Origin of the sequence: Candidatus Arsenophonus nilaparvatae (assembly GCF_045346035.1) — a bacterium.
Classification (GTDB): Bacteria; Pseudomonadota; Gammaproteobacteria; order Enterobacterales; family Enterobacteriaceae; genus Arsenophonus; species Arsenophonus nilaparvatae.
This window is the reverse complement of sequence record NZ_CP158507.1, coordinates 2,478,019-2,593,361: the sequence shown is the minus strand read 5'-3', so window position 1 is coordinate 2,593,361 and position 115,343 is coordinate 2,478,019. Positions and strand designations below refer to the sequence as shown.

Annotated in this window: 79 protein-coding genes and 12 pseudogenes (2 of these 91 only partly in view); 51 read left to right on the top strand and 40 right to left on the bottom strand. The window is 38.5% G+C overall.

All coding sequences use genetic code 11. The features are described 5' to 3' along the window. Both WH390_RS12085 and ybjG read right to left on the bottom strand, forming a co-directional pair. Nucleotides 1–432 carry the start of a serine/threonine transporter gene (locus tag WH390_RS12085; protein ID WP_032116300.1) on the bottom strand. Its footprint begins 879 nt before the window's first position, so 432 of the gene's 1,311 nt are visible here — the first part of the coding sequence; its start codon is at nt 430–432; its stop codon lies off the left edge, out of view. A 948-nt stretch (nt 433–1,380) separates the two neighbouring features. Continuing rightward, on the bottom strand, nt 1,381–1,989 hold the full coding sequence (ybjG, locus tag WH390_RS12080) for an undecaprenyl-diphosphate phosphatase (protein WP_032116301.1): 609 nt from the start codon (nt 1,987–1,989) through the stop codon (nt 1,381–1,383). A gap of 105 nt (nt 1,990–2,094) precedes the next feature. On the opposite strand from ybjG, the pseudogene WH390_RS12075 reads away from it, so the two are divergent. After that, nucleotides 2,095–2,384, top strand: a pseudogene (locus WH390_RS12075) (recombinase family protein); the annotation flags it as partial. A 141-nt stretch (nt 2,385–2,525) separates the two neighbouring features. Here WH390_RS12075 and WH390_RS12070 read toward each other — a convergent pair. Further along, nucleotides 2,526–2,909: a DUF4354 family protein gene (locus tag WH390_RS12070; RefSeq protein ID WP_032116302.1), complete on the bottom strand. Its 384-nt coding sequence runs from the start codon at nt 2,907–2,909 to the stop codon at nt 2,526–2,528. A 552-nt stretch (nt 2,910–3,461) separates the two neighbouring features. Further along, nucleotides 3,462–3,719, bottom strand: a complete 258-nt coding sequence (locus WH390_RS12065; protein WP_032116303.1) for a GrxA family glutaredoxin — start codon at nt 3,717–3,719, stop codon at nt 3,462–3,464. A gap of 160 nt (nt 3,720–3,879) precedes the next feature. Between WH390_RS12065 and WH390_RS12060 the strand changes: the two genes are divergently transcribed. From WH390_RS12060 to WH390_RS12050, 3 genes are all read left to right on the top strand, one after another. Further along, entirely contained in the window at nt 3,880–4,209 is a 330-nt protein-coding gene (locus WH390_RS12060) for a DUF1418 family protein (RefSeq protein WP_032116304.1), read from the top strand. A 131-nt stretch (nt 4,210–4,340) separates the two neighbouring features. Beyond that, a complete protein-coding gene (locus WH390_RS12055) occupies nt 4,341–4,835 on the top strand; it encodes a YbjN domain-containing protein (protein WP_032116305.1) in 495 nt (164 codons plus the stop codon). A gap of 229 nt (nt 4,836–5,064) precedes the next feature. After that, nucleotides 5,065–5,703: a hypothetical protein gene (locus WH390_RS12050; protein ID WP_032116306.1), complete on the top strand. Its 639-nt coding sequence runs from the start codon at nt 5,065–5,067 to the stop codon at nt 5,701–5,703. Nucleotides 5,704–6,029: 326 nt separating this feature from the next. Here the strand turns inward: WH390_RS12050 and artM are convergent, their stop codons facing one another. The 6 genes and pseudogenes from artM to WH390_RS12020 form a co-directional block, all read right to left on the bottom strand. Then, on the bottom strand, nt 6,030–6,689 hold the full coding sequence (artM, locus tag WH390_RS12045) for an arginine ABC transporter permease ArtM (RefSeq protein ID WP_032116307.1): 660 nt from the start codon (nt 6,687–6,689) through the stop codon (nt 6,030–6,032). Further along, nucleotides 6,686–7,426 carry an arginine ABC transporter permease ArtQ gene (artQ, locus tag WH390_RS12040; RefSeq protein WP_032116308.1) on the bottom strand — a complete coding sequence of 247 codons (741 nt, stop codon included), beginning with the start codon at nt 7,424–7,426 and terminating at the stop codon, nt 6,686–6,688. Before artQ ends, artM begins: the two co-directional genes overlap by 4 nt. A gap of 12 nt (nt 7,427–7,438) precedes the next feature. Further along, nucleotides 7,439–8,182, bottom strand: a complete 744-nt coding sequence (gene artJ, locus WH390_RS12035; protein ID WP_032116309.1) for an arginine ABC transporter substrate-binding protein — start codon at nt 8,180–8,182, stop codon at nt 7,439–7,441. 10 nt (nt 8,183–8,192) lie between these two features. Next, on the bottom strand, nt 8,193–8,930 hold the full coding sequence (artP, locus tag WH390_RS12030; RefSeq protein ID WP_032116310.1) for an arginine ABC transporter ATP-binding protein ArtP: 738 nt from the start codon (nt 8,928–8,930) through the stop codon (nt 8,193–8,195). 129 nt (nt 8,931–9,059) lie between these two features. Beyond that, a pseudogene (locus WH390_RS12025) lies at nt 9,060–10,498 on the bottom strand (DUF2867 domain-containing protein). A gap of 52 nt (nt 10,499–10,550) precedes the next feature. Continuing rightward, entirely contained in the window at nt 10,551–11,450 is a 900-nt protein-coding gene (locus tag WH390_RS12020) for a lysine exporter LysO family protein (protein ID WP_406850589.1), read from the bottom strand. Nucleotides 11,451–11,649: 199 nt separating this feature from the next. Here WH390_RS12020 and WH390_RS12015 point away from each other — a divergent pair, with 199 nt between their 5' ends. From WH390_RS12015 to macB, 3 genes are all read left to right on the top strand, one after another. Next, nucleotides 11,650–13,311 (top strand): ATP-dependent endonuclease, encoded by a 1,662-nt coding sequence (locus WH390_RS12015; protein WP_032116311.1) that lies wholly within the window; start codon nt 11,650–11,652, stop codon nt 13,309–13,311. Nucleotides 13,312–13,425: 114 nt separating this feature from the next. Further along, nucleotides 13,426–14,544, top strand: a complete 1,119-nt coding sequence (macA, locus tag WH390_RS12010; RefSeq protein WP_032116312.1) for a macrolide transporter subunit MacA — start codon at nt 13,426–13,428, stop codon at nt 14,542–14,544. Nucleotides 14,545–14,548: 4 nt separating this feature from the next. After that, on the top strand, nt 14,549–16,495 hold the full coding sequence (macB, locus tag WH390_RS12005; protein WP_032116313.1) for a macrolide ABC transporter ATP-binding protein/permease MacB: 1,947 nt from the start codon (nt 14,549–14,551) through the stop codon (nt 16,493–16,495). An 82-nt stretch (nt 16,496–16,577) separates the two neighbouring features. Here the strand turns inward: macB and cspD are convergent, their stop codons facing one another. Continuing rightward, nucleotides 16,578–16,790 (bottom strand): cold shock domain-containing protein CspD, encoded by a 213-nt coding sequence (cspD, locus tag WH390_RS12000; RefSeq protein ID WP_032116314.1) that lies wholly within the window; start codon nt 16,788–16,790, stop codon nt 16,578–16,580. 304 nt (nt 16,791–17,094) lie between these two features. Between cspD and clpS the strand changes: the two genes are divergently transcribed. Beyond that, a complete protein-coding gene (clpS, locus tag WH390_RS11995; protein ID WP_032116315.1) occupies nt 17,095–17,415 on the top strand; it encodes an ATP-dependent Clp protease adapter ClpS in 321 nt (106 codons plus the stop codon). Between the two features lie 26 nt (nt 17,416–17,441). Next, nucleotides 17,442–19,727, top strand: a complete 2,286-nt coding sequence (clpA, locus tag WH390_RS11990) for an ATP-dependent Clp protease ATP-binding subunit ClpA (protein ID WP_032116316.1) — start codon at nt 17,442–17,444, stop codon at nt 19,725–19,727. A gap of 68 nt (nt 19,728–19,795) precedes the next feature. Here clpA and infA read toward each other — a convergent pair whose 3' ends face one another. The 6 genes and pseudogenes from infA to trxB all read right to left on the bottom strand — a co-directional run bounded on the left by infA (nt 19,796) and on the right by trxB (nt 25,718). Next, complete coding sequence (gene infA / locus WH390_RS11985; protein ID WP_004244560.1) at nt 19,796–20,014, bottom strand: translation initiation factor IF-1; 219 nt, start codon at nt 20,012–20,014, stop codon at nt 19,796–19,798. Continuing rightward, nucleotides 19,972–20,065: pseudogene (locus WH390_RS11980) on the bottom strand (hypothetical protein); the annotation flags it as partial. The pseudogene WH390_RS11980 and the gene infA, both read right to left, overlap by 43 nt. Before the next feature lie 278 nt (nt 20,066–20,343). Continuing rightward, nucleotides 20,344–21,060 (bottom strand): leucyl/phenylalanyl-tRNA--protein transferase, encoded by a 717-nt coding sequence (gene aat / locus WH390_RS11975; RefSeq protein ID WP_032116317.1) that lies wholly within the window; start codon nt 21,058–21,060, stop codon nt 20,344–20,346. 28 nt (nt 21,061–21,088) lie between these two features. Next, complete coding sequence (gene cydC, locus WH390_RS11970) at nt 21,089–22,822, bottom strand: heme ABC transporter ATP-binding protein/permease CydC (RefSeq protein ID WP_032116318.1); 1,734 nt, start codon at nt 22,820–22,822, stop codon at nt 21,089–21,091. A 1-nt stretch (nt 22,823) separates the two neighbouring features. After that, nucleotides 22,824–24,596, bottom strand: a complete 1,773-nt coding sequence (gene cydD / locus WH390_RS11965; RefSeq protein ID WP_032116319.1) for a heme ABC transporter permease/ATP-binding protein CydD — start codon at nt 24,594–24,596, stop codon at nt 22,824–22,826. A 156-nt stretch (nt 24,597–24,752) separates the two neighbouring features. Next, on the bottom strand, nt 24,753–25,718 hold the full coding sequence (trxB, locus tag WH390_RS11960) for a thioredoxin-disulfide reductase (RefSeq protein WP_032116320.1): 966 nt from the start codon (nt 25,716–25,718) through the stop codon (nt 24,753–24,755). A 546-nt stretch (nt 25,719–26,264) separates the two neighbouring features. Between trxB and lrp the strand changes: the two genes are divergently transcribed. The 6 genes from lrp (at nt 26,265) to WH390_RS11930 (ending at nt 36,536) form a co-directional block, all read left to right on the top strand. Beyond that, entirely contained in the window at nt 26,265–26,759 is a 495-nt protein-coding gene (gene lrp / locus WH390_RS11955; protein WP_026822393.1) for a leucine-responsive transcriptional regulator Lrp, read from the top strand. A gap of 120 nt (nt 26,760–26,879) precedes the next feature. Next, nucleotides 26,880–29,969, top strand: coding sequence for a DNA translocase FtsK 4TM domain-containing protein (locus WH390_RS11950; protein ID WP_406850728.1), 3,090 nt, complete (start codon nt 26,880–26,882; stop codon nt 29,967–29,969). A 55-nt stretch (nt 29,970–30,024) separates the two neighbouring features. Then, complete coding sequence (gene lolA, locus WH390_RS11945) at nt 30,025–30,642, top strand: outer membrane lipoprotein chaperone LolA (RefSeq protein ID WP_032116321.1); 618 nt, start codon at nt 30,025–30,027, stop codon at nt 30,640–30,642. Between the two features lies 1 nt (nt 30,643). Next, complete coding sequence (locus WH390_RS11940; RefSeq protein WP_032116360.1) at nt 30,644–31,987, top strand: replication-associated recombination protein A; 1,344 nt, start codon at nt 30,644–30,646, stop codon at nt 31,985–31,987. A gap of 109 nt (nt 31,988–32,096) precedes the next feature. Further along, a complete protein-coding gene (gene serS / locus WH390_RS11935; protein ID WP_032116322.1) occupies nt 32,097–33,389 on the top strand; it encodes a serine--tRNA ligase in 1,293 nt (430 codons plus the stop codon). Between the two features lie 366 nt (nt 33,390–33,755). Continuing rightward, on the top strand, nt 33,756–36,536 hold the full coding sequence (locus WH390_RS11930) for an RHS repeat domain-containing protein (protein ID WP_032116323.1): 2,781 nt from the start codon (nt 33,756–33,758) through the stop codon (nt 36,534–36,536). A gap of 124 nt (nt 36,537–36,660) precedes the next feature. Here WH390_RS11930 and pflA read toward each other — a convergent pair. The 4 genes and pseudogenes from pflA to ycaO all read right to left on the bottom strand — a co-directional run bounded on the left by pflA (nt 36,661) and on the right by ycaO (nt 42,725). Next, a pseudogene (gene pflA / locus WH390_RS11925) lies at nt 36,661–37,401 on the bottom strand (pyruvate formate lyase 1-activating protein). An 85-nt stretch (nt 37,402–37,486) separates the two neighbouring features. Further along, entirely contained in the window at nt 37,487–39,769 is a 2,283-nt protein-coding gene (gene pflB, locus WH390_RS11920) for a formate C-acetyltransferase (RefSeq protein WP_032116324.1), read from the bottom strand. Between the two features lie 58 nt (nt 39,770–39,827). Further along, the gene (focA, locus tag WH390_RS11915) at nt 39,828–40,685 is read right to left on the bottom strand and encodes a formate transporter FocA (protein WP_032116325.1); all 858 of its coding nucleotides are present in this window, start codon (nt 40,683–40,685) and stop codon (nt 39,828–39,830) included. Nucleotides 40,686–40,967: 282 nt separating this feature from the next. Continuing rightward, the gene (gene ycaO / locus WH390_RS11910; RefSeq protein ID WP_032116361.1) at nt 40,968–42,725 is read right to left on the bottom strand and encodes a 30S ribosomal protein S12 methylthiotransferase accessory factor YcaO; all 1,758 of its coding nucleotides are present in this window, start codon (nt 42,723–42,725) and stop codon (nt 40,968–40,970) included. A gap of 186 nt (nt 42,726–42,911) precedes the next feature. On the opposite strand from ycaO, the gene ansB reads away from it, so the two are divergent. The 13 genes from ansB (at nt 42,912) to kdsB (ending at nt 56,702) form a co-directional block, all read left to right on the top strand. Then, a complete protein-coding gene (ansB, locus tag WH390_RS11905) occupies nt 42,912–43,955 on the top strand; it encodes an L-asparaginase 2 (protein ID WP_032116326.1) in 1,044 nt (347 codons plus the stop codon). Between the two features lie 125 nt (nt 43,956–44,080). Next, entirely contained in the window at nt 44,081–45,169 is a 1,089-nt protein-coding gene (gene serC, locus WH390_RS11900) for a 3-phosphoserine/phosphohydroxythreonine transaminase (protein ID WP_032116327.1), read from the top strand. Nucleotides 45,170–45,282: 113 nt separating this feature from the next. After that, on the top strand, nt 45,283–46,566 hold the full coding sequence (gene aroA / locus WH390_RS11895; protein WP_032116328.1) for a 3-phosphoshikimate 1-carboxyvinyltransferase: 1,284 nt from the start codon (nt 45,283–45,285) through the stop codon (nt 46,564–46,566). Between the two features lie 173 nt (nt 46,567–46,739). After that, nucleotides 46,740–47,426: a (d)CMP kinase gene (gene cmk, locus WH390_RS11890; protein ID WP_032116329.1), complete on the top strand. Its 687-nt coding sequence runs from the start codon at nt 46,740–46,742 to the stop codon at nt 47,424–47,426. Between the two features lie 168 nt (nt 47,427–47,594). Continuing rightward, on the top strand, nt 47,595–49,268 hold the full coding sequence (gene rpsA / locus WH390_RS11885) for a 30S ribosomal protein S1 (RefSeq protein WP_032116362.1): 1,674 nt from the start codon (nt 47,595–47,597) through the stop codon (nt 49,266–49,268). A gap of 59 nt (nt 49,269–49,327) precedes the next feature. Then, nucleotides 49,328–49,612 (top strand): integration host factor subunit beta, encoded by a 285-nt coding sequence (ihfB, locus tag WH390_RS11880; RefSeq protein WP_032116330.1) that lies wholly within the window; start codon nt 49,328–49,330, stop codon nt 49,610–49,612. A gap of 351 nt (nt 49,613–49,963) precedes the next feature. Next, nucleotides 49,964–50,290 carry a hypothetical protein gene (locus WH390_RS11875; RefSeq protein ID WP_052044951.1) on the top strand — a complete coding sequence of 109 codons (327 nt, stop codon included), beginning with the start codon at nt 49,964–49,966 and terminating at the stop codon, nt 50,288–50,290. A gap of 45 nt (nt 50,291–50,335) precedes the next feature. Then, a complete protein-coding gene (locus WH390_RS11870) occupies nt 50,336–52,261 on the top strand; it encodes a DNA internalization-related competence protein ComEC/Rec2 (RefSeq protein WP_187290965.1) in 1,926 nt (641 codons plus the stop codon). A 55-nt stretch (nt 52,262–52,316) separates the two neighbouring features. After that, nucleotides 52,317–54,065: a lipid A ABC transporter ATP-binding protein/permease MsbA gene (gene msbA / locus WH390_RS11865; protein WP_032116363.1), complete on the top strand. Its 1,749-nt coding sequence runs from the start codon at nt 52,317–52,319 to the stop codon at nt 54,063–54,065. Further along, nucleotides 54,062–55,054 (top strand): tetraacyldisaccharide 4'-kinase, encoded by a 993-nt coding sequence (gene lpxK / locus WH390_RS11860; RefSeq protein ID WP_032116331.1) that lies wholly within the window; start codon nt 54,062–54,064, stop codon nt 55,052–55,054. Before msbA ends, lpxK begins: the two co-directional genes overlap by 4 nt. 368 nt (nt 55,055–55,422) lie before the next feature. Next, nucleotides 55,423–55,644: a cold-shock protein gene (locus WH390_RS11855; protein WP_032116332.1), complete on the top strand. Its 222-nt coding sequence runs from the start codon at nt 55,423–55,425 to the stop codon at nt 55,642–55,644. A gap of 127 nt (nt 55,645–55,771) precedes the next feature. Then, on the top strand, nt 55,772–55,951 hold the full coding sequence (locus tag WH390_RS11850; protein ID WP_032116333.1) for a Trm112 family protein: 180 nt from the start codon (nt 55,772–55,774) through the stop codon (nt 55,949–55,951). 1 nt (nt 55,952) lies between these two features. Continuing rightward, complete coding sequence (gene kdsB, locus WH390_RS11845; RefSeq protein WP_032116334.1) at nt 55,953–56,702, top strand: 3-deoxy-manno-octulosonate cytidylyltransferase; 750 nt, start codon at nt 55,953–55,955, stop codon at nt 56,700–56,702. A gap of 34 nt (nt 56,703–56,736) precedes the next feature. Here kdsB and elyC read toward each other — a convergent pair whose 3' ends face one another. Further along, nucleotides 56,737–57,546 (bottom strand): envelope biogenesis factor ElyC, encoded by an 810-nt coding sequence (gene elyC, locus WH390_RS11840; protein ID WP_032116335.1) that lies wholly within the window; start codon nt 57,544–57,546, stop codon nt 56,737–56,739. A 196-nt stretch (nt 57,547–57,742) separates the two neighbouring features. Between elyC and cmoM the strand changes: the two genes are divergently transcribed. From cmoM to WH390_RS11805, 7 genes are all read left to right on the top strand, one after another. Beyond that, entirely contained in the window at nt 57,743–58,519 is a 777-nt protein-coding gene (gene cmoM, locus WH390_RS11835; RefSeq protein ID WP_032116336.1) for a tRNA uridine 5-oxyacetic acid(34) methyltransferase CmoM, read from the top strand. 11 nt (nt 58,520–58,530) lie between these two features. Continuing rightward, nucleotides 58,531–59,853, top strand: a complete 1,323-nt coding sequence (gene mukF / locus WH390_RS11830; protein ID WP_032116337.1) for a chromosome partition protein MukF — start codon at nt 58,531–58,533, stop codon at nt 59,851–59,853. Continuing rightward, nucleotides 59,834–60,541, top strand: coding sequence for a chromosome partition protein MukE (gene mukE / locus WH390_RS11825; protein WP_032116338.1), 708 nt, complete (start codon nt 59,834–59,836; stop codon nt 60,539–60,541). Before mukF ends, mukE begins: the two co-directional genes overlap by 20 nt. Before the next feature lie 2 nt (nt 60,542–60,543). Next, on the top strand, nt 60,544–64,992 hold the full coding sequence (mukB, locus tag WH390_RS11820) for a chromosome partition protein MukB (protein WP_406850588.1): 4,449 nt from the start codon (nt 60,544–60,546) through the stop codon (nt 64,990–64,992). 381 nt (nt 64,993–65,373) lie between these two features. Then, nucleotides 65,374–67,065, top strand: coding sequence for a L,D-transpeptidase (gene ldtD / locus WH390_RS11815; protein ID WP_032116364.1), 1,692 nt, complete (start codon nt 65,374–65,376; stop codon nt 67,063–67,065). A 401-nt stretch (nt 67,066–67,466) separates the two neighbouring features. Beyond that, entirely contained in the window at nt 67,467–68,015 is a 549-nt protein-coding gene (locus WH390_RS11810) for a YcbK family protein (protein ID WP_032116340.1), read from the top strand. Between the two features lie 50 nt (nt 68,016–68,065). After that, nucleotides 68,066–68,698 (top strand): MBL fold metallo-hydrolase, encoded by a 633-nt coding sequence (locus WH390_RS11805; RefSeq protein ID WP_032116341.1) that lies wholly within the window; start codon nt 68,066–68,068, stop codon nt 68,696–68,698. A 101-nt stretch (nt 68,699–68,799) separates the two neighbouring features. Here the strand turns inward: WH390_RS11805 and WH390_RS11800 are convergent, their stop codons facing one another. From WH390_RS11800 to pncB, 4 genes are all read right to left on the bottom strand, one after another. Beyond that, nucleotides 68,800–69,990, bottom strand: coding sequence for an amino acid aminotransferase (locus tag WH390_RS11800; RefSeq protein ID WP_032116342.1), 1,191 nt, complete (start codon nt 69,988–69,990; stop codon nt 68,800–68,802). A 246-nt stretch (nt 69,991–70,236) separates the two neighbouring features. Next, a complete protein-coding gene (locus tag WH390_RS11795) occupies nt 70,237–71,361 on the bottom strand; it encodes a porin (RefSeq protein WP_275451265.1) in 1,125 nt (374 codons plus the stop codon). Between the two features lie 306 nt (nt 71,362–71,667). Further along, nucleotides 71,668–73,068 carry an asparagine--tRNA ligase gene (gene asnS, locus WH390_RS11790; protein WP_032116343.1) on the bottom strand — a complete coding sequence of 467 codons (1,401 nt, stop codon included), beginning with the start codon at nt 73,066–73,068 and terminating at the stop codon, nt 71,668–71,670. A gap of 192 nt (nt 73,069–73,260) precedes the next feature. Beyond that, nucleotides 73,261–74,490, bottom strand: a complete 1,230-nt coding sequence (gene pncB, locus WH390_RS11785; RefSeq protein ID WP_052044954.1) for a nicotinate phosphoribosyltransferase — start codon at nt 74,488–74,490, stop codon at nt 73,261–73,263. 336 nt (nt 74,491–74,826) lie between these two features. Here pncB and pepN point away from each other — a divergent pair, with 336 nt between their 5' ends. From pepN to WH390_RS11770, 3 genes are all read left to right on the top strand, one after another. Beyond that, entirely contained in the window at nt 74,827–77,448 is a 2,622-nt protein-coding gene (pepN, locus tag WH390_RS11780; protein WP_032116344.1) for an aminopeptidase N, read from the top strand. Nucleotides 77,449–77,755: 307 nt separating this feature from the next. After that, the gene (pyrD, locus tag WH390_RS11775; RefSeq protein WP_032116345.1) at nt 77,756–78,766 is read left to right on the top strand and encodes a quinone-dependent dihydroorotate dehydrogenase; all 1,011 of its coding nucleotides are present in this window, start codon (nt 77,756–77,758) and stop codon (nt 78,764–78,766) included. 228 nt (nt 78,767–78,994) lie between these two features. Then, nucleotides 78,995–79,543 carry a cell division protein ZapC gene (locus tag WH390_RS11770; protein WP_032116346.1) on the top strand — a complete coding sequence of 183 codons (549 nt, stop codon included), beginning with the start codon at nt 78,995–78,997 and terminating at the stop codon, nt 79,541–79,543. A 114-nt stretch (nt 79,544–79,657) separates the two neighbouring features. On the opposite strand, the gene WH390_RS11765 is transcribed toward WH390_RS11770, so the two are convergent. After that, a complete protein-coding gene (locus tag WH390_RS11765) occupies nt 79,658–80,767 on the bottom strand; it encodes a YcbX family protein (protein ID WP_032116347.1) in 1,110 nt (369 codons plus the stop codon). Nucleotides 80,768–80,869: 102 nt separating this feature from the next. Here WH390_RS11765 and rlmKL point away from each other — a divergent pair. Both rlmKL and WH390_RS11755 read left to right on the top strand, forming a co-directional pair. Beyond that, a pseudogene (rlmKL, locus tag WH390_RS11760) lies at nt 80,870–82,986 on the top strand (bifunctional 23S rRNA (guanine(2069)-N(7))-methyltransferase RlmK/23S rRNA (guanine(2445)-N(2))-methyltransferase RlmL). Nucleotides 82,987–82,989: 3 nt separating this feature from the next. Further along, nucleotides 82,990–83,157, top strand: a pseudogene (locus tag WH390_RS11755) (ATP-binding cassette domain-containing protein); the annotation flags it as partial. Nucleotides 83,158–83,168: 11 nt separating this feature from the next. On the opposite strand, the pseudogene WH390_RS11750 reads toward WH390_RS11755, so the two are convergent. Beyond that, nucleotides 83,169–86,136: pseudogene (locus WH390_RS11750) on the bottom strand (Tn3 family transposase). Between the two features lie 171 nt (nt 86,137–86,307). On the opposite strand from WH390_RS11750, the pseudogene WH390_RS11745 reads away from it, so the two are divergent. The 6 genes and pseudogenes from WH390_RS11745 to pqiC all read left to right on the top strand — a co-directional run bounded on the left by WH390_RS11745 (nt 86,308) and on the right by pqiC (nt 93,372). Continuing rightward, nucleotides 86,308–87,328: pseudogene (locus tag WH390_RS11745) on the top strand (tetratricopeptide repeat protein). Beyond that, complete coding sequence (locus tag WH390_RS11740; RefSeq protein WP_032116350.1) at nt 87,325–87,882, top strand: recombinase family protein; 558 nt, start codon at nt 87,325–87,327, stop codon at nt 87,880–87,882. The pseudogene WH390_RS11745 and the gene WH390_RS11740 overlap by 4 nt, the downstream one beginning before the upstream one ends. 213 nt (nt 87,883–88,095) lie before the next feature. Further along, nucleotides 88,096–89,865, top strand: a pseudogene (locus WH390_RS11735) (ABC transporter ATP-binding protein); the annotation flags it as partial. A gap of 33 nt (nt 89,866–89,898) precedes the next feature. Then, nucleotides 89,899–91,191 (top strand): membrane integrity-associated transporter subunit PqiA, encoded by a 1,293-nt coding sequence (gene pqiA, locus WH390_RS11730; protein ID WP_406850587.1) that lies wholly within the window; start codon nt 89,899–89,901, stop codon nt 91,189–91,191. Beyond that, nucleotides 91,184–92,821 carry an intermembrane transport protein PqiB gene (gene pqiB / locus WH390_RS11725; RefSeq protein WP_032116351.1) on the top strand — a complete coding sequence of 546 codons (1,638 nt, stop codon included), beginning with the start codon at nt 91,184–91,186 and terminating at the stop codon, nt 92,819–92,821. The genes pqiA and pqiB overlap by 8 nt, the downstream gene beginning before the upstream one ends. After that, nucleotides 92,818–93,372 carry a membrane integrity-associated transporter subunit PqiC gene (gene pqiC, locus WH390_RS11720; RefSeq protein WP_187290966.1) on the top strand — a complete coding sequence of 185 codons (555 nt, stop codon included), beginning with the start codon at nt 92,818–92,820 and terminating at the stop codon, nt 93,370–93,372. The genes pqiB and pqiC overlap by 4 nt, the downstream gene beginning before the upstream one ends. A 71-nt stretch (nt 93,373–93,443) precedes the next feature. On the opposite strand, the gene fabA is transcribed toward pqiC, so the two are convergent. After that, nucleotides 93,444–93,962, bottom strand: coding sequence for a bifunctional 3-hydroxydecanoyl-ACP dehydratase/trans-2-decenoyl-ACP isomerase (gene fabA / locus WH390_RS11715; protein WP_032116353.1), 519 nt, complete (start codon nt 93,960–93,962; stop codon nt 93,444–93,446). A gap of 89 nt (nt 93,963–94,051) precedes the next feature. After that, nucleotides 94,052–95,791, bottom strand: coding sequence for a Lon protease family protein (locus WH390_RS11710; protein ID WP_032116369.1), 1,740 nt, complete (start codon nt 95,789–95,791; stop codon nt 94,052–94,054). Between the two features lie 629 nt (nt 95,792–96,420). Between WH390_RS11710 and matP the strand changes: the two genes are divergently transcribed. Beyond that, the gene (gene matP, locus WH390_RS11705) at nt 96,421–96,870 is read left to right on the top strand and encodes a macrodomain Ter protein MatP (RefSeq protein WP_032116354.1); all 450 of its coding nucleotides are present in this window, start codon (nt 96,421–96,423) and stop codon (nt 96,868–96,870) included. 119 nt (nt 96,871–96,989) lie between these two features. Here the strand turns inward: matP and ompA are convergent, their stop codons facing one another. Further along, nucleotides 96,990–98,045 (bottom strand): porin OmpA, encoded by a 1,056-nt coding sequence (gene ompA, locus WH390_RS11700; protein ID WP_032116355.1) that lies wholly within the window; start codon nt 98,043–98,045, stop codon nt 96,990–96,992. A 379-nt stretch (nt 98,046–98,424) separates the two neighbouring features. Next, a complete protein-coding gene (gene sulA / locus WH390_RS11695; RefSeq protein WP_032116356.1) occupies nt 98,425–98,940 on the bottom strand; it encodes an SOS-induced cell division inhibitor SulA in 516 nt (171 codons plus the stop codon). Between the two features lie 485 nt (nt 98,941–99,425). Here sulA and WH390_RS11690 point away from each other — a divergent pair, with 485 nt between their 5' ends. Continuing rightward, complete coding sequence (locus WH390_RS11690) at nt 99,426–100,025, top strand: TfoX/Sxy family DNA transformation protein (protein ID WP_032116357.1); 600 nt, start codon at nt 99,426–99,428, stop codon at nt 100,023–100,025. Nucleotides 100,026–100,094: 69 nt separating this feature from the next. On the opposite strand, the gene WH390_RS11685 is transcribed toward WH390_RS11690, so the two are convergent. The 4 genes and pseudogenes from WH390_RS11685 to WH390_RS11670 form a co-directional block, all read right to left on the bottom strand. Continuing rightward, entirely contained in the window at nt 100,095–100,775 is a 681-nt protein-coding gene (locus WH390_RS11685; protein ID WP_148305599.1) for a hypothetical protein, read from the bottom strand. Between the two features lie 127 nt (nt 100,776–100,902). Next, nucleotides 100,903–101,938, bottom strand: a pseudogene (locus WH390_RS11680) (IS5 family transposase). Nucleotides 101,939–102,081: 143 nt separating this feature from the next. Next, entirely contained in the window at nt 102,082–103,182 is a 1,101-nt protein-coding gene (locus WH390_RS11675; protein ID WP_406850586.1) for a glycosyltransferase, read from the bottom strand. Nucleotides 103,183–103,250: 68 nt separating this feature from the next. Next, nucleotides 103,251–104,624 (bottom strand): hypothetical protein, encoded by a 1,374-nt coding sequence (locus tag WH390_RS11670; protein ID WP_032116103.1) that lies wholly within the window; start codon nt 104,622–104,624, stop codon nt 103,251–103,253. A gap of 745 nt (nt 104,625–105,369) precedes the next feature. On the opposite strand from WH390_RS11670, the pseudogene treB reads away from it, so the two are divergent. From treB to pgmB, 3 genes and pseudogenes are all read left to right on the top strand, one after another. Further along, nucleotides 105,370–106,804 (top strand): annotated as a pseudogene (gene treB, locus WH390_RS11665) (PTS trehalose transporter subunit IIBC). A 41-nt stretch (nt 106,805–106,845) separates the two neighbouring features. Further along, nucleotides 106,846–109,572, top strand: a pseudogene (locus WH390_RS11660) (glycoside hydrolase family 65 protein). Next, nucleotides 109,569–110,219, top strand: a complete 651-nt coding sequence (gene pgmB, locus WH390_RS11655) for a beta-phosphoglucomutase (protein ID WP_032116105.1) — start codon at nt 109,569–109,571, stop codon at nt 110,217–110,219. Before WH390_RS11660 ends, pgmB begins: the two are co-directional and overlap by 4 nt. Nucleotides 110,220–110,394: 175 nt before the next feature. Here the strand turns inward: pgmB and WH390_RS11650 are convergent, their stop codons facing one another. The 4 genes in view from WH390_RS11650 to WH390_RS11635 are tightly spaced (each overlapping or abutting the next) and all read right to left on the bottom strand, a layout consistent with a single transcriptional unit that may run on beyond the window. Next, the gene (locus tag WH390_RS11650; protein WP_202962594.1) at nt 110,395–112,002 is read right to left on the bottom strand and encodes an aminotransferase class V-fold PLP-dependent enzyme; all 1,608 of its coding nucleotides are present in this window, start codon (nt 112,000–112,002) and stop codon (nt 110,395–110,397) included. Beyond that, entirely contained in the window at nt 111,971–113,131 is a 1,161-nt protein-coding gene (locus WH390_RS11645) for an ABC transporter substrate-binding protein (protein ID WP_052044932.1), read from the bottom strand. The genes WH390_RS11650 and WH390_RS11645 overlap by 32 nt, the downstream gene beginning before the upstream one ends. Next, entirely contained in the window at nt 113,128–114,351 is a 1,224-nt protein-coding gene (locus tag WH390_RS11640; protein ID WP_032116107.1) for an MFS transporter, read from the bottom strand. Before WH390_RS11640 ends, WH390_RS11645 begins: the two co-directional genes overlap by 4 nt. Beyond that, on the bottom strand, nt 114,342–115,343 hold the 3' portion of the coding sequence (locus WH390_RS11635) for an NAD/NADP-dependent octopine/nopaline dehydrogenase family protein (RefSeq protein WP_032116108.1). It continues 168 nt past the right edge of the window; only the last 1,002 of its 1,170 coding nucleotides appear in the window; its start codon lies off the right edge, out of view; its stop codon occupies nt 114,342–114,344. Before WH390_RS11635 ends, WH390_RS11640 begins: the two co-directional genes overlap by 10 nt.

The window sequence follows — 115,343 nt, the reverse complement described above, 5'->3', positions numbered from 1 at the left end:
TAGCCAGCGTGGTGGAGCATTAAAACCGAGGAGTTCAACGATGAAATTCTCGACATTATTGGTAATTGATACGCCATATACCAATAAGATAGGATAAATAGCAAAAAAATAGAGCAGTGTGATCCAATTACCGGAAGAACGGCCAAAATGTTCTTCTACGACCTCAGTAATATTGCCATTAGGTTTTGAGCCGGATAATACAAAACGGGTTAAACCGCGATGGGAAAAAAAGGCCATTGGAAATGCGAGTAACGTCATTAGAATGACGGGTAATAGGCCACTCATACCTGCGTTAATGGGTAAAAAGAGTACACCAGCACCGATCGCGGTGCCGTATAAACCTAACATCCAAACTGTATCATTTTTACGCCAAACTTTTACGTCCTGGTGTGCATATGAGGAAGTGATGGAATCAACTCGAGTTGTATCCATGGTAATCTCCAAAATATAAAACGAGAAACAAAAAATAGTAAATTTTTAATGTATGAAAACCGGTCAATATAATTATGATTGCAGGTATATTTATACAATATTCTTTATCTACATAAACAAAATATATAGTTAAAGTTTATGTAAATAAAGTAACTGATTATTCTAGTAAAGGTTAATTGCGATACTATACCACATTATGGTTTAGTGTCATTATCACAATACTGTTTAGAATCAATTTTATTTGTTTTTTTATATGTCAAAATTATATTTTAGTTTTTCAGACGCAAATCTTATTATTTATCGGTATAAAGTTCCGTGATCAGCATCCCAAAAGTATAATCATCTATAGTTTGTTGTTAATGAGTGTAAGTTTTTTTGTTTATATTTTGTTAAATTTAGCTATTCTTAGTTAATATTTACTTAAAAGTTGTTTTAATAAATATGATTAATCATTCAGTTAATAAGCTCAATTTTTGATAAAAATATTTTTATTAATTTTTATAATGTATATAAATAAACGGGCAATTTACCGATAATATTTGCCGCTTTCACTTAGTTATAATCATTAATTGATTTATTGTTGGTTATTGGCTGTTTCCATTTTAAACATCATATTATTGTTTTTTTACTTTTGTACGAAAAATAGTTTACTTTTATTAACTTGCCATTTAGATTTCATAGTGAAATGATTTCATTCTAAGATATAACCGTTATAAATTAATAGCCTGAATTTAAATGATAAATGGCATAAATATTAAATCTAGCAATGTTTAATTCTATTTTAGTAAAATCAGATAATGTTATTTTATTTAGGTAACGCTTATCATAAATAATTATCTGCTTATTTAACTTATTAAAAATGTTGAGTGATAAAATAGCCTCGTTAAAATTGATAACTTATTGAATTAACAGAGGCTACTTATGTATATATTTAAATTATCTTAGTATTCAACCTCTAATCCAACCTTTTTTAATTAAAGGCGAAAATAAGATTTGATAAGCTTTTATTATATATGGTAGTAATTTATCACCACCAATTTTCCAGATTGTTTGACTAACTCCACAAGCTATAATCGCAACCAAAAATGCGCCTGCCATATCTAAAGGCCAATGTACACCGAGAAAAATTCTAGCCCACGCAATTGTGAACGCTGGTATAAATAATAACAGCCCAATCCAATTTCTTAACCAGAATAAAAAGCCAAAAGCGAAGGTAAAAGCAATAGTAGCATGATTACTGGGAAATGATGGTGTTGGGGCATGAGCAAGAAAATGTTGGCCTATCCCCAACATAAAAGGTCGTTCTTGTGGGAAAATTACGCCAATAAAACCGGAAATAGCTAAACCGATAATAACTGCGAGAGCGGTTTTACAGACAAACACTCTTTGGCGAACTAGATTTTTCGATGATCCCCAAAGCCAGCAGGCAATGGTAATTAAGGGAAATATAAGAATGAGTCGTTTAGCCAAAAAAATTGCCAATGTTAATGTACCAATGGATGTAATTGGGGTGGCATTAATAAAACTAAACAAACTTAAGTTAATATAGTTTAGCAAGGTAGAGCCCTCATTGAATATGTATCCTGATTATTTATATTAGATAGCCAAGGGTAAAATGTCTTTTACATAGGGTAAAGTAAGTTTGGTAATATTTTTATAAAACTTATTCATTTATTAAAAGAATTCGATGCTCAGTGCGTGGGCGTCCGGTTTGTTGATGATGGGACAAGCAGCTGATGGTGAAATGGGAAAAATAGTCGGCACCACTCTCTGTACTGTGGCTCAGGTTTAACAACGGAGAATACTGGCGCGCACGAATCAAGATAGACAGGAGGGGAAGTTTAAAAGTATCGTTTTGGCCGCAGGCGTACCATCAATAGCAACATTGTGTTGGCCCTTCATCAGAAAGGCACTGGCCAACAGAAATTGTCCGTCAGCTCAATGTTGCCTGATCTACGGTTTATAAAATTGTGAAATACGAAAAGGCCGCTAGAGCGGCCCACATTTACATAATAACAATATGATAGTAAAAGATTTTATATATCATATAGCCCTTGCAAATGATACCCTTTTTGTATGCGCTTAGTCGGAGATTAGCATTGCGAAGACCATTTTACGAATTTGGCGTTATAGACAGATTCATCGTCGCTGACGAAGGTGGCTTCTCCCGCTTTTGGGCTGTCTTTCAATATTCCCAGTAGCTCAGCATGCACTAGCCGTCCATCAAACTCTTTGCCTTTTTCATTGAACGCTTTGTAGCAGCCGACATCACCGGTTAATTCAATTGGCTGATCAATTACACTATATACAACAACATTAAATGTTTTTTCATACTTCGGCTGCCCTTCAATCACCACCGTACCTTCTGAGGAGGGAATAGCTTGGATGATCAGTTTATTATGTAAATCTTTTGCTGCTATGGAAGAAAATGAGAGTAGAACAAGTGAAGAAAGAAGGACCTTATATACCGTTTTCATTGACAACCTCCTTTATGAACATGAACATGAACAATTAGTCATTTATTCGGCAGCGAGATTACGGGGTAAATAAGAGTAAAACAAGCGAAGAAAGAAGAACTGTAGCTACGTTTTTCATTAACTTCCTTCTTCATGAACAACTAGTCATTTATTTGGCAATCAGATTTGAGGTAAAACTTAAATCCTGACTTAATGGATATTATTTAATGCTTACTACGCGGTTATAATTTTTTTACCTAATTTGCGGCAATTTGTATCCATATTGGTAATCACGGTGGTGAACGTCAAATTATTGTAACCTTGCAAGGTCGATTAGATAGTATGAATAAAAAACCGATAGTTTAAATAGGACATAATTTAAACTATCGTATTCCTCAATAATTTGGGGACATTCAAAGAAAAGCAGTGGCATAAGTTAAGACTATTTATTATTCATAAAGTTCTTAAAGAAGAAAAAAAAGCATTTTTTGATCAAAAAATGCTTTTATGATTTGTGCCTGAAACTTAACATATAAAATTAAAATAGAAAATAATTTTAATGAAATCAGTTAATTAAGAAATAAGATGTTTTTTTGCGTAGGCTTCAAAGTCTGTACAACCACCAATATGTTGCTCATCAATAAAAATTTGCGGAACAGTCTCAACAGGTTTACCCGCTTTTTTAGCTAAGTCAGCTTTAGTGATTCCCTCCGCTTGTATGTCAACATAATTATAATCAAAATCATCACGTTCATGTTTTAATTTTTCTGCTAATTCTTTTGCTCGGACGCAATAGGGGCAACCAGAGCGACCAAAAATGACAGTAAACATCATATCTCCTTCAACTAAATTTTATTTATTATCTACAGTTCAATTACTATGCCTATAGTTAGCGTCAAAAAAAGCACAATTTATATTTATTGCTATCTGAAATGTTAACAATTACCTAATATAACAGGATAGTGTTTTTTAACAGGAAACATAGATTGTTATGAGCAAAAAAAAATTATCCGCTATGCGTTCTTTCGGTGATATGCCTAAATTTGTGATAATACTCGAAGTTATTGGTTTATTATTACTGTTATTGGTCTATTTAGTGATAAATAACTATATTGAATTAGCTGCTTTATTTATGAAAAAAGGTGTTTTGCTTGCTATGATTATGCTAGCAATTGGTTGTATGATACCGGCCATCGTTCATATTGTTTGGCGGGCGCTGCCTAAGCTTAGTTTTTTCGGCATTGACCAACAAAAAAATAGTTCGGAACATCACCAACGCAAGCTAAAAGCTAAACAGTGTAATCATCGCAAGATGGATTAAATTATAAGTAGGAATGGCTCGTTAAATATGATTTAACATGATAAAATATGGTCTGTTTTTGGTTTAAGATGATAGATAGCGAATTTTCTTAGGTAGAATTGTTAGTATTTTGTGCAAAATAAGGTTAATTAATGGATTCGATTTGTTTCCCTGACATAGCTAAATTGCGAGAGTGGCTTGTTCAACTCAAAACTTCATATTTTGAATGTGATAATTGCCAGGCATTGCATTTGCCACATATGCAAAATATTGATGGTATTTTCGATGCTAAAGTTGATATTGTTGAAAACATATTAGTTTTCTCTGTTTTGGCTGAACTCAAACCGACATCGATTATTACCCTATTAGCAAATTTAAGCCAAATTAATGCCAGCTCATTAACGGCGAAAGCATTTATGGAAATTAATGATGAAAATTTGCCTAAACTAGTGGTTAGTCAATCTTTTTCGTTATTGGCTGGCATGACTTGTAATCAATTCTCCAGTTTCCTTCAGCAAGCAGAAGAGCAGATGGCGGCTATTATTTTTGAAGTTTATAACAATGATCTACTGTATAGCGGTCAAGAAGATATTGACGATGAAGAGCTATCAGAGCGACCTTTACCTGCCCGCTTTCTGCTACATTAAGTTATAAAAATAGATGCAATCGGCATCTGCCATTCATGTGGATGGATAATGGATTATCTATTTTACATTTATGAAGATTAAAAGAATAACAATAAATCTCAGACTATTTATTACTTTAAAAGGTCTGGCTATTTTGCTAGATTCTTTTTATTCCTGTTAACCGCTTCGTTTGCATTTTATCTACCAAATAATATTTGAATAATAACCGCTTTCTAAAAGGAATTAGAATATGATCAGTTCATCGCAATCTGCTAGTGTCAATAATATTGAATCTTCCGTTGCTTCCAGTCCTAATTTTGATCCGATAAAAGTAGAAATCGATAAAAAAATCGACAATAAATTTGTATTGGTTTTTAGTGGATTTTCTGGCATGGGATATGAAAATACAGAAAAATTACAAGACTATATAACAAAAGAGATAAAACAAAATATTGATGAGCATGGGATTCATAATTTACTTATTGTTGCCGGCGCGACTCCTGAAGGTATTGGCTGTGTCTATGATATTGCTAAAAATTTAGGGGTAAGCACTTTTGGCATTGTTTCACAACAAGCTTCAACAAATAGCCTATCAAAAAATTGTGAGAGTGTTATGCAAATAAAGGATCCAGATAACAGCTGGAAAGTTTTGGATGATTCTGGTGATTCTTATATGGTATACGCTGCAAGTAAAAATGGATGTTTTTTAGCGTTTGGTGGTGGCAGTGTTACTCTAAGTGAATTAGAAGAAGCGGCTGGCAAAGGTATTAAAACAAAAATTTTTCCTGAGTTTTTGCCAGATCCAATTAATTTAGACGGTAAATTAGCGCAAGGAAAAACAATGGCTGAAATATGTTCAATACAAACAAAATATACAAAAGAGATATAGTATAAAAATAATCTCTCCAGCTGATTTACATAAACGAATAAGGCAATATATTTAGCCCGCCATTTATTCTCAATAGCTAGGGTAGTTTGTTATCTTACAAAATGGAGTGATTATTTTAATTGTAAAAACTCTCAGTCTCTTGATGGTTATATTGAATTAAACAAAAAAACATTTATCAAGTGGTGTTCAGTGTTATTGATATCTTACATATTATAGATTTTAGACGTTAAAGATTAGCACACATTGAACACATCAAGTCTTTGCGTAATTAGTTAAAAAATTACCATAAATATAGCCTTCTTTATTAGAAGGCTAGATTTATTTGGTTAAATTTTTTCAAAAGATAAAGTGTATTGTTCAAGCCAACGCATTAATAAAGTCAAAATGCCATTCACGCATAAATAAATAATTCCCGCTGCAATAAAAACATCGACATTATAAGTTTGGCCAAAAATTTGTTGGCTATATCCCATAATTTCTAATAGCGTTATGGTACTTGCTAGTGAAGTGCTTTTAAAGATAAGGATCACCTCATTAGAATAGGATGAAAGTGCACGTTTAAGCGCGTAAGGCAAAATAATTCTTAGGGTTTGGTAATTTGACATACCTAACGCCTGACAAGATTGCCAGCTAGCTTTAGGAATTGCTTTTACTGCACCATGAAATAATAAGGTGGAATAGGCGGCGCTATTAAGCGCTAACAGGGCACAAACCCATGGAGTAGAAATCAATGCCCATAATGCAGGGTACTCTTTTAGTGCGGGAAATTGACCGGGTCCATAGTAAATCAAAAAAAATTGAACCAGCAAAGGAGTGCCGGTAAATAGCGTAATATAGCCTTGAATAATAGCTGAAAAAATCGCTGTTTTTAACGATAAAATAATAGTCAAAAATAGTGCTAACAAAAAGGCAATCAGTAACGCGCATAATGTTAATGATAGACTGGTTGGTAAGCCTGGCAGCAATGACATGATTAAATCGATCATTTTGCGACTCCCCGTTCAAACTGAGTTGTGCGTAATTCAATGCGGCGTAAAATAAATTGACTTACCAGGGTGATAACCAGGTAGATTAATGCCACAATTAAGTACCAAGTAAAAGGTTCCTGAGTACGATTGACAATCGTTTTGGTTTGCAACATCAAGTCATTTACGCTAATCAGTGAAACCAATGCAGTATCTTTTAGCAATACCAGCCATTGATTGCCTAAGCCAGGTAATGCATGACGCCACATTTGGGGCATAATAAGCCGTAGGAAAGCAATATTTCGATTGAGACCCAATGCATGAGCTGATTCCCATTGGCCGGATGGTATCGCTTTTAGGGCGCCTCTTAAGGTTTGCGATGCATAGGCGGCATAGAGTAGAGCAAGAGCAACAACACCACAAAAAAAAGGGATAAAATCGAATTCACTATTTTGTGGGAAGAACCATTCAGGATCAACTTGCCAGGTTGTTTGCCAGAAAATGAAATTAATATTAATGCCGTCACCTAACAACATAATAAATTGTAATGTGCCATAGTAAACGAACAGCACAACTAATAATTCAGGTAATCCGCGAATTAAAGTCACCCAGCAAGAACCAAGCAAGGCTACAGGCCGCCAGCGAGCAGATTCCCAAGCAGTAAATAACAGGGCTAATAATAGCCCTAGTATCAAAGCGATACCAGCAAGAGTAATCGTCAAACCGGCGGCATTTATTAGAAACAACAGATTATTCATCACGATAATCGACTATTTTTGCAACCATTTTTGATAGATAGCATCATAGGTGCCATCTTGTTTTAATTGTGCCATCGCTTTATTTAATTTATCTAGCAGCGCTTTGTTTCCTTTGCGTACCGCAATACCCAGACCCACACCAAAATAATTAGCATCTGTTATTTTTTCACCCACGGCGGCAAGGTTTTCGTTACCTTTTGTTTTTAGCCATTCCGTTGTAACAGCGGTATCTCCAAACACAGCATCTATACGGCCATTTTGTAAATCGAGGATAGCAGTTTGGTAATTATCATACGGGACAGCTTGCATCTCTTTATGCTGTTGGCTGATATATTTTTGATGGGTGGTTCCATTTTGCACGCCAACTTTTTTACCTTTTAATAATGATATTTTATTAATTTTATTTTTTACTGCGATAAATGTTGCTGAGTTATTATAATAACTATCAGTAAAATCAACTTGTTTTTGCCGCTCTGGGGTAATATCAATTCCAGCCATCAAAGCATCAAATCGACGCATTTTCAAACTGGGGATTAAGCTATCAAAAGATTGATGAGTAAATGTACAGTTGGCATTGAGTTTTTTACATATAGCATTGGCCAGATCAATATCAAAACCGACAATGTTATTATTGGCATCAATTGATTCGAATGGGGCATATGTTGCTTCAGTTGCAAAGCGTATCGTCTCTTTTGGTGAGGCTAGTACTGATATGGATAGGCTGCATAAGATAATAGCTAACAGTGATTTTTTCATTACGTTATTCTCAATGAGATGAATGGGATAGATAATTTTCCAAGCCTTGAGTTTGTGGTCTAGTGAAACGATCAATATCGCCTTGCTCCACAATTACCCCTTTTTCCATATAAACTATCTTGCTCGCTGTTTTACGGGCAAAATCAATTTCATGAGTCACTATCAATTGGGTGATGCCCGTTCTTGATAATTCCTGTATAATATTAACCACTTGGGTTGTAATTTCAGGATCGAGAGCAGCTGTTGGTTCATCAAATAACAGAATTTCAGGCTCCATCATTAATGCTCTGGCAATTGCCACTCGCTGTTGCTGACCTCCAGAAAGATGCAATGGGAAACGATTAGCACATTCGGTTAACCGTAAACGGTGCAATAAATTTTCTGCTTTTTCTTTAGCTGCTGCCTTAGTTAAACCTAATACTAAACAAGGCGCTTCAATCAGATTTTCCATTACGGTCAAATGTGGCCATAAGTTATATTGTTGAAATACCATCCCCACTTTTTGTCTTAACGCTCTGATTTCATTTTTTTTGGTTTGGCATGAAAAATCAAAATGGTACCCAGCGATGTTCAGTTGGCCTGAACGAGGCATCTCTAGTAAATTGAAGACACGTAATAATGAGCTTTTACCAGCACCGCTTGGGCCAAGTAATACCATCGTTTCACCCGTTTCACATGTCAAATTGATATTGTGTAGGGCTTGCTCTTCACCATAAAAGCAATTAATTTGTTTTAATTGAATACACATGCTAAAAATATGAATAAATAAACAAGTTAAACAATGATAATCTTAATGGAATAGTTATGCAATATGTGATTTCTGCAAATAGGCTAATATTGATATTTTATAAGGCACTTTGGCTTTATTAAGCTAATTTTATTGTTTTTTATGCATTATTAATGCAATTTTATTAATTTTTTTAGCCATGCCCTTAAATATAAAACGATGAATTGGGCTCATGATTAGCCAATACATTAGTCCTGAAAAACCGGCAGCATGCCACCATGCTCTGACATCTAACGTTCGATATTTGCCACAATCCTTGATGGTAAAAGTTAAACGGCCTAGCCCCGGTGCTTTCATACCAAATAATAGAGTTAATTGATGTCCGGGTTTGATATTAATCACTTTCCAGCTATCGATCATGTCGCCTAAATATAATTCCTCACGTATAGGGCGGCCATATTTTACTTTGTTGAGCATTAAATCATCAATCAAGGCGCGTAATTGCCATAAAATATTGGCGTAGAAATATCCTTTTTTGCCACCAATTTGTTGCACGATTTGCCAAATAGTCTGGCTAGTAGCACGGGTTGTTAGGGTAAAACCGGCATCTTTTGGATAATAACTATATTTGTCACACCATTTTGTCTTTAGGATTGGATCTGAGCCCCAATCCGCTTTATTAATGGCATTAGGCGAGTGAATAAACGCTTGTTTGATTGCTTCATCAACGCTAAGCAATTTTTGTGGAATAAGCTGTTTTAACGCTTGATCATTAGCTGGCAGATTGTGCTGTAGCCCTTGAATTAACCTTTTGGTAATAGAGGGAGAAACTGAAGTTATTAGGCTAATGAATTGAATGGAAATTAATCTAATTGGGATAGGTAGCGGGATAAGCGGTCGATACTTACCGCTTGTCTGCATAAAGCGCTTGAAGAGTGTTTGATAATCAATATATTCCGGCCCACCAGCATCAAGTATACGATGTTCATTAGTTTTGGATGGGCTATCAATTGCGTCAGATAGTACAGCATGTTTTCTAAAGCAATAGGACAAGATTTTGACCTTACCCAACGTGGGGGAGTGAGAATGAATAAGTTGTAAGTCATATCCCGAATTATTTCATAAGGCGCGGAGCCCGCACCAATAATAATTGGTGCCCGAATTTCTGTCAGCGGAATTTTACTTTCACGTAAAATTTCTCCGGTCAGTTTACGTGCCATCAGGTGTTGTGAATGACAGCAATGGTTTTGTAGTGCGCTTAAATAGATAACTTGTTTTACTTGAGAGTGCTTGAGTACATTTTTAACATTAAGAGCAGCCAGGCATTCTTGTTCAATAAGATTATTATTAGCTGCCATACTGTGAACAAGAAAGTAAACGATATCAATATTTGTCATAATATTGTTTAAGGTTTTGGCTGCGAGTAAATCAACATAACAACATTGAGTATTTGGCCAATTTTGTGCTCTAGCCCAATCAAGTTGACGTGTTGCTGCGGTGATCATATGTCCTTGTTTGATTAACGCGGGGATCAGATTTTGACCAATATAACCGTTAGCACCAAGTACTAAAATCCGTTTTTTACCCATGTTTGGTTACCTATTTAGCACCAGAGTGGTTGGCAGAAAATTTAGTTATCTATTAGGTGAAGAAGGCAATCAGTAATGGCGTCAATAGACTTAGTACAAAACCGTGTACAATGGCAGCAGGTACAATAGACACTCCCCCGCTACGTTGTAATATGGGTAGCGTAAAGTCCATCGATGTTGAGCCACAAATCCCCAATGCAGTAGAACGAAATTGATTGATAATAATTGGAATAAGCATAATAGCCGCTAATTCGCGCATTAGATCGTTAAAGAAAGCGGTACTACCAATGACTGGCCCGTAAGCGTCGGTAAGCAGTATACCGGTTAGCGAATACCAACCGTATCCGGCTGCAATCGCTAAACCTACTTTAGTAGGTAGCCCTAATAAAAATGCCGCCAAAATACCACCAAGTAGCGCGCTGGTGGCAACAATTACCGCAATCGTTGCGCCTCTGAAATTGATTAAAATTTGCCGAAGATACATCCCACTATTACGAAGATGGCAACCCACCAATAATAATAAACAGATAAGGGTAATTTCAGTACCATGTTTGGCATAGGATAAAAATGGCCACTTTGTTAATCCTAACAGGAAACCTAGTATTAACACGCCACACAGTGGTAGTGAACTTAAAATCATTTTGAACCGAGAGAGTGGTTTATTGGTTTCCCGTTTCGCAATTTTCCACGGAAAAAGTTTATCCAATAATAATAAAGCAATCAGGTTAGCGGCAAAGGTGCAGCAAAAGAAAACCATGGTATAGATAAAAATTGCAGTAAGATGAGTACTAATATTATCCAATAACGCCAAAGTGATGCCCATTAAAAATAAAATAATGTAAACCATCACACCTAATAGGCGATGAGTAAGCGCTAAAATCTTCTTATTCTTGAAGCGAAACAGATAGCCAAGAGTTAACGGTAAAAGAATGATAAGTAGTCCTGAATACATAGTCCATCCTTATTACAATTAACGCTTTTATGGCGATGATTTTGTGGAAATAATGTGAAAAAGATAGGCAAAATAATGATAAATATTTTATAACAGACTCAAACTAGGCGCAATATCATAGAATAATATTTAAACGTAATTCATTTGCTCACAGGATAATCCAGTAACTATTACTGATAGGCATAAAAAGAGGTTAACCATGTATTTGCAACAAGTGGAGATTTCTGGTTTTCGCGGCATCAATCGGCTTTCATTGACCTTAGATCATAATACTGTGTTAATTGGTGAAAATACCTGGGGTAAGTCAAGTTTGTTAGATGCGCTGACTATTTTATTATCACCTAAGCAGCCGTTATATCAATTTAGCCAACATGATTTCCATCACTTGGTAGATACAGATGAACAAGTCAATAATCTACAAATTATTTTAGTTTTTTGTGAAAACCAGTCAAATAGTGACAACGCTAATCGATTTAAGTCCTTATCTGCATTATGGATTGAAGGAAATGATAAATATAAACGTATTTATTATCGTGTGAGTGCTGAACGACAAAATAATATTGTGGCTACCGAAAGATGTTTTTTAGATAAGGACGGCAATAAGCTGGTTTTAAATGATAATAGCAAATATATCCAGCAGATTATTCGACTATATCCCGTACTACGTCTAAGAGACGCCCGCTTTTCACGCCCTACAGCGGCTGAATCTTATGATGCTGACTATAAAAAAACCTCTGTTAAATTTGCCAGCCAATTACAACAATTGACCCAGGCATTAATAAAAGCATCACCAAAATTGTCTCATGAAGAGATTGAAGATGGCTTTGTGGCAATGCAACAGTTGCTCGGTTATTATTTTGCCGAACAAAATATGCGCTTATTTAATCGACCACATAAGTCAAATATTGCCTATCACTCACCTAATAGAAGAGGCTGGCGAGTGCTGGAAGATATCAATCGTATAGTCGGTAAACCGGAACAGCATTCTATTCGGTTAATTATTTGGCAGCTTTTTTCATCATTTTTACAATTACAAAGCGATTTTCAACTAAATAGCGATACTCGGCCTATCCTGATTATCGAAGATCCAGAAACTCGTTTACATCCTATTATGCTTTCGGTTGCTTGGCGACTATTAAATCTTTTTTCATTGCAGCGTATTAATTCAACTAATTCAGGCGAATTGCTTTCACAAGTTCCACTGGAAAATATATGCCGCTTAGTACGTAATTCAAATCAAGTGGTTGCTTATCGGTTAAAGACGAACAGGTTATCACTGGAGGATATGCGTCGTCTTTCATTTCACATACGCATTAATCGCCCATCAGCACTATTTGCACGCTGCTGGTTATTGGTTGAAGGTGAGACTGAAATCTGGTTAATGAATGAATTAGCACGCCAATGTAATTATCATTTTGAGTCAGAAGGTGTTAAAGTGATTGAGTTTGCGCAATGCGGTCTTAAGCCATTATTAAAGTTTGCTAATAGTATGGGGATCGAGTGGCATACTTTGGTTGATGGCGATAATGCAGGGAAACAGTATGCTGATTCAGCAATTGCTTTTGCTGAAAGAATCAATGATACTCCTCGAGATAGACTAACTACATTACCTGCGTCAGATATGGAGCATTTTCTTTACCGTGAAGGTTTCAGCGATATTTATCATCAGATTGCCGCTATTCCTGATAATGGTAAAATATCACCGCGTCGTGTCATTATTAAAGCAATTCATCGAACTTCTAAACCTGATTTAGCAATTGAAGTCGCCAATAGAGCGGCAGAAAAAGGCGTTAATTCAATTCCTTCTTTGCTGCGCCATATGTTTTCACGTGTTGCATGGCTAGCCAGAGGGCAATCTTAGTAAACAGGTAAGCAATAAAAATATTGTAGTATTTGTCTGCTGGTTTTAGTCGAGGCAGCAGTGGCTCTTATACAGTTTTTAACCTATTCCATATTAAAAAAAGGTATTTTTAGTATGAAATTTCTTCCCAATCAAAAAAAGCGTTTATTAATTTTTCTGATGTTGATATCAATTATTATCATCACCGCTGTGATGCTTTATGTAATAAATTTACCCAAAAAAATAAATTATCAGACTGTACCCGTTATCAGAGGAAATATCGAAAAACATGTACTTGCCACGGGTAAGCTGGACGCGTTGAGTAAGGTAGATGTTGGCGCCCAGGTTAGTGGCCAGTTACAGACCCTTTATGTAAAAGAGGGGGATATGGTAAAAAAAGGGGATTTGTTAGCGGTAATCGATCCGCAAAAAGCGCAAAATGTTGTTAAAGAATCAGAGGAGACGCTGCGTGAACATCAAGCTAATTTAGCCTTAGCGCAGGCTGAATTGAAGTTAGCCGAAATGACTTATCAGCGCTATGTCGATTTGGCAAAGCATCAGGCTATTTCGCGGCAGGAGTTTGATCGAGTTAAAACTGATGTGGAGGTTAAAAAAGCGCGGGTAAAAATTTATATTGCCCAAATTAATCGTAATCAAGCCTCGTTAAATACAGCTAAAACTAATTTGAAATATACCTATCTTACTGCGCCATTAAGTGGGATTGTTACTAACATTAAAACGTTGCAGGGACAAACGGTAATCGCTTCTCAAGAAGCGCCAACTATCATGACATTAGCTGATTTGGATACAATGTTAGTAAAAGCACAAGTTTCTGAAGCTGACATTATTAATCTTAAACCGGGGCAAAAAGCTTCTTTTACTATTCTTGGTGCACCGGATAAAACTTTTGCTGGAGTTTTGAAAGATATTTTACCTACGCCGGAAGAAGTTAATGATGCAATTTTTTATTATGCACGCTTTGAAGTACCCAATCCGCATCATATTTTAAAACTACAAATGACTGCACAAATTAAAATTCAACTTGCATTACATAAAAATGTATTACTTTTACCACTATCTGCCTTGAGAGAAAATATTGCTAATAATCAATATATTGTTGTACTGCTACAAAATGGGCAACAAGTGGAAAGGAGAGTCGAAGTTGCTACTCAAAATTATATTGATGCAGAAATTGTTTCCGGTCTTGCTGAAGGTGACTTAGTAATTACTAACTCTGAGATAGCAAAAGGATGAAGGAATGAGTGCATTACTTGAATTGAGTAATATCGGTCGTAATTATCGAACAGGTGAACAACAGGTAAAGGTACTAGAAAATATTTCTTTGACCATAAACGCAGGGGAAATGGTAGCGATTGTTGGCGTTTCAGGCTCTGGCAAATCAACTTTAATGAATATTCTTGGTTGCTTAGATAAACCAAGTTATGGTGAATACTATCTGGCTGGGCAAAATATAGCTCAACTGGATGACGAGCAGCTTTCTGTTTTACGCCGCGAATATTTTGGCTTTATATTCCAACGTTATCATTTGTTACCTTATTTGACTGCCGAACAGAATGTTGAAATTCCGGCTATTTATGCCGGTACATGCCAGCAAGAGCGCCGTAAACGAGCAATTGGATTATTAGCACGCCTTGGTTTGAGTGACCGAATTAAATATTATCCGACGCAATTATCTGGCGGCCAACAGCAGAGGGTCAGCATTGCTCGGGCATTGATCAACGGTGGGCAAATTATTTTAGCTGATGAGCCAACGGGGGCATTGGATAGCCATTCTGGTGATGAAGTTATTGCTATTCTTAAACAGCTATGCCAACAGGGATATACTGTTATTCTGGTTACCCATAATATGCAGATCGCAGCGCAGGCAGAGCGGATAATTGAAATTAAAAATGGCGAAATTATCCATCATTCCGTGCAACGCGAGCCAACAAAAATATTACCGCCGATTTTCTCTGCTAAAAAGCAGCAAATTTCAATAACGCAACGACTTAATCAGTTTAGAGAAGCGTTACTAATGGCATGGAGAGCAATATTAATTAACAAAATGCGCACATTACTCACTATGCTTGGCATCATTATTGGTATTGCCTCGGTCGTTAGTATTCTTGTTATTGGTAATGCGGCCAAAAGATCGGTATTAGCCGATATTCAGTCAATTGCGACAAATACTATCACAGTTTTTCCTGGTAAAGGATTTAGCGACGTCAGCCCAGAAGATAGACGGGCGCTGACCATAAGCGATGTGGATGCGCTACAAAAGCAGCCATATGTTTTTGCTATATCAGGTAAAATGAGTACTGATGTTCTCTTACGTTATGGTAATCGGAATTCAGCAGCCAGTGCATTTGGCGTTGGAGAGTCATATTTCGATGTTTATGCCATGTCAATGAGCGAAGGTATAATTTTGACCAGCGATATGGTTAAGCACCATGGACAGGTGATTGTTATTGATCAAAATACCAAGGATATGTTTTTTCCTAAGCAGAAACAGGTTGTTGGTGAAATAATATTAGTCGGCAATATGCCTGTTACTATTGTTGGGGTGGCGGCTGAGCAGAAGTCAGTTTATGGTAATAGCAATATGCTACAGATCTGGATGCCTTATACTACGATGAGTAGTCGTCTGATGAATCGCTCTTATTTTGATAATTTTTATATTAGGATCAAACAGGGGTATAGCTCGTTAGAAGCAGAACAACAATTGACGCGATTGTTAACGGTATTGCATGGTAAAAAGGATATTTTTACCTATAACTTCGATACATTGATTAAAACGATAGAAAAAACGACCAATACGCTACAGTTATTTTTAACATTAGTGGCGGTTATTTCCTTACTAGTCGGTGGTATCGGTGTGATGAATATCATGCTGGTTTCAGTAACCGAACGGACGAAAGAAATTGGTATTCGCATAGCAATCGGTGCTCGAAATAGCGATATTATGCAACAATTTTTGATAGAGGCAATTTTTATTTGTTTGTTTGGTGGTTTTTTAGGGATTTTACTCTCTTATATCGTGGCGCTTATTGCGCGCTTACTATTACCGGATTGGCAGTTTGCTTTTAGCCTAATGCCACTGCTTGGCGCTTTAGTTTGCTCAACCATCATTGGCCTCATTTTTGGTTTTTTACCCGCCCGCAACGCGGCAAAGTTGAAACCGGTAGATGCTTTGGCAAGGGAATGAGTAATAAATATTTATATGCTCCCAAAAGAAGCTTGGGAGCAATAATTAAAATAGCAAATGATTAAAGGCAATGAAAACCAACCTATCCATTTTCTACAGGAATAATAAGGCTGGCATGGTTACCCTTAGGCCCTTTAGTTGAACTAAAATTGACCTTTTGTCCAGCTTTCAATGTACGGTACCCTTCCATCTGGATACTGGAATAGTGTGCGAAGATATCTTCGCCACCATTTTCGGGGCAGATGAAGCCAAAACCTTTAGCATTATTAAACCACTTAACTGTACCTGTCTCCATACATCATCCTTCATAATGGGGTTTTATCAAACAAGTGCCTGTGAACAGCTCATTTCATATTGCAGCTAACTAAAAATTGCTTGTTCATAAAATATACTGTATTAAAAAGATATATGGCGTCAAGTGTACTCTATTCGTAGAAACTGGTTCAGTTGCTAAAATTTGATTTAGATAACGCTATAGGTCACTGTTTTTTTATTATTTACTTTTTTAAGGATGATTGGTCACAAATGGGATCAAAGTGATAAACTAAGAATAATTAAGAAAAATGTATAATTAAAATATTTAACTGGATTTTTACATAATGAGTGAGTGCCAATCAGATTATCAGACGGATGTCAGGCTCAAGGAACAAGTGGAACATGCTTTACAGCCACCTTCAATGTATAAGGTGATTTTGAATAATGATGATTTCACACCAATGGATTTTGTAATACAAGTGTTAAAAAAATACTTTTCTTTTGATGAAGAACAAGCCACACAAATTATGTTGGATGTTCATTTTCACGGGAAAGGGATCTGTGGGGTTTATACTGCTGAGGTTGCAGAAACAAAGGCCGCGCAAGTTAATATTTATGCAAGAGAACATGAATATCCATTACTTTGCACGATAGAAGAAGTCTGATTAGACTAATTTATAGGGAGGTGATTATGCTTAACCAAGAACTTGAACTTAGTCTTAATGTAGCTTTTGCCAAGGCAAGAGATAGCAGGCATGAATTTATGACGGTTGAGCATCTATTGCTGGCGTTACTCAGTAATACATCGGCCAGGGAAGCCTTAGATGCTTGCAAAGTTGACCTTGTGGTATTGCGACAGGAATTGGAGCATTTTATTTCACAAACAACGCCATTATTGCCTGAGGATGATAGTCGGGATACTCAACCTACGCTAAGTTTTCAGCGAGTATTGCAGCGTGCAGTGTTTCATGTGCAGTCATCTGGGCGTAATGAAGTTACTGGTGCTAATGTGCTGGTTGCTATATTTAGTGAACAAGAGTCTCAGGCAGCCTATTTATTGCGTAAACACGATGTAAGTCGGCTTGATGTTGTTAATTTTATTTCTCATGGCATGGTCAAAGGTAGTGAGGCTGATAATAGCCATTCCGATTCTATTAATGCCGCTTATCAGAATGAAGAAGCTATTGGCGTTGAAGAACGGATGGATAGCTTTACTACCAACCTTAACCAATTATCAAAAGCCGGCAAAGTTGATCCTTTAATTGGACGTCAGCTGGAGCTGGAGAGAACGATCCAGGTTCTTTGTCGGCGGCGAAAGAATAATCCGCTATTGGTGGGTGAATCTGGGGTAGGTAAAACAGCGATTGCGGAAGGGCTAGCATGGCGTATCATACAAAATGATATCCCGGAAGTAATGAAAGATTGCACTATTTATGCCCTGGATATCGGTTCACTACTGGCGGGTACTAAGTATCGTGGTGATTTCGAAAAGCGCTTTAAAGCATTATTAAATGTGTTAGAAAAAGATGAAAAAAGTATTCTCTTTATTGATGAAATCCATACGATTATTGGTGCTGGAGCGGCATCTGGCGGACAAGTTGATGCGGCTAATCTGATTAAGCCATTACTATCGAGTGGCCGGATCCGGGTGATGGGTTCAACTACCTACCAAGAATTTAGTCATATATTTGAGAAAGATCGTGCGCTGGCAAGACGATTCCAAAAAATTGATATCGTCGAACCTTCTGCTGACGAAACGGTACAGATTATTAATGGATTACGAGCTAAGTATGAAGCTCACCATAATGTTCGTTATAGTCCCAAAGCGATTAAAGCAGCGGTTGATTTATCAGTAAAATATATTACAGATCGCCATTTACCGGATAAAGCAATCGATGTTATTGATGAAGCGGGTGCAAGAACGCGTTTGATGCCACAAAACCGACGTAAAAAAACAATTGGGGTACAGGAGATAGAATCAGTTATTTCCCTCATTGCCCGGATTCCTGAAAAAACAGTTTCTTCTAGCGATAAAGAGCGATTGAAAAATTTAGATAATAGATTGAAATTGCTAGTATTTGGCCAAGAGCAAGCTATTCAAACCCTCAGCGAAGCGATTAAAATGAATCGAGCGGGGTTAGGTAGTAGCCACAGACCTATTGGTGCATTTTTATTTGCTGGGCCAACAGGTGTCGGTAAGACAGAAGTCACTGTGCAACTGGCAAAGGCATTAGATATTAAATTGTTACGTTTTGACATGTCAGAATATATGGAACGTCATACAGTTAGTCGGCTAATTGGTGCCCCACCAGGATATGTAGGCTTTGATCAAGGTGGTTTATTGACAGATGCGGTTATAAAACATCCTTATTCGGTCGTTTTATTAGATGAAATAGAAAAGGCACATTCTGATGTATTCAATCTTTTATTACAAGTGATGGATAATGGTACTTTAACCGATAATAATGGCCGTAAGGCTGATTTTCGTAATGTTGTCTTGGTGATGACCACAAATGCGGGTGTGCAAGAAACACAACGTAAATCGATTGGTTTTACTGAGCAGGATAATAGTACCGATGCATTATCAGAGATAAAACGAATTTTCGCGCCTGAGTTTCGTAATCGATTGGATGGCATAATTTGGTTTAATGGTTTAACACCAGAAATTATTGCCCAAGTTGTTGATAAGTTTATTGTTGAGTTACAAGCGCAACTTGATGAAAAAGGTGTATCAATTGAAATCAGTAATGCGGCACGTCAATGGCTTTGTGCTAAAGGCTATGATAAGGCGATGGGAGCCAGGCCGATGGCAAGAGTGATCCAGGATAATCTAAAAAAACCTTTAGCTAATGAACTTTTATTTGGGCAGTTGAGTCACGGTGGTGCTGTTAAGATCGATCTGAATAAGAAGACGCAAAAATTAACTTATCATTTTGAAGGTATGCATAAAACTAAACCAGAGAATGCAATAATTTAATTACAGATGGTTTATAACCATAGACGATATTCCAATCGTCTATGGCAAGAGCCTGAGAGAAGAGGCGATCAACGGCTACGAAAGATGATTCTGCCTTTACTCAGATCATAAGGTGTTAACTCGACAGTCACTTTGTCGCCCGTCAGAATACGGATATAATTTTTACGCATTTTGCCAGAAATATGCGCAGTAACTACGTGTCCATTTTCTAGTTCAACACGGAACATGGTATTGGGCAGAGTATCTAGTACTGTACCTTGCATTTCAATATTGTCTTCTTTGGCCATCTAATCCTCTGAGTTAATCACCAAGTTTTTTACGGGCAAGATAATGCCGAAAAACCCTCCTTATGTAAAGGAGTGTCGAGTTTAAAGTCACTTTTTCTTTTTATCAAGATACGAAAATTACAGCATTAAAGCTTAATAGTACAAAAATATACAACAAGTATACGGTTTGAACAACGCGAACGATAAAAAAATAAAATGTAATAATATCATAGCAAACCATCTAACTTAGTTTGCAATAGCATGAATGATTCTGTCACTTATATCTTCAAATTGATGCTAAATCAGCTATCTGTTGCCTTTGTTTAGGTAGAAAAATATTTTCCAGTTAATCATTCAAAATGATTAATTTCTGCTGCACTGGGTAAACTTATGGTTTGCTTTAGCCAACATGCTTTATCGATAGGTTGATCGCGATATTGATAGAGATAATTTAAAAACTGTACTCGAGGGATCTCTTTCACACCTAAAGAGGCGGTATATGCATTAATTATTTGACAATCAAACAGTTTTCCACCGAAACGCAGGAAATGGTGATAAAAAGCAATAAGTGCATATTTAGAACCGTCAGTAACACGGCTAAACATCGATTCACCACAAAAAATTTTACCAACATTAACGCCATATAGTCCACCAATTAATTTTGTGTTGTACCAAACTTCAACGGAATGAGCAACGCCCAGTTGATGCAAAGCAGTATAGGCTTCTATTATTTGGTGGGTGATCCAGGTTCCTTCTTGCCGTTGTGCGCAGGCGGCAATAACCTGTTCAAAGTCATGATTTAGCGTAATGGTATAAGCGGTTTTTCTCATTCTTTTTTTAGTTGTTCGGCTAATGTGTATTTCTGCTGGCAAGAGAACTGCACGTGGATCTGGCGACCACCATAATGGAATTTCCGTTGGATTAAACCAAGGGAAAATCCCTTCATAATAGGCAGATTGTAATCTACCAACAGCCAGATCACCGCCGATGGCTAGTAAACCATTGGGTTCATGTAGAGCATATTCGGGCGCTGGAAAGATATAAGATCCATCATCAAGCTGAAACATATAACCGTCCTATTAACTAATTTCGTAATTATGCTAGTACTATTTGAGCTTGATAATATTGAAAATAGCGCCCTTTTAATTGTAATAATTCTGCATGGGTCGCTTGCTCAATAATTTTTCCATCATCCATCACATATATTTGATCCATTTTTTCCAGACCCTGTAAACGATGGGTAATAACTAACAAGGTTTTGTCCTGGCAGTGCTGTTGCAACTGAATTAGTATCTGTTTTTCAGTTTTTACATCTAATCCTTCAGTCGGCTCATCTAATAAAATTATTGGCGCATCATAAAGTAGGGCTCTTGCGATACCTAATCGCCGTTGTTCGCCACCTGAAAGTTGTCGGCCACCTTCACCGATCCAACTATCGAGCCCTTGATTTTTAATCAAGCTGTCTAAACCGACTTGTTTTATTACTTTTGTCAGTAAGGTATCACTTGCATCATCTTTCGCTATTAGCAGATTATTACGTAAAGTATCACTAAAAATATGTGTTCGCTGTGGAACTACCGCCATTAATTTACGTAATGTTTTCTCATTATAGTGATTAATTGGGTGGCCATTTATCAAGATCTGGCCTGAGCTGACATCCCATGCACGGGTTAATAATTGTAACAGCGTAGATTTACCACAACCGGTCTTACCTAGTAGCGCAACATGTTCACCGGCATTGAGTGTTAAAGAGATATTTTTTAATGTCGGTTGCGGTTGTTGGGGATAACTGAAATGCACTTTTTGCAATTTGATGTCAACCTGATTATTCGTTGTTATATTTGAAGCGGGAAATGTCACGGCTGGCTTCTGATTAATTAACTCCATTAAGCGATTTGCTGAAGTAACCACTTGCCCTAAATATTGAAATGCAACCGCCACCGGCCCAAGAACTTCAAACGCAGCTAAGGTACAAAAGACGAACAGAGCAATAAGCGCACCGGGTTTATGCTGTTCACCAACACCAGTTGCTGCCATCCACATTAATAGGGTTGCGGTAAGGCCGGAGATAAAAATCATAATAGATTGTGATAGCGCGGTTAAGTTAGATTGCTGTTGTTGGCGTTTTAGCCAGTTGGTTTCTAGATCGGTTAATACTTGCCGAAAACGAGGTAATGCCCCAAAAACAGTTAGTTCCGCTTTTGCCTGAATAATATTGATTAAACAAGCGCGATATTGGCTGCGAAATATAATGAGATCGTGTCCAATAGATTTTCCCGCCTGATAAAAAAACCAGGGTAAGGTAATCAGTAAACACAGCATAATTGTACCCAGAGTAAGGGCAAGAAATGAGTCTAATGTGCTTAATGCCAAAGTGAGTAAAATAGTAATAACCAAAGCAGCAAAAATGGGAGAAAGCACCCGTAGATACAAATGATCAAGGCTTTCGACATCAGCTACCAGACGATTAAGAATATCTCCTTGGCGATAGTGTGCGATACCGCTAGGTGAAAGCGGGAATAGTTTTTGAAATGTAAATATCCTTAAATGTGCTAAGACACGAAAAGTTGCATCATGGTTAACCAACCGTTCGGCATAACGGCTGGCAGTTCGGATAATTGCTGAGCCACGAACGCCTGCTGCGGGTAGCATATAATTAAAGGTATACAGTCCGGCAGCGCCTGCAAGTGCCGTTCCGGCTAAAAACCAACCTGATAAAGTTAGTAGACTAATACTCGCCAGTACCGCAATAATGGTTAATATAATGCCAAGATTAAGTAGTAACCAATGACGACGATATAGCGCAAGAAAAGGGAGTAGTACACGCATATTATATCTCCTCTGCGCGATAAGTTAGCAGGCGGCTAAAAGCTCCTTTAGTCTGGCTTAGCTTGCTGTATGTGCCTTGTTCAATAATTAAACCATTTTCCATCACCCATATTTGATCATATGCGGCAGCTTCTGCTAATAAATGTGTAACCAGCAAGGTTGTTTGTTTAGTTGAGGCCGCATTAAGTGCTGTCATCACCCGTTGCTCACTTTGCATATCAAGACTTGCTGCAGGCTCATCCAATAAAAGCAAAAGACAGGGGTTTAATAACGCGCGGGCGACAGCAATTCGTTGTGCTTGTCCAACGGATAAGCGAGCGCCATTTTCGCCAATTTGGGTATCAACCCCCGCGGGTAGATGCTTAATAAACTCGGTTACATAAGCATTTTCCATTGCAATATTGACTGCGGCTGCAGAAGCTTCGGCTGAATAGAGACGTATATTGTCAATGATGGTTTGTGCCGGTAAATGGGGATTTTGGCCAACCCAGCTAAGTTGTTTGCGCCAATCAGCCATATCGAGATCCCTAAGTTCGATTCCATTAACCGTTAGCGATCCACGATAGGGTAGAAAACCCAGTAATGCATTTAATAGTGAACTTTTGCCAGCTCCGCTTTGGCCGACTAATGCGATGCGTTGGTTTGGCAATAGGGTGAAATTTAACGGGCCAGCCAGGCGTACATTGTCATGAGAAAAAATTTCTAGTTGCTGTGCTGTAATAGTTAAAGGTTGAGCCGGCGTCATTAGCTGATTGTTTTGCGATAGTGGCGATGGTTGTTCTATGCTGGCTAATAATGTAAATAGAGATTCTGCTGCGCCTACTGCTTGTGCTTTAGCATGGTAATAAGTGCCTAAATCACGTAGTGGCTGAAAAAATTCCGGGGCGAGTATCAAAGCTAAAAAACCAGCAAAAAGGGTAACCGGTATGCCATAATTACCAAAATGCAATTCGCCTAAATAAGAGAAACCAAAATAAACCGCGACAATGGCGATGGAGATTGAGGCGAAGAATTCTAACACTGCCGAAGAGAGAAATGCCATCCGTAAGACTTCCATGGTTCTTTTACGAAACTCTTCGGTTGCTTGTTCAATATCTTTTATTTCTTTGTTGGCACGGAAAAAAAGTCGTAAGGTATCCAGTCCACGTAAACGATCGAGAAATCTACCGCTTAATCGGGCTAAAGCAACAAAATTTCGTCGATTAACATCAGCGGCGCCCATCCCAACTAATATCATAAATAAGGGGATTAAAGGTGCGGTGATAAATAAAATTAAGCCAGCGGCCCAGTTAAGCGGGAAAATTGCAATCAGAATGATAATCGGGATCATAGCGGCTAAATACATTTGAGGTAAATAGCGAGCGTAATAATCCTGTATGTCCTCAATTTGTTCTAAGATGATAGTAGCCCAACTACCAGCGGGTTTATTTTTAACCCAAATAGGTCCTAATTGGTTAAGTTTATTTAGTACCATGCTACGGATCTGCTGGCGAACAATTTTGCCACAAATAAATCCAACACTTTCTCGTATAAAATTAATTATTGCTCTTACAATAAATACACAAATGAGTAATGAAAATTGAACAAGTAGTTGTTCTCTCGGTACATTGTCTATAATTAATGCTTGTAAAATGGTGGCTAAAAACCAGGCTTGGGTAACGATAAGTAGGCCACTAATAATTCCCAGTAACATGGATAAGCGTAGCCAGTGTTTTGCTGGTGCTGATTGTTGTTTCAACCATTTGACCAGTTCAGTTTGTTTTTGTTTATCCATAGTGATAATTTTATATACCGGCGTTAAGTTAATTATTACAACGGGTTGATGTTAATTTTATCTAATATCAACTTTAGAGGTATGTTACAGCTAAAAAGGCGCTATTTCGACAGCGCCTGCTAAAGAACTTTATTAAATTATTATAATTTGTAACATTTATTTGCGGTATAACGCATCTAAATAACGTTCGGCGTCAAGGGCGGCCATACAACCAGTACCTGCTGAGGTAATCGCTTGACGATAGATATGATCCATAACATCACCGGCAGCGAAAACACCTTCAACTGAGGTTTGGGTCGCATTGCCTTTAGTCCCAGATTGCACTTGAATATAGCCATTTTCTAACACTAACTGATCGGCAAAGATACTTGTATTGGGCGTATGGCCAATAGCGATAAATACGCCAGTCACGGAAAGCATCTCTATGTTGTCATTTTGGGTTGAACGTAAATTGATTCCAGTGACACCACTATTGTCACCTAATACTTCATCGAGAGTAAAATTGGTATGTAATACAATATTGCCAGTTTTTACTTTTTCCATCATTCGCTGAATAAGGATTTTTTCGGCTCGAAATGTTTCACGTCGATGAATAACATGGACTTCTGAAGCGATATTTGATAGGTAAAGAGCTTCTTCAATAGCGGTATTTCCACCCCCCACAACAGCAACTTTTTGTTTGCGATAGAAAAAACCATCACAGGTGGCACAGGCTGAAACACCACGACCTTTAAAGGCTTCTTCAGAAGGTAAACCCAGATAGCGAGCTGAGGCGCCGGTAGCAATAATAAGTGCATCGCAGCTATATATTCCGTTATCGCCAGTCAGTTGGAACGGCCGTTGCTGCAGATCAACCTTATGAATGTGATCATTAATAATGTTTTCTTCTGCCGCAAATTTTTTAGTATGTTGCAGCATGCGTTCCATCAACACCGGCCCCATTAATTCGGAATGATCCCCAGGCCAATTTTCAACTTCGGTGGTTGTGGTTAATTGTCCGCCTGGTTGAACGCCGGTGATTAATACCGGACTTAAGTTTGCTCGGGCGGCATAAATTGCTGCTGTATAGCCAGCTGGGCCAGATCCTAGAATAACAACTTTACTATGATTGGTGGTGTTCATAGATGCTCCATTTTTTAAGAATATTTATTCAATGTGGCGATTGTAGGAGATTAGAAAAATTAAAAAAAGTAAATTGAATTAAAAGATGATAAGTAATAGTCATTTTTATTAGCTTATCTTTAACATTTTATTAAGGCAGCAAGTCATGAAAAAAGATTATTTTTCGTGAAATAACGTTTTAAATTGAGAATTTTCCTTATATCTTATTGACAATTAGTTAATAATACATTCGTTTCCATATGATGTTCTGATTTTTATTCATAATCTTTGACAATCGGTTGTGTATTTGAGAAAACATCTTGTAGGATTAATTACCTCATTTGATTAATTGAAATTGAACATCATTTAAACAAATAGATAAATATCCTACTTTTCATTATCAAATTGAAAACTAACCAGATGATTTATCTACAAGATGAATTATACTACTAAATACTAATGGTCAGGCGGAGTTTAACCTTATTGCATCTTTTCCAATTCAATCATAAGAAAAGAAAATAGGGAATGTAATGGGTATAAAAAAATAGATAAAAGAGAGATAACGAAATGATTGATAACAAAAAGCGTCCAGGAAAAGATCTTGATCGTATAGATAGGAACATACTGAATGAATTACAAAAGGATGGTCGTATTTCTAATGTAGAGCTTTCTAAGAGAGTAGGGTTATCACCAACACCTTGTTTGGAACGCGTGCGCCGGTTGGAACGTCAAGGTTTTATTTCAGGTTATACTGCTTTATTAAATCCACACTATCTCGATGCATCTTTGTTGGTTTTTGTTGAGATTACCTTGAACCGTGGTGCTGCGGATGTTTTTGAACAGTTTAATGCCGTTGTGCAAAAACTGGAGGGAATTCAGGAATGTCATTTAGTCTCTGGGGATTTTGATTATTTACTTAAAACACGTGTTCCTGATATGTCTGCTTATCGTAAATTGTTAGGAGAGACTTTACTTCGTCTTCCAGGTGTCAATGACACCCGTACTTATGTAGTAATGGAAGAGGTAAAACAGAGTAATCGTTTGGTCATTAAGACACGCTAATCAAATAGATGCAAAACTGGAAAAAGTTAGGTACACTCCTGTTTATGCATACAGTTTCAACGCTGAGCATTACTCAGCGTTGTTCCTTTCAATCAACAGGAAAAACCTGGAGTGTTAGTTTTGGGCCAGGAATATACAGAAGACAAAAATATTAAGTTAAAAAAGATCAGTAATGGCAAGATACTGACAGAGATTATTTTACTTATAATTACTATCTGGGCGATTTTTTTAGTGGTGGCCCTGATAAGTTTTCATCCCTCCGATCCTAGCTGGTCGCAGACCACCTGGAATGAACCGATTAAAAATTTAGCTGGTGGTATTGGTGCTTGGTCAGCGGATATTCTTTTCTCTGTTTTTGGCATTTTAGCCTATGCTATACCATTAGTTATGTTGTTAGGATGTTGGAATGTATTTAAAGATATTGATAACCAGAATTGTCTGGATTTTTTTGTCCTTTCCTTACGCCTGATCGGTGGGTTGGCGCTAATAATTACATCGTGTGCTCTTGCATCACTTAATATTGATGATTTACCTAATTTTTCCTCTGGCGGAATTATTGGTAGTGTTTTTAGTAATGCCATCTTGCCTTGGTTTAATATTTTAGGAACAACCTTAGCGTTACTTTGTATATGGGCAGTTAGTTTCACCTTATTTACCGGTTGGTCATGGTTGATGATTGCGGAAAAGATTGGCGCACTAGTTTTAGCAACCATATCATTAATCACTAATCGTACTCGTAGAAATAATAAGCGTCAGACAACAGAAGCTTATGTTTCACCTCATCCGGCTAAATTGTACGCTGGCACCAATGTAGATTATATCGATCCCGATGATGTACTTTTTTCAGCTTCGCCAATTAGTCAGCTAGCGAAAGAGGAATTGAGCAATAATAAAAACCATGAATTGCATGGTGAAAAGGCATCCACTCTGATGCCTGATGAAACTGAAGTTGGTTTTGATATTCAATCGGCAACGCTGGACAAATATGATGAAGATATCTTTAGCAAACCTTCAGATATACCTGTTCCAATGGATGATGATGTTAATCTAAATAAATCGATAGATGCTAATACCGTTACTCAAGTTAGCGAGCAAGATAAAACCGCAAATTTAAGTGAAACATTAATATCATCGGTAACAAAAATAGATGCTGAGGTTGACCCTAGTACTGCTTTCACGCCAGTAAAATCGCAAATTAAAAAGGGAATTGGCCCAGAATTTCCACGTCCTAATCCTGTTCGTTTACCAACGCGACGTGAACTTTACGGCAATCGTCTAACGACACAAAAAGAGCAGGAATTGGCTGCTGAACAAAACGCTTATCAAAATTCAGTAACGCAACCGGATGGTGCTGAGTTTAGTATTGATGATTGGAATGAAGATAAATTACGTGAACAGTTTTTGCAGCAGCAAAATAAACGTTATGACACTGATATAACTAACAATCTTAATCCACCAACAGATAGAATTGGTGACAAAGACAAACCGATTACATCAGATGAGGCAGAATTAAATACATCAGTTGAAAGCCAGCCGCATATAGAGCATAAATGGCCATTGGCAGAAGATAGCGAGGTATCGCAGGAGCAACTAGCAAAAGAGGTCAGCGAAATACCGCTATCTACTAATAAGGATAAAAAGCAAAACGTCGAACAAACATTACCCGAGCAGGGAAGTCTTTTTCATCCTTTTCTAGTACGTAGTGATCAACCATTACCAAAACCCACTACACCGATGCCATCATTAGATCTACTTGCCAGTCCACCCGCCCAAAATGAGCCGGTTGATATGTTTGCACTGGAGCAAACATCCCGTTTAATTGAAGCGCGTTTAAGTGATTATCGGGTAAAAGCGGAAGTCGTTGGTTTTTCTCCAGGCCCGGTTATTACCCGCTTTGAATTGGAGTTAGCTCCTGGCGTGAAGGCGGCACGTATTTCCAATTTATCAAGGGACTTAGCCCGTTCCTTATCAGCAACTGCCGTACGTATTGTTGAGGTGATACCGGGTAAACCTTATGTAGGATTAGAATTGCCCAATAGAAAGCGTCAGACGGTTTATCTACGCGAAGTGCTTGATTGTGATAAATTTCGGCGCAACCCCTCACCATTAACCATTGTATTAGGTAAAGATATTGAAGGTGAACCGGTTATCGCCGATTTAGAAAAAATGCCCCATTTGTTGGTTGCCGGTACCACTGGTTCGGGTAAATCGGTTGGGGTTAACGCCATGATCCTCAGTATTTTGTATAAAGCAAAGCCTGAGGATGTTCGTTTTATCATGATCGATCCTAAGATGTTGGAACTCTCCATTTATGAGGGCATTCCTCATTTGCTGACCGAAGTTGTCACCGACATGAAAGATGCAGCTAATGCACTGCGTTGGTGTGTTAATGAAATGGAACGTCGCTATAAGCTAATGTCTGCTTTAGGGGTAAGAAATTTAGTGGGCTATAACGATAAAATTAATGCTGCTGAACGTATGGGGCGCCCGATACCTGATCCATTTTGGAAGCCAGGTGATAGCATGGATAGTAGTCACCCGGTACTAAAAAAAGAGCCTTATATTGTTGTTATGGTTGATGAATTTGCCGATCTCATGATGACCGCTGGCAAGAAAGTTGAAGAGCTAATTGCGCGTTTGGCACAAAAAGCGCGGGCAGCCGGTATTCACCTTGTTTTGGCGACGCAAAGGCCATCGGTTGATATTATTACCGGTTTAATTAAGGCGAATATACCGACTCGGATTGCGTTTACTGTATCAAGCAAGATAGATTCTCGCACCATCCTTGATCAAGGTGGCGCTGAATCTTTATTAGGCATGGGCGATATGCTTTACTTACCGCCTAACTCCTCTATTCCAATTCGTGTCCATGGCGCGTTTGTTCGCGATCAGGAAGTGCATGATGTGGTTAAAGATTGGAAAGTTAGAGGTAAGCCCGAGTATATTGATAACATTACTAAGGCTAGCGATGAGGGTGAGAGTGGTAATGGTTATGATGGTGATGAAGAGCTTGATCCACTATTTGATCAAGCGGTTGAATTTGTGACGGAAAAGCAACGCGTCTCAATATCTGGCGTTCAACGACAATTCCGCATTGGTTATAATCGTGCCGCGAGGATTGTTGAACAGATGGAAGCGCAAGGGATCGTTAGTGAACCAGGCCACAATGGTAATCGCGAAGTCTTAACACCACCACCGACAGGACATTGATTTAACATATTATCTTAAAACCAATAAATATGATGGATAAAAAGGTCATTACTTAATGAAAAAATTGATAATGCTAGGCTTGTTAGCGATAACTTTTCATATTAGCCAGGTATGGGCAGATGCCGCTTCTGAACTGCAAATGCGCCTAAATAAAATAAATAGTTTTCATGCTAATTTCACACAAAAAGTGACCAGTGCTGATGGTGATTTAATTCAGCAAGGTGAAGGCCAGCTATGGATCAAACGGCCAAATTTATTTAACTGGCATATGGTAGCACCAGATGAAAGTTGGTTAGTTTCTGATGGTACTAATCTTTGGTTTTATAATCCTTTTGTTGAGCAAGTTACGGTAACTTTATTGAGTCAGGCAACGACGGATACACCGTTTATGTTGATAACCCGTAATGATCCGCAGGATTGGAAACGTTATCAGATTAGTCAAAATGATAATGATTTTCTGCTAACAGCTACCCAAAATAAGGGAAATTTGAAACATTTTTCCATTACTGTTCAGCCTGATGGCACTATTCAACAATTTACGGCGGTAGAGCAAGATGGCCAAATGAGTTCATATCAGCTCAAAGGCCAGCAAAATAGCCATGTTGATGACAACAAATTTAAATTTGATCCACCACAAGGTGTAACTGTTGATGATCAAAGGTCAAGGAGGTGAGGTGACTAATTTGCCACTTGATTTTTCATCTAATGAATTTCAACCATTGGCCGCAAAAATGCGGCCAATCAACTTAGAGCAATATATTGGCCAGCTCCATTTATTAGCTAAGGACAAGCCACTCGCGCGTGCTATTGGTGCAGGTCAACTGCATTCCATGATTTTGTGGGGGCCGCCAGGTACCGGAAAAACGACCCTGGCTGAAATTATCGGTCACTATGCGGATGCCGCCATTGAAAAGATCTCAGCGGTAACCTCAGGTATCAAAGAGATCCGCGAGGCGATTGAAATTGCCCGCCAAAATAGGCAATTAGGGCGAAGAACGATTTTATTTGTTGATGAAGTTCATCGCTTCAATAAAAGTCAACAAGATGCCTTTTTACCTCATATAGAAGATGGTACGGTAACGTTTATTGGCGCCACAACAGAAAATCCTTCTTTTGAGCTCAACTCAGCCTTACTTTCACGCGCACGGGTTTATCTACTGAAACTGCTTTCTAATGAAGAAATTGTCATGGTTTTGCAGCAGGCAATGGAGGATAGAGAACGTGGTTATGGTGGACAGAAAATTATTTTGCCCGATGATACCCGTGACATAATAGCCCAATTATCCAATGGTGATGCCAGACGAGCATTAAATTTACTGGAAATGATGGTTGATATGGCTGAGTTCAATGATAAAGATCAGCGAATATTAGCCGTAAATTTACTAAAAGAAATTAGTGGTGAAAGAAGTGTTCGTTTTGATAATAAAGGCGATCGTTATTGTGATCTCATTTCCGCACTACATAAATCTGTCCGTGGATCTGCCCCCGATGCAGCGCTTTATTGGTATGCCCGAATTATCACTGCTGGTGGTGACCCCTTATATATTGCTCGTCGCCTGCTGGCTATTGCCTCTGAAGATATAGGCAATGCTGATCCGAGAGCAATGCAAGTTGCGATAGCGGCGTGGGATTGTTTCACCCGTGTTGGCCCAGCGGAAGGAGAGCGAGCCATTGCCCAAGCAATTGTCTATTTAGCTTGTGCTGCTAAAAGTAATGCCGTTTATAAGGCTTTTCAGGCCGCCATAACAGACGCAAAGCAACAGCCAGATTATGATGTCCCCCCTCATTTACGTAATGCACCGACTAAGTTAATGAAAGAGATGGGCTTAGGTCAAGAATATCGCTATGCTCACGATGAGCTCAATGCTTATGCCGCTGGTGAAAATTACTTTCCCGCCGAAATGCAAGAAACACGTTATTATTTTCCATCAAATCGTGGTTTAGAAGGAAAAATTGGCGAAAAATTATCCTGGCTGGCTGAACTGGATCAAAATAGCTTAACAAAACGCTATCGTTAAAAATCTCAATGGGGTAATGTAGCCAGATCAGGCTAAAAAAGTGTTAAGTGTCAGAGAAGACTGGCAGGTTGTTTTTATTTTTAAACCATAATAATTTTACAGGTTAAGCATGCTCGATCCAAATTTACTGCGTAATGAGCTAGACGTAGTTGCTGAAAAACTGGCTCGTAGGGGATTTATTCTCGATGTAGATATGTTGCGTAGACTGGAGCAAGAACGCAAAGATTTACAAATTAAAACAGAAAGCTTGCAGGCAGAACGAAATTCCCGCTCGAAGACCATCGGTGCAGCAAAAGTGCGCGGTGAAGATGTTGAAGCTTTACGTAAGCAAGTTAACCAGTTAGGTGAAGAGCTGGATAGTGCTAAAAGTAAACTAACGCAAATACAGGATGACATTCGTAATATTGCTTTAAGTTTACCCAACTTACCTGATGACAGTGTACCAGACGGCAACGATGAAACCGACAATGTCGAAATAAGTCGTTGGGGTGAGCCGCGTCAATATGATTTTACCATTAAGGATCATGTGGCATTAGGTGAATTAACTGATGGTTTGGATTTTTCGGCTGCGGTAAAAATTACTGGTTCCCGTTTTGTGGTCATGAAAGGCCAAATTGCGCGCTTGCATCGGGCATTGGCGCAATTCATGTTAGATTTACACACCGAACAACATGGTTATACGGAAACTTATGTTCCCTATTTAGTTAATCATGCCACCCTTTATGGCACCGGCCAGCTACCCAAATTCAGTGAAGATCTTTTTCATACCAAACCATTGGAAGAACAGGCATCAAATCAGCAATATGCGTTGATCCCAACCGCTGAAGTGCCGGTGACTAATCTAGTTCGGGATGAAATTTTAGCGGCAGAAAGTTTACCTCTCCGCCTGACAGCGCATACTCCCTGTTTTCGTTCTGAAGCGGGCTCTTATGGCCGCGATACGCGCGGCCTGATCCGTATGCATCAATTTGATAAAGTTGAGTTAGTGCAGATAGTAGAGCCAGAAAAATCGATGGCCGCACTGGAAGAATTAACTGGCCATGCAGAAAAAGTATTGCAATTACTAAAATTGCCTTACCGTAAAATTGTTTTATGTACTGGCGATATGGGTTTTGCAGCTTGTAAAACCTACGATCTGGAAGTCTGGCTACCGGCTCAAAATACCTACCGCGAAATCTCTTCTTGTTCAAATACCTGGGACTTCCAGGCACGTCGCATGCAAGCACGTTTCCGTCATAAAGAGGATAAAAAGCCGCAGTTAGTGCATACCTTAAATGGCTCCGGTTTGGCTGTTGGCCGTACTTTGGTAGCGGTAATGGAAAATTATCAGCAAGCTGATGGGCGGATTGAAATACCTGGAGTTTTACGTCCTTACATGAGAGGTTTAGAGTATATTGGTTAACGCAATGAGCGATGTTATTCAAATAGCAACGCTTGTGATCAACAAATAAACGTGTCGGTAATATTCAGCGAATATCAGCCAAATGTAAGCAGACATAATATAAAGCTACTGTTTAAAAGTAGCTTTATTTATTACTGCAGGCCGGCCATGACAAAAGTACTGAGTAGATATCATATTTTAATCTTACTGGTGAATTTTCTATTTATTTCCTGTGCCAAATAAGATAATTTTTTCTTGCTAGTCGCTTAAATTAAGTTTATTGCTATTTATGCTTTAGTTAATAAAAAAATATCAATTGAATATGTTTAAGAAATACGTTTCCCTTACTACTGAGTTAACCTAACACTCAAAAACCAAGGAGGCAGTATGGACACAGCATTATTTCAAAGTACCCCTACAATCTTAGTACAAGATAATCGTGGGCTGGCCATCAGACAAATTCAATATAATCGCCATCCAGATACACCTGAGAATACCGAGACGTTAATCACGCGATATCAAAATAATGCGCTGGGTTTTTTGGCTCATAGCATAGATCCCCGTTTATATCAACAGCAGCAAACTGATAATACCGTTAAACTCAATTTCAGCTACATAACATCGCTTAGTGGTGAAGTATTGTCGGTAGAGAGTGTTGATGTAGGAATGACGGTGACGATGAAAGATATTGCTCAAAGACCCCATTTTGCGGTCAATGCCACCTCATACAGCTGCGACTGGCAGTATGAAGATAATGACACGCTTGGGCGATTGTTGTCGATCACCGAACAACAGCCAGGTAAAGATTCTCAGATCAGTGAACGTTTTATCTGGGCTGGTAATAGCCAGGCAGAAAAAGAGCTAAATTTAGTCGGTGCCTGTATTCGTCACTATGATACGGCTGGACTTGAACAAATCAATAGCATCGCCTTAAGCGGTGCCATGTTATCCACCTCACGTCGCTTACTACAAGATAATCTGGTTGCTAACTGGCAGGGGCAGGATGAATCTGACTGGGATGCGCAGTTATCCCTAGCGATTTATACTAACCACTATACCCTTGATGCGATGGGTAATCGCCAGCGGCAGGCCTATGACGTGGCTGGAATGTTAATGAGTAGCTGGCTGACACTAAAGGCAGGTCATGAACAGGTCATTGTTAAGTCGTTAATTTATGCCGCTAATGGGCAGAAATTACGTGAAGAGCACGGCAATGGGATAGTGACTTCATACATTTATGAGCCAGAAACCCAGCGGCTAGTCAATATTAAAACCGAACGCCCAGTTGGCCATATGGCAGGCGCCAAAATACTACAAGATCTACGCTATGACTATGATCCGGTAGGCAATGTGCTAAGTATTACCAATGATGCTGAGGCGACCCGCTTCTGGCGTAACCAGAAAATTGTGCCGGAAAATCACTATCGCTACGACAGTCTTTACCGGCTGGTGCAAGCTACCGGCCGAGAAATGGCCAATATTGGTCAACAAACTACCCAGTTACCGCCAGCATCTCCCATCGATAGTAATACCTTCGCCAATTATAGCCGAACCTACACTTACGACAGTGGTGGTAATTTATTACAAATACGCCATAGTGCCCCGACCAGTAACAATAATTATACCATCAATATTACCGTATCTGATCGCACTAATCGGGCGGTATTAAGTAGCTTAACCGAAGATCCGACCATGGTAGACAGGCTGTTTAACGCAGGTGGACAGCAGCAGCAATTATTATTGGGGCAAGCGCTAACGTGGACGCCGCGCGGAGAGTTATTAACGGTAACATTAGTCGAGCATAATGACCAACCTGCGGACACGGAATGGTATCGTTACGATGCCAATAGTCAACGACTGGTTAAAACCAGCGTAAGACAGCAGAGTAATACCGAGCAGACACAGCAAGTGATTTACCTGGCAGGTGCTGAACTGCGTACTACAACCAATGGCAATGGCGTGCAAGAGCTGCTGGAGATAACCACCATGGGTGAGGCAGGACGTGCGCAAGTACGGGCGCTGCACTGGATAACAGGTAAGCCAACGGAGATCAACAACGATCAGCTGCGCTACAGTTATGATGATCAGCTAGGCAGTAGTCGACTAGAGGTGGATGAAAACGGGCTACTGATTAGTCAGGAGGAGTATTACCCCTATGGCGGCACTTCGGTCTTACTGGCCGTCAGTCAGTTAGAAGTCAATTATAAAACTATCCGCTATTCAGGCAAAGAACTGGATGCCAGTGGGCTCTACTATTACGGTTATCGCTATTACCAGCCCTGGGTGGGGCGTTGGCTGAGTGCCGATCCGGCTGGCACAGTAGATGGGCTAAATCTCTATCGGTTCTGTAGAAATAACCCAGCCACCTTAGTGGATGAAAAGGGGATGGTGCCATCGTTAAAAAAAGATGTGGCTAAAAGTATCAGTAATGCCATTAAGACCATTGATAAAACACAAAAAGTATTAAAGGAAAATAAAGAGGCGGTTGATCAGGTGATGACCACCTTCTTTAATAATACTTCAGATGAACTTAAAAAGAAATGGAGTAAAGATTTAACAGATATGCAGGATTTTATGAAAGCTTTTAATGTGGATAAAAATTTTGCTATTTTGCCTGGTGGAGAGGGGGCATCGATAGCTTCAGTAGATCTTTTAAAACGCGAATCATATTGGAGATATTGGGGGGCGATAAAAAAAGTTCAGCGTGATGCCGAGTTTTTAGGTAAGAAGCAGGTCAAGCAGTTACTTGCTGAAAAAGAGATATCCTATAAGGATGAGAAGAAAACGCCATATTTGGAATCAAATGCTGAACAATGGTATACGGTACAAAAAACAGTCGGTAATGATTTTATGACTCAGATAATGATCCACGAATTCTCTCACGCTGCACTTTATACAGAAGATTTTGTTTACGGAGCGAATTTTCCTGAAGTAAATCCGTTGCCACTTTATAGTTTACCGGTGGGTAAGGTGCCAGAGAAATATCAACTTCTGACATATAGAAGCCGAGGCGGAAATATAGGAGAGGCGGCTGATTTTCAAAGATTATCTTATGCAAATGCTGATTCTTTTGCTTTTGCCACCACACTTTTAGCCTATTCAGCGTCTAAAGACAGTAAACGGAGAGAGCAATTTGAACGCTTTGTTATCAATCGGCCCGCGTTATAGCTGATTAATATCAGTGTTGTTTTTAATATAAGGGCTTTTTTCTGTTCATACCACCATGAAAAAAGCCTGATTTATTAAAACTGAAAAATTAAGTCACAAAATTTTTTATCGCCCAACGAATAAATTAATAAACCACTTTATGGCCATAACCTTGCAGAATATGTTTAATTCGCTCCATGGTTTCCGTTGATGGTGGTCTGATATCGCTCAGCTGATACTCTTCCCCCATCGCTAGCCATTTATGCTTGCCTAATTCATGGTAGGGTAACAGCTCTATTTTTTCGATATTGGGCATATCACGGGTAAATTGGCCTAGTAAGTGGGCGGATTGGTCATCATCTGACCAACTGGGTACCACTACATAACGGATCCAGGTTTTCTGTCCACGTTTCGCCAGATAGCGGGCAAATTCTAAGGTGCGATGATTGGAAACGCCAACTAGATTCTTATGAATGCTATCGTCCAGTTGTTTTAGATCTAACATCACTAAATCGGTGACATCGAGTAACTCATCGATCACTTTATCATAACGGCGGACAAAACCATTAGTATCAAGACAAGTATGAATGCCTTGTTACTGACAAGCGCGAAACCAGTCTCGAACAAATTCAGCCTGCAAAATGGCTTCACCGCCGGAAGCGGTCACGCCGCCACCGGAAGCATTCATAAAATGGCGATAGCTAACCACTTCTTTCATCAATTCTTCGACGGTAATTTCTTTACCACCGTGGGTATCCCAGGTATCTCGGTTATGGCAGTACAGACATCGCATCAGGCATCCCTGAAAAAAAACGATAAATCGAATACCTGGGCCATCTACCGTACCACAAGATTCAAAAGAGTGAATACGCCCAACTAGCGACATAACATCTCCAAAATTGAAGGGAGTTAAAAAGCCCCATTTTAAGCGGGGCTTTTATACACTACTATTTTAGTCCAACGGCAAATTGTTACATAGTTTCCGTAAATGTACGGGTAATAACATCTTGCTGCTGTTCTTTGGTCAAAGAATTAAAACGCACTGCATAACCTGAAACACGAATAGTTAGCTGAGGATATTTCTCTGGATTTTCCATCGCATCTAATAGCATTTCACGATTCATGACATTAACGTTTAGATGCTGACCACCTTCAATATTGGCTTCATGGTGGAAATAGCCATCCATCAGTCCGGCCAGATTGGTTTTACGTACCTCATCATCTTTACCTAATGCGTTAGGCACAATAGAAAAAGTATAAGAGATCCCGTCTTTGGCATAAGCAAAGGGTAATTTTGCCACCGAAGTCAGAGAGGCTACCGCTCCTTTCTGATCACGGCCATGCATTGGGTTAGCGCCTGGGCCAAAAGGTGCACCAGCGCGGCGGCCATCAGGAGTATTACCGGTTTTTTTACCATAGACTACATTGGAGGTAATAGTTAGAATTGATTGTGTTGGTACAGCATTGCGGTAAGTCCGTAATTGCTGGATCTTCTTCATGAAGCGTTCGACTAAATCGCAAGCAATATCGTCGACCCGATTATCATTATTACCAAATTGTGGATATTCACCGGTAATATTAAAATCAATCGCAACACCATCTTCATCACGGACAGGCGAAACTTTGGCATATTTAATCGCTGATAATGAGTCAGCGGCAACGGAAAGACCCGCAATACCACACGCCATGGTACGATAAACATCGCGATCATGTAGTGCCATCAAGGCTGCTTCGTAGCTATATTTATCATGCATATAGTGAATGACATTCAACGCAGTTACATATTGCGTGGCTAGCCAATCCATGAAGTGATCCATTCTGTCCATTACTACATCAAAATTGAGTACATCATCGGTAATGGCAGGCATTTTAGGCCCAACTTGCAATTTAGATTTTTCATCGATACCACCATTAATGGTATATAGCAATGTTTTGGCTAAGTTTGCGCGCGCGCCGAAAAATTGCATCTGTTTACCGACGATCATCGGACTGACACAGCAGGCAATCGCATAGTCATCATTGTCAAAGTCTGGCCGCATCAAATCATCGTTTTCATACTGAATTGATGAAGTATCAATAGACACTTTGGCGGCAAATTTTTTGAAATTCAGTGGCAGCTTTTCTGACCAAAGAATTGTCATATTGGGTTCCGGAGAAGGGCCCATCGTATATAGCGTATTGAGGAAACGATAAGTATTTTTCGACACTAAGGTACGTCCATCGACGCCCATACCAGCCAGTGACTCGGTTGCCCAAATAGGATCGCCGGAGAATAGCTCGTCATATTCAGGGGTACGCAGGAAACGCACCATACGCAGTTTCATGACTAAGTGATCGATAAGCTCCTGTGCTTGTTGCTCGGTCAAGAGACCAGCTTTTAGATCGCGTTCAATATAAATATCAAGGAAAGTAGAAACACGGCCGAAAGACATAGCGGCGCCGTTTTGCGATTTAACCGCCGCCAGATAGGCAAAATAGGTCCATTGAACCGCTTCTTTGGCATTGGTTGCCGGGCCTGAAATATCATAGCCATATTTTGCCGCCATCTCTTTCATTTGACCTAAGGCACGGTGTTGCTCGGCAATCTCTTCACGTAACTGAATGGTCATTTCCAGTTCTTCACCCTGCTCTAGCTTACTTTGCAGAGAGTTGAACTGAGCTAGTTTGTCATCACGTAAAAAATCAATACCGTAAAGTGCTACCCGACGATAGTCACCGATTATCCGGCCACGACCATAGGCATCTGGCAGTCCAGTCAAAATACCTGATTTACGGCATTTCATAATATCTGGCGTATACACATCGAATACCCCTTGATTATGGGTCTTACGGTATTCGGTAAAGATTTTTTTCAACGCTGGATCCAATTCACGATCGTAGGCTTTACATGAACCTTCAACCATTTTGATGCCACCAAAGGGGATCAATGCGCGCTTAAGTGGTGCGTCGGTTTGTAGACCTACAATCTGCTCTAACTCTTTTTCAATATAACCGGCATCATGGGAAGTAATAGTGGCAGCAATAGCAGTATCAAAATCGACAGGGGCATGAGTACGATTTTCGATCTTGATCCCTTGCATTACTTTTTCCCACAAGGTATCAGTCGCTTTGGTTGCACCGGCTAAAAATGATTCATCACCTTCATAAGGAGTATAATTGTGTTGGATGAAATCACGCACATCAACGTCTTTTTGCCAGTTCCCCTGATTAAATCCTTGCCATGCAGCAGAGAATTTTTCATTTAACTTGGACATCATATTTTTACCTTTAATTTTTTAAATAATAAAATGCTGACAACCGGTACGCGATCGATCAATGTTGACATCCATCACGTAAATATATTAACCAATATGTCATACCGACTAACAAAGCGCCGCCGATGATATTACCAATAGTGACAGGTATAAGATTTTCTGTAATAAAATTGGCCACAGTTAAATGAGAAAACTGGCTTTCATTTACTCCGGTCATCAGCCAAAAATCCGGTGATGCAAAATTTTTGATCACGATGCCTAACGGAATCATAAACATGTTGGCAATGCTATGTTCAAAACCACTGGCAACAAACATGCCTATTGGTAAAATTAATACAAAAATTTTATCTAGCAAGCTACGACCTGAATAACTCATCCAGACACCCAAGCAAACCATCAAGTTGGCTAAAATACCTAAACAAAGCGCTTCGAGAAAAGTGTGATCAAGTTTATGATTTGCAGTTTGTAAAACATTAAGTCCCCATTGGCCATTAGCCACCATGTACTGTCCGGCAAACCAGATTAATGCAACGAACAACAGTGCACCAACAAGATTACCAATGTAGACATGAAACCAATTAACAAACATCTGTTTCCAAGAGACTTTGCCGGTTGCTTTTGCCACAATGGTTAACACGGTAGAAGTGAAAAGATCAGCCCCACAGACAACCACCAGCATCAGTCCTAACGAAAAACATAGACCGCCAGCAAGTTTAGCCAGCCCGAAAGGAACAGTTGCAATACCCGTGGTGACAGTAATATAAAAAACGAAAGCAATGGAAATAAATATACCTGCGGTAATAGCAGATAAATAAGTAATTTGAGGATGCTTATTAACTTTATATACCCCGGTATTATCGGCAAGTTGCGCCATTGCAGCCGGTGATAATAAATTGGACAAGTTGTTAGCTTTCATAACCAACATGCTCTTATGAAGTTAAGGAATTATGGCGTCAGCAATATTAACAAAGGGCACATCAGATAAATTTGATATAGATCATTATTATTTAGTTGACAAATAGCAATAAAAGCAAAGAATTAAGATAACTATTTGATTTATAATTAAAAATTTTTTTTAATTTTTATAAAAAAATTTTATAAAAACGATTGAGAAATAAATAATCAGGTTAAATTATCGTTGAAAGCGGTTTTTTGTCCAATAAAGATTAACCTGATATTTATTGTTAGATTTGACTAATCAGTTAAAGTAAGCCTGTTTAGCGGTTTGCAGTTTATGATAAACATTGAGTAACGCTTGATGCGCCGGCAGCGTTTTTAACTCAGCATCAATTGACCATAAGTCATAAAAACAATTTTCACCGGCAATGGCCTTCGATGCGGCCATAACAGCATGTTGACCATACATTTTATTGAAAGCTTCATCGTATTGAAAAGGCTGACGTTCAGCTTCTTGAGTTAATTGCAGTAATGTTTGTAGACAGCGATAATAATTGGCTCGCTCGGCAGTAAATAGCGAAGAATTGAACTCTAGCGTCCATTCAACCCATAGTAGCGCTTGAGCAAAATCACCACCTGCCAGTGCTAGCATCGATTTTAATTCACCGATCCGTAAGTGGCTCCAGCCATTACCGCTACCAACGGCAATGCCTAATAATTCACGGACACGAGTAAAATCATCAAAACCTTCATCATCCAGCCGCCCTAACAACCGCAGGTAATCATTTTTTTGCCACTGACTATCAGGTAGCGACATAATGATATCACGTAAATCTATCGCCATCGCGTTATTGGCAATCTGCAGATCGTCGACTGGATAAATATCTGATATTCCCGGAACAATAATACGGCAGACATAAACATCTAAATGCTGATAATCAGCAATATAAACTTCAGCATTTATCTGATTGAAAATCGCCATCAAAGTAGCAAATTCTGCGTTTGTGGTGCCTTTAAAGTTCCAATCGACAAAGGAATAATCAGCATCACGTTTAAATAGATCCCAACTAATTAAGCCACTTGAATCGATAAAATGGGTTTCCAGATTTGTATGCTCTGCAACTTCATCATCATCAAATGTTGGCATATTAAATACATCCAAATCTTTTAAACTGCGGCCTTGCAGTAATTCGGTAACTGTACGTTCAAGTGCGATACCAAAATCAGGATGGGCACCAAAAGAAGCGAAACAAGTGCCATTACTCGGATTAAAAAGTACCACACAGATAACCGGGTATTTACCACCGAGAGAAGCATCAAAACAGAAAATAGGAAAACCTTCCTCTTCTAATTTAGCAACTGCCTGAACAACGCCAGGATAGCGCTCCATGACAAGCTCAGGAATAACAGGCAAACTGATTCGCTCGGCAATAATATGGTTTTTAATATGACGCTCAAAGATCTCTGACAATGCCTGCACCCGCGCTTCATCTTGCGTATTGCCGGCTGACATGCCATTCGACACATACAGATTACCAATAATATTCATTGGAATATAAACCGTTTGTTGATCGGATTGGCGGATAAAAGGTAACGTACAAATCCCACGGGCTCTATTACTTGATTGTAAATCAATCAGCATGCTAGCGGACAGATTATTTTCAGGATCGTAGAAAGCACGTAATTTTTCATCCAGCATTCCTTCAGGTAAGTGATCGTCCGATGTTAGAGCAAACCACTTTTCATTGGGATAGTGGACAAAATTACCATTTGCAATTTTAGCGCCTAGATAAAAATCAGCGAAAAAGTAATTGGTTGCTAAACGTTCAAAATATTCCCCCAGTGCAGAGGCCAAGGCGGCTTTTTTACTAGCGCCTTTACCGTTAGTAAAACACATAGGGCAGTCTCTATCACGGATATGGACTGACCAGACATTCGGCACTGGATTTAACCAAGAGGCCTCTTCAATATGAAAACCGAGTTTTTTAAGTTGTTGCTGAAACGTGGTAATAGAATCTTCTAATGCGGCATCTTTGCCAGGAATAAAAGTTTGGCTCATAAATTGGTTACTTATTCGTTTTTGATAACTAAAAGCAGATAATACGGTATTTTTGTTTGCTTCTCTATTCAATAGGCCACAGTAGCAAAATGCAATATTGAAATTAATGGCTATTTTTTCTGGAAATAACAGAAATATATTTTGCATTTTATATAATTTACCAAATTTTTAAAATGGTATTTTATTATGAAGAAGTTAAATATTTCTTTGTTAGTTGGTGCTATGTTGTTAACTAACAGTGCTGCTTCTGCCTTACCAACCATTACGGTACTAGCCACTGGAGGTACGATAGCTGGTGGCGGTGATTCAGCGACTCAATCCCAATATACAGCCGGTAAAGTGAGTATTGATGCATTAATTAATGCGGTACCTGAAATAAAGAAAATTGCGCATCTTAATGGCGAACAAATTGTTAATATCGGTTCGCAAGATATGAATGATCAGGTATGGTTAACTTTAGCGAAGAAAATTAATGCCGATTGTGACAAAACAGCTGGTTTTATCATTACTCATGGTACTGACACGCTAGAAGAAACCGCTTATTTTTTAGATTTAACCACCCACTGTCATAAACCAATTGTAATGGTTGGTGCGATGAAGCCTGCCACAGCATTAGGTGCTGATGGGCCGTTAAATCTCTATAACGCCGTTATTGTTGCTACTGATAAAGAGGCGGGCAAACGAGGTGTCTTATTAGCCATGGACGATAAAGTTATTAGTGGTCGTAATGTGGTTAAAATGAATACCAACTTTGTTGAAGCATTTGAAGCTGTTAATGCTGGCGCTGAAGCTTTTATCTACAATGGCAAAGTGCACTATTTAAACGCGGCTCAACCCAGAGCGCAGAACGCAATTTTTGATATTAGTCAGTTAGATAAATTACCTAAAGTTGGCATTGTTTATAATTATTCAAATGCATCGGCACTACCAGCTAAGTCATTGATCTATCATGGCTATCAAGGCATTGTTAGTGCTGGAGTGGGTAACGGCAATATGTATAACAAAATTTTTAATGTATTGGCCGATGCAGTAAAACAAGGCATAGGGGTTGTTCGCGCTAGTCGTGTGCCAACAGGTTTTACAACTCGCGATGCAGAAGTGGATGATAGTAAATATGGATTTGTTGCTGCAGAACGTTTGAATCCGCAGAAGGCTCGGGTTTTACTACAGTTAGCCTTGACTCAAACCCATGACCCAATAAAAATTCAAGCGATGTTTGATAAGTATTAATTGGTTATCAGAAAAATGCTGTTTGCCGGCCAGTTGTTTTATTTACAGCTGTTCGGTGGTAATGTTAAAACCTAACCAGAGATTAAATAATAGTAAAAGCTTAATTAGGTCAATAAGGGTGGGTGATGAGTCAGGTATATAATTTTAGCGCTGGTCCGGCCATGTTACCGGTAGAAGTTTTACATCGTGCACAACAAGAACTTTGTAATTGGAACGGTATGGGTGTTTCGGTGATGGAAATAAGCCATCGCAGTGAAGCTTTTATGGAAATAGTTAGAGAAGCTGAACAAAATCTACGTCAATTACTCAAAATACCCAATAATTATAAAATCCTTTTTTGTCACGGTGGTGCCAGAGGTCAATTTGCCGCCTTGCCACTAAATTTATTTCAACCTGATGAAACCGTTGACTATATTGTTGGTGGCTATTGGGCAAAGTCTGCTGCGCAAGAGGCAGCAAAATATTGTGCTGTCAATGAGATTGATATTCGGCTGGAAAAATCAGCTTATTTAAGCGTGCAACCGATGGATAAATGGTCATTAACGACCAGTGCCAAATACCTTCATTATTGCCCGAATGAAACGATTGATGGTATAGCTATCCACACACTACCTGATTTTTCGGCCGATAAAATTGTTATTGCTGATTACTCCTCAGCTATCTTATCACGGCCACTTGATGTCAGCCGTTTTGGTGTTATTTATGCTGGTGCGCAAAAAAATATTGGGCCAGCAGGCATCACATTGGTTATCATTCGGGAAGATTTGTTAGGTCGGGCGAGAAAGGCTACCCCTTCTATCCTTGATTACACCATATTGGCTAAAAATGACTCAATGTACAATACGCCCCCAACTTTTGCCTGGTATCTATCGGGTATGGTGTTTAAATGGTTAAAACAGCAGGGTGGCTTGCAAGAAATAGAAAAACGCAATCAACAAAAAGCCCGCTTACTGTATGATGTTATTGATAATAGCCAGTTTTATATTAATCGAATCGATCCAGTTAATCGTTCGGTCATGAATATTCCATTCCAAATGGTAAAACCTAACTTAGATGATAAATTTATCAAAGCGGCAGAGCGGCAAGGGTTACTGTTCCTGAAAGGGCATAAAGCTGCAGGTGGCATGCGTGCTTCAATTTATAATGCTATGCCGCTGGCTGGTGTACAAAAGCTAGTTGATTTTATGATTGATTTTGAACATCAGAATAAATAAATTAAATAATCCTTTATGGTTAGATTGGTAGTGATATCGTCTAACCCTATCAAATGAATATAAGTGTGATTTAAATAATTTATCCAACTTCGTTATTGGAGAGTCTACTATTAATGCAAGCCCTGACAATACAACCCATTTCTTACGTTGAAGGTACTATCAATCTTCCTGGCTCGAAAAGTATTTCTAACCGGGTACTATTGTTAGCTGCATTAGCGCAAGGCCAAACCGTTTTAACTAATCTTCTTGCTAGTGATGATATTCGTCATATGCTTAATGCTTTGACAGCATTGGGTGTCGAATATCAATTATCCAAAGATCTCACCACGTGTATTGTAAAAGGTGGCGGGCATTATTTTAGCCATAAAAAAGGTTTAGAGATTTTTCTCGGTAATGCCGGCACGGCTATGCGCCCATTAACTGCGGTTTTAGCATTGGCGGACAATGATATTGTCTTAACCGGCGAGTCCAGAATGAAAGAGCGACCTATTGGCCATCTTATTGAAGCGCTACAGCAAGGTGGAGCAAATATTGATTATCTTGAGCAAGCTGGTTATCCGCCTATAAGGATAAAAGGTGGCTTTCGCGGTGGGAATATCACAGTAGATGGACGCGTATCTAGCCAATTTTTAACAGCTCTTTTAATGGCCGCACCTTTAGCGCCTAATGATACGACTATTCAGATAAAAGGAGAGCTGGTTTCTAAACCCTATATTGACATTACTCTGGCACTGATGCGTGATTTTGGCGTTGAAGTAGACAATCAACACTATTGTCGATTTCATATTAAAGCCGGACAACACTATATTTCACCGGGGGATTATCTTGTTGAGGGCGACGCCTCTTCTGCCTCTTATTTTTTAGCTGCGGCAGCAATTAAAGGTGGTACCGTTAGGGTAACAGGTATTGGCAAAGATAGCTTGCAAGGCGATACCCAATTCGCTGCTGTACTAGAAAAAATGGGTGCCAAAATACGTTGGAGTAAAGATTATATCGAATGTCAACGATGTGAGTTAATTGGTATTGATATGGATATGAATGCGATCCCCGATGCGGCGATGACGGTTGCGACTCTGGCGCTCTTTGCTCGTGGTGAAACTATTATTCGTAATATCCATAACTGGCGGGTAAAAGAAACTGACAGATTAACGGCAATGGCGACTGAATTAACAAAAGTTGGCGCAAAAGTGGAAGAAGGTCGTGATTATATACGTATTTTACCGCCTAAATTATTACAGCATGCTGAAATAGCAACTTATAATGATCATCGTATGGCGATGTGCTTTTCACTTGTCGCGTTGTCAGATACGCCGGTTACCATTTTGGATCCAAATTGTACCGCTAAGACTTTTCCAGACTACTTTAATCAACTAGAAAAATTAAGTCATCGGTACTAGTGTATGCCTAAAAATTAGTACAATACTGAACGACGAGTATTATGCCTAACGCTAAATTTGCTCCAAATATCTCTTTGTTTTCCTTAATAGAATGAATTGAGTATAATAGGGTACTTATTAGCCTGATAGAAAGTAGTTGCTAAATTGCATTTCTATCACAAAGGAGGAGTATAATGGTGGTTTTACCCCCCGTTATCACAGTTGATGGTCCAAGTGGCGCAGGTAAAGGTACATTATGCCAGGCATTGGCAAATAAACTGGGCTGGCAGTTACTTGATTCTGGCGCCATTTACCGTGTTCTGGCTTTAGCAGCATTACATCATCATGTTGATATTAAGTCTGAAGAAGCATTAGTTCCATTAGCGGCTAATCTTGATGTCCGTTTTGAACCAAGAGAAAACGAATTAGCTGTTATGCTTGAGGGGGAGGATGTCAGTAATGCAATTCGTAGCGAAGTTGTTGGTAATACGGCATCTCTTAGCGCAACTTTTCCTCGCGTTAGAGAAGCATTATTGCGTCGGCAAAGAGCATTTCGCACTAAACCGGGTTTGATTGCTGACGGTCGTGACATGGGAACGGTGGTTTTTCCAGACGCACCGGTAAAGATTTTTCTTGATGCCACACCTGAAGAGCGTGCTCGTAGACGAATGCAACAGTTGCAGGAAAAGGGCTTTGATGTTAAATTAAGCGATCTTTTAACTGATATTAAAGAGCGTGATTATCGTGATCGTAATAGGTTAATTGCGCCATTGGTACCTGCAAAAGATGCGTTGATCCTGGATTCTACAAAGTTATCAATTGAAGGGGTCATCGAGCAAGTATTTGCTTATGTGAAAAAAAAGCAAATATTATCTATATAATATGCTCAGTATTGACATATAATAAGTTAATACACCTATTTGGTGTAGCTGAATTTGTGTTCAGTTAAGTAAAGCTTTGTAACAAGGAGTGTTGCGAGGTATGTGAAATAACCCCATTTGGCAGGATGTTGAATGGCAGTTAAAATTAAAATTTTTGAAGATCTTACTATGACAGAATCTTTTGCTCAACTCTTTGAAGAATCTTTACAGAGTATCGAAACCCGTCCAGGGGCTATTGTTCGTGGTGTTGTTGTTGCTATCGACAAAGATGTCGTGTTAGTTGATGCCGGTCTGAAATCAGAATCAGCGATCCCAGTAGAACAATTTAAAAATGTGCAAGGTGAGCTAGAAATTCAGGTTGGTGATGAAATCGATGTTGCTTTAGATGCAGTAGAAGATGGTTTCGGTGAAACTATCCTGTCTCGCGAAAAAGCGAAACGTCATGAAGCTTGGTTGATGCTAGAAAAAGCCTATGAAGATGCCGAAACAGTTATGGGCATCATCAATGGCAAAGTGAAAGGTGGTTTCACAGTAGAATTAAAAGGAATTCGTGCATTTTTACCCGGTTCATTGGTTGATGTTCGCCCAGTTCGTGACACAACTCACCTGGAAGGTAAAGAGCTTGAGTTCAAAGTTATCAAACTGGATCAGAAACGCAATAACGTTGTTGTTTCGCGTCGTGCTGTGATTGAGTCTGAAAGCAGTGCAGAACGTGATCAGTTACTGGAAAACTTGCAGGAAGGCATGGAAGTTAAGGGTATTGTTAAAAACTTAACTGACTATGGTGCATTCGTTGATCTGGGCGGTGTTGATGGCTTATTACACATTACTGATATGGCTTGGAAACGTGTTAAACACCCAAGTGAAATTGTGAATGTTGGTGATGAAATCAATGTTAAAGTATTGAAGTTTGATCGTGATCGCACACGTGTTTCTTTAGGCCTGAAGCAGCTTGGAGAAGATCCATGGGTAGCTATTGCTAAGCGTTATCCAGAAGGCACTAAGTTGACAGGGCGAGTCACTAATCTTACTGATTATGGCTGCTTTGTTGAAATTGAGGAAGGTGTTGAAGGTTTAGTACACGTTTCCGAAATGGATTGGACTAATAAAAATATCCATCCATCTAAAGTTGTTAATGTGGGTGATGTTGTTGAAGTTATGGTTCTAGATATTGACGAAGAGCGTCGTCGTATCTCATTAGGTTTGAAACAGTGTAAACCAAATCCATGGCAGCAATTTGCAGAAACGCACAATAAGAATGATCGGGTAGAGGGTAAAATAAAATCTATTACTGATTTTGGTATCTTCATCGGTTTAGAAGGTGGTATTGATGGTTTAGTTCATCTGTCTGATATTTCTTGGAATGTTGCAGGTGAAGAAGCGGTTCGTGAATACAAAAAAGGCGATGAAATCGCTGCAGTTGTATTGCAAGTTGACGCTGAACGTGAACGTATTTCTTTGGGTATTAAACAGTTAGCGGAAGATCCATTTAATAACTATCTGTCTGCTCATAAGAAAGGTGTCATCGTTACCGGTAAAGTAGTGGCTGTTGATGCGAAAGGAGCAACGATTGAGTTAGCTGCTGGTGTTGAAGGTCACTTACGTGCATCTGAAGCTTCACGTGATCGCGTGGAAGATACTACTCAAGTATTGAACGTTGGCGATACAGTTGAAGCTAAATATACTGGTGTTGATCGCAAAAACCGTATCATTACCTTATCTGTTCGTGCAAAAGATGAAGCAGATGAAAAAGATGCCATTGCTTCTGTGAACAAACAGGAAGATACCAATTTTGCCAATAATGCGATGGCAGAAGCGTTCAAAGCAGCGAAAGGCGAATAATTAAGTTAATCATAGGGCAACATTTTGTTGCCCCGTAACGGTAGTTTAGGGGAGGTACTATGACCAGGTCTGAATTAATTGAAAGACTTATTAACCAATTAGCTCATATACCAGCAAAACTTATTGAAGAAGCTGTGAAAGAAATGCTTGATCATATGGCAATAACACTTGCTAAGGGAGAGCGTATTGAGATCCGCGGATTCGGCAGTTTTTCTCTTCATTACCGTGCACCGCGCATCGGCCGTAATCCGAAAACGGGTGATAAAGTTGATTTGAAAGGAAAACATGTTCCTCATTTCAAGCCGGGTAAAGAATTACGTGATCGCGTTAACATTTATGTATAAATATTAACAAATTTAATTTATTTATTCTCTTAAAATGGTGTCTTAATTAAGGCGCCATTTTTTATTGCTGCGCTCAGGTCAATTTTTCCAATACAATTTTTTGAATTATTAAAACCTCTCTTTATTGTTATAAGACATTTAATTATTAAAAAAATAATAATAAAATTTTATAATCAAAAATAAATTTTCTTAACTTAACATTAGTTGAGAATAATCTCGCAAAAAAATGAAAATAGTAAAAAAGGGATAAATATTATTTTGACCTTTTATATAAAATCTCATTTATCCTTTTGAAAAAATTCAATATTAATACTAATTTTCGTAATATAGATCTGGCCAAGGAAGAGCTATATGAAAAAAATGTCGGTTCATATAAATAGGCTGCAGATAAATATTAATTCAGCGTCAGTGGCTGTAATATTGGGATTATTACCTTTACTTTTTTTATCTCAATTACCAAATAAATCATTACAATTATGGTTGTTTGTCATATTCTGTTTATTTTGGTTTATTCCATTTTATTTAACAAAATTTATTGCTATTTTAGCTATAAGTTTTTTGTGGGGATGTTGGCAGGGATATTATTTATTAGAAAAAATGAAATTATTAAGTCAGCAAGAACAACGTCATGTAGCCATTATTGAAGATAGTTTAGTTAATAGGGATAATAATATTTGAATAAAAGTAAGGTTGTTAATCAATAATAAAGAATCATTTCCGATATTGTATGCTTATCTTCAGTTTAAGCCTAATGCTCTGACTAAAAATAATTTTTTTTGTGCCGGACAACAACTCATTTTTTTTGGTCGATTAAAGCCCGTTCATAGTTTATTAAATGAAGGTGGATTTGATTTACAACGTTATGCCATAAGTCAACGCTTACTAGGTACGTTTAATGTTCAAAACTTTACTATATTGAATAAACACTGTTCTTTAAGGCAAAAGATAATTGCAGCGTCGGTTAATGTTATCAGTAAATATCATAATCAGGCGGTGATTTATGCTTTAACATTTGGGGAACGTGGATTATTAGAACCCGTATTAAGGCAACAATTGCAACGAACCGGTATTGCGCATTTGATGGCTATCTCAGGTTTACATATTGGTATGGCTTATTTTTTTGGTTTTTGGCTATATCGTTTGATTCAGTTTTTATTACCCATTTGTTTTATCGAGCTTCGTATACCGATGTTAGCGGGTTGGTGCTTTGCTTTAGGTTATGTTTGGTTGTCTGGTTGGGCGATACCTGCACTGCGGGCTATATTTGCCTTATCGTTATGGCTTTATATTCGGCAACAAAATTTTGTTTGTTTTCCCTGGCAATGGGCATTATGGAGTATTACTTTAATTTTAGTGTTTGAACCTATTGCGATACTTTCTGATAGCTTTTGGCTTTCGAGTTTTGCAGTTGCGGCATTAATATTTTGGTTTTCGTTTGTCAAATTGAGTGTACAGTTTCAACACAGTTGGCTTAATTGGATAGTTAAATTGGTTCATTTGCAATTAGGCATGCTGATTCTATTAATTCCTATTCAATTGGTTTTATTTCAAGGAGTTAATATTACTAGTATTTTTGCTAATTTATGGGCTGTGCCAATTATTTCATTTATAACCATACCGTTAATTATGGTTTCATATATTTGTATTTTTTGGTACGCAGGACAAAATTTATTATTTGGTATAATCGATAAAAGCATTAGTTTAGCATTATGGCCCTTAGCTCATATTGAGCGTTACTGGCTTGATACTGGCCATCTTCCAATTATCATAGCTGGGCTTAGTTGGCTTATTATTTTATGTTGGCAGTTTAGTTGGTTTGTGCAGTATAAATTGCTGATAATAGTGTTAATTTATTGGTCAATCACGACCATGAAACAAAACGATTTGCTTCTTTGGCGATTGATTATGTTAGATGTGGGGCATGGATTAGCAATTATTATTGAGCGACAGGGAAAAGTGTTAATTTATGACACTGGTATTTCATGGAAGAAAAACAGTAGTGCTAATAGTACTATTTTGCCTTATTTACGATATCATCGTTTAACACCTGAAGGCATTATACTTAGTCATAATCATATCGATCACACTGGTGGGGTAGCGAGTTTATTATTAACCTATCCTGGATTAAAGATTAGAAGTCACTTTGATAAAAAAAATCATTTTCCATGCCATCGAGGTATTTATTGGCAATGGCAGAAATTACATTTTGAAGTATTATGGCCAATAATTGATCAAAAAAGATCACATAATAATGAATCGTGTGTAGTAAAAATTAGTGATGGCTATCATTCGGTTATTCTATCTGGCGATATTGAAAAAACAGCGGAGAAAGAACTCGTGCGTCTAGCAATAGCAAATTTGCCGGCTAATTTATTACAAGTTCCTCATCATGGTAGTAATACTTCGTCGACGATGGCGTTTATTCAAGCAATTAAACCGCAATATGCACTTACTTCTGTTGCACGTTATAGCCGTTGGCGTTTACCTTCTGATAAAGTACGCCAACGATATGAGAATATAGGGGCAAATTGGCTGAGTACAGCTGAATCAGGGCAAATTATAGCGCAGTTCTATTTTGATAAAATTGAAATAATGCGTTATAGACAGGAAGTTTATCCTCGCTGGTATCATCAGCAGTTTGGTATTTAGAGATTTCTCAAGTAAAATAAACGGCTTATTTTTATGGGTATTTAATAAGACAATGATAATGAATGATAAAGATCTTTCTACATGGCAAACATTTCGCCGACTATGGCCTATGATTTTGCCATTTAAACTGGGATTAAGTGTAGCTGCTGTTGCGTTAATTATTAACGCTGCCGGCGATGCATTCATGATCTCCTTATTAAAACCTTTACTTGATGAAGGTTTCGGTAAAGCTGATAACAGCACACTAAAATGGTTACCCATTGCTATATTGGGGCTAATGCTGATAAGAGGAATATCGAGTTTTATCTCCAATTATTGTATTGCCTGGGTTTCTGGTAAAGTTGTAATGAATATGCGTAGGCGTTTGTTTGGCCATATGATGGGGATGCCGGTTTCTTTTTTTGATCAGCAGTCGACAGGAACTTTACTTTCTCGCATAACGTATGATTCTGAGCAAGTCGCTTCATCTTCCTCTAGCGCTTTAATCACTATTGTTCGAGAAAGCGCTTACATTATCGGTCTGTTTGGGCTGATGTTTTATTACAGTTGGCATCTTTCACTAATATTAATTGTTATTGCTCCTATTGTTGCGTTAACCATTCGCTCGGTTTCTAAACACTTTAGGAATATTAGTAAAAGTATGCAAACTGGCATGGGACAAGTAACTGCTAGTGCGGAACAGATGTTAAAAGGCCATAAGGAAGTTTTGATTTTTGGTGGGCAAAAAGTTGAAACTGAGCGTTTTAGCAAAGTGAGTAATCATATGCGCCGGCAAACGATGAAAATGGTGACAGCATCTTCTATCTCTGATCCTATTATCCAACTGATAGCCTCTCTAGCATTAGCATTCACGCTTTATATCGCGAGTTTTCCTGAAGTTATGCAAACATTGACAGCAGGCACTATCGGTGTGGTTTTTTCATCCATGTTTGCATTAATGCGCCCATTAAAGTCATTAACAAATGTTAATGCACAATTTCAAAGAGGTATGGCCGCATGCCAGACATTGTTTACCATTTTAGATATGGAGCAGGAAAAAGACGAGGGTAAATTAACCTTAAAAAAAGCGAAAGGTGAAATAGAGTTTAAACATGTTACCTTTAAGTATGCAACAAAAGAGCATCCTGCATTACATGATATCTGTTTTAAAATACCGGTAGGAAAATCCATTGCCTTAGTCGGACGATCAGGTTCAGGAAAATCAACTATTGCGAATCTAATTACCCGCTTTTATGAGGTTAATGAAGGTCAAATACTGCTTGATGATCATGATTTACGTGAATACACTTTAAGCTCTCTACGTAGCCAAGTCGCACTCGTTTCTCAACATGTCTATCTTTTTAACGATACTATTGCCAATAATATTGCTTACGCAACCGATGGTCGTTTCAGTCGAAAAGCGATCGAAAAAGCCGCTAAGATGGCTTATGCAATGGACTTTATTCAAAAACTGGATAATGGACTAGATACTGTTATTGGTGAAAATGGTGTAATGCTTTCTGGTGGGCAGCGGCAACGAATTGCGATTGCGCGTGCTTTATTACATAACTCATCTATATTAATTCTTGATGAAGCTACATCTGCACTTGATACTGAGTCAGAGAGAGCGATTCAGGCAGCATTGGACGAATTACAGAAAAATCGGACTTCGATTATTATTGCCCATCGTCTTTCGACAATAGAAAATGCAGATGAAATTTTAGTTATTCATGATGGTAAAATTATTGAACGAGGTACCCATCAAACTCTACTTAAGTGCGATGGGGCATATGCTCAACTTTATAGCATGCAATTTAAACAATGATTGATAAAATATGGTTAGGTGGTTCGTGGCTATATCTTTTGCTACTACCGTTGTCGATATTATATGGCATGATTATTGGATTAAGACGCCTTGGCTATCATTTGGCAATTTTCTCTAGTTGGAAAGCGCCGATACCTATTATCGTTGTGGGTAATTTGACTGTCGGCGGTAATGGTAAAACACCGGTTGTCATTTGGTTAGTTGAGCAGCTTTTATCACGGGGTTATAGTGTTGGTGTTGTATCCCGTGGATATGGCGGTAAAGCAACTTCTTATCCGCTATTAGTTAATGAAAGTATATCAATAAAAGAAACCGGCGATGAACCTGCGTTAATTTATCGGCGAACTGGTGTGCCAGTGGCAGTTGCTCCTAAACGAGTAGACGCAGTTAAGATGCTACTAAAGCAACAAAAACTGGATGTTATTATTGCTGATGATGGTCTTCAGCATTACGCACTACAAAGGGATTTTGAGATCGTTGTTATCGACGGTATCCGTCGTTTTGGCAATGGTTGGTTGCTGCCTGCTGGTCCATTACGAGAATGTCAATATCGTTTGAATACCGTTAATGCTGTTATTACTAATGGTGGTATCGCTAAGTATGGGGAGATTGCCATGCAGTTAACAGGCGATATTGCTATCAATATGTTGACCGGTGAAAAACGCTCAGTCTGTGAATTGGAGCAAGTTGTTGCCATTGCAGGAATTGGGCACCCAGCACGTTTCTTTTCAAGTCTTGAACAAAAAGGAGTGCCATTAATTGCAACACACGCTTTCGTTGATCACCAGTGTTATGAGTTTTCTAAACTAACAACCTTAGTGACTGAACATCAAACATTATTAATGACTGAAAAGGACGCAGTGAAATGTTTTCATTTTGCTCAATTAAATTGGTGGTATCTGCCAGTAAATGCCCAACTTGCACAGCCTGGTGCAGGAAAAACCCTTTCCGCCATTAGTGAATTGATCAAGTCTGGTAAAAATGCTTGAAATAATAACATTATCATGTTATCTATAAGTGGAATCTAGTTAGGAATGTAGTGACTTCATTTCAATTATACCACGCCAGCTATTATTTCATTAATAAAAAATCCTTTAATTTTATTTAGTATCAAATCTGATTGATAAACTCTAGTAATGAATAATTTGGCATGTGTTATGTTGTTTGATGTTTAAACAGATCCTAAATAGCAACAGACACTACTGAGTTGGTGTTTTTTAATATAATAATACTACTCTGACATTAAGGGTATTTGGTGAAAGAAAAAATGGGGTTTCTATCGAAAGCTTAATAAAAGAGTAGGGAGCACTAGGAGAAAATGAAATTTTGTCACCTAGTGAACAAAAGGAGTTTTATTATGACATTACAATTACAAATGGGTCGCGTAAAATGGTTTGATGTAAAAGAAGGCTATGGATTTATCTCCCCAGTGAATGGCGGTCAAGATATCTATGTTAATCGTCGAGCTATTGCGAACACTAAAAATAAATGGCTTAAAGAAGGCCAGTGTGTTGAATTTTCTGTTACGCGTAACGCTTATGGCATTGCTGCCGCTGATGTTATCGCTTATGAATTTTAACCTAATATTAGCTGCCAATTTGTCAGATTACTGACAAATACATATTAGAGCAGATATTAAAGTTAACGGTGATGCATGCTTATGCTATTCTGGTTTCATCTTAAATTATGTTTTTGATGAGGAATATATGGATCACCGTCTACTTGATATCATTGCTTGTCCTATTTGTCATGGCAAACTAGTCTATGATAAACAAAATTTAGAGCTTATCTGTAAATTTGATCATCTTGCTTATCCTGTGCGTAATAACATACCGGTATTATTAAAAGAAGAAGCTCGTGAGTTGCCTTTAGATGAAGAAAAGTAACATGTTTACAGTCATTATTCCGGCGCGTTTTGCTTCTAATCGTTTACCGGGCAAGCCGTTAGCTGATATTCATGGCAAACCTATGATTATTAGAGTAATGGAAAGAGCGCTAATGTCAGATGCAACGCGAGTTATTGTGGCGACTGATCATCAGGCTGTATTTGATGTGGTGCAAGCGGCCAATGGAGAGGTTTGCATGACCGACGTTGACCACCAATCAGGCACTGAAAGATTAGCGGAAGTTATTGAAAAATATAAATTCTCTGACGATGAAATTATTATCAATGTACAAGGTGACGAACCTTTAATCCCACCAGAAATAATTAATCAATTAGCTAGTAATCTGATGCTAAATAACGTCGGCATGGCAACATTAGCGGCACCGATAAACGATTCACAGGAAGTATTTGATCCGGCTATTGTAAAAGTTGTAACGGATAAACAGAGCAATGCCTTATATTTTTCCAGAGCGGCTATTCCCTGGGAACGTGATCGCTTTGCCGTCAGCAAAATGGAAATTGGCCAGCATTTTTTGCGTCATATCGGTATTTATGCTTATCGGGCCGGTTTTATTCGTCGTTATATCCAATGGTCGATAAGTCCGTTAGAGACGATAGAAATGCTTGAGCAGCTACGTGTACTGTGGTACGGCGAAAAAATTCATGTAGCCCTGGCAGTTAAAACACCAGGGCCTGGGGTTGATAATCAGCAGGATCTCGATGCTGTTCGGAAAGCATTTTTCCCTAGTTAAAATTATTCTGATGTCACCAATTATAAAAAGCTAACTATTCCACTACATTGGAACTGAGCATTAGAGGTTGGGTATTGTCAATTTTTATTGACTGCCATATTGAGCCAATAAATTCATACCAAGCGCGTTCTGAGTGGGAAAAAAAGTAAATCGATGGGAAAAATTTTTCCCAGGGTTGTAATGGTGAGGTAATGGCAAGTTGATTGGCGGGTGCTGTAATGGGATGCATATTTCTAGCTATAAAGAAACGTTCAGCGCGTGCCATATGGTTAGCTGAAGTCACCAATAGAAAAGGTTGCTGGCCAACGATTTTTTCTACTTCGAAGGCTTCTTCTTGGGTATCTCTGGGGGTGCTTAAGGTAATTATGGCTGTTTCTGCTACCCCTAACGATAGTGCGACTTTTGCTGCCACTTCAGCATTACTGATTAAATTGTTACCGCGCCCGCCAGTAAAAATTAATTTAGCCCTTGGATATTGAGAATAAAGGCGAATTCCTTCCGTCACTCTAGCCAGGCTATTATTAATAAGGTTAGCGCTTGGCGGCCAATCAGGGTTGTAAGTAAATCCCCCTCCAAGTACAACGATATATTGGATGTTTTCTTTTTTAGGGTGCAAAAGCTCATAGCGTTTGTTAAACACACCTTCTGACGATAGTAGTAATTTATCAGCGACAGGTTGTAGACTTAGTAACAAAATAGTTAACCAACTAAAAGAGACTAAACATTTGCCACTTTTTTGCCAATGAGTGAACCAAAGTAGTAATAATCCAATAAAGCTAATTAAAATAAGGAGAGGTAATGGCATTAAAAGCGCACTAATGTATTTTTTTAATGTAAACAGCATGTTTCAATCCTAGTTAATCAATTTATCGAGTATAGTATAATTTAATAATATGGATAATGGTTAATAAATTGTTAATATAGAAATCATTTTCAATGAAAATATTATTGTTTTTTATTAACAATATGTAGGTTGAATAGATATTTTTATCGTCAATGGCGATTAAGTTTTATAATAGTGGTTATCGGGGTATTTTTTCATGGTAGATCGCAATTTTGATGATATTGCAGATAAGTTTACACAAAATATTTATGGTACAACCAAGGGAAAAATACGCGAAGCTGTTATTTGGCAGGATCTTAACTCTTTGCTTGATTTATTACCCAATAAGCCGTTAAAAATATCAGACGCGGGTGGGGGAGAAGGTTTTTTTGCAAGCAAGCTGGCGGCGATGGGGCATCAAGTTATTGTTTGTGACATTTCGGCAACGATGCTTGAACGCGCCAAATTATTGGCTAAAGAAAAAAAAGTAAGCCATAACATGCAATTCATTCACTCTTCCGTTCAAAATATTACGCAATATTTAACAGAAATGGGAGCAGTTGATTTAGTATTGTTTCATGCAGTTATTGAATGGATCAGTGAACAAAAATCTGCAATAAAAACCCTAACGGATATAATTAACCCAGGTGGCGCATTTTCTATCATGTTTTATAATGCGAATGGGTTGGTGATGAGAAATGCTGTATTAGGTAACTTCCATTTAGCGACACCTAATATTCAGCGACGCCGCAAACGTTCACTTACTCCTCTAAATCCGTTATTACCAGAAACAGTATATCAATGGCTGGCAGAATTTGATTTTAGAATAGTTGGTAAAACAGGTGTACGGGTTTTTCATGATTATCTACAAAGCCGTCAGTTACAAAATAAAGATTTTCCGGCGTTGCTTGCTTTGGAGCAGCGTTATTGTCGACAACAACCCTATATTGATCTGGGGCGCTATATTCATGTTATGGCATGCAAGTCTATGTGAAAGGATGAATTATGGGTGAATTTTCCCAGACTGTTCCGGAATTGGTATCCTGGTCGCGGAAAAATGATTTTTCAATCTCATTACCTGCTGAGCGTCTGGCCTTTTTATTGGCTGTTGCTGTTCTTAATAGTGAGCGGCTTGATGGCGAAATGAGTGAAGGTGAATTAATTGATGCTTTTCGTGAAGTCAGTAAAGGATTCGAGCAGACCGCAGAAACGGTTACTGCCAGAGCTAATAATGCCATTAATGATATGGTAAGGCAGAAATTATTTAATCGTTTTTCAAGTGAAGTCATTGAAGGTAATGCAATTTACCGTTTAACGCCACTTGGTATCGGCATCAGTGATTATTACATTCGCCAGCGGGAATTTTCTTCCTTACGTTTATCTATGCAACTTTCGATAGTAGCTGGTGAATTAAGTCGAGCAGCGGATGCCGCAGAAGAAGGGGGAGATGAATTTCATTGGCATCGCCATGTCTTTGCGCCATTAAAATATTCGGTGGCAGAAATTTTTGACAGTATTGATATGTCACAGCGTGTGATGGATGAACAGCAAAATAGTGTAAAGGAAGACATCTCTGCTTTACTCAGTCAGGATTGGCAGGCAGCGATTGCCAATTGTGAACAACTTTTAACGGAAACTTCCGGCACATTATGTGAATTACAAGACACGCTAGAAGCGGCTGGTGATAAATTACAGACTAATTTGTTACGTATCCAAGAGGCCAATATGAATGTAGGTGGTTCAGAATTGGTTGATAAGCTAGTATTTGATCTACAAAGTAAGCTTGATCGAATTATTAGCTGGGGGCAACAATCCATCGATCTCTGGATTGGCTATGATCGCCATGTGCACAAATTTATTCGTACTGCCATCGATATGGATAAAAATAGAATATTTTCGCAACGCCTGCGCCTCTCGGTGCAAAATTATTTTACCGATCCTTGGGCATTAACGGTAGCCAATGCCGAACGATTGTTTGATGTGCGTGATGAAGATCTGGTATTGAGTAATGAAGAAGTGACGGGTGAATTGCCAGCTGAACTGGAATATGAAGAATTTAATGAGATTAATGAACAACTGATTGAGATAATGGAGCAGGCATTGGCTGGTTATAAGGAAGATCAGCATCCATTGGATATTGGTTTAATATTACGTGACTACTTAACTAAATATCCACAGAAACGGCATTTTGATGTTGCGCGTATTATTGTCGATCAGGCAGTTAAGTTAGGTATAGCAGAAGCGGATTTCTCAGGTATCCATCCTGAATGGTTAGCGATTAATGATTACGGAGCCAAGGTACAGGCACATGTCATCGACAAATATTGAACAATTTATGCCAGTAAAATTGGCACAAGCTTTAGTCAGCTCCCTTTTCCCTGAATTGGATAGCCAGCTTCGAGCTGGGCGTCATATTGGCATTGATGATCTGGATAATCATGCCTTTTTGATGGATTTTGAACAGGAATTAACGGCTTTTTATGCTCGCTATAATGTTGAGCTGATTCGTGCTCCAGAAGGTTTTTTCTATTTACGGCCACGTTCGACCACATTAATTCCTCGCTCAGTTTTATCTGAATTAGATATGATGGTTGGCAAAATTCTTTGTTATCTTTATTTAAGCCCGGAAAGACTTTCGAATCAGGGTATTTTTACTGCGCAGGAACTGTTTGAAGAACTATTGTCACTAGCGGATGAAAGTAAACTACTGAAGTTTGTCAATCAGCGCTCAACAGGCACGGATTTGGATAAACAAAAATTACAAGAAAAGCTACGCACTTCGCTTAATCGCTTACGCCGATTAGGAATGGTTCATTTTTTACAAAATGACAGTCACCGTTTTATGATCACCGAATCTGTCTTTCGTTTTGGTGCTGATGTGCGTAGTGGTGATGATCCACAGCAAGCCCAATTACGGATGATCCGTGATGGTGAAGCTATGTCGTTAAAAGATAATTTATCGTTAACAGATAACGAAAATAATGATAATGACAAAGATGAAGCGGAGGATGAATAGCTATGTTAGAACGAGGCAAGTTTCGCTCACTCACGCTCATCAACTGGAACGGCTTTTTTGCCAGAACCTTTGATTTGGATGAGTTAGTAACGACGTTATCTGGTGGCAATGGTGCTGGCAAATCGACCACCATGGCAGCATTTATTACTGCTATGATCCCTGATTTAACCTTGTTGCATTTTCGTAACACCACCGAAGCGGGTGCAACCTCGGCATCGCGCGATAAAGGGCTGCATGGAAAATTACGCCCAGGGGTTTGTTATTCGATTTTGGACGTCATTAATTCTCGCCATCAGCGTATTTTAGTGGGGGTTCGCTTACAACAAATTGCGGGACGTGATAAAAAAGTTGATATAAAACCTTTCATAATCGAAAGGTTACCAACGGCAATTTTACCGACTCATATTTTGACTGAGCAAGTAGAAGAACGTCAAGCGCGGGTAATTAGTTTAAATGATTTAAAAGATCAAATGGATGCGATTGAAGGTGTACAGTTTAAACAATTTAATTCAATCACTGATTACCACGCTCAGCTATTTGAGCTGGGTATTATTCCAAAACGATTGAGATCATCGAGTGACAGGAGCAAATTTTATCGCTTAATTGAAGCTTCTTTATACGGTGGAATTTCCAGCGCTATTACGCGTTCATTACGTGATTATCTGTTGCCGGAAAATAGTGGTGTTCGCAAAGCCTTTCAGGATATGGAAGCGGCTTTGCGTGAAAATAGGTTAACTCTTGAAGCGATCCGCGTCACTCAATCTGATCGTGACTTATTTAGACGTTTAATCAATGAAGCAACGGATTACGTTTCAGCTGATTATATGCGGCATGCTAATGAACGCCGGGTTCATCTAGATAGTGCACTTGCTGTTCGAGCGGAATTATTTGACGGCCGTAAACAACTGATAGCTGCCCAGACCCGTCATGTTGAAATGGTACGTGAACTGGATGAACAAAATGGTTCTTCATTAGATTTAGAAGCGGATTTTCAGGCAGCAAGTGACCATCTGGGGTTAGTGCAAGCCGCGGTACGTCAGCAGGAAAAAATTGATCGCTATCAGACCGACATTGAAGAGATAACTTATCGTCTGGAAGAGCAGAGTGAAGTTGTTGAACAAGCATTAGAGCAACAAAGTGAGCATGAAGCCAAAGTTGAGGCGACTGAATTAGAAGTTGATGAGATAAAAAGTCAACTGGCTGATTATCAGCAAGCGTTAGATGTTCAGCAAACGCGTGCAATTCAATATCAAAAAGCCCAGCAAGCGTTGGAAAGGGCAAAGAAAATTTGCCAATTACCTAAACTAACGCCAGATAATGTTGAGCAATTTTTAACTAGTTTTGAGCAAAAAGAGCAACAGAATACCGAAAAATTACTTGCTCTGGAGCAGAAAATCAGTGTTATTGATGCGGCGACTAACCAATTTGACCAAGCTTATAGCTTAGTTAACGATATTGGCGGTGAGGTAAAACGGGATAAGGCTTATCAAAAAGCACGTGAATTATTGCGCGACTGGGCTTCACAACAACATCTTGCCCAACGCATTAAGCCGCTACAGATGCAATTAGCTGAGCTGGAGCAAAAACTTAATAGTCAGCAAGATGCCCAACGCATTTTAGCCGAGTTTTGTCAATATTCTGAACAGCAATATCAGCCAGATGAATTAACGACACTACTGGAAGAATTAGAAGCTCAGCAAGAGGAACTGAGTATTTCTGTTAGTGAAAGTAGTGAGCATCGCATGTTAATGCGTCAAGAGCTTGAGCAGATCAAACAAAAAATTCAAACCCTAACCAAAAAAGCACCTACTTGGCTGGCAGCACAAGATGCCCTTAATCAATTAACTGTGCAGGCTAATGATAACTTTAGCCATAGTCATGAAATTACCGAGCATCTACAGCAATTGTTGGAACAAGAACGTGAAATCACCGTTGAACGTGATGAAGTCGCCAGTCAAAAGCGTGAATTGGAGCAACAAATAGCTCATCTTAGTCAACCGAGCGGCGCTGATGATAACCGCTTACTTGGCCTAGCTGAACGGCTTGGTGGTGTTTTGTTATCTGAAATTTATGATGACATTACTATTGATGATGCGCCTTATTTTTCAGCGCTCTATGGTCCAGCAAGACATGGTATTGTTATTCCTGAGCTAGCAAAAATTCACTCACAGCTTGGTGAATTGATAGCCGAATGTCCTGATGATGTCTATTTTATTGAAGGCGATCCGCAATCTTTTGATGATAGCGTGTTTAATGCAGAAGAATTTGACCAGTCAGTATTAGTACGTTCGTCAGAGCGTCAATGGCGTTTTTCTCGTTACCCTGAAGTCCCCCTATTTGGTCGGGCAGCGCGTGAAAATCAGTTGGAGATGTTGAGCCAAGAGAGAGATACCTTAGCTGAGCGTTATGCGACTCTCTCATTTGATATGCAAAAATTACAACGCGCTCATCATGCATTTAGTGGTTTTATTGGTAAACATCTGGCGGTGGTTTTTGACGCCGATCCAGAGGCTGAAATTCGTTCTTTAAATCAACGTAAAAATGAACTTGAGCGCCAATTAGCTCAATTTGAAGCACAAACACAACAACAAAAACAGCAACATATTGCGACCAAAGAACGTTTGTCGAATTTAAACCGGTTATTGCCAAAAGTTAATTTGCTAATGGATGAAACGCTAGTCTCTCGGATTGAAGAAATCCGTGAAGCATTGGCAGAGGCAGAAGAAGCGGGGCACTTTTTGCATAAGCATGCAAAATCGTTAGCAAAATTAGAGCCAATAGCCAACGTCCTACAAAGTGATCCTGAGCAGCATGAGCAATTACGTCATGAATATGAACAGGTCAAACAGTTGCAGCAACAATCTAAACAGCAATCTTTTGCTTTAATTGAAGTTGCTCAACGTCGCGCTCATTTTAGTTATCACGACTCGACGGAGATGCTGTCAGAAAATACCGATTTAAATAATAAACTCCGCAAGCGTCTGGAACAGGCTGAAAAAGAGCGTAGTCAGGCACGTGAACAGTTAAGGCAGCAACAAACTAAAACGGCGCAATTTAACCAACTATTAGCTTCACTGCGTAGCTCTTATGAAACTAAGCAGGATATGCTAAGAGAATTAGAAGCTGAAATAAAAGCAATTGGCGTTCAAGCAGATAGTAATGCTGAAAAACGGGCACGCGAACGCCGAGACCAACTTTATGAAGCTGTAAATGCTAATCGCTCGCGCATTAACCAATTGGAAAAACAGATCGCATTTTGTGAAGCTGAAATGGACAATTGGCAGAAAAAATTACGTAAATTAGAGCGGGATTATTACCAACTTCGCGAGCAGGTGGTCTCCGGTAAATCTGGTTGGTGTGTTGTAATGCATATGGTCAGAGAAAACGGTGTCGAGCGTCGTTTACATCGGCGTGAATTAGCTTATATGGATGGCGATAGTTTACGTTCGATGTCAGATAAAGCGCTGGGTGCACTTAGGCAAGCGGTAGCGGATAATGAACATTTACGCGATGTATTACGTGCCTCTGAAGATCTTAAACGACCAGAGCGCAAAGTAGCGTTCTTTATTGCGGTTTATCAACATTTACGTGAACGTATTCGACAAGACATTATTTGTACTGATGATCCGGTTGATGCCATTGAACAAATGGAAATTGAATTAGCGCGTTTGACAGAAGAACTAACAGCCCGTGAACAAAAATTGGCCATTAGTGCAAAGAGTGTGGCAAATATTATCCGTAAAACGATCCATCGTGAGCAAAATCGCATCCGCCTGCTTAACCAAGGGCTACAGTCCGTTGCTTTTGGACAGGTAAAAGGGGTTCGGCTTAATGTTAATATTCGACAAAGTCATGAATCACTACTTGATGTGTTATCAGAAGAGCACGAACATCATCAGGATCTGTTTAAAAATAAGAGTCTGACATTCTCTGAAGCGATGGCAAAGCTTTATCAACGTTTAAACCCACAGCTAGATATTGGCCAACGCCTGCCCCAAACAATTGGTGAAGAATTACTTGATTATCGTAATTATCTAGAACTGGACGTTGAAGTTAATCGTGGTTCGGATGGGTGGCTCAAAGCTGAAAGTGGCGCGCTGTCGACGGGAGAAGCAATTGGTACAGGCATGTCAATTTTGGTGATGGTGGTACAGAGTTGGGAAGAAGAGTCACAACGATTACGAGGTAAAGATATTTTACCTTGTAGGTTCTTATTCCTGGATGAAGCGGCTCGATTGGATGCTAAATCGATTGCAACATTATTTGAACTTTGTGAACGATTAAAAATGCAATTAATTATTGCTGCGCCTGAAAATATCAGTCCGGAAAAAGGGACGACTTATAAGTTGGTACGTAAGGTATTTGGCCAACAGGAGCATGTTCATGTCGTTGGTTTGAAAGGTTTTGGACAAGAAGATAAACAGTTAAAAATATCTTCTGCTGTCACTTAATTTCAAGTAGTAAAAATTTATTTTTATATTTTAACAACCGCTATTTCTTGATAGCGGTTTTTTTATTACGGCTATGTTTTAAAAGTAAATTAAGTATTGCAATTGAAAATAAAGTGATCGAAGATTATATTTTAAATAGTAGGTTAGCAATTTAATTTTTAATAAGTATTAAATCTAAAATTTATGGGATTTTATTTTAAATGAAAATTTACTTTATCAGTGCGGGTTATAAATTAATTTATAAATATGATTATTTTTAAATAAAAAATTATTTAAATTTGTATCAAATAAACCACAACGGATTAGTTAATTTTAACCTTCTAAAGATAAATTTTTTACTCTGCTATTAAAACAATAAAAATGAATTATAAAGGTGGTATTATGGCGAATAAACGAGTCAACACTCTGCGTGCTTCATTAATAGGCTGTGTAATATTGACAGTAACACCAGCGTGTGCACAGCTCGCGCAAATAAACACAACCACAAATATCCAAGTTCCTTTAACCAATTTGGTTTCTGAGCAGAAAAATGTAACTGCTGAAGAGATACAAAAAAGTCGTCAGCAGCTGCAAGGCTTCTTATCACCAGGTACTAATTTAGTATATACCGACAGATTAGCTAAGCTCTATGCTGAAAATAATATGCAACCATTGTGGGGTGATGAAACAGCGGTATTAGAATTTAAGCAGCAGTTAGCAGAATTAGCGTTGGCCGGTTTTCAGCCTCAGTTTGGTAAATGGCTATCCCTATTAGTAAAAAATAAACAACTCAATCAGATGGAACGAGATATTATTTTGTCAGATGCTATGTTGGGTTATTTATATTTTATATGTAATGTAAAATATAATGGTAAAGATTGGTTATATCAAAAAACGCCTTATCAACTTCGTGAGCCGACGGTTGGTGCCGTTTCTCAGTGGCAAACTGCGGTTAATTCTAAACAATTAGCCAGTTGGCTGAAAACATTAGCGCCACAACACGCCTCGTACTTACCGATGAGAACGAAGATGTTGGCTTATTTATCAGATCAACAAATATGGCCTAAAATAAATACGGCTAGTCTCTTAAAGCCAGGCCAAGCAAGCAATGATCTTGTTTCCTTAAGTGAAATTTTGACTCGCAATGGATTGTTATCGCAGGATCCACTTACCGATCAAAATAGTCGTCGCTATGATGGATTATTAGTTGATGCGGTTAAACAATTTCAGCGAATGTATGGACTAGAACCGGATGGTATTATTGGTAACGCAACATTAAAATGGTTAAATACTTCACCTACCGATCGGGCTGGTTTATTGGCGATTAATATCCAACGCTTAAGAATTATTCCCAATGAAAGCGGTTCTGGTATGTTAGTTAATATTCCGGCTTATACATTACATTTTTACTCAAATAATCAATTAATTATAGATTCTAAAGTGATTGTTGGGCGTCCTGATCGTAAAACCCCGATAATGAGCAGTGAACTTAATAGTGTTGTGATTAATCCACCCTGGAATGTTCCTGTTAGCATGGTTCGTAAAGATATCTTGCCTCAAGCCAGAAGAGATCCGGGTTATTTTGCTCGCCGAGGTTTTACGGTTTTATCCGGTTGGGAGCGTGATGCCTATCCTATTGATCCTTACTCAATTAACTGGAATGCCATCTCGTCTTCATCCTTCCCCTATCGTGTACGCCAGGCACCAGGGCCATCCAATGCCCTTGGCCGTTATAAATTTAACATGCCAAGCTCTGATGCAATTTACTTACATGATACCCCTAACCATAGTTTATTTAATCGGCAAAATCGTTCAATTAGCTCCGGTTGTGTGCGAGTAAATAAGGCATCAGTGTTAGCATCAATTTTACTGGCGCGAGCTAGTTGGGATCAACAGCGTATTGATGGTGCGCTTCAGCTAGGTGACACACGTTATATTAATATTCCAGGCAGGATACCCATTTATCTTTATTACCAAACCGCCTGGGTTGATAACAAAAATGTTGCCAATTTTCGGGATGATATTTATAGCTATGACAATGTCATTTATGGGGCGATGAATTATTTAAATGAAATAAGAGCCACGCTTAACTAATGGATAAAAATGATATAAAAGGGGGCAAAAGCCTCTTTTATATTAAATTTCAATCATGTGTTATTTTCTAATTTATTTAGTATAGATGCATAAATATCGTTTTTAGCGATAAATTATGCTTTTTGCAAAATAACTGATTAAACTCAGGCGTTAACAAAATTTTGACTGATAATGGGGTTATTTTGTGCGTGATAAGTATAAATATTGAGCGATTTGATATAGTTATTGCAAAAATAGATTATAATAATATTATATTTAATTATAATTAACATGTATTAAATGTGATATTATATAAAGTTACATTTATATTTTTTACATAATTATACAAAAGTAGTGGAATAAATTCGGTATAATTATTGTACATGTTGGTTATTTTTTATTTTTATTTGAGTTAAGTGGCTATGGACAATATTGATCAAAATCGACGAAAATGGTTAGGTTATGGCGCGATAACATTGGGTTTTAGCTTATTACCTAGGCATGCCTTTGCGGCATTAACAACCCCGCGACCCAAAATTCTTCGCTTTGAAAATCTTCATACTGGTGAGTTTCTTAAGACTGAGTTTTTTGATGGTCGTCGTTATAATAACGCTGAATTGACCCGCTTGAATCACTTATTCCGTGATCATCGTAATAATAAAATTAAAATTATTGATCCGAAATTATTTGATCAGATTTATTTGTTGCAAGTACTAATGGGAACCAATAAACCTGTTCAACTAGTTTCTGGCTATCGCTCAGTCGAAACCAATAATGCACTTCGACGTAAAAGTAGTGGGGTTGCTAAAAACAGCTATCATACCCATGGCCGAGCAATGGATTTTCATATCCAAGGGGTCGGACTTAACCATATTCGCAAAGCAGCATTAAAAATGCGAGCAGGCGGAGTGGGCTATTATCCTAATAGTAATTTTGTCCATATTGATACAGGACCGGTCAGAAAATGGTAAGCTATTAGATTATTAAATAAATTTTATTTAAATAATGGACTTATTACCATATGAAATTTGATATTATTCCTGTAACCGATTTTAAGCAGAATTGTACGCTAATTTGGGATGAAAAGAGCTTGGATGCCGTTATTGTTGATCCGGGTGGTGAAGTAGCAAAATTAATTGCAGAAATTACAAAGCGTTCATTAAATTTACAGTATATCTTATTAACCCATGGTCATTTTGATCATGTTGGTGGCTGTGCTGAGTTAGCAGCGCATTTCTCGGTGCCAATTTATGGTCCGCAAAAAGAAGATGAGTTTTTGATCAACGGATTGGCAATTCAAAGCCAAATGTTTGGTGTTGCGCAATGTCCGGACTTTACGCCAGATCGCTACTTGCAAGAGGGTGATGAAATTACTTTTGCTGACATTAAACTGGCTGTTCTACATTGCCCAGGCCATACGCCTGGACATATTATCTTTGTTAATCATGCAGATAAGCTAATTTCTATGGGAGATGTACTTTTCCAGGGTGGCGTTGGCCGCACTGATTTCCCTAAAGGTGATCATGCAACATTAATCCACTCAATTAAAACAAAAATTTTGCCCCTTGGTGATGATTATCAATTTATTCCTGGTCATGGGCCAATGTCTAATTTGGCGGCTGAACGGCAATTTAATCCCTTCTTACAAGGCTAGTTTTATTCAGTTACCACAATTTCGCCGTTAGGCTTTTAATAATGAAAACCGATTAGGGTATTGGCCTAATCGGTAACTGTCTGAATTAACAGTTTGTTTCTTTATAATACGTCAATGATAGCTTTGCATAAAGGAACCATATTCTCTAACGTTAAGCCAGCGACGTTAATACGACCTGAACTAATTGCATAGATAGCATGTTTTTCACGTAGCTGAGTTACTTGTTCTTCATTAAGGCCACTAAAAGAGAACATACCGTTTTGTTTACTAATAAAACTAAAATCTTGCTTAACGCCTTTTTCTTGTAATGTATTCACAAATAGCTGTCGCATACGTTGGATGCGCTGCCGCATGGTTGTCAGCTCTTCGATCCACTCTTTCTTTAGTAATTCATCGGATAAAATTGTGGTAACAATGGCTGCACCGTGGGCTGGGGGATTAGAATAGTTTGCGCGGATAATTGATTTTATTTGACTAAAGGCTCGCTCTGCTTGATCACTATTATTGGCAACAATTGTACAGGCACCAACTCGTTCATTATATAAGCCAAAATTTTTCGAGTAGGAACTGGCAATAATGATTTCAGGGTTTTTGTTGGTAAAAATACGTAAACCTTGCGCATCTTCGTCCAGGCCTTTAGCAAAACCTTGGTAGGCAAAATCAAAAACCGGCAATAAGTTTTTTTCAGCTGCCAGAGTAGACAAAATTTCCCATTGTTCTGGTGTTGGGTCGATACCGGTCGGGTTATGACAGCAACCATGTAGCAATAATACATCACCTGGTTTTGCATCTTCTAAGCTACTTAACATGCCAGCAAAATCCAGATTATGCTTTTCAGCATCATAGTAATTGTAATGACAACATGTCAGGCCAGCCGCTTTAAATACATTCTGGTGATTTGGCCAGGTTGGTTGGCTGATCCAGACGCGTTGGGCAGAGGTTTGTTTAGCAATAAATTCAGCAGCAATACGCAATGCACCGGTGCCACCTGGCGCCTGTGAAGTGCGAGCTCGATTTTCGGTAATTATTGGATGGTTGTTGCCAAACAGTAAGGTTTGAGTAACAGTGGCAAATTCGGCTATCCCGCTGATAGCAAGATAATTTTTAGTCACTTCGTTGTCTAACAGATATTTTTCTGCTTTTTTGACGGAAGAAAGAATGCGGGTTTTCCCTGACTCATCCTTGTAAACACCAATACCTAAATTGATTTTTTGTTTACGCGGATCAGCATTAAAACTCTCTGCTAAACCTAAAATAGGATCCGCAGGAGCAGCAATAATATTTTCCAACATATTTATAATTCCAATGACTCAATTGTGATTTGGTAATCGAGGGATCTCAGGTTAACGCGATGAAAATGATTTGCCAACACTCTGAGGTAAAAATAAGGCAAACTTGTGATATTAGATTCGGTTGATATTGTTTTGCCGGTAACAATATTTTACCAATTAACATAAATTGATAAAAAAACAGCGCTAAAGCGCTGTTTTTCGAATTTACGTTTTCACTTTTACTGTTAAACTACCGCTAAGCGATAATTAGAACTGGTAAACTAAACCTAAACCAACCAGGTTGTCTCTGCCAATACCATATTTATCAGCAAAGCCATTGTTGCCATTGATTAGGTTAATTTTGTAATCAACAACTGCGGTCAGGTTTTTGTTGAAATAGTAGAAAGCACCTAGAGAAACGTATTTCACTAAATCTTGCTTCTGCGAGTAGGCAGGATCAGTTAAATCTTTACCTTTAGACTGTACATAAGCAATAGATGGTTTCAGACCGATTTCGTCAAACAGATACTGACCAACCAATTCAAAGTTTTCAGTTTTGTTAGCGACGCGCGTCATGTCGTTACCGTTTACTGTTCTACCAAAACGGGTCATATTAAAGGTTTCGCCGTACATCGCTGCCAGATACAGGTTGTTGGCATCATATTTGATACCAGCGTTCCAGCCTTCCGCATTATTACCGCCAGCTTCACTAATGGTTTTCTGAGCGTCAGTCAGACCACGATTAGATTTGGCATAACCAGCACCCAATGTAACGCCCCAGCCGATATCGTAGTTAGCCGCTAAACCGAAACCGTCACCATTATTCTTCAGGAATTTATCGCTACCTGATTTATTGCTGTCAGTATTTTTGCCTTGATACTGTAAGGCGAAGTTCAAGCCATCGACCAGACCAAAGAAATCAGTACTACGGTAAGTTAACAGGTTACGGTTACGGCCAGTCAAGTAGCTGTCAGCCTGAGACATAGAGTCTGCACCATAAAGAGGCAGAACGTCAGTCCAAGCGTTGACATCATACAGAACGCCATAGTTGCGACCATAGTCGAATGAACCAAAGTCAGCAATTTTCAAACCGGCATAAGCTAGACGGTTTGTGTTTTCGTTCTCAGCTTCACTTCTGTTGGTTTTAGTTTCCCATTCGAAACGACCAAAACCAGTTAGCTGATCAGAGATTTGAGTATCACCTTTTATACCAAGACGAACACGCGAATCATCGCCTTCATCGCCACCACTGCTTTTGCCAAAGAAGTGACGAACGTCAACTTTACCGTATAGATCCAGCTTGTTGCCGTCTTTGTTATAGATTTCAGCTGCGTTTGCTGTACCAGCTAACAACGCCGGGATAACTATTGCAAGAATATTGCGCTTCATCATTATTATTACCCTCATTGGTGTTATTCGGACACCTGCCACTGCCAAAAATAAATTCCCAACCATTGGGAACTATCTTTAAGAGTTTAGTGTCGTCTCGTTTCTGCGTCCAGTGTTCCATTGGTAAATATTTTTATCTACCCTGAAAATGATACAAAAATACAATATATGTAACAAAAGGAAATAATGTATTTCAAAATGTAAATAAAAGGGAACTTTTTGCTATTTATCATAATTAAAAATAAAAAGGCCAGCGGTATACTGGCCAGTTATCATTATAATATTTATTCGTTTTTTAAGATTAAATATTTAAAAGCTTGCGTTACGTGGAGTACGAGGAAATGGAATGGTTTCACGAATATTTTGTACGCCAGTGACATAAGCGACCAGGCGTTCAAATCCGAGTCCAAATCCGGCGTGGGGTACGGTACCATAACGGCGCAGATCGCGATACCAGCTGTAATCTTGTTGGTTAAGTCCCATTTCTTCCATCCGGGCATCCAATTTATTCAATCGCTCTTCACGCTGAGAGCCACCAATAATTTCGCCAATACCTGGCGCTAATACATCCATGGCAGCAACAGTTTTATTGTCATCATTCAGACGCATATAAAAAGCTTTGATATCTTTTGGATAATTTTTGACCACTACGGGTGCTTTGAAATGTTGCTCAGCTAAATAACGTTCATGCTCAGAAGAGAGATCAATACCCCAAGCCACTGGATTTTCGAAGGATTGACCCGACTGTTCTAACACTTTAATCGCATCGCTATAGTCAACTTGAGCAAAATCCGAAGCAACAAATTTTTCCAACCGGTTGATGACGTCTTTATCGATCCGTTCGGCAAAGAAGGTTAAGTCATCATGGCGTTCTTGCAAAACCGCTTTGAAGACATATTTTAACATTTTCTCGGCCAGGCTGGCGATATCGTTCAAGTCGGCAAAAGCGACTTCAGGCTCAACCATCCAGAATTCAGCCAAATGGCGGCTGGTGTTAGAGTTTTCTGCGCGAAACGTTGGGCCAAAGGTATAAATTTTGCTTAATGCACAGGCATAAGCTTCGCCATTTAGCTGACCGGATACGGTTAGAAATGCTTCCCGACCAAAAAAGTCTTTATCAAAATTAATATCCCCTTCTTCTGTACGCGGAATATTCTGTAAATCTAATGTTGAAACGCGGAACATTTCACCGGCACCTTCGGTATCGGAGGCGGTGATAATGGGGGTTGAAACCCAAAGATAGCCTTCTTCATGAAAGAAACGATGAATAGCTTGGGCTAGCGTATTGCGAACACGGGCAACGGCGCCGATAAGATTGGTGCGTGGACGCAGATGTGCCACTTCACGTAAATATTCGACACTATGACGCTTAGCAGCCATTGGATAACTATCAGGATTTTCCACCATACCGACCACAACAACCTGAGTGGCAGATAATTCAAAATTTTGCCCTTGACCTTCTGATGACTTCACGATCCCGGTTACTTCAACCGAGCAACCGGTGGTCAGATGTAAAACTTCGGTTTCATAATTATCTAGTTCATTATTTACAATAGCCTGTAATGGATTAAAGCAGGAACCGTCATAGACGGCGAGGAACGAGAAACCGGCTTTTGAATCTCTCCTTGTACGTACCCAGCCACGAACGGTTACTTCTTCGCCTACCGCTACACGGCCTTGTAGTACTTCGACTACAGGCGCTATGTTCATAAAATACTCTCTTTTGATATTTAGTTGTTTAAAGTTGGTCCCGATTGGGGAAGGCCTTATGTTACTTGTCCTCGCGTAAGAAACAAGTAAAAATAGCAAGTTTAAAATGGGAATAACCAGATAAAAAGGCCTTTGTAATAAGAATTTAATTTATCCTGCTGCAACAATCGATAAAATAACTTGCCATAATAGTCAGTTAGGTTTGTTATCAATCGGCTTCGTTGTACTTGGGATATCAAAAGCTTTCTTTAAGCGAACAATAAATTCATCGTCATCACAGATGGTTTTTCCTGGGCTATCAGACAATTTAGCGACGGGTTTACCATTACATTCAACCAATTTAATCACAATATTAAGCGGTTTAACCTGAGGGATATTGCAGGTTAAACGGGTTCCAATACCAAAAATAAGATTGATACGTTTATAAAAATGTTTATAAAGGATCAATGCTTTTTGTAAATCAAGGTTATCTGAAAAAACCAGCGTTTTACTCATCGGATCGATAGCCAGCTTTTTATAATGACTAATTGCTTTTTCACCCCATTCTAATGGATCACCCGAGTCATGCCGTAATCCTTGATAACGATTGGCAAAGGTGATATCGAAGTCGCGCAGGAAAGCATCCATCGTAATACAGTCTGTTAGTGCAATGCCTAATTGATTGGGATACTCATCCAGCCAACTTTGCAGCGCCACGCGCTGGCTATTAGCGAGTTCAGCACTAATTTGCTGGTGAGCTTGAAACCACTCATGGGCTTGGGTGCCAACAGGTTTAAGCTGGAGTTGTTGGGCCAGCTTATAATTACTTGTACCGGTAAAATAAGGGAAATGGTTTTTGAGCTCATTGACAATAGCGTATTGCACCGCATGAGAGAAACGTCGGCGAGTACCAAAATCCATTAATTTGAAATTAGCTAAATTAATATTTTGTGTTTTTGCGTCTTGATAAAAATGCTTAATCAATTTATGTAACTGTTCAATGGCATCTTCGGTTGTTACATTGGGCGAGCGATCGCGATGGACCAGTTCGCTGATTAAGGCTAATAGAGGTACTTCCCAAAGAATAACCTCACGCCATGGACCACTAATTCTTAGCGCTAACTGATTTTCTTGCGTGGTATAAACATTAACCTGCGTCGGATTGAAGCGAAAATTCTTTAACCAATCGAGATAATCAGCTTTAAAAAAAGGCAGTCCACGCAGATAGCGGTATTCAGTTGGCGTTAATGCAATATTTGCCATTAAATCTATTTGTTGGCGTACAGCCTGAGCATAGTTACCAAGTCGTTCATCACTACGGCAACGAAATTCTGCTACAACCGATACTTGGTTATAGTGATGAAAGACGGCTTGTTGCATATGCAGTTTATAAGCATCAGTATCTAGCAGTGATGTAATGATAGGTGGTGCATTTAAATTCATAATGCGTTAGCTATCCTCGCGGAAGCATTACTCTCGACTTAAAGATAAAATATGCCAGAGTATACCTGTTGATGCTAGTAAGAGTGAAGGCCGTTCCATATATATTTCTGGCGTAGTTATAAAAAATTTTAATCATCTATTTGATATTATCAAATTATTTTTATATCGCAGAGTTTTTTGCAGCAATAAATAACATGTTAATAAAAGACCAAACGGATTGAATATTAATCATAGGTATGATTTATGATCAAAAGAAAGAGGTTTTAAGATATCATTATTGCCAAATAATTGACCATATTGAAACATAACAATAATTGATACAGGTAAAAATTTACTATGACGCAACAGCGACAAGAGAAATATCGTCAGGATTACCAGGTGCCTGATTACACCATTACCGATATTGAATTGGATTTTGTGCTTGATCCTGCAACCACCATTGTCACTGCCATTAGCCGAGTAAAACGATTAAATTCACAGGCTAATGTGTTGATACTCGATGGCGAAAACCTGATTTTGCACACTATTCATATTGATGATAAACCGTGGACAGCCTATCGTGAAGAGGCAGGAAAACTGATTATTGAATCAGTGCCTGATACTTTTGTTCTTAAGGTAGTTAATGAAATAAATCCGCTAAAAAATACTGCATTAGAAGGGCTTTATGTGTCAGCTGATGTTCTTTGCACTCAGTGTGAGGCAGAAGGTTTCCGTCATATTACCTATTATTTAGATAGGCCAGATGTATTAGCACGGTTTACAACTTGTATTATCGCCGATAAATCCCGCTATCCGTATTTGCTCTCCAATGGTAATCAGATTGACAAAGGAGAAACAAACGATGGCCGTCATTGGGTAAAATGGCAAGATCCTTTCCCTAAGCCAAGTTATCTTTTCGCCCTGGTAGCAGGTGATTTTGATGTTCTTTATGATAATTATGTTAGCCAAAGTGGCCGTAATGTTACGTTAGCACTTTTTGTCGATAAGGGTAACCTTGATCGGGCTGACTGGGCAATGGTCTCTTTGAAAAATGCCATGCGTTGGGATGAAACACGTTTTGGCTACGAATATGATTTAGATATCTATATGATAGTGGCCGTTGATTTCTTTAATATGGGAGCGATGGAAAATAAAGGACTCAATATTTTCAATGCCAAATATGTGTTGGCCAAAACAGAAACGGCAACGGATAAGGATTATCTGAATATTGAAGCGGTGATTGGTCATGAATATTTTCATAATTGGACGGGTAATCGTATTACTTGCCGAGATTGGTTTCAATTAAGTCTGAAGGAAGGGTTAACCGTTTTTCGCGATCAAGAATTTAGTTCTGATTTGGGTTCTCGTTCGGTAAATCGGATTGAAAATGTCAGGCTGATGCGCGCGCATCAATTTGCAGAAGATGCCAGTCCGATGGCGCATCCTATTCGTCCGGAAAAAGTAATAGAAATGAACAACTTCTACACTTTAACCGTTTATGAAAAAGGGGCGGAAGTTATTCGGATGTTGCACACGCTGTTAGGCGAAGAACAGTTTCAGGCGGGTATGAAACTCTATACCGCCCGCCATGATGGTAGTGCCGCAACCTGTGATGATTTCGTGCAAGCGATGCAAGACGCCTCTAAAATTGATTTGACTCTCTTTCGTCGTTGGTATAGCCAATCGGGTACACCTTTAGTGACGGTCAGAGATGAATATTTAGCGGAAAAACAGCAATATTTATTGCATATTAGTCAAATCACAGCACCAACGGCAGATCAAGCAGAAAAATTACCATTACATATACCGCTAGATATTGAGCTGTATGATACGCAAGGTAATGTAATTCCATTACAGCATAGTGGTCGTGCTGTGCATTCCGTGCTTAATGTGGTTAAGGCTGAGCAAACTTTTATTTTTGATCAGGTTAATTCGCCGCCAATACCTTCATTACTGCGTGAATTTTCCGCGCCGGTGAAATTGGATTATTCATACACTGATGAGCAATTAGCATTATTGATGCAATATGCCAGTAATGATTTTGCTCGTTGGGATGCTGCGCAATCACTACTATCGATTTATATTAAAGATAATGTCGTACGCCAACAGCAGCGGGAAGATTTAATATTGCCGCAGCATATTATTGACGCATTCAAATCTGTTTTACTTGATGAAGCCTGTGATCCGGCTTTAAAAGCGCAGCTATTTACTTTACCTTCAGAAAATGAAGTCGCTGAGTGGTTTGCTATCATCGATCCGATAGCTATCCATAATGTTATTAACTTTATTATCCAAAAATTTGCCAATGAAATGGCGGCTGAATTTGTTGCCGTTTATCATGCCAATAAAATGACCGAGTATCGAATCGATCATGGGGATATTGCCAAACGTTCTTTGCGAAATAGATGCTTATTTTATCTGGCTTTTGGCCATGATAAGCAACAAGCGGATAAGTATCTCACCGAGCAATATTATCAGGCTAATAATATGACTGACACGATGGCGGCTTTGAGTGCTGCGGTAGCGGCCCAATTACCGAATTGTCAACAGCTGATGGCAGAGTTTGAACAGCGTTGGCGTCATGATGGTTTGATAATGGATAAATGGTTTATGCTACAAGCCACCAGTCCAGCTAAAAATGTTTTGTCAACAGTACGTACTTTATTTACTCATCCGACATTTAGTATGGAGAATCCTAATCGAGTACGTGCCCTGATTGGAACTTTTGTTGCGCAGAATCCGACAGCGTTTCATGTTGAGGATGGTACTGGCTATCAGTTTTTAGTGGAAATGTTAATTATTTTAAATAGCAGCAATCCGCAGGTTGCTTCTCGTTTGATCGAGCCGTTGATTCGTCTAAGACGCTATGATGAAACACGTCAAAATCTGATGTATCAGGCGTTAACACAGTTAAAACAGTTAGATAATCTTTCCGCTGATCTATTTGAAAAAATTACTAAGGCGTTGAAAAACCAATAGCATTTTATTTTTCACTAGGTTACCAGCGTTTTCCTTCATAAAAACGATTACTTAAATAAGATATCCCTTTTTTTATAAGATTATCTGGGGGGGATATCTATCAGTTTGCTTTTACCTATTATTTTTAAAAACTTAAATGATAAAAAGCAGTGTCATATTAGGCATATTTAAATTATCATGATCATCTGTACATACCATTGAGATTTGCTGATAAATTTAGCAATAGACTGTTTTTCTAGAATAAAAAACGGTAAATGGTTTCTACGACTAAATAATTTACATTATCTATCAAAAAAAGGTACAGCTAATGTTTTATCCCCTTATCCGAAAGGCGCTATTTCGCTTAAATCCAGAGCAAGCTCATGAAATTACCTTCCGGCAGCTTAAATATATCATGCATTCGCCGCTAAAGTTTTTGATCCGGCAGTCGGTCAATTTTAAGCCAACGACTTGTATGGGATTGACATTTAAGAATCCATTGGGATTAGCGGCCGGTCTTGATAAAGATGGCGAATGTATTGATGCTTTTGGCGCGATGGGATTTGGTTTTGTAGAAATAGGGACGGTCACACCTCGCCCACAACCTGGTAATGAAAAACCTCGGCTGTTCCGCCTGGTTGAAGCTGAAGGGCTTATCAACCGCATGGGATTTAATAATCTAGGTGTTGATAACCTGGTTGAGAATGTTAAAAAAGCGAAGTACGACGGTATTATTGGGATTAACATTGGCAAAAATAAAGATACACCGATTGAACAAGGTAAAGACGATTATTTAATTTGCATGGAAAAAATTTATTCATATGCAGGTTATATTGCTGTCAATATTTCTTCACCTAATACGCCAGATTTAAGATTGTTACAATATGGTGAAGCATTGGATGATTTATTGCAGTCAATTAAAAATAAACAACACTTATTAGCACAACAATACCAAAAGTATGTTCCTGTGGTGGTAAAAATTGCGCCTGATTTAACCGAAAAAGAGATTATTCAAATTAGTGATAGCTTAATTCGCCACCAGATTGATGGCGTTGTGGCCACAAATACCACTTTAGATCGGAATTTAGTGAAAGGATTAAGATATTCAGAAGAAGCTGGTGGATTGAGCGGCCGACCTGTGCAATTGAAAAGCACTGAAATTGTGCGGTTGCTAACCAAGGAGTTAAAAGGACAGTTGCCAATCATGGCTGCTGGTGGAATTGATTCTTTGGTTGCAGCAAGAGAAAAATTGGCAGCAGGGGCATCATTGCTACAAGTTTATTCTGGATTTATTTATCACGGCCCTAAATTAATTAAAAATATTGTTAATTATATTTAATCTTAATTTAGGATTATAAAAGATTGACTGCTTTTTTATATCATTAATATTTATTTTGTAATCTGATAATTTATTAAATTCAGGCTTTTCTTTGAATATCTTTACGTAAAAACTCGAAATTTTTTCTATTATTTCTATTATTTATTTTATAGAAGTACTTTTTATCTTAATTTTAATTAGTATGGATTTTAAGCTTGTAAATAGTGTGATCAGATTGAGGGGTGATAAATGAAAATAAAACCCAATAATCAGTGGCGCTGGTATTACGATAATGAACATGAAAGGATGATGTTAGATTTGGCTAATGGAATGTTATTTCGTTCATGTTTTCCAGCAAAAATGTTGGTGGCATCTGCTTATGGAGAAATGACTTTTAATATTGATGATGCGGGGTTATATCATTGTATTGAAGAACAGCTGCAAAAATTATCACTTTCTGATGAGCATAGTGCGGAATTAATTTTAAATGCATTAGTTGCTTTTCGTTTTTTAAAGCCGCAGATGCCTAGAAGCTGGTATTTTTTGCCAGTAAATTGCCACGATGATTTGGTGTTGGGGGATGTTGTTCAGGTTCATATTGAAGATAGTGGACAGAAAGCATTGTTTTTAGTGGCAGAAGCAGGAAAATATGCCAGCTTATGTTTATTAATTGAGCCTAGATTAGTTTTGAAAGATCGGGTAATGAGATTTTGTGATCCGATTAAGATTATGAATAATCGCTTAATGATTTATCAACCATCAGCCAGTAGTTTAATATATGAAAGAGCTGTTTCATAAAAAAAATAACCTGAATTAATCAATATTCAAGGTTTATATAATAACTAATTTGTGCAGTATCTTTAAACCAACAGTAATATCCATCATTCATTGATGACGAATGATGGATAAGAATTAGCTTAATAGTAATTTAATATTTGTTTTGGGAATGCAACTACAACTCAGGATAACGCCATCTTCTTTGATTGCTGTTTTTGTCAATGGGATCACTTCACCTGCTATTAGTTTCATTTTACAACAACCACAAATGCCTGCTCGGCAAGAGTAGGGAATTTTTAAGCCATGCTTTTCCAATTGTTCCAAGATAACAATTTGGTTATTGGCTAAATATTCTGTGCCATTAACATCGATTAATAATGTGGTTTCTTTTTCTTGATTAATTATCTGAGGCTTAGTTGATTTTACCGTTTTATATTGTTTAGGTTGTTTTTTAGTTAAAATTTTCACCGTATCGCCAACGCGGATCAGACCGCTATTTTTGGCGATGGCATTTTGGCCAAAATCAATTTCTCCATGCTCATCAGTGCGGAAACTTTGTAGTGTTGTTAACGGTTCTCCAGTCGGGTGCTGTGAGCCATCATCAATATTTACTGTCGTCAAAATGCAGCGGCTACAAGGTTTGACAAGCTCGAAAACAACCTCACCGATTTGTATTGTGTGCCAACTATCTTCAGCAAAAGCCTCGGCACCAGTTATGATCAAATTGCCTCTAAATTGTTCTAACTTAATATCAGATGGGCATTGTTTTTGAAGCGCTTTAAATGAGGCTTGATTAATAACAAGATAAGGATAGCCATCAGCAAATGAGAGAGGGATAGCTGGAAATTTTTTTATTCGGCGGCTGGGTATTTTACCTAACCACCTTAATTGAACAGCAGAATTAAAATATTGCGACAGCCATTGATTAATCTTCGCTGGTGCGGCAAACGCGGTAAAATGATTGCCCCACACTTCAGTTGGTAAAGGATGGTTAATAAAGTCTTTATATAAAATAGTTGCTGTTTGCTTATCAGGTGCCTGTATTTGAATGCCATTTTCAAGTATTATTGGCTTAAATAACAGCATTTGTGGATATTGCCGCGCAGTAATAAACCCACCTTGATCATTGGTAACCATAAAATAGCGATCGAAAACCAGGCCACTATTTTCTGCATAAGCTTGTGACAAACGAATGCCTTTCATTGATTTAACTGGATGGATATAAAGACGAGATAACCGGATCATTCTTAACTCCTGTTTAAGCGCGATAATTTTGCTAGTAACTTTATGATATGTGCGCTGGGTTAGCTATAATGTGCAGCAATTTTTTATTCAGGTGACAACGATATGAGAGCTCTGTTTGCTACTACGGCATTTGGACTGGAAGAATTACTTAAAAGTGAACTGGAGGAATTAGGAGCAAAATATTGTCATATTGCTCAGGGTGGCGTGCATTTTCAAGTTGACGAACGTGGCATGTATTTGAGTCTGTTATGGAGTCGTTTAGCATCGAGGATTTTATTACCCTTAGCTAGCTGCCAGGTTTTTAATGATATGGATCTCTACCTTGCAGCACAGACAATTGATTGGCCGGATTTGTTTACCGTAAATGATACTTTTGCCGTTTATTTTAATGGAACTAACCAAGTTATCCGCAATAGCCAATATGGGGCTTTACGGGTGAAAGACGCTATTGTGGACAGCTTTACGCGTAAAATGAATAAACGGCCCAACATTGCCAAACAGCAACCCGATATACGGGTTAATGTCCATTTATATAAAGATAACGCCACCATATCGTTGGATTTAAGCGGTGATCCGCTCCATATCCGTGGATATCGTAGTTTAGTAGGGCAAGCGCCTATCAAAGAGAATTTAGCAGCTGCTATTGTTTTACGCTCAGGTTGGCAGCCTGGTTTGCCAATGGTCGATCCGATGTGTGGTTCCGGCACATTATTAATTGAAGCTGCAATGATGGCTTGTGATCGTGCACCTGGTTTAACGCGTCAATTTTGGGGATTTCAATGCTGGTCGGGTTATAATCCAACTCTTTGGGCTGCTGTAATTGCTGAAGCGGAAAAACGGTTTCAGACAGGGATCGAGCAAGCGACTGCGCTTTTCTATGGCTTAGATATTGATCGCCACATTTTGGAAATAGCCAAGAAGAATGCTAAACAAGCCGGTGTTCACTCTTTAATAAATTTCCAACCTGGTGATGCGGCTAAATTGGAGAATCCATTTACATTTGCTCAACAGGGGTTTATCACTAGCAATCCACCCTATGGTGAGCGTTTGGAAAGTGAACCTGCTTTAATCGCGCTTTACAGTCTCTTAGGCCGAGTATTAAAAAATCAGTTTCCAGGCTGGCGTTTATCGCTATTTAGTGGTTCGCCAGAACTATTAGCTTGCTTAGGGCTGCGAGCCGAACGTGAGTTTAAAGCCAAAAATGGACCGTTAAATTGCATTCAGAAAAATTATCTGTTATCCGCTAAAACGGTTGGCAGCCATAGCATGGTTGGCGAAGATTTTGCTAACAGGCTGAAAAAAATGAGAAAAAACTTAATAAATGGGCCAAACAACAGGGGATTGATTGTTATCGCATTTATGATGCTGACTTACCTGAATATAATGTTGCAGTTGATCGTTATGGCGAACATATTGTTATTCAAGAGTATGCACCGCCCAAGAGTATAGATAACCATAAAGCTAAACAACGCCTGTTTGATGTGATCAGTGCAACCATGCAGGTATTGGCATTAACTTCCAGCCAATTGGTGTTAAAAACACGCCAGCGCCAAGCCGGTAAGCAACAATATGAGAAATTATCCCAGCAGGGTAAGTTTTTATTAGTACGTGAGTATAATGCCCAATTATGGGTAAATTTGACCGATTATTTGGATACAGGATTGTTTTTAGATCATCGTTTGGTGCGTAAAATGTTAGCGAATATGAGTAAAGGAAAAGATTTCTTGAATCTGTTTGCTTACACGGCGTCGGCGTCGGTACATGCGGGTCTCGGTGGTGCTCGTTCAACCACTAGTGTTGATATGTCGCGTACCTATTTGGAATGGGCAGAAAAAAATTTACAGATCAATAAATTAACCGGTCAGCAGCATCGGCTTATTCAGGCTGATTGTTTAGCTTGGTTAGCGCAGACGACAGAAAAATTTGATTTGATTTTCATTGATCCACCCACTTTCTCCAATTCAAAACGAATGAATGCCACCTTTGATGTGCAACGTGATCATATCAACTTGATGATGCAGATTAAGCGCTTGCTGCGTCCCGGCGGTACAGTGGTATTTTCTAATAATAAGCGTGGTTTTAAAATGGATATGTCAGGCATTACTCAATTAGGATTAACTGCCAAGGAAATCACTCAGCAAACCATTTCACTTGATTTTACACGTAATCGCCAGATCCATAACTGCTGGTTGATTGGTCATGCAGATAAGGAAAAGTAATTTATGTCATTAATTAATATGTCATCTGCCTATCTGGCTTTTAGTGATGCGCCGTTATTAGATAATACAGAGTTGCATATTGAAGATAATGAAAGGGTTTGTTTGGTTGGCCGTAATGGTGCCGGCAAATCAACCCTAATGCGCGTATTGGGGTCCCCTCAGAAAACGGAAAAAATTGTACGCTAAGACCCGTTGAATCGACGTAATGCCCTGAATTTACTCGCTCCTACTTTAGAACTATTTTTCCAGACGTAATCCCCTGTCAAATTAATATGCTCCCATCCAAGAGGAGATAAATATTTTAGGTGTTCCTCCTCTACAAATTGTCCATGAGCACGTAATGAGTTGATCGCTCTCTCCAAGTAAACCGTATTCCACAATACGATGGCGGCAGTCACTAGATTAAGGCCGCTAGCCCGATAACGTTGCTGTTCAAAGCCCCGATCACGAATTTCACCTAATCGATTAAAAAACACTGCGCGAGATAATGCGTTACGAGCTTCTCCCTTATTCAATCCTGCCTGAACCCGACGGCGTAATTCAACACTTTGCAACCAATCCAGAATGAAAAGAGTTCGTTCAATACGACCCAACTCTCGCAAAGCGAAAGCCAACCCATTCTGACGCGGATAATTTCCTAATTTTCGTAACATCAGTGAAGCCGTAACTGTTCCTTGTTTGATTGACGTAGCCAATCGGAGAATTTCATCCCAGTGGACGCGTATCTGTTTTATATTCAATTTATCATTACTTATTAATGCATTAAGTGCACTATAGGCGTTATTACCCTTTGGAATAAATAATTTAGTGTCACCCAAATCACGAATACGGGGTGCAAAACGAAATCCCAGTAGATGCATCAGACCAAATACATGATCAGTGAAACCGGCTGTATCGGTGTAATGCTCATCAATTCGCAAATCTGATTCGTGGTACAATAGGCCATCCAGCACGTAAGTTGAATCGCGGATACCCACGTTGACAACCTTTGCACTAAAAGGCGCGTATTGGTCGGAGATATGGGTGTAAAAGTACGCCCTGGACTGCTTCCATACTTCGGATTGATATGTCCTGTGCTTTCTGCTTTGCTGCCTGTTCTGAAGTTTTGTCCATCCGAAGATGATGTCTTTCCATCACCCCAGTTACCAGCAAAGGGTTGACGAAATTGCGCGTTTACCAGTTCTGCCAACGCTGCACTGTAAGTGTCATCCCTGATATGCCAGGCTTGCAGCCAGGACAGTTTTGCGTAGGTTGTACCTGGGCAGGATTCGGCCATTTTTGTCAGACCCAGGTTAATTGCATCAGCTAGGATCGTCGTCATCAACAAATTTTTGTCCTTACTCATATCACCCGTCTTCAAGTGTGTAAAATGACGTGTGAAGCCAGTCCATTCATCGACCTCCATCAACAATTCGGTGATCTTGATATGTGGCAACAGTATGGCTGACTGGTCAATCAGAGTTTGTGCTGCATCCGGCACTGCAGCCTCCAGAGGTGTAATTTTCAAGCCAGAATCTGTAATGATGGCGTCTGGTAGGCTATGGGTGGCTGCCAGATGGTTGACTCTTGCCAACTGTGTTTCCAGCAATTCCAGCCGGTCACGTAGATACTGGTCGCAATCATGGGTCACTGCCAACGGTAATTCACTGGAAATTTTTAGGGTGGCGAATTTCTGGACCGATACTAAGTATTCGTCGAAATCCTTGAATTGACGAGACCCTTGTACCCACATGTCGCCTGAGCGAAGCGCGTTTTTTAACTCCGATAGAGCACATAATTCATAGTAACGTCGGTCAATACCTCCATCGCTCAAGACTAGCTTGGCCCACCGCGGCTTGATAAATTCGATAGGTGTATCCAGTGGCATTTTGCGAATGTTATTAGTGTTCATGCAACGTAGCACATTAATGGCATTGAGTAGACTTTTGGCTACCGGAGCTGCCCTTAGTTTGAGCACAGTAATAAATTCTGGTGCATAACGGCGTAGCATGGAATAACACTCGCCTATGTGATTCAGGAAGTCGAAATCAGCGGGTCCCGCCAATGTTTGTGCCTCTGTAACGCTGGCGGCGAAGGTGTCCCATGACATGATGGTCTCAATGGCGGCAAACGGATCACCACCGCTTTGCTTAGCTTCAATCAGCACTTGACCAATACGCCCATACATTCGCACCTTATCATTGATCGCTTTACCAGAGGCTTGGAACTGTTGCTGATGCTTGTTCTTGGCTGCATTGAACAGCTTACCAATAATGCGATCATGCAGGTCGATGATTTCATCAGTGACTGTGGCTATCCCCTCAATAGCCAGGGCCACCAATGTGGCATAACGCCGCTGCGACTGAAATTTTGCCAAATCAGAAGGTGTCATCTGACCCCCTTCTCGGGCTATCTTGAGTAAACGATTTTGGTGGATCTGCCGCTCAATACCGTCTGGGAGATCAATCGCCTGCCAGAACTTTAGGCGTTCAATATGCTCAAGCATATGACGTGAGTTTGGTTTGATAGGTGATTGACGTAACCAAGTCAACCACGTTATTTTACTCCTTCCTTAAGCTCTAGAAGGTTGTCAAGGCGCTGGCGATGACTGTTTTTGAGAGAGCCAGTCAATGCTTCGTAAATGTGCCGATTGGCGCGGGTGATAGCTTCAGCACATAGGCGATCGATAACGTCGACGGTTGGAATAATAATATGCCTGTGACGTAACGTATCAAGCATACTATTAGCCAGCACAATGCCCTTATCTGTCTGTAAGGCCAGCTCAGTCGTAGCCTGTAAAACCTGTCGGTAGTGTGTCAACCCGAAGGCCTCCATACCCAGATAAGCGCGCAACTCCAACATGTGCTCTCGGCGTGTAGTTCCCCGCTCAGCATACTGAGACCAGCAGGCCGTATTGATACCTAACTGGCTTCCGACCCATGCTAACAGCGATGTAGAAATAACAGTATCGGTCAATAGACCTTGACCAGGAAACCGCAGCAAACATAACTGGATAGCCATACCCAGTCGGTTGGTATCACCGCGTCGTTGTAGAATAAATGACAGATCAGCTTCAGTGAGTGTGTAATACCGGATCAATTCATCATCGGTATTAGGTTACACCATCAGGTTTTTCCGCTCGGTAGCGGACAACGTTGAACGGCGTGGCATATGCCTCCTTGTTCTTAAAAATGGTCGTTTTTGAGAATTGAATTTATCATTTTTTGCATGACGGATTATCTGGGCTTAGCGATTCTCGAAATCAATTATTGAAACTCTATTCTTAATTCCCTATGCTCTCAATGAGTTTTGATAAAAAATCAGCAGGCAGGTGAGAAAAAAATGGAAAACAAATTGCGGTTTGAAGTACAGGGAGATTTAGGCTGTTTCGTTTACCCTGATGAAAGGTTTGCTCCTTTGCTGGATGAGTTCGAGCATCTGCTTGGTACGCATCAGTCTGGCGAGTTGAATGATAAGCGTTATATTGCCGAACTGAATCGTTTTATCAGGCTGGAGCCAGATCTTATTGATCTTCATGCGCACCTGTCATTTATCTTCCTGGAGCAGGATAAGCCCAAAAAGCACTGGATGCCGCTCTGGTCGGACTGGCAGCAGGTAACCGCCTTATCCCTGAGAGTTTTTCAGGTGCTATTGAATGGGGATATGTAGATAATCGCCCATACCTTCGCGCTCTGCAGGGGGCGATGCTGGCGTATGTACGCTTACGACGTCATAAAGATGCTGCCACGCTTATTGATAAAATGCTGGCTTATAACCCTAATGACAATCAGGGAGTCGCTATCTGCTGGGCTCGGAAGTACTGCGCGCCGGCGACAAAGAACGGGCGGCCAATATTTTTGATGAGCACGCAGATAATTATCCTCCTTACTGCTATGAGCAGGCCCTTCTTTATATCCTCAATAAAGACTGGGTCAAAGCAGCAACAGCACTTCGACACGGATTCAGCGCGAACAGTTACATCGCTGAAATACTTTCCGGTAACTTCCACCCGCAGCCATTAGCAATATGGCATGGGAGTAATTTAGCGAAACCAGAGATGGCGGCTGACTATATCGAAATGTATGGTGAGCTGTGGTTCCGTCATCCTGAAGCGCTGGCATTTGTCCGCTGGTTATTTAACCATTCCAGTATTATGACCGAACGGGCCTCCCTGATGAAATGTTCTGAAGACCTTTTCAGTGAAGGAGATTTTGATGCCCGTGGGCGTATTATTGACCGTCAGCGGCAGTTGCTGAGTGGAATTGATCATCGGCTTTCAGCGGAGGTCGTTAAGAAGATGAAAAACAGACGAGGGCAGGAAATCTGGCCATGGATGTACACTTTGGGATGTTCTGCCGTATGATGATTGGCTATGCGCGAGTTTCCAGACAAGATCAGAATCTTGATTTACAAATTGAAGCCCTGACCAGAGCAGGGTGCGAAAAAATTTATGAAGATAAAATCAATGGTGTACGAACTGAACGCCCAGGGTTAACCAGAACACTGGAAATGCTTCGAGAGGGCGATACGCTGGTTGTATGGAAACTCGATCGTCTGGGTCGTAGCGTAAAACAGCTTGTTGATATCGCTGGAGAGCTGCACAAACAGGGCATTCAGTTCAAAAGTCTCACGGATGCTATTGATACCGGAACACCGTCGGGGCGTTTTTTCTTCCATGTTATGGCTAGCCTTGCAGAAATGGAGCGAGAGTTGATAATCGAACGTACGCGGGCAGGTCTTGATTCAGCAAAGGAATTCGGGCGTAAAGGTGGGAGAAAACCAAAAATGACCAGCAGTAAAATTGAATCGGCTAAAAAATTATTAGCCAGCGGTATTCCTCCCAGAGACGTAGCTAAAGATCTCGGTGTTTCTGTTCCAACGTTGTACCGTTGGTTGCCGGCATCAAGACATTCTTAGACCATATTCAGGAAATTACGGTTTAAATGCGCCACAAAGAGTAAAACTGGAAGTCTCAGTTCAAATGCACGCACTAGTCGATGAGGCACTGTTGCAGTACGTTTCGCATACCTCTGGCGTAGCAGCGCTAACATCGGCCTGGGAAAATACAGATCGCTACGTCCACTTCAAACAGCTTAACGTACAATTTTTTCCGTTTTCTGAGGGGACCCCGTATTGACCAAAGAACAACCGCTTGATGATGGTCAGGTCGTTTATCAGCAGGATCTGCAGGTTGCTCGTTTACAGCAAGATCCACCGCGGGATATCGGTGGTACTGTTTTTGATTTTGTCGCTGAAGGTGCTAAAGAGCAGGCAAATTATATTAAATCTTTTCATAAAATAGCAAAAATGGTCGAACAAGATCCCAGTGAAAAGAATCTTAATAAGTTAGCTGAATTGCAGGAGGTATTAGATCGCGATAATTTGTGGTTACTCGATACACAAATTAATGATGTGATTAAGCAATTGCAGCTGCCAGCTGACAGCCCGTTATCTGCATTGTCTGGCGGTTGGTTACGCAAGGCTGCATTGGCGCGTGCTTTAGTCTGTGGGCCACGGGTTCTTTTTCTTGATGAACCGACCAACCATTTAGATATTGATACCATCTTATGGTTAGAAAATTTTCTAAAAGATTTTCAGGGTAGTATCGTGTTTGTCTCCCATGATCGCTCTTTTATTCGCCATATGGCAACTCGCATCATTGATCTTGATCGGGGTAAATTAGCTTCCTGGCCGGGTGATTATGACGATTATCTGATCAATAAAGAAGAAGCATTACGGGTAGAAGAGCAGCAGAATGCTGAGTTTGATCGTAAATTGGCACAGGAAGAAGTTTGGATCCGCCAGGGAATAAAAGCCAGGCGTACTCGTAATGAAGGCAGAGTGAGAGCATTAAAATCCTTACGGCTAGCACGTTCTGAGCGGCGCGAGGTAATGGGGACGGCGAAGATGCAGGTTTCCGATGCAAGTCGTTCAGGCAAGCTAGTGTTTGAGCTTGAAAATGTTAATTATCGCATTGGCAATAAAGTATTAATTGATAATTTTAGTGTCCAAGTGCAACGTGGCGATAAAATAGCCTTAATCGGGCCTAATGGTTGCGGTAAGACAACATTGCTCAAGTTGATGTTAGGACAACTTGAGGTGGATAGCGGTAATATTTACCGCGGTACCAAACTTGAGATTGCTTATTTTGATCAACATAGAATGACGCTAGATCCGGATAAAACGGTGATGGATAATTTAGCTGAAGGTAAACAGGAAGTAATGGTTAATGGACAGCCGCGTCATGTGCTTGGTTATTTACAAGATTTCTTGTTTCATCCTAAACGCGCCATGACACCGGTGCGAGCCCTTTCAGGTGGGGAGAAAAATCGATTATTATTGGCACGTTTGTTTTTAAAACCCAGTAATTTATTGATCCTTGATGAACCGACTAATGATTTAGATATTGAAACACTTGAACTATTGGAAGAGCTCGTTGATAGTTATAAAGGGACAGTATTATTGGTTAGCCATGATCGTCAATTTGTTGATAATACCGTAACTGAGTGCTGGATGTTTGAAGATCATGGTAAAGTTGAGCGGTATGTGGGGGGTTTTTATGACGCCTCTTCGCAGCGTAGACAAAAAATTTCTTTATCGCATGCTACTGTTAGTAAAGCCAATATTACGGTAGTGGAAACAGCTAAAGAGCAGCCAAAACGAAAAAGTAATAAAATTAGTTATCATTTATTAAGGGAACTAGAACAATTACCGCTGCAGTTAGAAGCGTTAGAAGCTGAAATTGCCATCTTGCAATCTCAAGTTAGTGCGCCGGAATTTTTTAATCAGCCCCATAGCGTTACTGAATCAGTATTAAAAGCATTAGCTGAGAAAGAAGCAGAAATGGAAATGACATTCGAGCGTTGGCAAGAATTAGAATCACTTAAAGATCGCCAATAATTTGGCATTATGACTGTATAGAGGAGAGAAAAGTTGTGCTCTCATAATCATTTTAAAGAAAGTTGTCATAATAAGATACTCTGCCCGCAATGTGATTTATTGGTAGCATTACCGGTTTTAGAACAAGGCACTAGAGCCAGCTGTCCACGCTGTCATACTGTTTTATCTGCTAAGTGGAAGTATCCAGCTAATCAACCAACTGCAATAGCGATTAGCGCATTAGTGATGCTGCTTATTGCCTGTTTATTTCCTTACGTAAAAATGAGTGTCATGGGCATTGAAAGTCAAATTTCACTGTTTAATATTGCTCATGCCATGTTTGATGTAAATTATGCTAGTCTTGGCTGGTTTTTTCTCCTTTTTGTCGTGGCAGTACCCGCTTTTTGTATGGTTGCCATTATTTTATTATGTCAACGAGTTAATCTCCCGCTTTGGTTAAAAATAAATCTTGCTAGGACGTTATTTCAAATGAAAGCCTGGTGCATGGTAGAAATTTTTCTAGCTGGTGTGCTGGTTAGTTTTGTAAAACTAATGGCCTATGGTGAAATTACTTTGGGTATCAGTTTTGTTCCTTATTGTTTTTTTTGTTTGTTGCAGGTCAGGGCATTTCAATGTTTAGATAGACATTGGTTATGGCAGCAAATAGGTGAAGTGCCAAAGCTTGAGATCCCACTGCAAGAAGGCAAAAGTGGTATTAGTCAAAACGTCAGATCCTGTCATATTTGTATGGCCATTTTGCCAGCTGAACGTAAATACTGTCCTCGTTGCCATACCAAAGGCTATGTTAGGCGGCCTAATAGTTTACAAAATACCATGGCATTATTGCTCTCCTCATTAGTCCTTTATATTCCAGCAAACGTTTTGCCTGTTATGATCACCAATACATTAGGTAGTAGACTAGACTCTACTATTATGTCCGGTGTTATTTTGTTATGGGGTGATGGTTCGTATCCTGTCGCCATTATTATTTTTATTGCTAGCATTATGGTACCTAGCTTAAAAATAGTCGCAGTAGGCTGGTTATGTTTTGATGCTAAAGGTTATGGCAATCGGGATCCGGCTAGGATGCATTTTGTTTATGAACTTGTTGAATGTGTTGGACGTTGGTCAATGATTGATGTTTTTGTGATTGCAGTATTATCGTCATTGGTGCAAATGGGACGATTAATGAGCGTTTCACCGGCACTTGGGGTGATTTTATTTGCTGCTGTTGTGATTTTAACCATGTTTGCGGCAATGACTTTTGATCCGCGTTTAACTTGGGATCGCTGTAATGTTGCATCGCAGAGTAGAATTCGGTTAGAAAAGGGGTTGCAAGGTGGCTAATAAAAATAACACTGACGCGCAAGCAAAGATCAGTAAACTAAAAAGCTGGTCACCGATTTGGATCATTCCAATTATCACCATCTTTATTGGTGCCTGGATCCTAATTTACCATTTTAGCCATTTAGGTCCTGAAGTGACATTGATTACCTATAATGCCGAAGGTGTTGAAGCGGGAAAAACCAAACTTAAAAGTCGTAGTGTTGACATAGGCTTGGTGGAAAAAGTTTCTCTTGATAACAACTTTAAGCGTGTAATTATTAAAGCACGTTTAAATGATGGCATGAGGGATTTGTTAAAGAAAGATACCGCATTCTGGATCGTTAAACCGGCTATTGGCAAAGAGGGAATAACCGGTTTAGGCACACTATTTTCTGGCGTATTTATTGAAGTACAACCTGGCAATAGTGAACAGCATGCTGAGAAATTTGATTTATTAGGTTCGCCGCCATTAGCTTCACCTGATGCTAAAGGTATTCGAGTGATTTTGACGAGTGATCAGGCTGGTAGATTAAATACTGGCGCCCCAGTGCTATTCCATGGTTATCGAGTTGGTTCGGTAGAAGCGAGTTCGTTTGATATTAAAAGCCGCAATATGCATTATCAACTCTTTATTAATGCCCCTTATAATGGGCTAGTAACGGAAAATGTTCGTTTTTGGCGGGATAGTGGTATTGCTTTTGATCTATCGGCACAAGGTATCCGCTTAGAGATGGGCTCTTTAACCACACTATTTAGTGGTGGGGTTAGTTTTGATGTTGTAGAGGGTTGGCAACCAGGTAAGAGGGTGGAAGATAAAAGCCTATTCAGACTCTATGAAGATCAAAGAAGTATTCAGAACTCTTTATATAGTGTACACAAAGATTTTATTTTGTTTTTCTCTGATTCAGTTCGCGGATTACAACCTGGCGCACCAGTTGAATTTAGAGGAATTCGCTTAGGAACCGTGATGGAGGTTCCGTTTGATTCTGAGAAATTACGGCAAAAATTGGATAATGAATTCCGTATTCCGGTTTTAATTCATATTGAGCCTGGTCGTGTTAGTACCGATATTGATCTAGAAAAAGAGTTTGCCGCAGCATTAAGACAAGGATTAAGAGCAGCTTTAAAATCGGCTAACCTAATTACCGGAGCATTGTATGTCGATTTGGATTTCTATCCAGAAAAAGGCCAGTGGAAAGGACCATTAAAAGTTGCTGATTACGATATTATTCCAACGGTTAGTGCTGGATTATCACAGATCCAACAAAAAGTGGTTGAGGCATTAGATAAAATCAATCGTCTGCCGATTGAGCCTATGATAAGTCAAGCCACAAATACGCTAGCAGAAAGTCAGAAAACCATTCGTGAAGCACAGCGTACTTTATCTGAGTTGAATAAACTGATGACTAGCAAAGACTTTCAAAAGATCCCTGCTGATCTGCAACAGACTTTGCTTGAATTGAATCGTGTTATGCAAGGTTTGCAACCAGGATCACCTGCCTATAATAGAATGATCGATAATATGCAGCGTCTTGATCAAGTGTTAAGGGATATTCAACCCGTTATCAAGACATTGAATAATAAGAGTAATGCACTTGTTTTTGAAGCAAAATCGATCAAGGATCCAGAACCGAAGAAGGTGACAAAATAATGAGATATTTGGCATGGATTTTGTGTTTTTTACTTATCGGTTGTAGTAGTGGTATTGAAAAATCTTATTATCAATTACCAACAACGCCGAGCTTAGTGACTAAAAAAAGTGATTTACTAACGCAAAAACAGCTTTGGGTACAGACAGTGCAATTGTCTGGAATATTGGCAGCTAATGGTATTACTTACCAAACTAGCGATGTTAATTATGTTAATGCAAACAATCATCTATGGGCAAGCCCGTTAGAACAGCAATTGATGCAAAATTTAGTCAATCAGTTATCAATAATGTTGCCTAATCGATTAGTATCGGCTCAACCGCTGGAAAACAGACCTGATAGTCTTAATGTATTTTTGACCGCTTTTCATGGGCGTTATGATGGTAAAGTGATTATCCAGGGAAACTGGATTTATAAAAGTGATAAAGTCATTATCAAGCGAGATTTTAGTCTGCTGCTTGATCAAGATGAAAATGGCTATTCGGCATTAGTTAGGACGTTAGCAAGAGGCTGGACTCAGGTTGGACAATCAATAGCGAGCCAATTATCTTGAATGTATAAAATATAACATATTTGCCCCTTCAGCTTGATAACAGAAGGGGTTTATGACAAAAAAATCTGGCTTTAAAAGCTGCTTGTATCTTGAAATAAACCGACTTTCAAATCTTTTGCTGTGTAAATACACTTATCATCAACCAAGACTTCACCATCAGCCACACCCATAATCAATTTTCGATTAATAACACGTTTTAAATGGATACGGTAGGTTACTTTTTTTGCGGTTGGCAAAACTTGTCCAGTAAATTTGACCTCACCTACGCCCAGTGCTCGGCCTTTACCTTTACCACCAAGCCATCCCAGGTAGAAACCAACGAGTTGCCACATTGCATCTAAACCTAGACAACCAGGCATAACGGGATCATTAGTGAAGTGGCAACTAAAAAACCATAAATCAGGTTTGATATCAAATTCTGCTTCGATAAACCCTTTATCATAATTGCCGCCAGTTTCGGTCATTTTTGTGATGCGATCCATCATCAACATATTACCGGAAGGTAATGGCGGCCCATTTTCACCAAAAAGTTCACCTCTGCCGGAAGCATCCAAATCTTCTTTTTTATAGGAGTTGCGTTTATCAACCATATTACTAAATAGCCTTATTATTAATAATAAGGCTAAAGAATAGCGTACACTTGTAAGCTGAGCAACTCTGATCAGCTATTTTTTTTAATTTAATTCAGCCACTTTAGCAGCCCCATGAATTTGGGTCTTTCTTGGTTATTAGCCTGAGTAATTCGTTCTTGTATTAAAGCTAACAGATGTAAGTTATTTGTATCATATTGTTGCTTATAATAAGCATGTTTGGTTAAAATTGAAATGGCTTCAGAAACGTGTTCAACCGGCCAAATGTGAAATACGCCAGATTTGACTGCTGCAATAAGATCGGTTTTTAAGCATAAATGACGAATATTAGCCGCAGGAATGATAACGCCTTGCTGACCGGTTAATTCACGTTGGAAACAGACGTTAAAAAAGCTTTCGATTTTTTGGTTAATACTACCAATCGGTTGTACATAACCGAATTGATCTACTGCACCGGTAACCGCAATTTGCTGATCGATAGGTTGAAGAGAAAGTGCACTAATTAATGCACAAAGTTCAGCTAATGATGCGCTATCACCATCAACTTCATTGTAAGACTGTTCAAATACGATTGAGGCAGAAAAGGGTTGTGGTTGTTCAAGCTTTAATTCGTAATTGAGATAGGCTTGCATAATCATCATGCCTTTAGCGTGAATATTACCGCCCAGCTCAGCTTTACGTTCTACATCAGTAAACTCACCATCACCGAAGTGAGCAACACAAGTAATACGTGATGGTTCACCGATAAGTTCTGGATGCCCTGGGTACTGCATAACCGATAAGCCATTGATTTGGCCAATCATTTCACCTTCAGTTTTAATAAAAACTTGTTTTTGCAAAATATCATCTAGATTGCGTTTGGCTAGGTAACCGTGTTGCCACTGGCGCTGTTGCATCGCTGTTTGGAATGATTTTGCAGTTAACTGATTATCTTGTTGAAATTGATTTGCCTCAGCTAAACAACGAATGAGCCACATTCTATCTAGCGGTAGGATAGATTTGTCTTCCGTATATCGAATTGCTTGAGTAATGAAGGTTGGCCACGCATCAGTCGTTAAAGCAGGAAATTGGCAATCGGTAATAATTTGTTTAATAAATTGCACCCATAGCGATAATTGACCACTATGTTCAAAATTCAATTCAAATTCATATTCGCCATAGGTAGCTTGAGAAAAAAGCTCAGGCTCTTTTGTTTCCAGTTCTTCAAGGCTAAAATGATCGCCGACCAAAATGAGCTTAATATCAAGTGGCATTGAATCAATTGGATAGGGTAAAAATTGATTATCATTGGCTGGAAGCCATTCAAACCGTTTTTGCATCACCATCTGTTTTAAGCGCTGCCACATCAATGGCTGCGCTAATAATGTACCAACGGAAAGTAATAATACTCCGCCATTGATTTTATGTAATAGTCCTGGCTCTAAGTGAACACTATTTTGATGTTGATGAACACTGCCAAATAATTGAGGCATTTCTATCCAGTTACAGAAATAGACCGAATGACAGGGCGTAAATGATCCTTTAGTGCCTGCTTGCCAATGAAATCTTCCATTTGATTGTTGATAATCTCCAGTGATAGCTACTGAGGATGGATTAATATTTTTAATGCATTTTGCTAACTCAGATAAGTAGCTTTGACATTCTAATGCTTTAATGACAGCAAAAGGAGAATAGGTTGGTGTTAATAAAAACCTTTCAAGACTATTATATAATCTAGGTTGAATGATGGCCAAAGTGGCATTATCTAGTTTATCAGCAGCAGCAAAAAGATTAAGATAAGGTTCATAATCAGGTGCTAAATTCTGCCATATTAATTCGTTACTAATCACGCTATTTTTCAACTTATAATTTAGATAAAAAGTTTATAAATTATCCTCAATATCCTGATTGTATGAAGTCAAGATAGAAGACATTTTAGAAATACGCTATTGTTTTTAGAGAAACAGGTACATTTTACTATGAAAACAAGATATCCGTTTCCAGCATTATAAAATTTTTAGGATGAAATCATTATATTAACGTTTGTTTAAATTTATGCCACTATTAATTTTGTATATTTTAAATATAATTTTATTCATAAACTGTAGTAATAAGTGCAATAAAAAATGTAAAAGTCTAGTCAATGTAAATAATTTGGGACTGAACATTAGTAACTAATAGTTAATATCCAAGTAGTAAGCTAATGACAAAAAACACTAATACAGTAGATAGAATGTATTATTTCAATTTAGAACATAGTGAAAGTTGCTAGCTATAAATGTGAATAATCATATTCTATCGCACCAATTATGATTTTTTGTCGATTGACTTGTATAAATAGGAAAAATTATATTTTTTGCTAACATTTCAATATAGTGTGATTTCTTACTAAGATTTTATTAAGTTGGCTAAAAAACCAAACGTTTTTATTTTTAAATGTTGTTATAATTACATAAGTTACGTTGTCACAGAGATGATTATGAAATATCAACAGCTTGAAAATCTTGAATGTGGTTGGAAATGGGATTACTTGGTTAAAAAGTATCGCGATGGTGAGAATATCACTAAGTATATAGAAAAAAGCGCCGTTCAGGATGCGATTGAGCAACTGTTGAAATTAGAAAATACCCCAACAAAAGTGATAAACTGGATAAAAAATCATATGTCGCCAGATTTATCCAATCGAATGAAGCAAACAATTAGAGCCCGCAGAAAGCGACATTTTAATGCCGAGCATCAGCACTCATGTAAAAAATCTATCGATTTAGATTTTCTTGTCTGGCAAAGACTATCTATTTTAGCAAGAAAACAAGGCTGCACGCTCTCTGAAGCTATTGTGCATCTTATTGAAGATGCAGAGAGAAAAGACCAGTATGCAAACCAAATGTCGACATTTAAGCAGGATTTGCAAAATATACTGGGTGACTAGCGTAAAAATAGGATCTTAAATCTGGATTTTTTGCCATCTTAGTAATAAATTTTAAGCAAAAAATAACCCTTTAAAAAAGGGTTATTTTATTTGTAAATAAATAATTTTTTAAACAGATACTACGGTTGCGGAGTTACTTCTGTAGTACCTTGGATCTCGATTTCAACTCGACGATCTGGTGCTAAGCAATTGATTAATGCAGCGCGAGGTTTTACGTTATTACAAGTACTACCTGTTACTGGATTTTCTTCTCCGCGACCTTGTGAACTAATTGCGTTCGCTGGAATACCTTTAGAAATCAGGTAGCTCATAACTTCATGTGCGCGCTTCTGAGATAAAGGTTTGTTGTAGGATGGTGAACCAATACGGTCAGTATAGCCAAGAACCATCACACGCCCTTGAGTTGGGTCAAGATTCGTTAGTTCGCTATACAACTTATCAAGTTCAGCTTTACCTGCTGGCTTCAAGGTATGTTTATTGAACTCAAATAAAACGTCAGAACGTAAAGTAAAACGTTTGTTTTCGATTGGTGCTGGAGCTGGTGCTGGTACAATCACAGGCGCTGCGTCTTGATTGAATCGATATGCAACACCAACGCTCAACATCCCATTATCTGGACGAACGGATAGTGAATCTTTATCACCAATATGACTCACCCATTGATAATCTAAACGAGTTGCCCATTCAGGGGTAATAGCATATTCAAGCCCTAGCGCGTAAACTGGAGAAACACCAGTGTCATGCTCTTTAAAGGAATCTTGACCGGATACGTTTGCTTTTGCATCAGTCCGCCATACCATACCACCGAGACGACCATAAACATCTAATTCGTCTGTCAGTGGATAACTTAGACGAGCGGTTAATTGAACACCCATCGATTTCAGGCTACCGTTATTTGGCTGACCAGAATATCTCATTCTGCCAAACCAGTCATAACCTAATTCGAAACCGAGATATTGATTATGTTGGTAACCAACATAGGCACCTGCGCCTAGTTGATCGCGCTTAGTTTTACCACTGCCAACATTTTCATCGTAAGGATGAAAGCCGGTATCTTCAAAGTGTGACCAACCTAATTTAGCACCGGTATACCAGGTATTATCTTTGGGGGCCGCCTGAGCTGCAGTTGCGAAAGCTGCCACTGCCACTGCTACTGCGATAGCTATCTTTTTCATTTTACGCCTCGTTATCATCCAATATAGGCATCAGCTTCTTGAGCTTTTTTATAAGCCGTATGGTTTAAAATGCTGGTTAAGTTATTACGCTCTACTATCTTCGTTTCTACTTTATCTGCCTAAGGAATTATTCAAATAAAAAGTAGAATCAAAGCACTACCTTAACGTTGTAAAGTCTACAACGAACTTCAAAAGTTACAAGTAGAGGAAACATTAATCTCATTAACTTTTTAAAAGGCAATCGGTGAATTATAGATATAATTTATAACTATATTGCCATGGTTAAAGAATTAACCAAATGATTTATATTATTTTTTTTTGTTTTTGTCTATTGTCGTTTACAATTCATCAAATAGATTAGGAATAATCCTAATCTAGGCTAGTGATAATAATTAGAATGAATTTTTAGCTGATTAGAATGTCCGCTGGCACAATTTATATTTTCAGGCCGCATAACAAAGCCAATACTGTTTCCAAGCTGTGCTGCATGCTCTAAATGTTGTAAACATGATGGTGATAAAGTCGGTAACCAACCTAAGACAATATTACAATTGCCGCTAGATAATGCTTTTATCATAGCAATAACGCTCATTTCTGGGCTTAGTGAATTTATTTGTACTGTTTTATTTAACGGTAGCTCTGAATTAATCAACCAATTACGGCTTAATTTTCGGTTAGGATTTAGCCATAATAGCCAACGAGATTCATCGCGAAGCCGGTGTAATAATGATGTCAGAAGTACTTCAACCATAGGATTATTTTCATTATATACCCATTCATTAACTACGCCGTTTGAATATACTGGCGCATTTCTATAATTTGGTAATAGTAAATTTTGGACATTACTAGGTTGATTCTCTGTTTTTATTGGGTAATTCCATGTGTTGGTATTCATATTGATCTCAGTTTATTGCTGTACGCATACACAGTAATTATATATTCATATAATATCAAGCCGATTTTTACAAAGCGCTTCGCAAAAAATTAACTTTTCTGCTTAATTGAACATTTAATTGTTGCAGTTTGGATAGGATTGCGTATTTTTTATTCTGCCTGTTAAGTAGAATATTTTTATTAACTATTAATGAGTTAAGTGGATATATGCGACAGTTTATTTATTATAAATATTGAATATAAAGGGTAACTATTAAGTTATGTTTTGTAATTGGTAAGATATTTATTTAGCTATATTTAATTTAATATTAAACGATGCTTAAGGTTTTATTCGTCGCCTTTTGTATACACGATTTTGCAATAATCAAGGAGGTTTTTAAAGTGGATGAAATAACTTAATAAATTTTCTTACTATTTTAACTGATTAAAATATGGAGAAGTATAAAAATATTAGATTTGTGAGCGTTCACATGGAGAGTGGCAATTATGCTTTTATTTGATTCTCGTTTTTCTTGTTTGCAAAGCCTAATGGAAAATTATGGCCACATAAAGAAAAAACCGCATTTCGGGGGTTATTGTATTCTAGTCAATCATGTCATTATTGGGCAGGTATTGGATGGCGAGTTTTATTTGCGAGGTTGTTTATTTGCTGAGCTTCAATTTGAAGTGTCAGGATTGCAAAAACTGATTTATACCAAGAAAGGCGTTCCTCTTATATTAAAGTATTTTTTTATCAATGAAATGCTTTGGAATGATAATTTACTTTTATGTTATTACATTGATCTCGCTTATAAAGCGGCCGTGGAAGAGTTATCTCAGAAACAGCATTCAAATATCAGAATCAAAGACTTACCAAATATGAATATGTCGATAGAAAGGGCATTAGGTAAAGTAGGGATTAGCGATGTAGACTATTTAAAAATGTTAGGTGCTAAAGTTTGTTATTTAAAATTAAGGCAGAAGAAAGTCAATCTGAGTATTAAATTACTATTTGAATTAGCTGGGGCTATTGAAGGCTATCATATTGCAGTACTTCCTGAGTCAATAAAAATTGAATTAATTACTTGGTACAATAGCCTAACGTAAAGAAATACATCAAGAAAATGATTTTATGGCCAGTTTTATATTTAATAAAATTTACTAATTATAACTATTTTAGTCTGGCTCTTGTTGGTTAATAAAAACAATCAGAGAGGTGATTTCTGGCAACAGGTTAATTAATAATAATAATTGCTCAACAATGAGTTGTTCTTTGTTATTTTCTCCTAATTGTATGGTCTGGAAGCGTTGAATCAATGGGTCGTCTAACTCTTTGACTGCTTGGTTATTTAATAAGGCAAAATTCAACGCCGACTCAATATAGGCGATTGTACTATCAAGAATAGATAAAATAGTTTGATTATTAAGTTGTTCGCGATGTGCTCCCAAGGCGGAAATATAACCCAACATGCTGTGATTAAGGCAGAGTAATCTAAAAATTTTTTCTGGAGAGATATTATTAGTTTTTATTCTGGCTAGCATATCGGATAGAACGGAAACTAGCTCTGCGTCATTAATGTGGGCATCGCGACGGGCAATACGATAATCGACACTGTTATTTCTACCTTGATGATACTGAAATAAAATAGCGGCAAGATAACGGCAATTACTGTTTAATGTTTGTTGCAGGACTTTAGGTAGTTGTCGAAATTTCCAATCAGGCCAAATATAATTTACTGCAATCCAAGCAATGCTACAACCAATGATTGTATTAGTTACTCGGGGAAGCATAACGTTGAACCCTTCACCCAATAAGTTAAAACTCAGTAAAACCAGCAGAGTAATAAATAAGGGCACCTCGAAAAACTCGAAATCTTCAATGGCTCTCCGGCTTGTCTCTAAATAATTAGATGTTTTTTGATCCCCCCGCTACTAATCCTACCGTCCATTGCCATGGACAGTGTCATTTTGTCCATTCTGGGCGTTAAAAAGCTAAGATGCCGGTACGCTGGAAGTACGCCAACCGCTTTAGGTTGTAACATGCTGCCATCATCGTCATGGCAAAATTAGCGCGCACTTGCCCAATGGTACGGATCAGTTTTCTACCCATTTGTTCCATCGCCGCGAATGCATGTTCAACCCGTGCCCTAATCTTTGCAATCCGGTGGTTGCGCCCTTGCTGAGTCTTGGACAACGGTTTATTTCGATGGCCTTTACGCTGAATCTGGCTCCTATAGCCGTTTGCCTTGAGCCAAGCTTCCCGTTCCGCAGAGGGATAGCCTCGGTCGGCGTAGATATTACGGTTGGTGTTGGCCTTGTCGATGACCCTCTCGAAATGCTGACTGTCGTGAGTGCTGGCCGTATCGGTGACGATTTTTCTGATGAACTTGTACTTCTTGTCCATGTTCACAGAAAGCTTATAGCCATAATGGCTCTTACCGTGTTTTTAGTCCACGTGGCGTCTAAATCTTTTGCCGCCGCTTGGTTGGTTTCCAATGAGCAGGTATCGCTTCCTGCTTGAGTTGCTCCTTTTCGTCCTTCGTGAACGACTGCTTCGGAGCAGGTACCAAGGTGGCATCGATGATTTGGCCTCCCCGAGCTATAAAGCCTTTCTTCAAAAGCTGTGAGGTTACACCATCGAAAATGGCTTTAGCACCAGCTTCACCGATCCTGTTCTCGAACGTCCACACAGTGGTACGGTCAGGTATATTGATGGCATGGAGCAACCCACAGAAACGCTTGAAGCTCATTCTGTCCAAAAGCTGGTACTCCATCTGCTCGTCAGACAGGTTGTAGATACGCTTTAGAACTAAAATGCGAACCATGGTCTCGGTTGGAAATGGTGGACGTCCTCCTTTTTTGCTGACAGGGCGTGGTACCACATGGTCGATTTCCGCTGCCAGATGCGCAAAGTCTATACAGGTTTCGATCTTGACCAGAGGGTCGACCAACTGGTCAATCGTCTGTAGGTGATACTGGTCTGCAAGGAGGTCATACTTAATGGCGTTTCTTTTCTGCATGGTGGTCAGGGCAATAGGTCAGTTTTCGATAATTTTATCTGCGAAATCAAACTCTGGTTAGGTTTTTCGAGGTGCCCTAAAATCTTTATTATGAATAGCATTAAAACAGGCAGGAAGTGGTGGTGGGTAGCCTATGTCTTCATCTACATGATGACGAAGTGAGTTAAATATCTCATCTTTGAATTCGAAATAAAGTCTGAATGCGGGTGTTTTATAAGAATGTATCGGTTTGAAATCAATAATACTGGTTTCATTTTTGATCTCATTAATTCTATTATAGAGATCCTTAGCAACATCAGGTGTAAAAAATTAATAACTTGTTGGTTGTGAATTAAAATATTAGGATTTAATAGTGTCGGTAATATAATATTTTTCGGAATATAATCTTTTATTGAATAAAACCAGGCCTGCTGTGCATCACTCGCGGTTAAATCTTGATAATGAGTTAATTGATGGTCTAGTGGCCTTACATCTTTCATTGTAATGACGCCATTTTCGCCATAGGCGATACCATTAATAACATCGTATAATAAGGTATCAACTCTCCTACTATTAATTTTTACATATGATTTTGGTGAATATACCGGTTTTCCACCATATGCAATAACTTTTATACCAAAATCCCAATCGTCAGATAAATGTTCGACAAATTTACCATTTTGTAATTGGTAAAATATTTCAATACCGCCAACAATATCATACATATTTTTTTCAACAGCAAATCCTTTTCCATCGGGAAAGCCACCAAATAAGGAAAATGAAAAATCACGGCAGCGTAAGGTTTTATCTATTTCTTTATATAAGTTAGGCCGCTCGATAAAATCATTTTTCTCATAAAAATAATTACAAGTACCTAAATCACCATCTTGTGTGATCATTGTGTAGATCAGTTCATCAAGCCAATATTGGTCTACAATACAATCAGCGTCAGCTGATACAATATAATGTTTTTGTTGATTGCCAAATTGAACACGCCGTTTTTCAGCTCGTTGGGAGGCATAATCCATCCCTTTTTTTCTTGCTGAAGAAACACCTTGAATTTTTTCATTAATAATATGAATATCAAGGTTGTGATATTTATTTTGGCAAGTAATAATTTTGTTAACAGAATTATCGGTTGAATTATTGTCTACAAAAATTAATTCAGTATTACTAAGATCAAATAGCTTATACTTAAATTTTTGATTATAAATTGATTCTATGACACTTTCTAATCGTTCACTTTCATTATAAAAAGGGAACACAATAGATATAAAGGTTTCTCTACGCATAAATTATCCATATTAAAGGTTATAAAATCTAATTTTTAATACTAGATATTAAATATTTTATTTATTATCTGATTAGATAATAAATTTTTTCCTATATTAAAATTATGTTTCACTAACGCAGCTGTCTGATTTCGATCATTAATTAAATTATAAACTCGATGGATAAAATTGTCGTCCGGTAGTCCATCTTTTTTTGGTGAAATATTCATTAATTCAGTTTTAAAACCATGTTGTCCATAAACTTCATGATAATATTCGTAACTTGTGGATATATAACAGCGCTTATGACTAATTGCTTCTCCTATTGGATTACCATAACTGTCATAATCATATGATGTTAAGAATGAAACCATATCGCTGGAGTAATAAAGATCTTGAATAGTCGGCTTATTGTTTTCATTTTCGATAAAGTCATGCTGCAGCGGGCCAGAAAATTTTATAAAATTCTCTATTTCTAGTTTTTTTATGTATTGTCTTAGATAATTTGAATAATCACTGTTTTCTTTTTCATCACCAGCAATAATTAAATATATAGAGCATGATTTATTTTTTTTTATATATAAGTCGTTAAGCTTTCTTACTAGATAAATATCTCTTTCTAATTTTTTTTCAGGAATGATTCTAGTCGTTCTAGCGATTAAAAAATCATCTTTCGATATGTTAAATCTATCTCTTATATTCATTCTATTATGATTATTATTAAATAAATAAGTATTACGCATAACATCAATATTGATATCTTGATTACTCCAATCTTTTAGCTTTTTGGCTAATGAATCATTTAAAGTAACATATTTTATATATTTTGATTTAATAGGTTTTATTGCATAATACCAAGGATCTTGACCATATTTTTTTGATAATGTTTCGCTGTTCCACATTAGATCATGATCTCGCCATAATACAAAACATGCTAGATTTTTTTGTAAACCATATTTTTCTATGCTTTTATAGAGCGCTTTAGTATAGATAATATTCTCAGGCAATGTTCCATTTTCAATAACAAGATGAGTGATCTCTAATTTATTCCATGTATTAAAGATTAATTCAGATAATGCATTCGCAACAATATTTACCTGTTCCAACAGATTATTTTTTTCTATTAAATTCGCTTTTGTAGTTCCATTAATTAAAATATTATTTACTTTATTGATAAATTCAACCGTGTAATTTTTTAACAAATATATATCATTAATTCGCACTAATTTAAAATGCTTATCAAAAATTGATTTTTCATAACATGAATAGGGTTTGGCAAAATTTCCTTTATCAATCTTTATGTCATAACCTAAATCAATAAAGGATTCAAAACCTCGATTATTTAAATAACATGCTAATTTTGTTGCTTCAACTGTAATTCCTGAAACTGCTATGGCGTCAAATGAAATAAACATAACTTTTTTTTTATAAGGCATATTAATTCCCTACCTTTTATTTTTTTGCTTTGAATAAAAAAATATTTATCATATATAATATAAATGTTTTCTTATTTTATAATAATTATTAATATATTTTGTGATAAGCATCGAATAAAAATATTTGTCACAAAAATAGAAGTAATTTTTGCTATAATTGATATACAAATAAAAATCTTTCAAATAACACTTGTCATTTAACTGTAAATTTATTTCAACTTTTAATACATTAAAATTTTATATTAATTAGATATGTATAAACAGTTTATTAAAAATATTAAATAAGCACAAAAAAAATTATCAATGTTAAACGTTATTAAAATAATTGAAACCAAGTAATAACATTTTTAGATACAATTGAGTGAAATTTAAATCTATACATTTAAATATAGTGATTAAGATGAATTTTATTTTAGTTTAAAAAATATTTTTATTAAAAATAATTATTAAAAATTTAATGACATAAAATCATTAAGTGTTTTTTATTCTAAATAATTAGAATAAAAAATTTATTATCAAAGTAAATTTACATAATAAGTTATATTTACTTTAAACAAAAATAATAATAGCCAATACTTATTAAAATCGTGGAAATTACCATTATATTTTCAACATAAATAATAAATTTTCAAAAAAATGTATTCAATTGATTTTATGTCTATTTTTGTGATTGATCTCTATGTAATATGATTATTGATGAGATATTTTATATTTTATTATGTAAAAATACAAAATCATTAAAATTATGTTAAAAAAAATCACAATAAATCATATTCATATTAACAAGATCATTTCTACGATTGGTGGCAAAAATAATGTAAATAGTTTTACCCACTGTTTGACTCGATTACGTTTTATTTTACATGAACCAGAAAAGGTAAATATAGAGGATTTAAAAAAACTACCAGAAGTTAAAGGTTGTTTTAATCAAGCAGGGCAATTACAAATTGTTATTGGTACCAATGTAGACAAATATTATAAAGCAATTCAACAACAATTTGATATCTTAACAGGTGATGACGATAAAAAAGCGCCCAAAACAGCGATTAAAAAAAAAGACAAAACTTTGGACGCGGTTAATTACTAATCTAGCTGAAATTTTCTTCCCATTGCTGCCTGCGCTAATTTGTGGCGGTTTGTTGTTAGGCTTGAGGAATGTTTTAGGTGAAATGCCAATAGTAAACAATAAGCCATTAATGGCATTTTATCCTACACTAAAACCGATTTATGATTTTCTCTGGTTGCCTTGTGAGGCTATTTTTCATTTTTTACCGGTAGCAATTTGCTGGTCAACAGTAAAAAAAATAGGCGGAACACCAATACTAGGTATTATTCTGGGAATTACATTAGTCTCACCACAATTAATGAATGCCTATAATTTAGGTAGTCAGTTACCTGCTGTTTGGGATTTTGGTCTATTTACTATCCAAAAAGTAGGCTATCAGGCTCAAGTTATTCCCGCTATTTTTGCTGGCTTATTTTTAGGTTGGTTTGAAATATTTATACGTCGTTATGTTCCTGGTTATTTGAAATTTGTGATTGTGCCGATTGTTACTTTAAGCATCTCTGTTTTTGTTGCGCATGCAATACTCGGTCCAATAGGGCGAATGATAGGTAACCAAATTGCAGAAGTAGTCAGATTTGTTATGTTCGGTGGTTTTGCCTCAATTGGCTCCGCTATTTTTGGCTTTACCTATCCTCTATTAGTAATCAGTGGCGTTCATCATACTACGTTGGCTATAGATCTGCAGATAATGCAAGCGCAGGGTGGAACGCCAATTTGGCCGATAATTGCGCTTTCCAATATTGCACAAGCTTCTGCTGTGGTGGGCATTATTATTATTAGCCGTAAAGAAAATGAACGAGAAGTGACTATTCCGGCTGCAATTTCCGCTTATCTGGGCGTTACTGAGCCTGCGCTTTATAGTGTTAATCTTTATTATCGTTTTCCCTTGCTTTGCGCCATGGTAGGTTCTGCTTTTGCCGGTTTTATCTGTGGTGCTTTTGGCGTACTTTCAAACGGTATCGGTGTGGGGGGATTGCCTGGTATTCTTTCTATCCAACCGATTTATTGGTTAGTTTATTCATTTGCGACAATCATTGCTATTGTTGTTCCAATCATATTGACGATAGTAATTTACCGTTACCAACAGCGAAAAGGTACGCTTATTTCTGATTAAAGGATTATTTGACTAATACATTTTTAATAGTGAATTTGAATATGAATTATTTGCATGTTGTTTTTAAACCACAAGAATTAGTGGTTTACCAAGCCAAAATGAATAAGAAAATTTATCCGATAACCTATCAGAAAATTAATATATTAGAGTTATTAGAATTAATTAAACAAATTAAATTAGATTTTCCCAATATTCAAGGGGGAATATTAAAAGGAGATGCGTTAGCATTTTATTCGCCATTTTGTATCAAAATTGCTAATAATGTTGTTGATATGGAGAAATGTTTCTCTGAAATATTCAATGTCCCCTTTATTCGAACCGAAGTTTTAGTTGATGAATGTGAAGAGACATTAAAACATGCCTTAGCAGAGAAACAACAAACAATAACTTGGAGCATTGATTATTGCGGCTATAATCCAGGCAAAGCGGAATATACCACTGAGTCCTTATTGACCGTAGCAAATGGATATTTAGGGTTACGCGGGACATTACCTGAAATGGTAATCAGTGATGATACCTATCCGGCAACTTATCTTGCAGGGCTTTATAATCAAGCTATTTCTGTAATAAATGGCCACCAAGTTCATAATGAAGATTTCGTTAATGCACCCAATGCACAATATATCTCGTTACGTATTGGCCAAGGTAAATTTGTTAATCTTACGGATTTTAAAGTTATTTCTCTTTATCGTCGATTAGATTTAATGACAGGAATTTTATCTAGTGAATTACAAATTGAAGATCAAGAAGGGCGTCGCTTAAAAATAGATTGTCGAAAATTTACTAATATGGCAAGAATGACGCACTATAGTATTGAATATCAATTTTGTCCTTTAAATTTTTCTGATCAAATCACCATTTGTAGCAAAACAGATGGTGGAACGTTTAATTATGGTGTTGAACGCTATCGTTCACTCAATTCCTCTCATTATCAAATAAAAGATTTAAGTGTTGATAAGCATAAAACTTATTTATTAGCGCAAACCTTTCAAAGTCAAATCGGGATTGGAGTTTCGACAGAAATTAGCGGTAATTTTTTTGCGCCAAATAATGTCGAAAATAGGATAAATGAAAATAGTATTGTTCAACAGGTGGTTTTTTCTGCTCAACAGGGTAACTGTTATCGGTTAGAGAAAAATGTGGCGATCGCTATTTCTACTGTTTTTAAGCAAGATTGGCAGCAGATAAATTCATGGCAGTTGCCTGATTTTGCTACCCAGTTAGCAGAGAGTCAGCTTGCCTGGCAAACGCTTTGGCGGGAAAGCGATATTGTCATTGCTGGTGATATGATGACGCAAAAACTACTGCGTTTACATACCTACCATCTATTAGCTTCTTGCTCCCCATTAACGAATGGTAAACATAAATTAGATGTTTCTGTTACTGCTAGAGGTTTGCATGGAGAAGCTTATCGAGGGCATATTTTTTGGGATGAAATATTTATTCTGCCATTTTATATTATGCATTTTCCGACAACCGCTCGCCAATTATTAATGTAACGTTATCGGCGGTTGCCGGCTGCAAAACATGCCGCTCAGCAAGCTGGTTTTCAAGGTGCTATGTTTCCTTGGCAATCAGGTCATGATGGTAGTGAGCAGACGCAAACCTTACATATAAATCCGCTGACAGGACAATGGGATCCTGATCATAGTCACTTACAGTGTCATATTTCTTTAAGTATTGCTTATAATGTTTGGCTATATTGGTTAAATACTGGCGATAAGCCATTTATGATCGATTTTGGGTTGGAATTATTAATTGAGATTGCCAAGTTTTGGCTGAGTAAAACAGTCTGGGATGCGACTACTAATCGATATCATATTGATGGCGTTATGGGGCCAGATGAATTTCATGAATATAGTTTAGGTAATAAAGAAGCCGGTTTGCAGGATAATGCTTACACTAATTTAATGGTGGCATGGTTATTTAATCAAATTGATCTGATAGTTTTATCTTTGTCAAAACAGGATTTAAATAATATCTTAAATCAAGTTAATATCGATAATGATTTTTGGCAGCAACTAACAACCATTAAAGAAAACTTAGCGTTGTCAATTAATGAGCAAAATATTATCGGGCAATTTGATGGTTATTTTGCCCTTGAAGAAATTGATTGGCAAAAATATCGCAATAAATACGGTAATATTTATAGGTTAGATAGAATCCTACGCGCTGAAGGGAAATTAGCCGATAATTATAAGATTGCCAAACAGCCAGATTTATTAATGATATTTAATAACTTTAACCAAGATGTTGTTAGTTCATTATTAGAGAAAATGAATTATCCTGCGTCTGATAATTATGTAGAAAAAAATTTCAATTATTATTTTTCTCGCACTTCCCATGGCTCGACACTATCCCGTGTTGTTCATGCGTCTTTGGCTGAGAATATTAAATCGTCAGCTTTATCTTGGCAATTATATCAAGACGCTTTATTTTCTGATTATCAAGATATTCAGGGTGGAACGACCTCAGAAGGTATTCATACTGGCGTAATGGCGGCCACCCTCAATATGACAATTATGACATACGGTGGGGTAGATATTCGTCAACCGTTATTGAAAATCAATCCTTCATTACCTACTCATTGGCAGCATCTCCAATTTAAGCTGTGCCATTTAGGCATTAATTACCAATTTTTTATCACTCGAGAACAATTATCAATTGGATGTGATCAGGATACTGAGATACAGGTGGGTGAGCAGCAGTATCGGATTTCTGCCGGTAAAATTGCTAATGTTGTTTATAAGAATGAGGTAGTTGCATGAAGAAGGGCATGATCTTCGATCTTGATGGTGTTATTGTCGATACCGCTTTTTATCATTTTAAAGCTTGGCAATATTTGGCTAAACAAATCGATATTGATTTTGATGCGACCTTCAATGAAACTTTGAAGGGAATAAGCAGAATTGAGTCATTGGAGAAAATTTTGCATTATGGTAATAAAGCCGATGTTTTTAGTGTGGCAGAAAAAAATGCCCTGATGGACAGTAAAAATGATTACTATGTAAAATCACTCAGTAAACTGACAGAAAAAAATATCTTGCCTGGGGTATTGCCTTTTATTAAGCAAGCAAAAAAAAAGAAAATACCTTGTGCGATAGCCTCCGCTTCTAAAAATGCCACAATGATCCTAGAGCAACTGAATATTAAAGATTATTTTAATGTAATTGTTGATCCTCACTCTTTATCTAAAGGTAAGCCGGATCCAGAGATTTTTTTAACAGCGGCCAATTTAATCGATGTATTACCTAATGAAGCGATTGGTTTTGAAGATTCACAAGCAGGAATTACAGCATTAAATAGCGCGAATATTTTTTCTGTTGGCATATCGTCAAAAGACAATTTAGTGGGTGCAGATTTACGAGTAGACTCTTTTGAAAAAATTAATTTTGAGCAACTGTTATGTCTATAACTGAATGCTTTAATTATTTAATATAAATAGTAAACATTTAGTAAAATAACCTCTTTTGCATCTTTAGGTCAGGCAACAAACTAGTCATTGAGGTTGGTGATATATAGTTTTACTTATAAATGTTGACAGCGCTTTTTCACTGTCAGCATTTATAACAGCCATTACCTTAATGTATTTAAGAATATGTAACGGGCATGTTTTGCAACTGCTGAATACTAAAATCAACAACAGGAAGTTCTGGAGAAAATAGATGTCTGGTAGTTTTATATGGAAATATTTTCCCTTTACTTACAATATGTTCTCTAATTTTTTCAGGGCAAAAAGGCTCACCGTTACACCAGTGGTAAACACTTACACATTCATAGGTATAATCAAGCATGACACAAGGAAGACATGCTAGACCTAACCGATATGCAGCACAATATCGATGATTACCATCCATAATAATCCCAGTTTGTTTTTCTATTGGGACAGCCGTTATCCATCTCTGACAGTGAATAATCTCCTCTACTAATATTTCTACATGTTCAATGTTGACCTCTTCAGATGGACGGATCAATGCAAGTGGTCGCAATACTACGTTATATATCATGTTTACCTCATCTGATATCAGCAAGTACGTTAAGTAGGGTATCAATCTCTTCTTCACTGTTGTATGCATGCACAGATGCACGTACGACAGCGTCAAGTCCACGATTTTCATATCAATAAATGTTGAATTAAATCGTGAACAGGAAACATTCATACGACGTGGATGAGTGGATAGATACTTTTGTACATTTTCTGGAATAATATTCTTGACGGTAAACGTAACAATCCCAGATAAATATTTCCCGCAATCATGTATCTGAATGTGAGGTAAATCCTTCAGACCGGTTCTAAGTTGTTTACCAAGATGAAGAATTCGTTGAGTTATATTTTCCTGGCCTAATGATGTAGCATATGCGGCTGCAGCTCCCAGACCAAGACGATCCGCAATATTAGCTTCCCAGCATTCAAAACGACGTGCGCTATGATTAATGCGATAATGATTAGCACTTTCCAGCTTCGCGGCATGATGATCAAGCAATATTGGTTCTATAGTTGAGCTTAATATGTTATCTATCCACAGAAAACCAGTACCACGTGGAGCACGTAAGTATTTGCGACCAGAAGCGGTTAGTACATGACAGCCAATTTTTTTGATATCCAATGGTAAATGCCCAATTCCCTGGCAGGCATCCAGAAAAAACCATACGCCTGCTTCACGCGCGAGTGCACCAATTTCCTCGACGGGTTGTATCGGTCCACCATGTGTAACAAGCAATGGTAGGCTTATTAATCGGACATTGGGATTATCCAATGCTTTCTTTAGGTGTTCCAAACAAACAGCACCAGTTTCATCTTCATTCAGTACTTTAACCTTTATACCATCTCGTTTTTGTCTTTGCAGATAAGGTATATAATTTCCTGCATACTCAGTTGTTGAGGTAAGAAGAGTGTCACCAAATTTCAATGGTAAAGAATAAAAAGCCATATGCCAGGCACGAGTCGCATTCTCCATCAGTGCGATATCAGCAGGTTTTGCATTGATAAGCGTTGCTAGTTCCTGATAGACATTTTCAATTGACTGTCGCTGGATCACAGCAGCTTCATAGCCACCGATGGTGATTTCTCTGGAGTAATGTTCCTTTATCGCACGTATAACTGGTTCAGGCATTAAACTTGCCCCGGCATTATTAAAATGGATGACATGCTCCGTTCCTGGAGTATCAGCGCGAAGCTGTGTCAGACAAAGTGTCACTATTATGCCCCTCTGCTTTCAGACTAACCATATATCCTGCTAAGTACGGAATGGGAAGGAATTCATGATGAAGACGACGAAATGTATCATCGGGATCAAGTTCACTAAATAGTTCAGGATGGATCCATTTTGCTAATTGCTGGATGGCAATGACATCGTAAGGACTGTTGTAGAACTGATGCCAAATAGCGAAAAATGCATTATTATGCTGAGCTGAACTGTTTTTATAGGCAGGGCGGGTAGTAAACCATGCTAGTCTAGTTTGGGCTTCTTTAATATCCGCACCAGGGCCGAGAGGTATCCATCGCCCACCAGGTACTGATGCCTGAAAATTACCACTGGTCAAAATTACTATATCGGGATTAGCTGATACTATCTGCTCTGGATTGATGGTAAAAAAGGAACCTGGAGATAACGATGCAGCTATGTTTTCTCCCCCAGCAAGTTTGACAAATCGCCCAAAACTTCCTTTACCAAACGTCATACAACACTCATCTGAATATCCCCCTAGACGCTCAAGAAACACTTTAGGTAGGGGAGACGTTAACTTATTTACCTGGGAGGTTACACGTTTTAGCTCCATATCACGGAATTGAAGGTAGGCGGTGGCAAGCTCCATTTTGCCAAACAGTTTGCCAAACAGTTTTACCGTCGGGGGAATATGTGCTATTGGTTCATAACGAAAGTCAACATAGACGATAGGGATCCCGGCGCTGGAAAGCGCCGCTTCATATCCTGAATCTACGATCGCTTTTCTTGCATCCATGTTCATGATGATAACGTCAGGTTTGAGGCTAATGGCCAGCTCTACATCGAAAGTTCCCTGTTCGCTACCACCAAAAGTAGGGATTTTTTCCAAAAGGGGAAAACGTTTTCGATACTGTTGCCATGTCGCTGGATCTGACTGAATTAAATCCTTTCTCCAGGCAACCACTCGCTTAGCTGGATTTTCCTTATCTAACATTGCAACAAGGTAAAGTTGTCGACCTTCGCCTAGGATCACGCGCTGAACCGGAAGTTTGACTGACACAGTTCTACCGAGGAGATCGGTCACCGGAGTAGCTATTTGCTCCGCTTGTACACTGGAAGAAATTAGCAGTATGGTAAAAAATAAAAACCTTACTATCATAGCTCATACCCTATAGATTTATTTGATTCTTTGGAGGAGTGGCTAACTTTCAACGTGATAAAAAATGTGATGAGATACATTACAGCGACACAAATAAACAAAGCAGGCAATCCTGGCCAAAGAAGAGTTACTCCACCAAGAGCAATACCCGCAATAGAAGCAAACTGGCTTATACTTTGTGTCAGGCCAAGTACATAACTTTGTTCTCCCTTGGCCGCGGCACGAGAGATTAATGCGGTTAGTATGGGTGTTGTTGCGCCAAGCAATACTCCCCACAAAAAATAGAGGGCAATAAACAACCCAGTTTGACGCACAGCTGCAAGCAGCAAGGTTATAAGGAAACAACCGATTATTATGCTCAACATACGCTTTAGGGTGGCGTGCATATTATGAGGTTCGAACCACCGTGCCCAAAATGTAGCAGAAACGATTACACCAGTAGCCTGTAGACCATATGCCAATCCTATCAACCAGTTCGGAGCATTGAAAAGGCTGGTAACATAAAGTGAAAACGGGGTTTGCGTTATCATTCTGCTCATTAATAGCAGACTAAGAATAAGCAATAATCCAACCATTGCTCTATTATTGACGGTACGTAAAGTGTTTTTTCCTTCTGGGAGAGGGGAGGCGGTCGATGTGCTTTTAGTCGGGCCATCATCAGGTAATACTAGGAGCACCAAAAGAGCACATAGAGCACAAATAATGGATGCACTCAGATTGATCCAGAAAAAGCTCAATAGATCGAGAATAGCTCCGCCAGTGATAGCACCCAAAAGTGCTCCTGTATTGGTAGAAACCTGCAACCATGCGAATAAACGTGTATGTTGTGATGCCGGTACCATGGCAATACCATAAGCCTGTGCTGGAGCGATATACCCGGCACAAGCGCCCTGAACAAAACGCAGAATAAGTACAATCCATACATCATTTGCGAAGGCGAGTCCTAACTGCGTTAGAGCAAGGCCAGCCAGTGCGCGGATCATCATTGTTTTATTACCGATCCTGTCACCAACGCGCCCCCAGAACGCGCTTGTCAATATAATGCCTAGCATAGGGGCAATATAAACACCGGTGCCGGCAAAACTCAGCAGTTCCTGCGATGTCATACTTGCTAAATGTAACGGCCAGAAAGGTCCGCTCATCTCCATTGCGCCCATTGAGAGCAATTGTACGATAAACAAGAACTGAACAATAAACACTACGCTACCTGTCACGCGCATTCTGTTACCACCCTAATTTCCGGCCAACTGGCGGGGATAGGGACGGTGGCACTGTTTTCCCCTATATACTCACAACACCAAAGATAGATTTCATTGATATAAGGCACTGGCACATTAAGGCGTTTTCCAATAGCAACCAAAAGGCTAAGACCACAGGCAATATCTTCCTGAAAGACTCTATGGTGTTGATCAAAAACATATCCTTCTTCATTTTTAGCTTTAATCAGAGGGAGCGGAATTCCTTCGTATGCCTGATTCGTTCTTAAAACACTTAACAATGTACGAGAATCAGCAATAAGATCACCGTAGGCCTCGACGATTTCCTGCTGCAAAGGTTGTACTGAGCTGAGATCGATGTGAAGTGCAGCCTCAGCTGCTTTACGTAGCAACTGATTTTCTTCATCACAACGGGCAAGGAAGTAGGCACCTAACTCTGGGCAATCATTCCACCAACAAGGGATATGGCTAAAGGAATGTTTGTGCCACTGCCCCCATGGACCGATTAAACCGTAAATTACGGAGCCATGCATAATTGGATTACCTGGAGTTAGGGTAATTTCGAGGTAATCAGCAAGTAGCATCACAGGTGATTCATAAAGTTGGTTTAGATAACCAATTAATATTTCAGCCATTTCTGGCTTTTCTCTACGGTGTAATGCAACATAAAGATGTGATTTAGCGCCACCAAGTTTGACACTTTTCCCCCGGATAAGCTCAAAAGCAATATGGGAAACATCTTTCATCCCCCATAATACGATGTTAGGAAGAGTTCCTAAATGATACTCTGCCAGCCAGTCAAAACCACCAAAACCAGGAATTGCACCGACAAACACCGGTTTATTACGTGGCAGTGCTGGCTGAATAAGTTTTAGTACATTATCTCTTACATGAATTGGTGTAGTAATTATAATAATATCTGCATCACGGCAAGCTTCATAAGGACACGCTGTTACACAAGAGGGACTCGCTTTTAATAGGGTTCCGTCATTCAA

Coding starts and splice junctions, on each gene's coding strand:
- mukF (WP_032116337.1), top strand. CDS start 58,531: ATGGGTGAATTTTCCCAGACTGTTCCGGAATTGGTATCCTGGTCGCGG.
- trxB (WP_032116320.1), bottom strand. CDS start 25,718: ATGAACACCACCAATCATAGTAAAGTTGTTATTCTAGGATCTGGCCCA.
- artP (WP_032116310.1), bottom strand. CDS start 8,930: ATGTGTATTCAATTAAAACAAATTAATTGCTTTTATGGTGAAGAGCAA.
- WH390_RS12070 (WP_032116302.1), bottom strand. CDS start 2,909: ATGAAAACGGTATATAAGGTCCTTCTTTCTTCACTTGTTCTACTCTCA.
- ihfB (WP_032116330.1), top strand. CDS start 49,328: ATGACCAGGTCTGAATTAATTGAAAGACTTATTAACCAATTAGCTCAT.
- WH390_RS11805 (WP_032116341.1), top strand. CDS start 68,066: ATGAAATTTGATATTATTCCTGTAACCGATTTTAAGCAGAATTGTACG.
- aroA (WP_032116328.1), top strand. CDS start 45,283: ATGCAAGCCCTGACAATACAACCCATTTCTTACGTTGAAGGTACTATC.
- WH390_RS11670 (WP_032116103.1), bottom strand. CDS start 104,624: ATGCCTTATAAAAAAAAAGTTATGTTTATTTCATTTGACGCCATAGCA.
- lrp (WP_026822393.1), top strand. CDS start 26,265: ATGATTGATAACAAAAAGCGTCCAGGAAAAGATCTTGATCGTATAGAT.
- WH390_RS11855 (WP_032116332.1), top strand. CDS start 55,423: ATGACATTACAATTACAAATGGGTCGCGTAAAATGGTTTGATGTAAAA.
- WH390_RS12015 (WP_032116311.1), top strand. CDS start 11,650: ATGTATTTGCAACAAGTGGAGATTTCTGGTTTTCGCGGCATCAATCGG.
- cydC (WP_032116318.1), bottom strand. CDS start 22,822: ATGCGTGTACTACTCCCTTTTCTTGCGCTATATCGTCGTCATTGGTTA.
- lpxK (WP_032116331.1), top strand. CDS start 54,062: ATGATTGATAAAATATGGTTAGGTGGTTCGTGGCTATATCTTTTGCTA.
- sulA (WP_032116356.1), bottom strand. CDS start 98,940: ATGAATACCAACACATGGAATTACCCAATAAAAACAGAGAATCAACCT.
- cspD (WP_032116314.1), bottom strand. CDS start 16,790: ATGGAGACAGGTACAGTTAAGTGGTTTAATAATGCTAAAGGTTTTGGC.
- focA (WP_032116325.1), bottom strand. CDS start 40,685: ATGAAAGCTAACAACTTGTCCAATTTATTATCACCGGCTGCAATGGCG.
- pncB (WP_052044954.1), bottom strand. CDS start 74,490: ATGAATTTAAATGCACCACCTATCATTACATCACTGCTAGATACTGAT.
- clpS (WP_032116315.1), top strand. CDS start 17,095: ATGAGTGAGTGCCAATCAGATTATCAGACGGATGTCAGGCTCAAGGAA.
- WH390_RS11930 (WP_032116323.1), top strand. CDS start 33,756: ATGGACACAGCATTATTTCAAAGTACCCCTACAATCTTAGTACAAGAT.
- WH390_RS11850 (WP_032116333.1), top strand. CDS start 55,772: ATGGATCACCGTCTACTTGATATCATTGCTTGTCCTATTTGTCATGGC.
- WH390_RS12020 (WP_406850589.1), bottom strand. CDS start 11,450: ATGTATTCAGGACTACTTATCATTCTTTTACCGTTAACTCTTGGCTAT.
- asnS (WP_032116343.1), bottom strand. CDS start 73,068: ATGAACATAGCGCCTGTAGTCGAAGTACTACAAGGCCGTGTAGCGGTA.
- pepN (WP_032116344.1), top strand. CDS start 74,827: ATGACGCAACAGCGACAAGAGAAATATCGTCAGGATTACCAGGTGCCT.
- macA (WP_032116312.1), top strand. CDS start 13,426: ATGAAATTTCTTCCCAATCAAAAAAAGCGTTTATTAATTTTTCTGATG.
- ansB (WP_032116326.1), top strand. CDS start 42,912: ATGAAGAAGTTAAATATTTCTTTGTTAGTTGGTGCTATGTTGTTAACT.
- ldtD (WP_032116364.1), top strand. CDS start 65,374: ATGGCGAATAAACGAGTCAACACTCTGCGTGCTTCATTAATAGGCTGT.
- WH390_RS12055 (WP_032116305.1), top strand. CDS start 4,341: ATGGATTCGATTTGTTTCCCTGACATAGCTAAATTGCGAGAGTGGCTT.
- kdsB (WP_032116334.1), top strand. CDS start 55,953: ATGTTTACAGTCATTATTCCGGCGCGTTTTGCTTCTAATCGTTTACCG.
- matP (WP_032116354.1), top strand. CDS start 96,421: ATGAAATATCAACAGCTTGAAAATCTTGAATGTGGTTGGAAATGGGAT.
- WH390_RS11875 (WP_052044951.1), top strand. CDS start 49,964: ATGAAAAAAATGTCGGTTCATATAAATAGGCTGCAGATAAATATTAAT.
- WH390_RS11770 (WP_032116346.1), top strand. CDS start 78,995: ATGAAAATAAAACCCAATAATCAGTGGCGCTGGTATTACGATAATGAA.
- WH390_RS11810 (WP_032116340.1), top strand. CDS start 67,467: ATGGACAATATTGATCAAAATCGACGAAAATGGTTAGGTTATGGCGCG.
- rpsA (WP_032116362.1), top strand. CDS start 47,595: ATGACAGAATCTTTTGCTCAACTCTTTGAAGAATCTTTACAGAGTATC.
- elyC (WP_032116335.1), bottom strand. CDS start 57,546: ATGCTGTTTACATTAAAAAAATACATTAGTGCGCTTTTAATGCCATTA.
- infA (WP_004244560.1), bottom strand. CDS start 20,014: ATGGCCAAAGAAGACAATATTGAAATGCAAGGTACAGTACTAGATACT.
- macB (WP_032116313.1), top strand. CDS start 14,549: ATGAGTGCATTACTTGAATTGAGTAATATCGGTCGTAATTATCGAACA.
- cydD (WP_032116319.1), bottom strand. CDS start 24,596: ATGGATAAACAAAAACAAACTGAACTGGTCAAATGGTTGAAACAACAA.
- WH390_RS11740 (WP_032116350.1), top strand. CDS start 87,325: ATGATGATTGGCTATGCGCGAGTTTCCAGACAAGATCAGAATCTTGAT.
- aat (WP_032116317.1), bottom strand. CDS start 21,060: ATGTTTCAGCTTGATGATGGATCTTATATCTTTCCAGCGCCCGAATAT.
- artJ (WP_032116309.1), bottom strand. CDS start 8,182: ATGAAAAAATCACTGTTAGCTATTATCTTATGCAGCCTATCCATATCA.
- pyrD (WP_032116345.1), top strand. CDS start 77,756: ATGTTTTATCCCCTTATCCGAAAGGCGCTATTTCGCTTAAATCCAGAG.
- cmk (WP_032116329.1), top strand. CDS start 46,740: ATGGTGGTTTTACCCCCCGTTATCACAGTTGATGGTCCAAGTGGCGCA.
- mukE (WP_032116338.1), top strand. CDS start 59,834: ATGTCATCGACAAATATTGAACAATTTATGCCAGTAAAATTGGCACAA.
- ycaO (WP_032116361.1), bottom strand. CDS start 42,725: ATGAGCCAAACTTTTATTCCTGGCAAAGATGCCGCATTAGAAGATTCT.
- mukB (WP_406850588.1), top strand. CDS start 60,544: ATGTTAGAACGAGGCAAGTTTCGCTCACTCACGCTCATCAACTGGAAC.
- artQ (WP_032116308.1), bottom strand. CDS start 7,426: ATGAATAATCTGTTGTTTCTAATAAATGCCGCCGGTTTGACGATTACT.
- ompA (WP_032116355.1), bottom strand. CDS start 98,045: ATGAAAAAGATAGCTATCGCAGTAGCAGTGGCAGTGGCAGCTTTCGCA.
- cmoM (WP_032116336.1), top strand. CDS start 57,743: ATGGTAGATCGCAATTTTGATGATATTGCAGATAAGTTTACACAAAAT.
- WH390_RS12060 (WP_032116304.1), top strand. CDS start 3,880: ATGAGCAAAAAAAAATTATCCGCTATGCGTTCTTTCGGTGATATGCCT.
- WH390_RS12065 (WP_032116303.1), bottom strand. CDS start 3,719: ATGTTTACTGTCATTTTTGGTCGCTCTGGTTGCCCCTATTGCGTCCGA.
- WH390_RS11645 (WP_052044932.1), bottom strand. CDS start 113,131: ATGATAGTAAGGTTTTTATTTTTTACCATACTGCTAATTTCTTCCAGT.
- pflB (WP_032116324.1), bottom strand. CDS start 39,769: ATGTCCAAGTTAAATGAAAAATTCTCTGCTGCATGGCAAGGATTTAAT.
- lolA (WP_032116321.1), top strand. CDS start 30,025: ATGAAAAAATTGATAATGCTAGGCTTGTTAGCGATAACTTTTCATATT.
- WH390_RS11690 (WP_032116357.1), top strand. CDS start 99,426: ATGCTTTTATTTGATTCTCGTTTTTCTTGTTTGCAAAGCCTAATGGAA.
- WH390_RS11765 (WP_032116347.1), bottom strand. CDS start 80,767: ATGATCCGGTTATCTCGTCTTTATATCCATCCAGTTAAATCAATGAAA.
- clpA (WP_032116316.1), top strand. CDS start 17,442: ATGCTTAACCAAGAACTTGAACTTAGTCTTAATGTAGCTTTTGCCAAG.
- WH390_RS12050 (WP_032116306.1), top strand. CDS start 5,065: ATGATCAGTTCATCGCAATCTGCTAGTGTCAATAATATTGAATCTTCC.
- fabA (WP_032116353.1), bottom strand. CDS start 93,962: ATGGTTGATAAACGCAACTCCTATAAAAAAGAAGATTTGGATGCTTCC.
- pgmB (WP_032116105.1), top strand. CDS start 109,569: ATGAAGAAGGGCATGATCTTCGATCTTGATGGTGTTATTGTCGATACC.
- WH390_RS11800 (WP_032116342.1), bottom strand. CDS start 69,990: ATGTTGGAAAATATTATTGCTGCTCCTGCGGATCCTATTTTAGGTTTA.
- serS (WP_032116322.1), top strand. CDS start 32,097: ATGCTCGATCCAAATTTACTGCGTAATGAGCTAGACGTAGTTGCTGAA.
- WH390_RS11795 (WP_275451265.1), bottom strand. CDS start 71,361: ATGATGAAGCGCAATATTCTTGCAATAGTTATCCCGGCGTTGTTAGCT.
- WH390_RS11640 (WP_032116107.1), bottom strand. CDS start 114,351: ATGCGCGTGACAGGTAGCGTAGTGTTTATTGTTCAGTTCTTGTTTATC.
- artM (WP_032116307.1), bottom strand. CDS start 6,689: ATGATCGATTTAATCATGTCATTGCTGCCAGGCTTACCAACCAGTCTA.
- serC (WP_032116327.1), top strand. CDS start 44,081: ATGAGTCAGGTATATAATTTTAGCGCTGGTCCGGCCATGTTACCGGTA.